Raw genomic sequence first — 112,150 nt, forward strand, 5'->3', positions numbered from 1 at the left:
CGTGCCCGGCTCCGAGGGCGAGCTGTCCGACGACGCCGCCACCAACAAGCGCATCGCGCGCGCCATCGGCTACCCGGTCATCATCAAGGCCGCCGGCGGCGGCGGTGGCCGCGGCATGCGCGTGGTGCACACCGAAGCGGCACTGGTCAACGCGATCCAGATGACCAAGGCGGAAGCCGGCGCTGCGTTCAACAATCCGGCCGTGTACATGGAGAAGTTTCTCCAGAACCCGCGCCACGTTGAAATCCAGATCCTGGCCGACAAGCACAAGAACGCGGTCTATCTGGGCGAGCGCGACTGCTCCATGCAGCGGCGCCACCAGAAGGTGATCGAGGAGTCGCCGGCCCCGGGCATTCCCCGCAAGCTGATCGAGAAGATCGGCGAGCGCTGCGCCGCGGCCTGCAAGAAAATCGGCTACCGCGGCGCGGGCACCTTCGAGTTTCTCTACGAAAACGGCGAGTTCTATTTCATCGAGATGAACACGCGCGTGCAGGTGGAGCACCCGGTGACCGAGTTCACCACCGGCATCGACATCGTGAAAACGCAGATCATGGTGGCGGCGGGCGAGAAGCTGCCGTTCACGCAGCGACAGATCGAAATGCGCGGCCATGCCATCGAGTGCCGCATCAACGCCGAAGACGCCTGGAAGTTCACGCCGTCGCCGGGGCGCATCACCATGTGGCACCCGCCGGGCGGCCCTGGCGTTCGCGTCGATTCGCATGCGTACACCAACTACTTCGTGCCGCCCAACTACGACTCGATGATCGGCAAGATCATTGTGTATGGCGACACGCGCGAGCAGGCCATGGCGCGCATGCGCACGGCGCTGAACGAAACCGTGATCGAAGGCATCCAGACCAACATTCCGCTTCACCGCGAGCTGATGGTCGACGCCAAGTTCATGAGCGGCGGCACCAACATCCACTACCTGGAAGAGTGGCTGGCGGCACACAAGCGCTGAGCAGAGAACACCCGACGCCACCATGTTTGAACTTCGCCTGATGGCGCCGGAAGACCGGGTCGAAATGGTCAGCGATGCGCTGGACGCACTCGATGCGCTGAGCGTGTCGGTGGAAGACGCCGACGCGCAGACCGATGCCGAGCAGGCGCTGTTCGGCGAGCCTGGCATGCCGCCGCCCAAGGAGGGCTGGCAACGGTCGCGCATCATTGCGCTGTTCGCCGACGAAGCCCTTGCCAAAGAGGCTGCGTCGGTGCTCGCGCTGCAGGACTTCTTCGAAGGCTGCGCGGTGCTCGGCGTGGCGCCGGTGCCCGATCAAGACTGGGTGCGGCTCACGCAGTCGCAATTCGCGCCGGTCGAAATCACGCCCGAGTTCTGGATCGTGCCCACCTGGCATGAGCCGCCCGAGCAAGCCAGGCAGTTGATCAGGCTCGACCCGGGGCTCGCTTTCGGCACCGGCACGCACCCCACCACGCGCATGTGCCTGCGCTGGATCGCGAAGCAGGGCGAAGGCGCATTCGGCGACCAGCGCGTGCTCGACTACGGCTGCGGCTCGGGCATTCTTGCCATTGGCGCGGCGAAGTTCGGCGCACGCGATATCGACGCCGTCGACATCGACGAGGCCGCCGTCTCGTCGACCCGCCTCAATGCCGAAGCCAATGGCGTGCGCCTGAATGCCGGCCTGCCGGAAGCGGCCAAGGGCAGCTACAACACGGTGCTGGCCAACATCCTTGCAACGCCGCTCAAGGTGCTTGCGCCCTTGCTGCGCAGCCACGTGGCGCCGGGTGGATCGCTGGTGCTCGCCGGCATTCTCGAGCGCCAGGCCGACGAACTGAAGCAGGCCTACGCGCCCTATGCCGCGCTCGAGGTCAGCGACAGCGAGGACGGCTGGATTCTCATGACGGCTCGCTGCTGAGCAGCGCGGCCGGGATTTCGCACCGCCGCGCACCGCTCGCGAGGCGGGGGCTCAACCCTACAATCGCCCGGTCATGAGCCTTGTCACGCGTTGCCCCGCCTGTGCCACCACCTTCAAGGTGGTGCGCGACCAGCTTCGCATCTCGGATGGCTGGGTGCGTTGCGGCCGCTGCAGCCATGTGTTCGACGCCACGCTCGATCTGCACGAGGCGCCGGACGGCGTGCCGGGTCCGGCGGCGCCACCTCCGCCTCCGCCTCCGACGGCGCCTTCCGCAAAGGCCGAGGCGGAGTCCGGGCCGTCCGAGCAGCAGCATCCTTCGCAGGCCGGGCCGGAGTCTTCGAGTGCGACGGAAGACGCGGACTTCTTCGACGACGAACCGGAGCATGGTGAAACGTCGGACGCTGTCGCTTCGTCGCCGCTGGAAGAAACGGACGAGCTTCTGCCGCCGGCGCCGCTTCCGGAGACCAGGCCTGCACCTACGCCTGCGCCAAGTTCCGCACCTGCGACGCCGTCCGCGACGGCCTTCGTCCTGCCTGCGCACGGAATCATCGCCGACGAGTTGTGGTCCGACTTCGAGGCCAACGAGCCCGAATGGCGGCCACCTGCGAGCTCACTGCCGCCGTTCCCGAACATCGACCTGAATCTTGCGGCGCCACCTTCGCCGCCACCACCACCGCCGCCTCCCTTGCCGGCCTTGCGCATCAAGGCTCGCGAAATGGCGGCATCGGCCAGCGTCGAAGACGAAAGCACGAGGCCGCGCAAGACCGCGACCAGGTGCAGATGCAGAAGGCGCTGCGCCGGGCGCGCATCAAGTCGGCCAAGATCGCGAGCGCCAAGGCGCGCGACGAGCGCACCGCCGCAAAGGCGTCGGCGTCGATGGTGAGGCAGGCGAGCGAACTGGACGGATTGGACGGCGATTCGGGTGCTCTGCCGCTCCCGGCGCCGCTTCACGAAGCGGAGGACTCGGACAGGGTTCCTTTCTCCGGTGACGAGAAGGCGGACCGTGGCACCGAAGGGTTCTGGCAGCGCGGCGTCGTACGATTTGCGCTCTGGTTCTTCGCCGTGCTGGCCGTTCTGCTGTTCGTCGCGCAGGTCTTGCATCACGAGCGCAATGGCATCGTGGCCCGCCAGCCGAACCTGCGCCCCGCATTCGCCGCCATGTGCCGATTGACCGGCTGTGAGCTCACGGCGTTGCGCCAGATCGGCGACATCGTGATCGAAGGCGCCGCCTTCGCGCGCGAGAAGACCGGCAACAACGACTACCGGCTCAGCTTTACCTTGCGCAACGGTGCCACGGTTCCGCTGGCCATGCCGGCCATCGAGCTTTCGCTGCTCGACACGCAGGAGCGGGCAGTGGTGCGCCGCGTGCTGGCGGCTTCGGATTACGGTGCGCCGACGGTGCTTGCGGCGCGCTCCGACCAGGCCGCATCGCTGCCGCTCACGTTGTCCGCAACGGAGGCGGCAACGCTGCCGTCTATTGCCGGCTACCGCGTGGAAGCGTTCTATCCTTAGCCCGGGTTCGCGCCCGTGCCTCGTTCATTCATTCATTCATCCTTCAACCAACGGCTCACCATGGCAGCAGTGATTTGCGGTTCCCTCGCGTTCGACACCATCATGACTTTCGAGGGCCGGTTTGCCGACCAGATCCTTCCGGACCAGCTGCACATTCTCAATGTGTCGTTCCTGGTGCCGGGCCTGCGGCGTGACTTTGGCGGCTGTGCCGGCAACATCGCCTACAGCCTCAACGCGCTGGGCGGCACGGCATTGCCAATGGCCACGCTCGGAAGCGACGGAGCCGACTACCTGGAGCGCCTGCGTACGCTGGGCATCAGCACCGAGTTCGTGCGCCAGCTCGACGATACTTTCACCGCGCAGGCGATGATCATGAACGACGTCGACAACAACCAGATCACCGCGTTCCACCCCGGTGCAATGCAGCAGGCGCACCTTACGAAAATCGCCGCCCGCGAAGACATCCGCGTCGGCATCATCGCGCCCGATGGCCGCGACGCGATGCTGCAGCATGCGGAGCAATTCGCCGCCGCCGGCATTCCGTTCGTGTTCGATCCAGGCCAGGGCCTGCCGATGTTCGATGGCGAGGCGCTCAAGCACTTCATCGATCTGGCAAGCTGGGTGGTCGTCAACGACTACGAGGGAAAGATGCTTTCGCAGCGCACCGGCTGGAGCCTGGCCGAAATCTCCAAGCGCGTGCGCGGCCTGGTGGTCACGCTGGCGGCCGAGGGCTGCGAAGTGTGGACCGATGGCGAGCGCGAGCACGTGCCGGGCGTAACGCCGACTGCGGTGGTCGAACCCACTGGCTGCGGCGATGCATGGCGCGGCGCGCTGCTGTTCGGCTTGGAGAAGGAGTGGCCGCTCGCGCAATGCGCGGCGCTTGGCAACCGCATCGGTGCGCTCAAGATCGCACAGCGCGGGCCTCAGAACTACCAGGTCGACAAGAAGGCGCTGGGCCTCTGAGCCGCCGGTTGCTCGCTCGCCTTCGCGGGCGGCGCGCATAAAAAAAGCCCGACACCGTGAGGTGCCGGGCTTTTTGCCGTCAAGGCCGCTGAGAAGCTCAGGGCTTGCTGGCCGTCGGAAACGGCCAGGCTGCCTGCGGGTTCAGCGTCGTTTGCGCAGCAGGAGCAGGCGCTGCGGCAGGTGCCTTGGCGGCCTTCTTCGCAGCAGGCTTCTTGGCAGCAGCGGCAGGCTTGGCAGCGGGCTTTTTCGCGGCTTTCTTGGCCGCAGCCTTTTTGGCAGGAGCCTTCTTGGCGGCAGCCTTCTTCGCAGGGGCCTTCTTGGCAGCGGCCTTCTTCGCCGGAGCCTTCTTCGCCGCCGCCTTCTTGGCAGGAGCCTTCTTCGCTGCGGCCTTCTTCGCCGGAGCCTTCTTGGCAGCGGCCTTCTTTGCCGGAGCTGCCTTCTTGGCGGCTACCTTCTTCGCAGGCGCCTTCTTGGCGGCTACCTTCTTGGCTGCGACCTTCTTGGCCGGAGCCTTCTTCGCAGCTACCTTCTTGGCGGGAGCCTTCTTAGCGGCCGCGACCTTCTTTGCCGGAGCCTTCTTTGCAGCGGCTTTCTTAGCCGGCGCTTTCTTTGCAGTTGCCATTTCTATTTCTCCTTGATCAAGTTGAAAAAATCAACCTATTGAAGCACTCCGCGCACGTTGGTAGCGCAAAGCGATTCATGGCGTTGGAATCTGTGCTCCAGCACCATGAACACCTGAGCCCTCGTCCATGCCGCGCTCTTCGGCGCGATCGGTGGCAAGGGCAATTCTTGAATTCATTAATTCTTATCGGAAAGATTCAATCCCAGGAGAGCGCGCCACCCGACTGGTACTCGATCACGCGGGTCTCGAAAAAATTGCGCTCTTTCTTCAGGTCAATCATTTCGCTCATCCAGGGGAACGGGTTTTCCTCGTTCGGGAAGAGCGTTTCGAGGCCGATCTGCTGTGCACGCCGGTTGGCAATGTAGCGCAGGTAGCCCTTGAACATGGAGGCGTTCATGCCGAGCACACCGCGCGGCATGGTGTCTTCGGCGTATTTGTACTCGAGCTCGACGGCCTTCATGAAGAGGGCCTTGATCTCGGCCTTGAACTCGTTGGTCCAGAGGCCGGGATTCTCGAGCTTGAGCTGGTTGATCAGGTCGATGCCGAAATTGCAGTGCATCGACTCGTCGCGAAGGATGTACTGGTACTGCTCGGCGGCGCCGGTCATCTTGTTCTGGCGGCCCAGCGCAAGAATTTGCGTGAAGCCGACGTAGAAGAAGAGGCCTTCCATCAGGCAGGCGAACACGATGAGCGACTTGAGCAGCGTCTGGTCGGTTTCGTGCGTGCCGGTCTTGAAGTGGGGGTCGCTGATGGCGTCGATGAACGGGATCAGGAACTGGTCCTTCTCGCGGATCGACGGCACTTCGTTGTAGGCGTTGAAGATCTCGCTCTCGTCCAGGCCGAGCGACTCGACGATGTACTGGTACGCGTGCGTGTGGATCGCTTCCTCGAAAGCCTGGCGCAGCAGGAACTGGCGGCATTCGGGCGCCGTGATGTGGCGGTAGGTGCCCAGCACGATGTTGTTGGCGGCCAGCGAGTCGGCGGTCACGAAGAAGCCGAGGTTGCGCTTGACGATGCGGCGCTCGTCTTCGGTCAGGCCGTTCGGGTCTTTCCACAACGCGATGTCGCGCGTCATGTTCACTTCTTGCGGCATCCAGTGGTTGGCGCAAGTGGCGAGGTATTTTTCCCAAGCCCACTTGTACTTGAACGGCACCAACTGGTTGACGTCGGTCTGGCCGTTGATGATGCGCTTGTCGGAAGCCTTGACGCGCTGCGCTGCGACGGGGGCCGTGGGTTGTGCAATCGACGAAGTCGGAGCGTCCACCGGTCGGCCTGCGGGCAAGCCGCTGGTCGATGCGTGGTGTTGCTGCAATCCTTGTTGCATATCCTTTGGTAAGGAGGGCTTGACTTCTTCGTCCCAGGTCAACATAGAAAAATCCAATGCTCAATTATCGGAGCAACGATGTGAGTTGCAAAGTGCTCGTTCACGTCGCGCTCCATTTATGTGGTTGTTATGTTGCTCTCATGCATCGCGCGATGTCAGTCAATGCCGTGATCGACTGAGAGTTCGCGCGTTGTGCATGGACCTCGCTCTCTTCACTGAGGCGTCATTGGCATGCTTCGCAAGTCGGATCGTCCACGCCGCAGAACGCGATGTCGGTTGCGGGAATCGCGTTCATCTGCGCCTTTGCTGCGGCAGCCGCTGCGTCGAGTGCGCTCATGCCCGAAGGTGCATCGCTGCCCGACGACACCGCATTGAGGCGGCCCGACTGCACCGTGGATTTTTCGGCGTGCGTCGCGCTCTGCGTGCGCAGGTAGTAGGTGGTCTTCAGGCCGCGCAGCCATGCGAGCTTGTAGGTGTCGTCGAGCTTCTTGCCCGATGCGCCGGCCATGTAGATGTTGAGCGACTGCGCCTGGTCGATCCACTTCTGGCGACGCGAGGCAGCTTCGACGAGCCATGTGGTTTCCACTTCGAACGCGGTGGCGTAGAGCGCCTTCACGTCTTGCGGCACGCGGTCGATCGGGCGCAGCGAACCGTCGAAGTGCTTCAGGTCCATCACCATCACGTCGTCCCACAGGCCCAGGCGCTTCAGGTCGCGCACCAGGTAGTGGTTGATCACGGTGAACTCACCCGACAGGTTCGACTTGACCGAGAGGTTGCCGAAGCACGGCTCGATGGAGGCGTCGACGCCGATGATGTTCGAGATGGTCGCGGTCGGTGCGATGGCCACGCAATTGGAGTTGCGCATGCCGTCGGCCTTGATCTTCTGGCGCAGCGCGTCCCAGTCGAGGGTGGCCGAGCGGTCGACCTCGACATAGCCGCCGCGTGCTTTTTCAAGCAGGTCGAGCGTGTCGATCGGCAGGATGCCCTTGTCCCACAGCGAGCCCTTGTAGCTCGAGTACTTGCCGCGTTCCTTGGCCAGCTCGGTCGAGGCCCAGTAGGCGTGGTAGCAGATGGCTTCCATCGACTCGTCGGCAAACTGCACGGCTTCTTGCGAGGCGTAGGGAATGCGCAGTTCGTACAGTGCGTCCTGGAAGCCCATCAGGCCCAGGCCGACCGGACGGTGGCGCAGGTTCGAGTCGCGCGCCTTCTTCACGGCGTAGTAGTTGATGTCGATCACGTTGTCGAGCATGCGCATCGCGGTCGAGATCGTGCGCTTGAGCTTTTCCTGGTCGACCTTGCCGTCCTTCAGGTGCTGCAGCAGGTTCACGGAACCCAGGTTGCAGACGGCGGTTTCGGTGTCGCTGGTGTTCAGCGTGATCTCGGTGCACAGGTTCGACGAGTGAACCACGCCGGCGTGCTGCTGCGGCGAGCGCACGTTGCAGGCGTCCTTGAATGTGATCCAGGGATGGCCGGTCTCGAACAGCATCGTGAGCATCTTGCGCCACAGGTCCGATGCCTGGATGGTGCGGGCGGGCTTGATCTCGCCGCGCGCCGCCTTTTCTTCGTAGGCGACATACGCCTTCTCGAAGTCGGCGCCGAACAGGTCGTGCAGGTCGGGCACGTTGGACGGCGAGAACAGCGTCCAGGTGCCCTTTTCCATCACGCGGCGCATGAAGAGGTCGGGAATCCAGTTGGCCGTGTTCATGTCGTGCGTGCGGCGGCGGTCGTCGCCGGTGTTCTTGCGCAGTTCCAGGAACTCCTCGATGTCGAGGTGCCAGGTTTCAAGGTACGTGCAGACCGCGCCCTTGCGCTTGCCGCCCTGGTTCACCGCCACGGCGGTGTCGTTCACCACCTTGAGGAACGGCACCACGCCCTGCGATTCGCCGTTGGTGCCCTTGATGTGGCTGCCCAGTGCGCGCACGCGGGTCCAGTCGTTGCCCAGGCCGCCCGCAAACTTCGAGAGCAGGGCGTTTTCCTTGATCGACTCGTAGATGCCGTCCAGGTCGTCGGGCACGGTGGTCAGGTAGCAGCTGGACAGCTGCGAGCGCAGCGTGCCGGCGTTGAAGAGCGTGGGCGTGCTCGACATGAAGTCGAACGAAGACAGCACTTCGTAGAACTCGATGGCGCGGGCTTCGCGGTCGATTTCGTTCAGCGAGAGGCCCATGGCCACGCGCATGAAGAAGGCTTGCGGCAGTTCGATGCGCGACTTGCGCACGTGCAGGAAGTAGCGGTCGTACAGCGTCTGCAGGCCGAGGTAGTCGAACTGGTTGTCGCGCTCGGCCTTGAGCGCCGCGCCCAGGCGGGGCAGGTCGTACTGCAGCAGCTTCTCGTCGAGCAGTTCGTTCTCGACGCCCTTCTTGATGAACTGCGGGAAGTAGTCGGCGTAGGTCTGCGCGCGCTCGGCGGGCATGACTTCGCGGCCGATGATTTCCTTGAAGATCGTGTGCAGCAGCAGGCGGGCGGTCGCGAAGGTGTAGTCGGGGTCCTTCTCGATGAGCGTGCGGGCGGCCAGGATCGAGGCCTTGTACACCTCGTCGAGCGGCACGCCGTCGTACAGGTTGCGCATCGTCTCGGCGACGATCGGTGCGGCGCTGATGCCGTCGCCCAAGCCTTCGCAAGCCGATTCGATCAGGCCCTTGAGTTCGTTCAGGTCGAGCGCCACGCGCTCGCCGCGGTCCAGCACGTGGAGCAGCGGCGCAGCCGGCGTTTCCTGCGTGCCTTGCTTGGAGCGCTCTTGCGTGCGGCGTTCGCGGTACAGCACGTAGGCGCGCGCAATTTCGTGGTGGCCGCCGCGCATGAGGCCGAGCTCGACCTGGTCTTGCACGTCTTCGATGTGGAAGGTGCCGCCGCCCGGACGCGAGCGGACCATGGCGCGGATCACGCCTTGCGTGAGGGCGTCGACCGTTTCACGCACGCTGGCCGAAGCCGCGCCCTGGGTGCCGTGCACCGCCAGGAAGGCTTTCATCATCGCGATGGCGATCTTGTTGGGTTCGAAGGGAACCACGGCGCCGTTGCGGCGGATGATCTGGTAGTGCGCGAGGTTCTGACCGGTGGGCGAGCCAGCAGTGTCTCGTTGCTGCTGCTGCGGCGTCGAGGGAACGGCACGCGGGGTCGATGGGGTGTTCAGGGCTGTTTGCATTCGCTTCCTCTCGGTGTGGCAATTCTTGTTGGGTGGCAATGCCTTGGCGGGGCATTGCGCCGGTGCGTGATGACCGGACGGAAGACACTATATCTAGGGTGCGAAGCGTCTACAACCACTAGATGTAGTGTTTTTTGAGATATTCAACACAGTGGCGTATTTGTTTGGGCGCGGCACTCGGCCAGCGATGCCCATGAATACTGGCCTATGGTCGCGCAACCCGCGCGGGCTGTGGCTTGCAAGCGGATTTGGGCCTGCAAGGCGCATGGTTGCTGGAGGCGCGCTCCAAATTTTAGAGATTGCTGCGGCGCAAGAACGCCGCATCGCATACCGCCGACCGATTAAAAAAATTAGAGCGGCAGCACCTGTTCGGGGAACATCCGCGGACTCCAGCCGAGCTGCCCGCGCAGCAATTGCCAATCGAAGCCCGCGCCCGGATCCTGTTTGCGGCCCGGCGCAATGTGCTCGTGGCCCGCGATGAACGCGATGGCGTAGTGCTGCGCAATCGCCGCGCAAAGGCTGGCCAGCGTTTCGTATTGGGCCTCGTCGAAAGGCTGGCCTTCCAGGCCTTCGAGCTCGATGCCGATCGAATCGTCGTTGCAGTTTTCGCGGCCGCGCCAGGACGAGACGCCGGCATGCCAGGCGCGATCGTCGCAGCTCACGAACTGCCAGAGTTCACCGTTGCGCCGCACATAGAAGTGCGAGGAAACCTGCAGGCCGCGAATGGATTGGAAGTAAGGGTGCGCGTCCCAGTCGAGCTGGTTTGCGAAGAGCTGCTGCACCGCATCGCCGCCATATTCGCCGGGCGGCAGGCTGATGGAATGCAGCACGATCAGGTCGGTCTGCGCGCCTGCCGGTCGCGGGCCGAAATTCGGCGATTGCAGCGCCTTTGCAAAGCGGTACCAGCCGGCGCGCCAGAGGCCGTCGTCGCCGCTTGCGTTCGACGTTGCTGCTTCAATCGTCGGCATTGCTCGCGGTACCTTCGTCGCCGTTGGGCGTGGTGATGCCCAGGCGCGCGATGCGATAGCGGATCTGGCGCAGGCTCATGCCGAGCCGTGCGGCTGCGGCGGTGCGGTTGAAGCCGCTTTCATGCAGCGCACGCACCAGAATTTCGCGCTCCTGCTGGTCGAGATAGGCCTGCAGGTCGGACGGCAAGGGCGGCGGTGCGGTCTTGGGTTCAACGAAGGCGGCCGCGGGTGCTGCAGCGGCGGGCGGTTCGCCGTCGTCCGGCGGCGGAGAAGGCGAGGGCGCCGAAGCCGCAAGCCCCGCGACGGCTGGCTGTCCACCGCCCATCAGGTCCAGGTGCAGTTCGTCGCCGTCGTTGAGCGCCACGGCGCGGTGCAGCAGGTTTTCGAGTTCGCGCACATTGCCGTGCAGCGGATGCTGCGCGAGACGGTGCAGCAGGTCGCCGGAAAGATGCGGCACCGGCAGTCCGCCGTCGTGCGCAATGCGCGCGAGCAAAGCGGCGCACAGGGCCGGGAGGTCCTCGCGCCGGTCGCGCAGCGCGGGCACCGCAATCTCGATCACGTTGAGCCGGTAGAACAAGTCCTGGCGAAAGCGGCCCGCATTGACCTCGGCGTGCAGGTCCTTGTGCGTGGCGCTCACGATGCGCACGTCGACCGCGTCTTCCTGCGTGGAGCCGATGGAGCGCACGCTGCGCTCCTGGATCGCGCGCAGCAGCTTGGACTGCATGGCCAGCGGCAGGTCGCCGATTTCGTCGAGGAACAACGTACCGCCTCGCGCGGCTTGGAAGTAGCCATCGCGGTCTTGCGACGAGCCGGTGTACGAGCCCTTGCGTGCGCCGAAGAATTCGGCCTCGAGCAGGTTCTCCGGAATGGCGCCGCAGTTGACCGCAACGAACGGGCCGTCGCTGCGCTGGCTGCAGGCGTGCACGGCGCGCGCCACCAACTCCTTGCCGGTGCCCGATTCGCCGCGCACCAGCACGGGCGCCATGCCGCGCGCCACCTTGGCAATGCGCGACTTGACCAGGCGCATCGGCTCCGAGTTGCCCACCAGCCGCTCGAGCGCCGCAATGCCGCTGCCTGTCACGCCGGGCGTGTCGCCGGCACGTTCGCCCTGTGCCGCCGGTGCCGCTTTCGTGGTCTTGGCGGGCGCGGCCTGCTGCGCCTGCACGGCGGAGGCAACCACGGCGCGGAACTGCTTCAGGTCGACGGGCTTGGTCAGGTAATCGAACGCGCCGGCTTTCAGCGCCTCGACCGCGTTCTCGGCGGAGCCGTACGCCGTCATCACCACGCAGCGCTCGGTGCGCTGGTCTTTCTGGATGCGATGGATGATTTCCATGCCCTGGCCGTCGGGCAGCCGCATGTCGGTGATCACCGCATCGAATTGCCCGGCCTCCAGGTGCTCCCATGCTTCCGAAACGCTGCCCGCGGCTTCCACGCGGTAGCCCTCGCGCAGCAGCGTGAGTTCGTACAGCGTGCGCAGGTCGGGCTCGTCGTCGATGACCAGGATGTTGGCCGGGCGCTGCAGGGAAGGGGGATTGGGAGTGCTCACGGCGCTATTGTGTCAGCCGGATTTCGCTGGGAGCGAAGCTGACGAAGAATTCGTTGCCTTCGGGTCCGCCCGCCACAAGCGCCCGGCGCTCGTAGCCGATGGTGGCGCCATGGCGCCGGCACAGCTCGCGGCACAAGAACAGGCCGAGTCCGCTGGAGCGGCTTTCGGAAGAGAAAAACGGCTCGAACAAATGGCGCTGCACCGCGGGCTCCAGCGGCGCGCCGTCGCTCCACACCTGCAGGCTCGGCCGGCCTGAGCTTCCGCGCTGCGTGGTGGTGACGACCTGGATCGAGCCCTCGCGCTTGCCGGCGTAGCGCGCCGCGTTGTCCAGCAGGTTCACGAGCAGCCGGCGCAGGTGCTCGACGTCGAAGCGCACCTCGCTGTCGGCGGCATCGAGCGTGATGAGAACGCCCGGGCGCTGCGTCTGGCGCACCCATTCTTCGGCGAGGGCGCGCACGGCGGGGTCGAGCGCGACCTGCTCGCCGAGCGAAAGAACGCGCTGCTGGCGTGCACGTGAAACGTCGAGCACGTCGTCCACGATGCGTGCGAGACGCTGGGCGTTGTGCTGCACCATGCTGGTCAGCTTTCGGTGCGCGGGATCGGTGAGGTCTTCGTTGAGCAGCGCGCTGGCTTGCGTGATGGCGGCCAGCGGATTGCGGATTTCATGTGCCACTGCAGCCGACATGCGGCCCATTGCCGCCAGCTTCTCGGTGCGGATGCGGGCCTCGAGTTCGCGCAGGTCTTGAAGGAACATCACGCACAGGCTGTCCACGCGCTGGTCGCTGGTGGGCGTGAGCCGCGTGCGCACGCGTACCTCGCGTGCCGCGCCGCGCGCTTGCGCCACCGGAATTTCTTCGGATTGCGGCGCCCGTCGCGCAAAGGTCTGGCGCGCCAGCGCGGCCAGCGCATGCCACGCGGGCTGCGTGTGCAGCGCAAAGGGCAGGGGGAGCTTGGCCAGGCCTTGCCCGAGGATGGCATCGGCGGCCGGATTGGCCGCGTGCACCAGGCCTTCGGCGTCGATCACCAGCACGCCCTCGCTCAGCGTTTCGATCACCAGGTCGTTCACTTGCGCCTGCATTTGCGCACTGCTGCGGTTGCGCTCGGCGGTGGCTTCTTCTCGTGCGAGCCGGCGTGCGAGTTCGTGCGCCAGCAGCGCCACCACGAAGAGCCCGGTGCCCGTGAGCGCCGCCTGCACGAAGCGGGTGGACGAATCGCCGGGCTGCTGGAGCCAGTGCCAGCCCGCATCCGCCAGCAACAGCAGCGTGACAGTGGCCGTGGTGCCCAGGCCCACGGTCACCGTGCCGAGCACCGCGCTCATGAGCACCGGCAGTGCGAACAGCGGCGTGTAGTTGATGTTGCCGCCTTGCAGCACCTGGAGCGCGGTGAAGGTGCCCAGGTCGATGCCGATGGTGACGAACCAGAGCGCCGCAAAGCCCCGGATCGGCGGCGTGAAATGCGCGTAGCGCGCACCCAGCCAGGTCGCCGCCAGGTAGCCCGCCGAAAGCGCAATGGCCAACGGCTGCATTGTCTGTCCGAGTGCGAAGGAAACGCCCTGCAACAGCACGAGCACCAGCGCCACGAAGCAGCGCGCCGCCATGAAACCGCGCCACAGCCGCAGCAGCGCGGCGCTTTCGCTGCGGCCCGGCTCGAGCACGTCCCAGTCGGTGACGGCCTCGCCGCGCGACCAGAGAGACGAGCTCATGGAGGCAGCACCCGTTCAGCCGCGCTCGGCGGCCTCACGGTGCGCAGCGCTGCAGTAGACCGCGTCGCCCGGGCCGCCGAGCGCATCGCTCGCAGGCAGGTGCAAGCCGCAATGCGCGCAGCGCAGCATGGCCTTGGGTGCGGCCGGTGCGGCGGGCTGGCGCTGGGCGCGGGCTGCCTTTTCGCGCTGCGCGTCGCGCATTTCTTCGCGGCGGTTCTTGCGCCAGAGCCAGATTGCCACCCAGAGCACCGCGAGGACGAGCAGGTATTTCATGCCGTGCCGCGCGCCAGCACCACTTCGAGCACAAAACGCGAACCCACATAGGCCAGCAGCAGCAAGGCGGAGCCGGCATACAGCACGCGGCGCGCCGTGCGGCCGCGCCAGCCGAAGCGCGCGCCCCCCACCAGCAGCACGGCAAAGCTCATCCACGCCAGCACCGAGAACACTGTCTTGTGGTCCCACTTCCAGGCGCGCACCGTGGCTCCGTACAGCGTTTCGCTGAACAGCAGGCCCGCCAGCAGCGTGGCGGAAAGCAGAACGAACCCCGCCGTGACAAAGCGGAAGGTGAGCCGTTCGAGCGTGAGCAGCGGCACCCCGGCCTGCGGCTCGGTGGCGAGGCGAATCTGCTTTTCAGCCCGTGTGATCAGCCAGGCATGCACGACAGCTGCGCCGAACAAACCATAGGACGCAATTCCGAGCGCCAGGTGCAGCGGTAGCCAGGGCGATGCCGAAACGTGCAGCGGCGTGCCGGGAAACAGAACGGCCAGCACCACCGCGGCCGCGCCTAGCCAAGCCAGCGCCCGCCGAACTTTCAGTTGCGGGTACATGCGGCTTTCGACCGCGTAGACGGTAAGCACCAGCCATGCCGTGACGGAGAGCGCCGGCGCAAAGCCGAAGCGCGGCTGGCTGCCGATCAGGCCGTGGGCCAGCACCGCGGCATGCAGCAGCCATGCGAGCCCCAGGGCCCACTGGGTGGCTTTTCGACTCAGGCGGGCGCCCGCGGCGGCGGCAAATCCGTAGGCAGCCGCGGTGGCGATGCCCAGCGCCACGGCAAGTGGGGAGGGGATCGCTAAAATCATTGCAGGAGTGTAATAGGCTCGCCCCCAGTCTTCGCGCACATCGTGGCGCATCGCCAACCCGCTGCCGGGGCAACACCTGCGGTTCGGCAAAGCCGTTCTGGCGGTGTTTCGCGAATGGGCGCAGGCGGCCGACACTCACATCAGTTACCACTTCCCAATGACCCGCCGCGGCGGGCAGCAAGGCATTTCTTCCATGGCCACCGCCCTCTCAGAAAAATTCTCCCGCCTCGTCAAGACGATGAGCGGCCAGGCGCGCATTACCGAAAGCAACGTGCAGGACATGCTGCGCGAAGTGCGCATGGCGCTGCTCGAGGCCGACGTGGCGCTGCCCGTAGTGCGCGACTTCGTCGCCCGCGTGAAGGAAAAGTCACTTGGCCAGGAGGTGCTGGGCTCGCTCAAGCCGGGTCAGGCGCTGGTCGGCATCGTCAACCGCGAACTCGCGGCCACCATGGGCGAGGGCGTGTCCGACATCAACCTTGCGGCCCAGCCGCCGGCGGTGATCCTGATGGCCGGCCTGCAGGGCGCGGGCAAGACCACCACCACCGCCAAGCTGGCCAAGCACCTGATCGAAAAGCGCAAGAAGAAGGTGCTGACCGTGTCGGGCGACGTGTATCGGCCCGCCGCCATCGAGCAGCTCAAGATGGTGACCAAGCAGGCCGGCGCCGAATGGTTCCCGAGCACGCCGGACCAGAAGCCGCTCGACATTGCACGCGCCGCGCTCGACCATGCCAAGCGCCATTTCTTCGATGTGCTGCTGGTCGACACGGCCGGCCGCCTCGCCATCGACGAAGTGCTGATGACCGAAATCAAGCAGCTGCACGGCGCGCTCGACCCCGTCGAAACGCTGTTCGTGGTCGATGCGATGCAGGGCCAGGATGCGATCAACACCGCCAAGGCCTTCAAGGATGCGCTGCCGCTCACCGGCATCATCCTGACCAAGACCGACGGCGATTCACGCGGCGGCGCGGCGCTGTCGGTGCGCCAGGTCACGGGCGTGCCGATCAAGTTTGCCGGCACGAGCGAGAAGATCGACGGCCTGGAGGTGTTCGACGCCGAGCGCCATGCCGGCCGCATCCTGGGCATGGGCGACATCGTTGCGCTGGTCGAGCAGGTCACGGCCGGCGTCGACGTGGCGGCGGCGCAGAAGCTCGCGGCCAAGGTCAAGAGCGGCGCGGGCTTCGACCTGAACGACTTTCTCGGCCAGCTGCAGCAGATGAAGCAGATGGGCGGCCTCTCCAGCCTGATGGACAAGCTGCCGCAGCAGATGGCCGCCAAGGCCACCGAGGCCGATATGACCCGCGCCGAGCGCGACATCCGCCGCAAGGAAGGCATCATCCAGAGCATGACGCCGCTGGAGCGCCGCAAGCCCGAACTGCTCAAGGCCACCCGCAAGCGCCGCATCGCGGCCGGCGCCGGCGTGCAGGTTCAGGAAGTGAACCGCCTGCTCAACGAGTTCGAGCAGATGCAGGGCATGATGAAGAAGATGAAGGGCGGCGGCCTCATGAAGATGATGAAGAAGATGGGCGGCATGAAGGGCATGGGCGGAATGGGTGGCCCGGGCGGTCCGAAGTTGCCGTTCTGAGCCCACGCATATATATAGATAGACAGAAGCCCGCCCGGGACATTCCCCGGCGGGCTTCGTCGTTTTCAGGTCTGCACCTCGTAGACCGTCGCGTGCGCCTCCACGGGCGCCGGCAGCTCCCAGCGATGCAGCATCCGCTCGATGCCCGCGTTCGACAGCGTCGTGTCGCGCTCCCGGTTGCGGCGCATCAGCTCGGGGTGCGGCACCTCCAGGTACACCAGCTCGATCCGGGCGTGATACGCCCAGAGCAGATCCAGCGTCTTGGTGCGCATCTGCTGGCTCAGGTGCGTGGCATTCCAGACGAAGCGCTCCTGCTTGCGCAGCAGCGCCTTGGCCCCATCGACCGCATGGTGTGCGGCCAGCCCGTCGTTCTCGCCGTGCTTCAACCCCAGTTCGGCACGCGCATCGTCGAACGACACGACCGGCCAGCCCTTGCGGTGCTGCGCCACCCAGTGGTTCTTGCCGCTCGCGGGCAGGCCGCACATCACCGTGACCTGCGACCCCGCAGCCTGGAACAACGGGTAGTCGGGACTGGTGTCCGCGCCTCGGAAGTAAGCCAGGCGCGTGTGGGCATCGGCCATTTGGCGAGAGCCTTCCCAGCAGCCTTCTTCCCGGGCCAATTCCTCGAAAAGCGCGATGTCGGCCATGCTGTCTGCGCGCTTCTCGTAGTGGCGCCCGAGCATGTCGCAGCGCGCCACGCAGCACAGGTCGGGCAGGCTCAGTTCCCACGAGAGCTTGTGCACCAGCCACTCGGGTCGCACCCCCTTGCGCGAGGCGAAGGCGTGGAACGGTACCTGGTGCACCGCGATGATCCGGCACACGGCTTCGCGCAGCGCGAACGGCACGCGGGCCTTCCACATCAGCACGCGCACATCGACCGAGCCGCGGCGCGAATGGCCCGGCTGGCCGATACGGCCGCTGGCTTCGTCGATCACGGTGGTGTCCGGCTTGGCGATGTCGTGCAGCAGGCAGGCCATGAACAGCACGAAGCGGACGTCGGCGCCGGCACGCTGGTAGTGCGGATCCTGCATCAGCGCGTCCAGCACCATGCGCGTATGGATGCCGACGTTGCCTTCGGCGTGGTAGTGCGGGTCTTGCGGCGTCTCTTCAAGGCGCAGCAGGGCCGGCAGCAGTTCGCAGCACTCGGCCCAGTCGTAGCCCTGCGGAGGCGTCGGCACCAGTGCGCGCAAGTCGTCGTAGGTCATCGCGGCCTCCTTGTTGTTGTCAGTTCTGCGGGGTCGCGGAACGTGCGTAGCCCCAGGTCTTGCCAGCCCACTTGCGGCGTCGGCGCGTAGAGGTCGACACCTCGCGCGAGCTGGTTGGGCAGCACGGGCCGGCGGCTGTGGTGCGAGCCCGAGTCGAGGATGGTCTGCACGAAATCAGGCCGCACCCACTTGTAGCGGCCGGTCACCTCGCCCTGCGACTCGGTCTTGAGGTACAGGCCCTCAGCCAAGTCGGACAGGTCGGTCTGCTGCCGCACGAGCTCGAGCGGCTGGCCTTCCTGCATCACGGCCTGTTCGAAGGCCACTTTCCAGCCGGCGCTGCGCGCGAGCGATGGCCGCACGAGCGAGCGCAGTGCCTTCGCCTGGTGCGGCATCTCGCCTTCGTAGAGCACGGGTACCGAAAGTACCGGGCTGCCGTCGAGCAATGCGTGCCGTGCGGGTGTCGACAGGAAGCACTGCGCTTGGCGATCGTAGAGGTCGAACTCCAGAAAGAACGCGGGCAGCCGGTCGTACCAGCAGCTGTGCTTTGCAAAGCACCACTCGCCGTACATCACATAGCGGTCCTCGAGCCGTTCGAGCAGCGTCGGCTCGTGCGCGGCAGCCCAGTGCTTGAACAGGTTGAACTGGCGCTCGCTGGCGCCGCCCGCGAGATAGTGGCCGCGCGATTGCAGCAGCAGCTCGCCCCCAGAGGTGAACGACACGGCCGCATTGGCGCCATCGAGCTTTTCCTCGATGACCACATGCTGGCCCTGCAGCGCGGACAACGGCGTCTGGCCATCGTCGGTGTCGCCGGCCTGCAAGCGCGAGCCTTCCAGATGCGCAGTACGCGGGTACTTGAGCAGCGGAACGGATGAAAGAGAAGAGAGAGGGAACACGTTGTTCTCCAGATGCAAATCAGGAAGAACCGACAACGTGCGGGAGCGAAGCTGGAAGAGAGATCGACTCGGCGGCCGCAGCAAGCGGGCCGTGCCTGGTCAGTGAGGGAACGCAGCTAGGCGCCCGACATGACCAGCGAGTGGTGTTGTCGGCGTCAGAGGGTGGTGACGGCGAATCGGGGCACTTGGCGCTCCAGGGGATCGAGGGATCCGTGGGTTGAAAAAAGGAAGGCGCGATTCTAGCCACGCACCATAAAAAAAGCCGACCCTGAGGCCGGCTTTTTTTGGGGCTGTGTCTTCAGCGCATCAGGCTGTGGCCAGTGCCGCGGGACGCGCAAGGCGCACCGCATGCATCCAGGCGCGGCGCAGCACGGCCGGCGAACGCGACTCTTCGGGAATCAACAGGAAGCCGCGGTCGCGCAGCGACGTGCCCAGGGCGATCTGGCTGGTCAGCACCGTGAGCGGAATCGCCAGCAGCAGCGGCAGGCCAACGGGCATGAGCCAGATCAGCGCGCTCGGGTCGATCATTGCAACGCCCAGGGCCAGCGCACCGACCACGATGCTCATGGGAGCGAGTTGCGACACGGCAACCTTCCACGGCACGGCAGCGGCTTCACGCGGGGGCGACTTCCAGTCGAGCTTGATGCCGGTGAGGGCAACCAGCACGAACAGCGAGTGAGCCAGCATGCGAACCGGCGCTTGCACGATGGCCAGGGCGCTTTCGAGGACCGAGCTCTTCACCAGGCCCCACAGGCCGCCGTACTGGCGTTGTTCGCCGCGCATCAGCACGGCGGCAATGCCGAGCACGCGGGGCAGGAACAACAGGCACAGGGTCCAGATCCACAGGCCGGCCAGTTCCGCCGGCAGCACGCTCCAGCTGGAGATGAGGCTCGAGCCGCTCAGCCACAGCGCGGTGCCGAGCGTCAGGAAAGCCAGCCACAGCGGTGCCGAGACATAAGCCATGGTGCCGGTCACGAACATCGCGCGGTGCACCGGGTGAATGCCGGGCTCGGCCATCAGGCGGGCGTTCTGCAGGTTGCCCTGGCACCAGCGGCGGTCGCGCTGCAGCTCGGCCAGCAGGTCCGGCGGTTGCTGCTCGTAGCTGCCGACCAGATCGGCGCAGAGCCACACGTTGTAGCCGGCGCGGCGCATCAGCGCGGCTTCGACGAAGTCGTGCGACATGATGCCGCCCGACATGCCGCCGGTGCCCTTGATGGGGGCCAGCGCGCAGTGCTTCATGAAGGGCTCGACGCGGATGATCGCGTTGTGGCCCCAGTAGTGCGATTCGCCCAGTTGCCAGAACTGCATGCCCAGCGTGAACAGGCGGCCCGTCACGCGGGAAGCGAATTGCTGCGCGCGGGCATGCAGCGTCACGTGGCCGATGGCCTGCGTGGCGGTCTGGATGATGCCGGCGGTCGGGTTGGCTTCCATCAGCTTGACCATCGAGGTCAGGCAGTCGCCGCTCATCACGGAGTCGGCGTCGAGCACCACCATGTAGCGGTAGTCCTTGCCCCAGCGGCGGCAGAAGTCGGCCACGTTGCCGGCCTTGCGGTGCGTGCGGCGGGTGCGAAGGCGGTAGTACACCTCGACCTGCGGCTGGTTCGGGCTGTCGGCCAGTGCGGCGCGAAGGTCTTCCCAGGCGGCGCGCTCGGCGGCGGCGGTTTCGGGGTTGTAGCTGTCGGACAGCACGAACACGTCGAACTGCTTGGCGTGCCCGGTGGCAGCAACCGATTCGCAGGTGGCGCGCAGGCCGGCGAACACCGTGGCAACGTCTTCGTTGCAGATCGGCATGATGATGGCGGTGCGTGCCTCGGGGTTCATCGGGTGGTTGGCCACCTGCTTGACCGACAGGGCGTGCTTGTCACCGCGCACCGAGACGTAAAAGCCCATGAGCGCCGTGACAAAGCCGGTGACGACCCAGCCCGAAAGCAGGCCGTACAGGCCGATCTGGCCGTATTCGAGCCAGATGTTGTCGTAGTCGGGTTGCACGCCGGCAAACAGCGCGGACGCAATCACGGTGCTCAGCAGCGTAAGCGCCATGAAGGCGAAGCGGCGCTGCGCCGCGGCGCGCTGCCACGGCTGCTTGACCTGCTCGCTGGCTTCGGCGGTTTCGCGCTCCGGCTTGCCGCCGGCGCCGAGCTTGACCAGCAAGGCGGTGCCAATGCTGTTCCAGAAGCCGCGCCAGGGGCGGGGCGCCATGGAGCCGCGGTTGACCGGCGGAGCGGTCACGGAATTGGGGTGGCGTTCTTCGCGCACCGGGCTGCGGTGCGAAAAGTCGGCTTCGGTCAGCACGTTCAGTTGGGAGAAGTCGTTTGGCTTCATGTGTGATTTACCAACGTTGCTTGTCGAGGGAAGGGGTGTCGCCAATGGCAGGAAAGCGCTTGATCACGCAATCCGGTTCGGCGCCGCCCGCGCTTGCGAGCGCGGCCAGCGAATGACCGGCGGCACGGGGCCGCACGGGGGAAAACTGCTTTTGACGCAGGCCGTCGCGCTGCTGGCGCAGTGCGAAAGATGGGCTGTTGAGTGCTGTCATGCCTGTACAGGGGCAAACCCTGTGCCAGGTAGAAAAACCCCTTTCAGATCAACAACTTGGCGCGATCTGAATGCGGTTTTCGGGGTTGGAGCCGTTTGGGAGGCTCCGAAACCTCTGTTTTTGTCGCCGAATCCCGACAAGCCTGGCAGGCAGTCGGGAAAGAGCCTTTCAAATCAACAACTTAGCGCCGTCGCTAGTCAGCGACAGGCTCGCTACCCGGAGCGACAGGGTCGGCCTTGAAGTGGCCCGGCGTGAGTTCATGCTTTTGCAGAAGCCGGTAGAACTCGGTGCGATTGCGGTCGGCCAGGCGGGCGGCGTCGGCCACGTTGCCGTCGGTGAGCTTGAGCAGCCCGACCAGGTAATCGCGCTCGAAACGCTGCTTGGCCTCGGCATAGGTCTGGACCTCGACCGTCGGCACGCGCAGCGCCCGCTGCACCAGCGCCAGCGGAATGAGCGGCGAGCTCGACAGCGCGCAAACCTGCTCCACCACGTTGTAGAGCTGCCGCACATTGCCCGGCCAGGCGGCTGTGGCCAGCGCCTTCAGCGCCTCGGGCGCAAAGCCCGAGAGCCGCTTGCCGTACTTGGTCGACAGCTTCTGCAGGAAGTGGTTGGCCAGCAGCGGTATGTCTTCGCGGCGCGCCGACAGCGGCGGCAGCGTGAGCGTGACCACGTTCAGGCGGTAATAAAGGTCTTCGCGGAACTGGCCTGCTTCCATGGCCGCGTCCAGGTCGCGGTGGGTGGCCGAGATGATGCGCACGTCGACTTCGATCGACTGGCTGGCGCCCAGTGGCCGTACCGCGCGCTCCTGCAGCACGCGCAGCAGCTTGACCTGCAGCGCGGGCGGCATGTCACCGATTTCGTCCAGCAGCAGCGTGCCGCCGTCGGCCTGCTGGAACAGGCCCTTGTGGTTGGCATGCGCGTCGGTGAACGCGCCCTTCATGTGGCCGAACAGTTCCGACTCGAGCAGCGCCTCGGGAATGGCGCCGCAATTGACCGCCACGAAGGGCTTGTCGGCGCGAGCGCTCGCCCGGTGGATGGCGCGCGCCAGCAGCTCCTTGCCCGCGCCGCTGTCGCCGCGCAGCAGCACCGAGGCGTCCGACTTGGCGACCATGCGCGCCTCGGCCAGCAGCTCGGACATGCGGTTGCTGCGGCTCACGATTTCGGCACGCCAGCTTTCGTCACCGGCCTTGGCGGGCGTGCTGGCGGGAGCGCCGAGTGCCAGCGCCTGGGCGATCTTGTCGAGCAGCTCGCGGCCGTCGTACGGCTTGGTGAGATAAGTGAACACGCCGCGCGCCGTGGCCTCCACGGCATCGGGAATGGTGCCGTGCGCGGTGAGCAGGATCACCGGCAGGGAAGGATGGCGTTTCCTGATCTCGTCGAACAGCTGGAGTCCGTCGCGGCCGGGCAGCCGCACGTCGCTGAGCACCAGCTGCGGATGCTCGATCTCGAGCTGCGTAAGCGCGGTTTCGGCCGAGGTCACGGCCGTGACCTGGTAGCCGACCGAACTCAGCCGCATCGAAAGCAGCCGCAGCATGTCCGGGTCGTCGTCCACCACCAGCAGGCGCGCGCCGGTCGTGCTCATCGAGGGAACTCTTTCTGCAACCGCTGGATGTTCATGGGGTGGGCTTGGGGCCGTTGGGTGGGGGCAGGGTCGGTGCCGGCGCGTTCGGGCGCGCAAAGCTGCGCTCGATGGCGCGCAGCGCTTCGATGCGGTCGTTCAGCTGGTCGATGCGGCGCTGGCTTTCGCGCAGCTGCTGCACCTGCTTGTCGCGGTCGTCTTCGACGCGGCGCTGTTCCACGTAGCGCGCGGCCAGTGCGCGCGCGAGCGGCTGCAGCGGCTGCGCTTCGGGTGAGGGGTTGGCCGCCACGCGCTGCATCAGCCCAAGGGCGCGCGCCAGGTCGGCCGGCACGCGCGTCTGCGCAAGCAGCAGCGCCAGCTGCATCTGTGCGCTGGGCGAATCGCCCGGATCGCCGGCGCGGGTGATCTCGGCGCTCAGCTCGGCGCCGCCCAGCGGACGCACCTTGTCGGCATAGGCCAGCATCGCCGCCACGGGGCCTTGAGTCATCAATGTGAAGAGCGATGCCGGCTGCGTGGCCGGCGCCTTGGGCTCGGCCTCCACGGGCATCACGCGCGGCACCACGGGCGGCGGCGGCAGGGCGGTGGCCTCGGCCGGGGGCTCGGGTTGCGTCGCGCAGGCGGCCAGCAGCAGGACGAAAGGCACGGCCATCGCCCCGTAGAAGGTCGAACTGCGGACGAACGAAAAAGACATGGATCGACGAAGGAAAGACAAAAGGCAGTGTTTCAGGTGGATGCCCGGAGGCTTCACGAAGGATTCGCGGTGGGTTGTTCTGGAGGCTGGATCCGGGATCAGGCCGTGCGCGGCAGTTCGATGCGAAAACGCGCGCCAGGCCCGCTCGGCTGCAGGGTGATGCGGCCCCCATGGGCAGCAATGTACTCCTGCACGATGGAAAGGCCGATGCCGGTGCCCTTGACCGCATGCTCGGGTTGGCGTTCGCCCCGGTAGAACGGCTCGAAAATGCGGTCGCGGTCGCTTTCGGCAATACCCGGGCCGGCGTCATTGACATCGATGCAGGCCGAATCCGGCGTGCTCGACACCACGATATTGATGACTCCGCCGCGCGCCGAATAGCGGATGGCGTTGGACAGCAGGTTTGCAATGGCGGTGCCGAGCTTGGTGCGGTCCACCGTGACGGTGAGCGGTTCGCCCTCTGCGCGTACGCGCAAGCCGTGCGCTTGCCACTGCAGGCGCTGCGCCTCGATCTGTTCCTCGATCAGCGGCAGCAACTCGGTGCGTTCGCGGCGCAGCTCGCGCGCCTCGAAGGCCGCGGCATTGAAGCGCAGCAGCGCCTCGATCTGGCCCTGCAGCGACACGGTGTTCTGGTTCAGGATTTGCGCCACTTCCAGCTGGGCCGGATTCAGCGGGCCCGTCACCCCGTCTTCGAGCAGCGAAACGCCTTCCCTCAGCGCGGCCAGCGGCGTTTTCAGCTCATGCGATACATGGCGCAGGAAGCGCGCCTTGTCGGCGTCCAGTTCAGTCAGGCGCAATCGCAGCCACTCCAGCTGCTGCGACACGCGCCGAATGTCGGCCGGACCGCGAATGTCGATCGGCTCGTCGAGCCGGTTTTGCCCGAGGCCGACGATGGCGTGCTCCAGCCGCTTGAACGGGCGCGCCAGCCAGATGCCAAAAGCCAAGGCCAGAGACACGGCGAGCACGCTGGCGGCGATCACCTCGCGCATGAGGCGGCGGCGCGCGTTCTCGATGCGCTTGGCCAGCGCGTCGTTCTGCGTTTCGATGAGGAACTGCGCCTGCTGCGCCAGGTTGGTGTTCAGCGAATCGAGTTCGCGGAACTGCATGGCCATGGTGCTTTCGCGCGAGAGCGCGCTGTCGGCGCTTCCGCTCATCAGGCCTTCGATCACGCCGAGCTGGGCGCGCCACATCTGGATGCCCGCCGGCGCAAGGCCGTTGTTCTCGAGCCGTTCGAGCACCTGGTGCGCTTCACGCGCGGCATCGTCGAAGCGGCGGCGCAGCACGGCGTCGTTCAGCACCAGCGACTGGCGACCGGCGCGCTCCATGGCTGCGCTGCGCTCGGCCAGCGACTGGGCCGCGCCCGAGAGCCGCAGCGCACGGGCGGCCGCATCGCGGCTCTGGCTCATGAGCGCGTCGTACTGGAACACAGAGCGCAGCACCACGCCCACCAGCAAGGCGGTGATGAGCAGGAATGCGAAAAGAAGGAGCTGCTGGAACGAGCCCCGCGTCGATGGCCGCTTCGCCATCAGGCGGCGAGCGCGGCCGGAGCCGGCGCCGTCGACGTTTCGCGCGTGGCCACTTCGCCGCGCAGCGTGTAGGCGAGCGAGCGCGTGATGCGCAGGTCGGCCATCTGCCCGACGAGCCGTGCGTCGCCTTCGAAGTTGACCACGCGGTTGCACTCCGTGCGGCCCATCAGCTCGTTTGCGTCCTTGCGCGAAGCGCCTTCGACCAGCACGCGCTGCGTGGTGCCTACGAGCGCGTCGCCGAAGCGGCGCACGTTGCCGTCGATCACGCGCTGCAGCGTTTGCAGGCGCGCAAGCTTCACCGCATGCGGCGTGTCGTCGTGCAGCGCCGCGGCCGGCGTGCCGGGGCGCGGACTGAAGATGAAGCTGAAGCTGTTGTCGAACTGGCAGTCGTCGATCAGCTTCATCATCTTGGCAAAGTCTTCGTCGGTCTCGCCCGGGAAGCCGACGATGAAGTCGCTGGAGAGCGCAAGCTCGGGCCGGATGGCGCGCAGCTTGCGCACCGTGCTCTTGTATTCCATGGCGGTGTAGCCGCGCTTCATGGCCATCAGGATGCGGTCGCTGCCGTGCTGCACGGGCAGGTGCAGGTGGCTCACGAGCTGCGGCACCTTGGCGTAGGCCTCGATCAGCCGTGGGGTGAATTCGTTCGGGTGGCTGGTCGTGTAGCGGATGCGCTCGATGCCGGGGATTTCGGCCACGTACTCGATGAGCAGCGCGAAGTCGGCAATTTCCGCCGTATCGCCCATGCGGCCGCGGTAGGCGTTCACGTTCTGCCCCAGCAGCGTGACCTCGCGCACGCCCTGGTCGGCCAGGCCGGCAATCTCCACCAGCACGTCGTCCAGCGGGCGGTTCACTTCTTCGCCGCGGGTGTAGGGCACCACGCAGTAGCTGCAGTATTTGGAGCAGCCTTCCATGATCGACACGAACGCCGTAGCGCCCTCCACCCGTGCGGGCGGCAGGTGGTCGAACTTCTCGATCTCGGGAAAGCTGATGTCCACCTGCGGGCGGTCCAGCCGCTCGCGGTCGTTCAGCATTTCGGGCAGGCGGTGCAGCGTTTGCGGGCCGAACACGATGTCGACGTAAGGCGCGCGCGCGATGATGGCATCGCCCTCCTGGCTGGCCACGCAGCCGCCCACGCCGATCTTCACGCCCTTGGCCTTCAGGTGCTTCACGCGGCCCAGGTCGGAGAACACCTTCTCCTGGGCCTTTTCGCGCACCGAGCAGGTGTTGAACAGGATCAGGTCGGCCTCGTCCACGTTCTGGGTGGGCTCGTAGCCCTGCGCGGCGTTCAGCACATCGGCCATCTTGTCCGAGTCGTACTCGTTCATCTGGCAGCCGAAGGTTTTGATAAAGACTTTTTTGCTCATGGGGTGCTCTCTTGGCCCTCCCGAGCGGGAAGGCGGAATACCGGACGCGCGCGGCGTCCGGAAGCGCGGCGGGCGAGGGCCCGCTGGCATTTTTATTGCGTGTTGACGGTGTCGTTCGTGGTGAACGGCCAGATGTTCAGGAGCGGCTTGTCGAGCGATTCGCGCCTGGCAACGGCTTCGTCGGGCGTCAGGATCCAGACCTCGCGCAGCAGGCCTGCTGCGTCACGCGTGTAATTGACCAGGTATTTCTGACCCGTGATGGCACTCGACATGACCAGCATGTTCTGGGCGCTGCGAATGCGTCCGCCCGGCGCCATGCGGTCAGGCTTGCCGTCGAGTTCGACGTCGACCCCGTCGATCACCATGAACTTGCCGCGCAGCGTGCCGACCGGGAACGTACGGCCGCCCACGAGCGACTCGTTCTGCGTCTGCGGCCGGGGAATGTCGGCCTGGGCCGCCGCGTCAATGGAAAAAAGGCTTGCAGCTACTGTGCAAAGCGCTATGAAAGTGAGAGCATTCGTGGGTTTCTTGCAGCGGTTCATGGGGTATATCCAGAGGCTGTGGAGCGGCGATTTTAGCGGCGAGGTTGAATTCGGCCTTGCGCCTGCCACAGCGGGTTGTGCACGGGCCATTGCGTTGCCGCTTTACTTATCTTTACGGTACCCGTCGACACTGTGAACTGGCCGCTGATCCAATAGCCGCTGTCAGCCCAAAGTGCACAAAAAATCCATGAAGAAAAAACTCGTCTTCGCCCTTGCAGGTGTGTCGATCGTAGCCGCCGCAGGATGGTGGTGGAGCGGATCTGGCGATCGGCTTGCCGCAGGCAGCGCCAAGCCTGCCGCGGGCGCCAAGGGCGTGGCACCCGCCGACGGCGCGCCGCCGGCACTGGTAACGCTCGCAACCGCCGTGCGGCAGGACGTGCCGGTCACGGTCCAGGTCAACGGCAGCGTGGTGTCCCTCAACAGCGTCGATCTCCGGCCGCAGGTCACCAATACCGTGGCGGCGGTGCACGTAAAGGAAGGGCAGTTCGTCAAGGAGGGCCAGTTGCTCTTCACGCTGGACGACCGCAATGACCAGGCCAACCTGGCCCGCGCCCGCGCGCAGCAGAAGCGCGACGAGGCCACGCTGGCCGACCTGGAGCGCCAGTACAAGCGCAGCCAGGAACTGCTGGCGCAGAACTTCATTTCGAAGAGCGCCACCGACGCCACGCTGTCGCAGCTCGAGGCGCAGCGCGCCGCGGTGGCGGCCGACCGCGCCGCGGTGCAGTCGGCGCAAGTGGCGCTGGGCTATGCCACGCTGCGTGCGCCCATCGCGGGGCGCATCGGCGCCGTCAACATCTATCCGGGCACGCTGGTGCAGCCCACGCTGTCCCTCGTCACCATCACGCAGCTCGATCCCATTGCGGTGAGCTTCCCCGTGCCCGAGGCCAATCTGCAGGACCTGCTGGCCGCCGCGCGCAGCCGCGCCAAGGTCGAGGCGCTCGTGACCGGCCGGCGCGAGCCGCTGAGCGGGGTGCTCAATTTCGTCGACAACACGGTCGACCCGCAGATCGGCACCGTGCGCGCGAAGGCGGTGTTCGACAACGGCGACCAGAGCCTGTGGCCCGGCCAGTTCGTGGGCACGCGCATCACGGTGCGCACGCTGGCAGGCGCCACCGTGGTACCGGCCGCGGCGCTCATGATGCTGCCCGACGGCGCCTCGCTCTACGTGGTGGACCAGGCCGGCACCGCGGCGCGCCGCAAAGTCCAGGTGCTCTATACCTTCGGCACGAAGGTGGCGGTGAGCGGCGTCGAGCCGGGTGAGCAGGTGGTCATCGAGGGCAGCCAAAACGTGCGCCCGGGCGGCAAGGTCCGCGTCGACGCAAAGGCCGCGCCGGCGGGCACGACCGGCGTCACACCGGGCAGCGCGGCCTCGTCGGACGTCAAGACCCCGCGGGAACGCGCATGAACATCTCGGAGCTGTGCATCCGCCGTCCCGCCATGACGGTGCTGTTGTCCGCCGCGGTGGTGGTGGCGGGCATCTTTGCGTATTTCAGCATTCCGGTCGCCGCGCTGCCGAGCTACAACACACCGGTCATCAACGTGAACGCCCAGTTGCCGGGGGCAAGCCCCGACACCATGGCCTCGTCGGTGGCGCTGCCGCTCGAGAAGCAGTTCTCGACCATTCCGGGCCTGCAGACCATCAGCTCGGTCAACACCCAGGGCGTGAGTTCGATCACGCTCGAGTTCGTGAGCAGCCGCGACATCGATGCCGCCGCCGTCGACGTTCAGGCCGCGCTGCTGCGCGCCCAGCGCCAGTTGCCGCAAGAGCTCACGCAGCTGCCTTCGTACCGCAAGGTGAATCCAGCCGATGCGCCGGTGCTGTTCATCGCGCTCATTTCGCCGTCGATGAACCCCTCGGAGCTCAACGACTATGCCGAGAACCTGATCTCGCCCACGCTCTCCACCATCGACGGCGTGGCGCAGGTGGCCGTGTACGGGCGCAAGGCCTTCGCGGTGCGCATCAAGGCCAATGCCGATCTGCTGAACGCACGCAACATCACGCTCGACGAACTTGCCAGGGCGGTGAATTCGGCCAACGCCAACACGCCGGTCGGCACGCTCGACGGTCCGCGCCAGACCCTCACCATCCAGGCCAACCGGCAGCTCACGAAAGCCGAAGACTTCGCCAAGCTGATCATCGGCCAGCGCAACGGCGCCCCGGTGCGGCTCGACGAAGTGGCCACCATCGAAGACAGCTTCGAGTCGGTCAAGACCGCCAGCAGCTTCAACGGCCAGAGCTCCATCTCGCTGGCTGTGCAGCGGCAGCCGAATGCCAATACCGTGGAGGTGGTGGACGCGGTGCGCGCACTCATTCCGCGCTTCAAGGCGGAGCTTCCGCAATCGGTCGAGATCCACATGGTGAACGACCGCTCGCTGTCCATCCGCGAGGCGGTGCACGACGTGCAGCTCACGCTGCTGGGCACCATCGCGCTGGTGGTCATGGTGATCTTCCTGTTCCTGCACCGGCTGGTGGCCACGCTGATTCCGGCCGTCACGATCCCGATCTCGCTCATCGGCGCGGTGGCGCTGCTCTATGCCTTCGGCTACAGCCTGGACAACGTGTCGCTGCTCGGCATCACGCTGGCCGTGGGCCTGGTGGTGGACGACGCCATCGTGGTGCTCGAAAACATCATGCGCTATGTCGAAAAGGGCATGGAGCCCTTCGCGGCGGCGCTGCGCGGCGCGCGAGAGGTGGGCTTCACCATCATCTCGATCTCGATCTCGCTGGTGGCGGTGTTCATCCCTATCTTCTTCATGCCGGGCGTGATCGGCCTGCTGTTCCACGAGTTTGCGGTGGTGGTGGCGCTGGCGGTGCTGGTGTCGGCCGTCGTGTCGCTCACGCTGGTGCCGATGCTCGCGAGCCGGCTGCTCAAGCACACGCCGCGGCCCGAAGGCGCGCTCGACCATGAAGAAGAGCATCCGGAACCCGGAACCGCCATCGGCCGCGCCTTCGAGCGCGGCTACCGCTGGGTGCACGGCACCTACATGCGAACGCTCGACTGGACTCTTGGCCACCGCACGCTGATGCTGCTTGTGGCCGGCGCCACGTTCGTCGTCACGGCCTGGTTGTTCGTTTCGATTCCGAAGGGCTTCTTCCCCGAAGAAGACATCGGCCAGATCCAGATCACCACCGAAGCGGCCGAAGACATTTCGTTCACCGCCATGAATGCGCTGCAGGAGCGCGTGGCCGCTTCGCTCCAGGCCGACCCGAGCGTGGCCTATGTGAGCTCGTTCGTGGGCGTGGGCGGTCCCACCGCCACGCAGAATTCAGGCCGTCTTTTTGCCGTGCTCAAGCCGCGCAGCGAGCGCCCCAAGATGGCCAAGGTGCTCGAATCGTTGCGCCAGCGCTTCCGTGAGATTCCAGGCATTGCGGTCTACATGCAGCCGGTGCAGAACCTGCGCCTGGGTGGCCGCCAGAGCAAGGCGCGTTTCCAGTACACGCTGCAAAGCGTGAACGCCGGCGAAATGGTGCCGTGGTCCACGCGGCTCATGGAGCGCATGCGCGCCGACCCGGTCTTTCGCGACGTGACCAGCGACTCGCAGAACCGCGGGCTGCAGGCCACACTCGAAATCGATCGGGACAAGGCCGGCGTGCTCGGCGTTGCGGTGGGTGACCTGCGCCTCGCGCTCTACAACGCCTATGGCGACCGGCAGATCGGCAGCATCTACGGCGCGAGCAACACCTACCAGGTGATTCTCTCGGCCGCGGACAGCGACCGGCAGTTCGAGGACGATGTTTCGCGCCTCTCGGTGCGCAGCACCACGGGGCGGCTGGTGCCGCTCTCGGCTTTCTCGACCGTCAAGCGCACGGTGGGGCCGACCTCGGTCAACCACCAGGGCCAGCTGCAGGCGGTGACGGTGTCGTTCAACCTCGCGCCTGATGTGCCGCTGGGCAACGCGACCGCGAAGATCGACCAGTTCAAGGAAGAGCTGAAGATGCCGCAGTCGATCATCACCACCTATGGCGGTGATGCGGCGGTGTTCCAGAGTTCGCAATCGAGCCAGGCCGTGCTGCTGGTGCTGGCCGTGCTGGTCATCTACGTGCTGCTGGGCGTGCTGTACGAAAGCTACATCCACCCGCTGACCATCCTGGCCGGGCTGCCGTCCGCGGCGGTGGGCGCGTTGATCTCGCTGAAGATATTCGGCTTCGACCTGACGCTGATCGCGACCATCGGCATCCTGCTCCTGATCGGCATCGTGAAGAAGAACGCAATCATGATGATCGACTTCGCGCTCGACGCCCAGCGCACCGAAGGCATGAAGCCGGTCGATGCTATCCGCGAGGCCTGCAGGCTGCGCTTCCGCCCGATTCTCATGACCACGTTGGCCGCGCTGATGGGCGCGCTGCCGCTTGCACTTGGCCTCGGCGCCGGTGCCGAGCTGCGTCAGCCGCTGGGTGTGGCGGTGGTGGGTGGGCTGATCTTCTCGCAGGTGATCACGCTCTACATCACGCCCGCGATCTACCTCGCGCTCGACCGCTACAGCGGCACCGGGCCGATGGTCGATCTGCCGGGCGAGGCCAAGACCGAAGCCGATGCCGCCGGGCACACGGCGTCGCACGCCTAGCCTAGGTCGTTGTTTCGTCGAGAACGTCGTCGTCCGCCGCCAGGTGGGCGGTGTCGCTCCAGCCCACAAGGCTGAAGCCTTCGGGCGTCCACAGCATGCGGTTGATGGCCGCATTGCCGAGTTGCCAGGTGCGCGGCGCCTGCAGTTCCTGGCGGGTGGCGGCGCGGTAGAGCACGTCCATCACGCCGCCGTGCGCCACCAGCACCACCAGCCGTCCCGGGTGGCGCGCGGCCAGTTTCGATGCGATGCGCGTCACCCGCTCGCGAAAGGCCAGCAGGCTCTCGCCGCCTTCGGGCTCGAACTCGGGGTCGCGCTCGCGCCAGCGTTTCGCCTGCTCGGGCAGGGTGGCCTCGATCTCCGCGAAGCTCATGCCCTCGAAGTGGCCGAAGGCGCGCTCGCGCAGGCCGGGCTCGGGCTGCACCGTGAGGCCGTGGGGCTTTGCAATTTCCTGCGCGGTTTGCCAGGCGCGCGACAGGTCGCTCGCGTAGATCACGCCGATGTCTTCGTCCGCCAGCGCGTGCCCCACGCGCCGGGCCTGCCACAGGCCCGTGGCGTTGAGCCCGATGTCGAGCTGGCCTTGAATGCGCGTGTCGACGTTCCAGGCGGTTTCGCCATGGCGAACGGCAATCAAACGGGTAATTTCTTCCATCCGGCGGGATTCTAGAAGCGCGTCATTTCTTTGCCGTGGGCAGCTCGATGTTCACCCGGCGCTCGCCCTGCGGCGGATTCGGAAACCCTTGGAGCGCGGCATCGAACATCACCGGCAAGATGGCCGCGCTCGCGTTGTACGGCCCGTCGTTGCGGGCCCGCGTTTCATAGACCACGCGGTTCGAGCCGATGTCGCGCAGCACGATGCTCACTTCGCGCTCGTACCAGGGGTTGGCCGCCGGCGGCATGAAGGCCGGGCCGCCGTACCAGCCGCCGCCATACCAGCGGCGGGCGTAGCCGTGGTAACCATAGCCGCCATAACCTCCATAACCCCACGGGCCGTCGAAGAGCCATGGGTCCGCCCACGGCGAAAGGCCGGCCGTCACGCGCGCGCCGATTTGCGCACTGTAGGTCGGGCGGGCATCGTCGCGGCGCAGGCCCACCTTTTCGAGCGCCGCGGCGGCCATTGCTTCCAGAGATTCCTGCCGTGCGGCGTCGGCCTGCTGCGAAGGCAGGCGTTCGAAGCGGTAGGTGGCGCCCGATGGCATCGTGGGCAGCGAAGAAAAGCTCTTCACATCGCTGTCCACCACCCAGGAGGTGGCGCAGCCGCTCAGCGTTGCTGCCAAAAAGAGAGCAAAGAACGCGCGTTTCATGAGGGTCTCCGGGCCGCGTGGCCCAAAATTCCCCTGGCTTGCCGGTTCAGCCCTGAAGAATGCGCAGGGCTGCGGGTGCCTGGGAGAGCAAGTCGAAAGAGGGCGCGTCGAAGGCCTTGTCGCCGTCTTCGTCGGCCACGCCCGTCGCTTTCAGACCCTTGAAGTCGTGCCGCGTTCCGTCGAGCAGGTGCGAAGGCACCACGTTCTGCAGCGCGGTGAACATGTTTTCCACGCGGCCGGGGTACTTCTTGTCCCACTCGCGCAGCATTTCGCCGACCTGCTTGCGCTGCAGGTTTTCCTGGCTGCCGCACAGGGTGCACGGAATGATCGGGAATTCGCGGTGCTGCGCCCAGCGCACCAGGTCTTTCTCGGCCACGTAGGCGAGGGGACGGATGACGATGTGCTTGCCGTCGTCGCTCACCAGCTTGGGCGGCATGCTCTTGAGCTTGCCCGCGAAGAACATGTTGAGGAAGAAGGTCTGCAGCATGTCGTCGCGGTGGTGGCCGAGTGCCACCTTGGTGGCACCGAGTTCGTCCGCCACGCGGTACAGGATGCCGCGGCGCAGGCGGCTGCACAGGCCGCAGGTCGTCTTGCCCTCCGGAATCACGCGCTTGACGATGCTGTAGGTGTCCTGGTTCTCGATGTGAAAGGCGACGCCGAGCTCGCTCAGGTACTTGGGCAGCACTTCTTCCGGAAAGCCGGGCTGCTTCTGGTCGAGGTTCACCGCGACGATGTCGAAGTGGATCGGCGCCCGTGCCTTCAGCTTGAGCAGGATGTCCAGCATGGCGTAGCTGTCCTTCCCGCCCGAGACGCACACCATGACCTTGTCGCCCTCTTCGATCATGTTGTAGTCGACGATGGCGCGGCCGACCTCGCGGCACAGGCGCTTTTCGAGCTTGTGGGTTTCGCGCTCGATCTTCAGGGAATTGGTGGCGGCGCCGGCGACGGGCGCCTCGTCGATCCAGACGGCGTTCATTGGTGGGCTACTTCAGGCAAAATGAGGGGAAGACCCCCGATTTTGCCTCGGATCACCATTCCCCGGCTTCGATGCGGATAGCCACCTCGCAGTCGTCGAAGATTTCGAGCTTGGCAATCTTCACCCGCACGCCGCGCACGCCGGGCAGCTGCAGCAGCCGCTGCGCGAGCTTGCCGATCAGGCTTTCGAGCAGGTTCACATGCTCGGCAGTGCACTCGTCGATGATGATGCGGCGCACCTTGCGGTAGTCCAGCACATGAAAGATGTCGTCGTCCTGCGGCAGCAGCGGCTGCGGGCCGAGGTTGAGCTCGGCATCGACCAGGATCGGTTGGGGCGCCCGCTTTTCCTGCTCGAGGATGCCCAGGTTGGCGTCGAAGCGCAGCCCCTGGAGGGTGAGTGTCTGGTGGCCGTGCGGTATGGAAGACATGGTGTTGTGGTGCTCACATGAGCGAGAAATCGCGCTCGAATCTCATCAGGTGCTGGCCGCCGTCCACCAGCAGCGTAGTGCCGGTGATCGAGTTGTTTTCCAGCGCAAATTTCACGGTGGCCACCACGTCGGCCGGCGTGGAAGAGCGGCCCAGCGGCGACAGCTTGTGCAACTGGGCAAACTTTTCGTCGTCCAGCATGTGGCTCGAAAGCGTAAGGCCGGGCGCCACGCCGACCACCCGCACGCGCGGCGCCAAAGCCAGCGCCAGCATGGGCGTGGCGGCTTCCAGCGCGGCCTTGGAGAGCGTGTAGCTCAGAAAATCGGGGTTCGGGTTCCAGAGCTTCTGGTCGAGCAGGTGCACCACCGCGCCTTGCGCATCGCGCAGCGCCAGGTGGTCGTGCAGCGCCTGTGCCAGCAGAATGGCGGCGCCGGTGTTGCTGCGCGCATGGCGCTCCATGAGCGCATAGCTGAAGCTGGCCGCGTCGTCATGCTCGAAGAGCGCCGCACTGTGGACCACCGCATCGACCCCGCCGAAGTGCGCCGCCACCCGCGGCAGCAAGGCACGGGTGGCGCCTTCGTCGAGCAAGTCGGCCTCGAAGGCGGCCGATTTGCCCGAGAGCGCCGCGCATTCGGCCGACGTTTGCTCGGCCTCGATGCGAGAGCTGCGGTAGTGCACCGCCACCTGCCATGCCCCCGTGGCCAGCGCCAGCGCAATCTCGCGCCCCAGCCGGCGGCCCGCACCCGTGACGAGGACGGTGCGGGGGTCTGCGGAAAGCGGTGCTGTGCTCATGCGGACAGAGAAGGGAGAATCGGGGGGTGACGACAAAGACGACGAACAGTTTACCCATCGCCCTCGATGCCCTGATCGCCCGCGCCGTGGAACGCGCCGGCGGCTGGATCGGGTTCGACCGCTTCATGGCGCTGGCCCTGTATGCGCCGGGGCTGGGCTACTACGCCAACACCTCGGCCAAGTTCGGCCACATGCCGTCTTCGGGCAGCGACTTCGTGACCGCGCCCGAACTCACGCCCATGTTCGGCCAGGCGCTTGCCGCGCAGGTGGCCGAGGCGCTGCAGAAGACCGACACCGACACGGTCTGGGAATTCGGCGCCGGCTCCGGCGCCCTGGCGGTGCAGCTGCTGCATGCCCTCGACGAAATGGGTCGCACCGACGTGCGCTACCGCATCGTCGATCTTTCAGGCACCTTGCGCGAGCGCCAGCAGCAGGCCCTGGTGCGCTATGCGGACCGAGTCGAATGGCTCGCCGAATTGCCCGAATCGATGCAGGGCGTGGTGATCGGCAACGAGGTGCTCGACGCGATGCCGGTGCAACTGCTGGCGCGCGTGGGCGGCCGATGGTTCGAGCGCGGCATCGTGCGCGATGCGCAAGGTTCCGGCTGGACCTGGGCCGACCGCGAGACCGCACTGCGGCCGCCGCTCGAGGTGCCGGGCGAGCACGACTACCTCACCGAGATCCATCATCAGGCCGAGGCGTTCGTCGCGACCTTGGCTGACCGTCTGGTGAAGGGCGCGGCCTTTTTATCGACTACGGCTTTCCGGAGCGCGAGTACTACCACCCGCAGCGCCACATGGGAACGGTGATGTGCCACCGCGCGCACCAGGCCGACGGCGATCCGCTGTCCGACGTGGGCTACAAGGACATCACTGCGCACGTCAACTTCACGGGCATTGCGCTTGCGGGGCAAGAGGCGGGGCTCGAAGTGCTGGGCTATACCAGCCAGGCGCGGTTTCTGCTGAACTGCGGGTTGCTGGCGAGGATGGAGCAGGGCTCTGCCGCGGAGAGGGGAATGGCGGCTCGGCTCATTCATGAGCATGAGATGGGGAGCTGTTCAAGGTGGTCGGGTTTGCAGTGGGGGAGGCTTGGGAGGCGATGGGGTTTGTGGAGGGGGATCGGAGTCATACGCTCTGACTCTGCTGGCTTGGTTTTGATTCCGAGGCCGGGTCTCGCCCCGGCGGGCGACCTACTTTTCTTTGCTTCGCCAAAGAAACGTAGGCAAAAGAAAGGCGACCCCACTGTCTGCGACCCCTGCGCTTCGCTACGGGGCAACCTGCGGTGCTCGGGTTTCGCGGGGTCTCGCAGAACTCGCTTCGCTCAAACAGCTGCGAGCCCTGATCCGCGAAACCCTCCGCTCCTCGGCGCATACAGAGGGGCTTGGAAACCGAACGGGCCTTTGCTTCGCTCGGCCACAAGCCACCGCGGCGCTGCGCGCCGCGGTGGTTGGCATTGAGTTGGTCTGCCGACTGTTGGTATTGGCTGTTGGGGCCGAGCGAGAGCGAAGGCCGCCCGCTCCCACCCCTTCTGTATGCGCCGAGGAGCGCAGATGGAGGCGGGATCAGGGCCGCAGCTGTTTGAGCGAAGCGAGTTCTGCGGACCCCCGCCGGAGTCGAGCACCGCAGGTTGCCCGTAGCAAGCGCAGGGGACGCAGACAGTAGGGGTCGCCTTTCTTTGGTCACTCTCTTTGGCGAAAGAACGTGACTCGCCTGCCGGCGCTACGCCCTGTCGTGGAAATGGCATCTTTGAAATCGACAAAAGCGGGCCATTTATTGCACGCGTGATTTCCATCACGCATGTCGCCACAATTTAAAAGATTTCTGAAATTTGTAAATTTCTCGTGCCAAGTGATGACTCTTGGCACTTGATGTGCTGCCCTTTAAAAACTAAGCTCTTATGCAAGCGCGTCCAAATTGCAATACTTATCGGGAGATTTTGTGAAAAGAATGATCATGTGTGGACTCGGGTTTTCTTTTGTTCTGTTGACGGCCTGCGGTACGGTGGGAGGGAACTCGTCCATAGAAAATGCGACAACTCAATCGCTGAGCCAGTCTTTGAAAACTGGAGTGACTACGACCGATGACGTCAAGAGATTGTTCGGCAACCCCGACTATGTAAAAGACTCCAACGACGGATCTGCGTATTGGAATTACGGAGGAGGGAGAAATAGTCAGAAAAATGCTATTGCCGGTTTGGCGGGCATCCCTTATTTGTCAAAACTCGATGACATCAATACTGCATCCGGTGCCAAGAGAAAATCCCTGTCGCTTTATTTTAATTCGAATAAAAAACTGAGAAGCTATTCCTTGAGCTCAAGTTAGAAGTTTTTTGTGCATAAGGCAATCCGGGCTGGATGGCCACGGGCGGACATTCCCCGACGCATCATTAGGTAGCGGATGTGCCGCCGGATAGCGAATCCGACGGGCTAAGTCGTAAGCTGGAAATCTTTGCCGACCAGCACCTCGCTTGGGAAAGTGCGTACAAGGCCAGACCGCAAAACGCTGTTCGTTAGCGAGCATTTCACACCGTGATCGTTCGCTTGCCGCAGCACGAATAGCCTGTTGGTGGCCGAACTGTTTGCGCACAGCGCGAAGCCCGGGTTTGTATACAGTCATCAGTAGGGTCGCCGCACGACCTTGGTGGTCCGGGCCAAACCCCTCGTTGCAGCCGGCATGTACAACCACTTGCGCCGCCGCCATCGGATCACCATCGATGGGAGGCAAACAAACTCAACTCAAAAATAAGCTACCAACAAAGAGTTCGTTTGAGAAAGCATCCCCCAAACCTACATTGGCGGGATGAGCTCCAAGCCCGATCCCACCCGGCAGCACTTCGAAGTCCGCCCCTTCAACGCCCCCGTAGGCGCCGAAATCATCGGGCTCGACATCTCCAAGCCCATCAGCGCTGAAGATTTCAAGCGCATCCACCAAGCGCACCTCGACCATCACGTCCTGGTCTTCCGCAACCAACAAATCACCCCCCAAGAGCACATCGATTTCAGCCGTCGCTTCGGCCCACTCGAAATCCACGTGCTGCACCAGTTCCACCTGAAGAATCACCCCGAGATCCTGATCGTTTCCAACATCAAGGAAAACGGCGAACCTATCGGCCTGGGCGATGCGGGCGTCTACTGGCACTCGGACATCTCGTACAAGCCCCAGCCGAGCCTAGGCTCCCTGCTGCATGCGCAAGAGCTGCCGAGCGAAGGTGGCGACACGCTCTTTGCCGATCAGCATCTCGCTTGGGAAGCGCTCGACCCCGAGCTGCAGCAGCGCATCCTGCCGCTCAAGGCCGAGCACAGCTATCTCGCCAAGTACGAAGAGTTGCGCGCCAAGAACCCGTGGCGCCCCAAGCTCTCGCAGGCGCAGATCGACCAGGTCGCCCCCGCGGTGCAGCCGGTGGTGCGCACGCACCCGGAAACGGGCCGCAAGGCGCTGTTCGTCAGCGAGCATTTCACGACACGCATCGTCGGCCTCCCGCAGGAAGAAAGCGACGCACTGCTGGCCGAGCTGTTCGCGCACAGCGTGAAGCCCGAGTTCGTGTATCGCCACCAATGGGCGCCGCACGATCTGGTGTTCTGGGACAACCGCTCGCTGATGCACCTTGCGGCGGGCACGCCCGACCATCTGCGACGGCGCCTCAACCGCACCACCATCGTCGGCGACACGCCTTTCTGATCTTCTCCTGGACTCATTTCAATGAACCGATTCACACGCAAGGCCGCCGCACTCGTCACCGGCTTCGGTCTCCTCGCGGGCAGTCTTGCTGCCCATGCCGAAGGGCAGATCCGCATCGCCGAGCAATTCGGCATCGTCTACCTGCTGCTCAATGTCGCGCAGGAACAAAAGCTCATCGAGAAGCACGCCAAGGCGGCCGGTGTCGATGCCAAGGTGGAGTGGATCAAGCTTTCGGGCGGCTCGGCGGTGAATGACGCGCTGCTCTCGGGCAACATCGAGATCGCGAGTGCCGGCGTGGGCCCGCTGCTCACGCTGTGGGACCGCACCAAGGGCAAGCAGAACGTGAAGGGCGTGGCATCGCTGGGCAACTTTCCCTACTACCTGGTGAGCAACAACCCGAACGTGAAGACCATTGCAGACTTCACCGACAAGGACCGCATCGCCCTGCCGGCGGTGGGCGTCTCGGTGCAGTCGCGGGTGCTGCAGTTCGCATCGGCCAAGCTCTGGGGCGACAAGGAGTTCAACCGGCTCGACAAGATCAGCGTGGCGGTGCCGCATCCCGATGCTGCGGCGGCCATCATCAAGGGCGGCACCGAGATCACGGCGCACTTCGGCAACCCGCCATTCCAGGACCAGGAGCTCGCGGGCAATCCGAACGCGCACATCGTGCTCAACTCGTACCAGGTGCTCGGCGGCCCGGCCTCGGCGACGGTGCTCTATGCCACCGAGAAATTCCGCAGCGAGAACCCGAAGACCTACAAGGCGTTTGTCGATGCGCTCGACGAGGCGGCGAAGTTCGTCACGGCCAATCCGGAGAAAGCGGCGGACATCTACCTGAAGGTGGGCAACGCGAAGATCGACCGCGAGCTGCTGCTGAAGATCATCAAGAACCCCGAGGTGCAGTTCAAGACCACGCCGCAGAACACCTATGCGCTGGCGGAGTTCATGCACCGGGTGGGCGCGATCAAGAACAAGCCGGCTTCGGTGAAGGATTATTTCTTCGACGATGCGCAGAACGCTTCGGGGAATTGAATGAGCACGGCGAAGGCGCGATCCGGCTTTGACTCCTTCCCCCTCTGGGCGAAGGCGGGGATGGGGGCGGGCAGAACGGTGGCGACGCCAACGCCGCTTGTCCCCACCCCGGCCCTCCCCTGGGAGGGGGAGGGAAGAAGACGAGAGGCAAGCGCTCGCGCCGCTCCTCCAGGTCGACGGCGTCAGCCTCGAATACCGCACGCCCGAGCGCGTGGTGCGCGCCACCCACCGCGTGAGCTTCGACGTGCACGCCGCCGACCGTTTCGTGCTGCTCGGGCCCTCGGGTTGCGGCAAGTCCACGCTGCTGAAGGCCGTCGGCGGATTCATCCAGCCCGTCGAAGGCGAGATCCGCCTCGACGGCCGTCGCGTGGCACAGCCGGGCCCCGACCGTATCGTCGTGTTCCAGGAGTTCGACCAGCTGCCACCGTGGAAGACCGTTCAGCAGAACGTGATGTTCCCGCTGCTCGCCTCGCGCACCCTCGGCAAGAAGGAAGCGGCCGAACGCGCGCTGCATTACCTCGACAAGGTGGGCCTCGCCAAGTTCGCCGACGTGCATCCGCACCAGCTGTCGGGAGGCATGAAGCAGCGTGTGGCCATTGCGCGTGCGCTGGCGATGCAGCCGCGCGTGCTGTTGATGGACGAGCCTTTTGCCGCGCTGGATGCACTCACGCGCCGCAAGATGCAGCAGGAGCTGCTCGAGCTGTGGGACGAGGTGCGCTTCACGCTGCTTTTCGTCACGCATTCCATCGAGGAGGCGCTGGTGGTTGGCAACCGCGTGGCACTGCTGTCGCCGCACCCGGGCCGCATGCGTGCCGAATTGAACAGCCACGGCTTCTCGCTGGCCAGCCTGGGCGGCGCCGAGTTCCAGGGCACGGCGCAGCGCATTCACGACATGCTGTTCGAAGAAGAGCAGGAGCAAGGGCAAGAGCACGAAGAGGCCGCAGCATGAGCGCACTCGTTCCGCACATCCGCCCCGAGTACGAGCGCACGCTCGAGCCCTTCACCGAGGTGCCGGTCGAGCGAGCCCTGCCGCTGCCGACGCGCATCTGGGCCCAGGCCGGCGTTCGCAAGGGCCTGATCCTGATCGTCATCACGGTGCTCTGGGAGCTTGCGGCCCGATGGCAGGACAACGACCTGCTGCTGCCTACCTTCAGCGCCACGGCCCTCGCGTTGGCCGAGGGGCTGGCGAGCGGCGAACTCATCGAGAAGGTGCGCATCTCGCTGGCGGTGCTGCTGCAGGGCTACCTGGCCGGCGTGCTGCTGGCTTTTGCGCTCACCACGCTCGCGGTGTCGACGCAGATCGGGCGCGACCTGCTGGACACGCTGACTTCGATGTTCAATCCGCTGCCCGCCATTGCGCTGCTGCCGCTCGCTTTGCTGTGGTTTGGCCTCGGGCGCGGCAGCCTGGTGTTCGTGCTGATCCATTCGGTGTTGTGGCCGCTGGCGCTCAACACCTATGCGGGCTTCCAGGGCGTGCCTGAAACACTGCGGATGGCGGGGCGCAACTACGGGCTCAAGGGCTTGCGCTACGTGCTGCAGATACTGGTGCCGGCCGCCTTGCCGTCGATCCTGTCGGGGCTGAAGATCGGCTGGGCCTTTGCCTGGCGCACGCTGATCGCGGCCGAGCTGGTGTTCGGCGCCTCGTCGGGCAAGGGCGGCCTTGGCTGGTACATCTTCCAGAACCGCAACGAGCTCTACACCGACCGCGTGTTCGCGGGCCTGGCGATGGTGGTGCTGATCGGCCTGTTGGTGGAAAGCCTGGGCTTCAAGACGCTGGAGCGCCTGACGGTGCGGCGCTGGGGCCAGCAGCGCTGATCGGACGATTCAGCCGGCGCCGGGCTTCGCGCTGCCCTTGCGCAGCGTGCGCAGCTCGGCGTTCAGGAACTCCTTGGCGTCCTTCATCGAGCCATTCGGCATCTTGACCTGGTAGGCCTTGCCGGTCATTTCCGAGCGGGAAGCGCAGCGGTCGATGAAGTCTTCGGCCGTGACGATCTCGTCTTTGAAGTGGTCGAACTTGGCCCGCATGTGTTTGGCGGCATCGTCGGCGTCGTGCGCCTTGCCGTTGCGCATGAAGGTCATCGTCTTCATCTGCGAAACGCGCTGGATCAGCGTGTCGATGAGCTTCTGCTCCGACGCGGAAGGGGCGGCCTGGGCCAGTACGGCCACGGAGCCGAGCAAAAGCGCCAGCAGCGCAGTGCGCAAAAATCGAAATGAAGCCATTCAGTGGTGATCAGGGATCGAGTGGGACGGGTAGTTCGGCCCATGCTAGAGCGCCGGCCCCTGGCATGTCAAACCGGGTCCGGCTCGGGTCTAATCGCAGTTTTGGCCCGCTTCACTTCTTTCATGAGCTCCCCGACCCCCGATCTCCTGTCGATTGCCAATGCGCTGGCCGATGCGGCCGCCGCGCAATCGATGCACTATTTCCGCACGCCGCTGGACATCATCACGAAGGCGGACGAGAGCCCCGTCACGCTCGCAGACCGCGCCGCCGAAACGGCCATGCGCGAAATTCTGGCCGCCCGTGCGCAGGCGGACGGCATCTTCGGCGAAGAGCACGGCCTGGAGCGGCTCGACGCCGAACGCGTCTGGGTGCTCGACCCGATCGACGGCACGCGCAGCTTCATTACCGGCTCTCCGCTCTGGGGCACGCTGATCGGCGTGCTGCAAGGCGCCCGCGTGGTGCTCGGCATGATCGACATGCCGGTGCTGAAAGAGCGCTGGATCGGCCAGGCCGGCAAGGGCGCCACGCGCGACGGCCAGCCGGTGCATGCCAGCGGCTGCACCGACGTGGCCAAGGCCCGCATCGTCACCACCTCGCCGGACATCTTTGCGCCGGCCGACTGGCAGGCTTTCGACCGGCTGAGCCGCCAATGCGCGATGCGCCGCTTCGGCGGCGACTGCTACGGCTATGCCCAGCTTGCGGGCGGCACCATCGACCTGGTGGTGGAAACCGGGCTGCAGCCGTACGACTACCTGGGGCCGGCGGGCGTGATCGAGGCGGCGGGCGGCGTCATCACCGACTGGCAGGGCCGGCCGCTGGGGCTGGAGTCCGACGGCAGGGTTATTGCGGCCGCAACGCCCGAACTTCACCGACAAGCCATGGCCGTTCTTGCGGCCTAGACTGTTCCCATGTTCCGCTGGCTGATCGTCGTCGTCCTTGCCCTGGTGCTCATGAGCGGCCTCACGGCCTGGCTGCGCCGGTTCGGCTTCGGGCGATTGCCTGGCGACTTCGAGTTCCGCGCTTTCGGCCGCGAGTGGCAATTGCCCATCTCCAGCACCCTGGTGCTCAGCATGATCGCGGCGCTGGTGGCGCGCTTCATCTAGCGCCTTCGATGAAACAGAAACCGAAAAGAAAGAGAAGAACCACGCGATGAGAGCCTGTGTTGACATCGGCGGCACCAAGGTGGCCGTGAGCCTTTCCGCATCGAGCGATGCGCCGCTGGTCGGCCGCCGCAGCGAACCGACGGCCAAGACCGGCGACAACGACGCCGTGGCCGTGCAGATCATGCGGATGATCGAGGAGGCCTGCACCGGGCAGGGGATCGATATCGCCACGATCGACCGCGTGGGCGTCTCGTCGACCGGACCGTTCGAGCTACGGGACGGCATGGTGGAGCTGGCCACGCCCAATATCTGCGGCGGCATTGCCGGCCCGGCGCGCGGCCTGCCCAACGACTGGATGACGGCCATCATCGAAGCACCGCTGGCGCGGCGTTTCGGCAGCGTGCGGGTCGAGAACGACGCCGTGGCCGCGCTGGAGGCCGAGCGCCAGTGGGGTGCGTTGCAAGGGATGGACAACTGCGCCTACGTCACCTGGAGCACCGGTGTGGGCGTGGGCCTGTGCGTCGATGGCCGCGCGCTGCGCGGCAAGAACGGCAACGCGGGCCACGCGGGCCACAGCTTTGTGGCGGACGACGCCAGCGGCGCGCTCTGCGGCTGCGGTAATCTTGGCGACGTGGAGGCGCTGGTGGCGGGTAACTCCATTGCGCGCCGTTTCGGGCAGCCCGCGCCCGACCTGTTTGCCGCCGCTTCGGCGGGTGAGCCGCACGCCATAAGCATCGTCGATGCGCTGTGCCGCGTCACCGGACGCATGCTCTACAACCTGGTGGCGACGCTCGATCTCCAGCGCATCAGCCTGGGCGGCAGCGTGTTCTGGCACCACCGCGACTTTTTGCTGCCGCGGCTGCAGGCGCAGGTCGACGGCAAGCTGCTTCCGCTCACGCGCGGCGTGACGCTGGTGCCCGCAGGGCTCGGTGAAAAGGTCGGCGACTACGCCGCCCTGGCGCTGCTCGACTGAGAAGGTGCGAATGAACCTGCTGCGCACCCCGATCTCGCACCTGCGGTCCTCACCGTACGCGAGTACGGTTCCGGTCCTCGACGCAAGCTCGGGGCGCTCGCGACGGTTCCTTCACACCTTCTGACGCCGGCGCACTGCGGCTCATCAGCGTCTCGACGATCTGGCCCAGGCGGCGCAGGCCTGAGTCGACCGCGTCGCCATACGGCCAGCCGCAGTTGATGCGCAGGTAGTGGTCGAAGCGCGACGAGTTCGAGAACAGCGTGCCGGGCGCCACCACGATGCGCTCGGCCAACGCCGCATCGAAAACCCGTGACGAAGAAAGCCGCTCGGGCAGCTCGACCCACAGCTGCAGTCCACCGGGCGGCAGGTTGATGCGGGTGCCCGCCGGAAAGTAGCCGGCAATCGCATCGGCGGTCTGTTCGCGCTGCGTCTTCAGGCAGGCGCGCAGGTGGCGCAAATGGCGGTCGTAGGCGCCGGTGCCCATGAACAGCCCCGCCGCGCTTTGCGAAAGCCCCTCGTTGTTGCGCGTCTGCGCGAACTTGAGCATTTCCACCCGCGCCTGCCAGCGGCCCGCCGTGATCCAGCCCAGCCGAAGGCCGGGTGCCAGGATCTTGTGCAGCGAGGCGCAATGAATCACGTTGCCGCTGGTATCCCAGGACTTGAGCGCGCGCGGCGGCGTCGGGGCGTCGACGAGCTCGCTGTAGGTGTCGTCTTCGATCAGCGGAATGGCGTGCCGCTCGCACAGGTGGGCGAGCCGTGCCTTGTGGGCATCGGGCATCACGCTGCCCAGCGGGTTCTGCAGGTGCGGCACCACCACCACGGCCTTGATGTTGTCGTAGGTGCGGATCGCGAGCTCCAGCGCCTCGATCGAAATGCCGGTCTGCGGGCTGGTCGGAATTTCCAGCGCGCGCATGCCCAGGCTCTCGAGCACCTGCAGCAGGCCGTAGAAGGTGGGCGATTCCACCGCCACCGTGTCGCCCGGCTGCGCCACCGCGCGCAACGCGAGGTTGAGTGCCTCGATGCAGCCGTTGGTGACCAGGATGTCTTCCGGCGAGATCGCCATGCCTACGCGCACGCTGCGCTGCGCGAGCACTTCCCGGAACTGGCGATGGCCCTTCAGCTGCGCCGCGACCGTCAGCAGGTCCGGTTGCTGGCGCAGCATGCGCGTCATCGCATTGCGCAGTGCCTCGGCCGGATACAACTCCGGTGCGCCGCGCGCGATCGAGAGGTTGAGCTTTTCGGGAATCTGCCGGCGGCGCGCCACGAAGTCCGAAACCTTGGCGTGTATGCCCACGTACTGCGCGGGATCGGGCGGCACGCCGGCTGCGGGCTCCTCCATGGGCGCAATGGCCAGCCGCTTGGGGCGGCGCACAAAGTAGCCCGAGCGGTCGCGCGCCTCGACCCATCCGTCGCTCTCCATCGTGCGGCACAGCTGCAGCGCCGTCGAAAGACTGATGTCGTGCAGGCGCATCAGGCTGCGCAGCGAAGGCAGCTTGTCGCCCTGCTTGAGCGAGCCGGTGTGAATAGCGTCCACATAGTGCGCTGAAAGCTGGCGGTAGAGCGGTAGCGAATCCATGGCGTCGATGCTCCCCCTATCGCGCATCCGAAAACAGATGCAGTTGCTAAGGAAAACGACCATAACAGATGCGCCGTGGCAACCACTGTTCCGGTGCGAATCGCCTTGGCGTGTGCCTGTTTTCCGGGCGCCCGAATTCCTACGATGACCGCACCAACTCCAGAAGGTGCGCCCATGTCTCCCCTCACGCTCGATAGATTGCCCGATACCCTCGTGCTGCACCCTGGGCAGGCCTTGCGTGCCTCGCTCGACCCCGCCACCTGGATCGAAATGCTGGAAGGCTGCGCGCAGCTGGTGTCGCCGCCGTCATGGTTCGGCGACACGGTGTTCACCGCCAAGACCGTGCTGAACGAAGGCGACGTGCATCGCCTGGAGTGCGGCGGCTGGATCGAACTCTCGGCGCTCACGCCGGTGCGGCTGCGCGTGCATGCACCGCGGCAGGCGGCGGTTGCGCCGGCTTCCAGGCACCCAGCGGAAACGCGGCCGGTGATGCGGCTGGTGCGGCTGCTGACCGGGACCTAGCCGCGCGGCTTTCTACCGCTGGCTCGCCGCTTCGCGCAGCGCATCGAGAAAGCTGCGCCGCCACCAGTGAATGTCTTGCTCGCGGATGCGCGACAGCAGCTTCTGGTGCCGTTCGCGCCGCTCCTCGAGCGGCATCTGTAGCGCCTGCTGCACGGTTTCGGCGGTGCCGTGCGTGTCGTAGGGGTTCACCAGCAGCGCTTCCTTCAGCTGCTCGGCCGCACCGGCAAAGCGCGAGAGCACCAGCACACCGGGGTCGGCCGGGTCCTGCGCGGCAATGTATTCCTTGGCGACCAGGTTCATGCCGTCGCGCAGCGGCGTCACCAGCCCCACCGCGGCCGCACGGCACAGCCCCGGCACGCGCTTGCGGGCCACCATGCGGTGGATGTACCGCACCGGCATCCAGTCGAGCTCGCCGTAGTCGCCATTGATGGCGCCGCACAGCGACTCGAGCTCGCGCCGGATGTCGCCGTAGGCATCGACCGTTTCGCGCGTGGGCGAGGCAATCTGGATCAGCGTGGCGCTGCGGCGGTTCTCGGGGTAGTTGGCAAGCAGTTCGCGGAATGCGCGCACCCGCTGCGGAATGCCCTTGGAGTAGTCGAGCCGGTCGATGCCCAAGAGCAGCCGCCGCTGCGAGTACTCGCGCTTCATGGTCTCGAACATGTCGCGCGACTCCTTGGCATGCGTGAGCGCCGCGAACTCGTCGACGTCGATGCCGATGGGGAAGGCGCTGCAGCGCACCGTCTGGCCGTAGGCGCGGTACATGTCGTCGCCCAGGTATTCGCCATGCGCCTCGTTGCGCACATAGTGCTCGAAGTGCTGCACGTCCTGCTGCGCCTGGAAGCCGATCAGGTCGTAGGAGAAAAGCGAGCGCATGAGCCACTCGTGCTGCGGAACGGCCGCGATGATGATCTGCGGCGGCAGCGGAATGTGCAGGAAGAAGCCGATGCGCTGCGTGCAGCCCATGGCGCGCAGCTCGGCCGCGAGCGGGATCAGATGGTAGTCGTGGATCCAGATGATGTCGTCTGGCTTGAGCATCGGCATCAGCTTGCGCGCGAACAGCTGGTTCACGCGCCGGTAGCCGCCGATGAAGCCGGCTTCGAAGTGGGCCAGGTCGAGCCGGTTGTGGAACACCGGCCACAGCACGTCGTTGCTGTAGCCCAGGTAGAAGCTGTCGTGGTCTTCCCGGCTCAGGTCGATGGTGGCGAGCGTGACCTTGCCGGCCTGCTGCATGTGCAGCTCGCCTTCGCCCGTGGGGCCGTCTTCCACGATCTGCCCGCTCCAGCCGAACCACAGGCCGCCGCTTTGCTGCAGGCTTTCACCGAGCGCAACGGCCAGGCCGCCCGCCGCAGGCTTGCGTGGATCCGCCACGCGGTTGGAAACAACAACGAGCCGACTCATATGCACGAGTCCCAGGGCGCCGACAGCCGCACAGCCGCGTTGATGATGCCGACCATCGAATACGTCTGGGGAAAGTTGCCCCACATCTCGCCCGTGACCGGGTGCGTGTCTTCCGAGAGCAGGCCGAGCGGGTTGCGCGCCGCCAGCATGGTCTCGAAGATCTGGCGGGCCTCGGCCTTGCGGCCGATCTTGGCCAGCGCGTCGATTCGCCAGAAGGTGCAGATGTTGAATGCGGTCTCGGGCTTGCCGAAGTCGTCGGCCGCTTCGTAGCGGCGCATGTAGGGGCCGTCGCAAAGCGACTTTTCCATGGCGTCGACGGTGGAGATGAAGCGCGGGTCGCGCGCGTCGATCAGCCCCACCTCCACCATCAGCAGAATGCTGGCGTCCAGTTCGTGGCCGCCGAAGCTCTCGGCAAAGGCCTGGCGCTCCTCGCACCATGACTTGGCCAAAATTTCTTCCTTCATGCGCGCGGCGTGGCCGTGCCAGTAGGCGGCGCGCTCGGGCAGCTCCAGCGCACGCGCGATCTTGGCCAGCCGGTCGCACGCGGCCCAGCTCATCAGTGCCGAACTGGTGTGCACGCGGGCGCGGGTGCGCAGCTCCCACATGCCCGCGTCGGGCGTGCCATAGACGCGGATCGCCTGTTCGCCCACTGCTTCGAGGTGCGGAAACTCGGCCACGCCCGCACGCGCGAGCAGCCGGTGGTCATGAAAGGCCTGCGCCGCGCCGAGCACGATGTTGCCGTAGACGTCGTGCTGGAAGTGCTCCTGCGCTTGGTTGCCCACGCGCACGGGGCCCATGCCGCGATAGCCGGCAAGGTTCTCGACCATCGACTCGGGCAGTTCGCGCTCCAGCCCGATGCCGTAGAGCGGCTGGATGTGCTCGCCGTGCGAGCCGATCACCACGTTGCCCAGCCAGCGCAGGTAGTCTTCCATGGTGCCGACTTCGCTCAGCGAATTGAGCGCCCGCACCACGAAGAACGCATCGCGCAGCCAGCAGTAGCGGTAGTCCCAGTTGCGCTGGCTGCCCGGCGCTTCGGGAATGCTCGTGGTCATGGCCGCGACGATGGCGCCCGTGTCTTCGTACAGAGAGAGCTTGAGCGTGATGGCCGCACGAATCACCGCGTCCTGGTACTCGAACGGAATGGCCAGCCGCTTGCTCCAGGTGCGCCAGTAGGCAATGGTTTCCTGCTCGAAGCTGCGTGCCGTGTCGGCAATGCCGTCGAGCAGGGTTTCGTCGACGCCGAACATGAAGTTGTATTCGCGCGAGATCACGAAGGGCTGGCGCGAAAGAATGTGCGAAATCGATGCGTCGGTATTGAGCCGCAGCGTGAGGTCCGGCCCCACGTAGCGAATGTGGTTGCTGCCGCGGGTGACTTCCACCGGCGCCGAGGCACCCCACTGAAAGCGCGGATCGAGCGCCACGCGAATGCGCGGCGCGCCGGCAATCGGGCGCACGCGGCGCACCAGCATCAGCGGCCGGAAGTAGCGCGAGCGGCTGTAGAAGCGCGGCGCAAAGTCGGTGATCTCGATGCCTTGGCCCGCGCTGTCGAACAGCTGCGTGCGCAGCACCGCGGTATTGGGTTCGTACCACTGCTTGCTGGATGCGAAATCCTCGATCTCGATGGCCCAGGCGCCGGCGTCTTCGCCGGGGTGCAGCAGGGCATTGAACACCGGATCGCCGTCGAAGCGCGGCAGGCAGCACCACACGGCGCGCCCGCGTGCGTCGATGAGCGCGCTGTAGGCGCAGTTTCCAATCACGCCCACATTGAGCGAAGGCTCGGCCGGCGGCCCGAAGCCGCGCGGCACCGCCGAAGCCGCGGCGCGCGGATCCACCGGCGCACGGTCGTCGGGCCCGGCGGCGCCGGCAAGCGAAATGCCCGCACGGTCTTCAGGTGCCTTGGGCAGTTGCAGTTCGCTCATCCAGCACTCCTCGGGTTTTCATCTTTCTTGTGTTCCGGCGCGGCCAGTTGATCGCGCAACTGCACCAGCCATTCGTACACCGCCCGCGGCGATTCGAGCCGGTGCAGTGCCAGGCTCGGACCCGAGCCCACCTTGATGCCGATGCCGCCGCGCGGCTGCACCACCGCGAAGCCGCTCTCGTCGGTGGTGTCGTCGCCAGCAAAGACCGGCGTGCGTCCGGCGAACGGGGGCTCGTTCATGAAGGCCTCGATCGCAATGCCCTTGTTGATGCCCGTCGGCTTGACCTCGAACACGAACTTGCCATGCAGGAGCTCGAGCTGGGGCCGGCCCGCAATGGCGCGCGACATGGCGTCGCGGCACACGGCCTCCAGTTGCGGCGCGAGCCGGTAGTGCAGTGCAATGGCCGCGTGCTTGCGCTCGACCAGGAGGCCTTCATGCACGCGCGCCAGTTCATTGGCAATCTCGAGAATGGGTACGAGGTCGGGGGCGTGCTGCTCCTGCATGCGGCCCTTCGAATCGCGCCGCTGCACGCCGTGTTCGCCGGCTGCCGGCAGCCGCAGCGGCGCAAGAAAGCGGTCGATGGCGTCGATCTGGCGGCCCGACACCACGGCCAGCGCACCGCCGAGCTGATCGCGCAGGTTCTCGAGCAGTGCCACCAGCGCGGGAGGAACTTCGACAGCCTCGGGAGTGGGCGCAAGTGCGACCAGCGTGCCGTCGAAGTCGAGAAAAAGGGCTGAATCTCGCCCCAACGGAGGGGGCAGTTGTGAGGGCACTTTGGAAGACATTGGCATCGCCGAAAACCATAACACGGGCATAGCAATTCCCGTGTCGGCCAAAGTCGGACGTATACCCGCGGCGGGGCCGCTTCAGCCCGGCAACGCCGTCACGGCCGCCACGGCCTCCACGCGCGCGCGATGGATCGCCTCGCCGATCTGCGGGCCCGTGGCGCCCGACTGCTGAGCCGTGCGTGCGACCGCATCGGTCGCCACGCCGGCCGCCGCGCGCAGCACCGCCAGCAGCCGCTCGCGCTGGGGGTAGGGCTGGTCTTCGAACCCGAGCCGGCCGCGCGAGTCGCACTCGCACGCCAGCAGCACCTCGACAAAGCGCGCGGGCTTGCGGAACGCATCGCAGCGCTCCAGCAGGCGCACCAGTTCGGGTGCATCGAGTTCGCCGCTGGCGTGAACGTTGCCGTGCTCGCGCGCCACCACCTCGGCCAGTTCGCGAATGTCGACCGGCACGCGCCAGCGGTCGCACACCGCGTGCAGCAGTTCGGCGCTGCGCTTCTCATGGCCGGTATGGCGCGGCAACAGAGCGGGTTCGGTCGTGCCCTTGCCAAGGTCATGCATCAGGCAGGCAAAGCGCACCGCCAGCGGCGCCTGCAGCCTGGCGCTGGTGTCGAGGACCATCATCAGGTGCACGCCGGTGTCTACCTCGGGGTGATGCTCCGCGGACTGCGGCACGCCCCAGAGCCTGTCGACTTCCGGCAGCAGCACGGCCAGCGCGCCGCACGCCCGCAGCACATCGAACATGCGCGAGGGGCGCGTTTCCATCAGGCCGCGGGCCAGCTCTTGCCAGACGCGTTCGGCCACCAGCGCATCGGTTTCGCCGGCTCCCACCATTTCGCGCATCAAGGCCATGGTTTCGGGTGCGACCGAAAAATCGTCGAAGCGCGCGGCGAAGCGCGCCACCCGCAGGATGCGCACCGGGTCTTCGCGGAAGGCGTCGGTCACATGGCGCAGCACTCGCTGTTCCAGATCGCGCCGGCCGTGAAAGGGGTCGGCGAGCTTGTCTGGATCGGGCTCGAAGCTTCCACCGGGCTGCACCCACTCCGCGGGCATTGCAATGGCGTTGACCGTGAGGTCGCGCCGCGCCAGGTCTTGCTCCAGGGTGACGTCTGGCGACGCATGCACGGTAAAGCCGCGGTAGCCGGGCGCGCTCTTGCGCTCGGTGCGGGCCAGCGCATATTCCTCGCGGGTCTGCGGGTGCAGGAACACCGGAAAGTCGCGCCCCACGGGCAGGTAGCCGCGCGACGTCATTTCTTCGGGTGTGGCGCCCACCACCAGCCAGTCATGGTCGGACACCGGCCGCCCGAGCAGCCGGTCACGCAGCGCGCCACCGACGAGATACGTTTTCATGCGCTCCAGTGTAGGGATATCCATACGCCAAGAAATAGAACGACCGTTCGATAATTTTCTGGCAAATCAAAGGAACGTTCGCCGATTTGCCCGAAAGGTAGCCGCTGTTTCAGCAGCCGCCGCGTGCCACGAACATTAAAACCAAAGGAGCAATCACACCATGAAGAAAACAATGTTTGCGCTGGCGGCAGTGAGCGCAATGGCGTCCGGAAGCGCGTGGGCGCAGAACGCCGGGGACTGGGTCATCGGCGCAGGCTGGCTTCGAATGTCACCGCAGGATTCGAGCAAGCCGCTCACCTTCACGGCGCCGGTGCGCAGCGTGGTGCCCGGTTCGGGCGCGTCGGTGAGCGACGCCGACACGCTCGGCCTGAGCGCGGTTTATTTCGTCGACAGCCATTGGGCCGTGGAGGGGGTGCTGGGCATTCCGCCAAAGTTCAAGCTCGACGGCGAAGGCACGCTGGCCCGCATCGGCGAGCTCGGCGAAGCGCGGCAATGGAGCCCGACGATTCTGGGCAAGTACTACTTCAACGAAGGTAGCAGTGCTTTCCGTCCGTTCGTGGGCCTGGGCGCCACCTATGTCTGGTACAGCGACGTCAAGCTCACGCCGGGCCTGCAGGGCGCGCTGGGCAGCCAGGTGCGCCAGCCGCCGCTTTCCACCTCGACCACCGCCAAGCTCGACAGTTCGTTCGCGCCCGTGCTCAATGCCGGCGTGGCCTACCAGTTCGACAAGAACTGGGGCGTGTCGTTCTCGGTGTCCTACATTCCGCTGAAAACCAAGGCCAAGCTCACCACCACCTCGATCACCGGCCTGCCGGTCGCCACCAGCGAAGCCAGGCTCAAGCTCAATCCGATCGTGACGTACCTCGCGGTGACCTATCGCTTCTGAGCCTCGGCCTCGAAGAGCTCAGCGCGCCTTGCGGTACGGCTCTTCGAACTGCAGGAAGTCTTTCTCGGCCAGGGCGTCGTCGATCCACGCCTTGACGCCGGGCAGAGCCTGCACACGCTCGATGTACGCCGTGATGGCCGGCGGCACGGGCAGCCCGTAGGTCTTGATGCGCGTTCCCACGGGTGCGAAGTAGGCGTCTGCATTGCTGAATTCGCCGAACAGCATCGGGCCGCCATGGGCACTGAGCAGGTCGGTCCACATCTGCACGATGCGGTCGACCTCGCCCTGCAGGCCGGGGTTGTCCTTCAGCAGCTGCGCGCCGACGTCGGCCAGCGACGCCTCGATGTTCATGACGCAGAGGCTGCGAAGGTTTCCGAAGCCCGAGTGCATTTCGGCGCAGATGCTGCGCGCGCGGGCCCGGTCGGCCGCGGCGCGGGGCCACAGCTGCTTTTCGGGAAATGTCTCGGCCAGGTATTCGGCAATGGCGAGCGTGTCCCACACCACCAGGTCGCCGTCGACCAGCACCGGCACCTTGGCAACAGGGTTCAGCGAGCCGATGGTTTTCTTGAACTGCGAATTGGCCTCGAACGAATCGAAGCGCACCTTCACTTCCTCGAACGGAATGCCGGCCTGCTTCATGAGCACCCAGGGCCGCATGGACCAGGACGAGTAGTTCTTGTTGCCGATGTAGAGCTTGCGCATCGCGTTGTGATCCTGCGGTTCAGATGAAAAAAACCTTCAATGCTAGCGGGGCCGTGCGCGCCGATTGATGCCGAAGCGCAGGCGAATTGATGCGTGCAGCGCGCCGGGCCTTTCTCTTTCAGCGCGGCGGCGGGTCTTCAGGAGAGGCGATCACGCGGGACGCCTCGCCGTTCTTGCCTTCGCCGCGCGGCGGACCGACCAGCCGCTCGATCAGGTTCACAAGGCGCGGCACCAGCGAAAGCACGGCCAGCGCCAGCAGCGCGCTCAACACCGCGGTCACTTCGCGGCCGAGCCCGCAGGCCATGCCGATGGCGGCGGTCATCCACAGCCCGGCGGCGGTGGTGAGGCCCTGCACTTGGTGCTCGTCCTTGCCCTGCTTGAGGATGGTGCCGGCGCAAAGAAAGCCCACGCCCGCCACCAAGCCCTGGATCACGCGGCTCATGTCGGCCGGAACAATGCCGGTCTGCTGCGGAATGAGCACGAACAGCGCCGAGCCGATGGCCACCAGCATGTGCGTGCGCACGCCGGCCGCCTTGCCCTGCTGCTCGCGCTCGAAGCCGAGCATGAAGCCGATGATGGCCGCGAGCATCAGGCGAACCACGATGCGCGTGAGCTGGGCGACGTCGCCCACGTCCGAGAACTCGGCCGCAACGGTGTCGAGTACCTGGTCGCCCCAGCTCATGTCAGGGAAGGTCCTTGTTGGGTTCGGGCTCGGAGGCGTCGCGCGGGCCCACTCGGCCCAGGCGCTCTTTCAGCGATTGCGGGCGCCCGGTGATCAGCGCGGCGTAGTTGGTCGTATTGGCCAGCACCTTCTTCACGTAGTCGCGCGTTTCGTTGAAGGGCACGTTCTCGGCCCAGATCGCGGCTTCCATCACCGGGCCGTTGCGCCAGTTGCGCGGCCGGCCGGGGCCGGCGTTGTAGGCCGCGGCGGCGAGCGCCATGGAGCCGTCGAAATCGTCAAGCGCCAGCTTCAGGTAATTGGTGCCGATGGTGATGTTGGTCTCGCGGTCGTTGATCTGCCCCGGCGTGAAGTCGTTCATGCCGATCTTACGGGCGGTCCAGCGGGCCGTGGCGGGCATGACCTGCATCAGGCCCGACGCCCCCACGCCCGAGCGCGCGTCCATGATGAAGCGGCTTTCCTGGCGGATCAGCCCGTACACGTAGGCCGGGTCGAGCCCGATGTCCTGGCTCTTGCGCAGCACCGTGTCGTGGAACGGCATGGGGAAGCGCTGCTCCGCGTCGATCACGCCCTTGGTGCGCTCGCTGGTGTTGATGCAACGGTCCCACACTTCGCGCTGGCAAGCGAGGTCGGCCGCGGCCAGCAGTGCGCGGTCGTCCATGCCGCCCTTGTCGTGCAGGTTGGTGGCGTAGTTCCATTCGCGCGTGCCCTCGGGGCGCAGGCCGATGGCAATGGCGTAGAGGGCGCGGCTGAGCGAGGGGTTGCTGCGCGCGGCGTTCTTCTCTTCGGGCGTGAGGGGCGCCGGGCGAGTGGGCGTCACGGTGCGCTGGCCGAGTTCTTCGAGCGCCAGCATTTCGTAGAAGCCGCGCGTGCCGGCAATGCTCTGGTAAAGCTCGCGTGCCTGGGCGCGGCGCTCGTCGCCGCCCGCGGCGCTGAGGGCGCGCGCCTTCCAGTAGACCCAGGTGGGCTCCAGCTGGGCGGTTTCACTCATGGCGTTGATGGCGGGCGCCACCTCTTTCCACTGGCCGTTGCGCAGCGCGGCGCGCACGCGCCAGCCGAGCATGTCGTCGGACAGGTCGCTGTTCTTGGTGACGTTGGCGAAGTAGCTGCCCGCCATGGGCGAAAGCTTGCCCGCCGCCTGGCGGCCGATGGTGCCCCAGAGCCAGTTGCGCTCTTCGGCGGAAAGCATCGGGCCCCACTTGCTGTCGAGCTGCGTGGCGGCCTGTTCCGGGTCGGCCATGGCAATCTTGATGAGCGCCAGAACCACCAGCTCCTTGCGCGACTTGGCGGCCACGAAGGCGCGGCCGGCCAGGAACTTGGCTGCGCTGGCGTTGAGCTCTTCGAACAGCGGCAGCGCATCAGGGGCGGCAATGGTCACGGCGCCGCGCGCGGCTTGCGGGCGGTTGGCCTCCATGGCCAGGCGGGCCTTCTTCCAGACGTCGTTGGTCGAGATCAGTCGGGCCGCGACCATGCGGTCGGCGGCGGTAAGGCAACCGTCGTCGGCCTCCTTCTGAGCGAACCAGTTGCGGCGTACCTCGTCGGCCTGGGCCTGGGTAGCGGTGCCGGAGCGCAGGGCCTCGACCAGCACCGCATAGCAGCGCACCTGCGCGTCGTCGCCCATGCGGAAGCCGGCAATGGCGGCGGAAAAACCGTCCCAGTCGCGGCGCTGGCCCAGCAACAGCAGCCAGTCGTTGCGCAGGCGGTCTTCCTGGTAGGTGCCCGGGTAGCGGGCGAAAAAGTCTTGCACCTCGTTCGGCGCAGCTTCCTGCAGGCGTGCCTTGAGCTCCCAGTAGGCGGCCCAGGGTTCGAGCGCATGGCCGCGCGCCTGGGGCAGCAGGGCGGAAAGGCGGCCCTTGTCTCCGCGCTGGAAGGCCTGCTTCATCTGGATGAGCACGTCGTCGTTGCTGTTGGCCTGCGCGGCGGCGGGCTGCTGTGAAAGCAGTGCGGCAGCTGCTACAACAGCGGAAAAAACGAGTGCGGGTGCTGCGCGGCGCGGGCGGTGGCGCATGGATGCCAAAATGCTTGGGAACTGCATCGGGGGATTATGGACAAGTCAAAGGATGCCGACACCTCGGCGACCGTGAGTTTTCTCAAGGATCAGCTGCGAAAAGCGCTGATCGAGCAGCGCCTGGCCATGCCCGACCGCCTGGCCAGGGCCGACCTTCTGCAGCGGGTCATGCGAATCTGGCTGGTCGGCCGGCCCGACACCGTGATTGGCGCCTACTGGCCCATCAAGGGCGAATTCGATCCGCTGCCCGCATTGCACCGCTGGAAGGAAGACGGCGAGCTCATCGACGAGCCGCAGCGCCGCCGCATCGGGCTGCCGGTGATGAACAAGGTGCACAAGACGCTGACCTTCCATGCCTGGTACCCCGGCTGCCAGATGGAAGAAGACGCCTACGGCATTCCGAAGCCCAAGGACACCGAGCTCATCGTGCCCACGCTGCTGTTCGTGCCCTGCGTGGGCTACAGCGCCGGCGGCTATCGCCTGGGCTACGGCGGCGGCTTTTACGACCGCACGCTGGCCGCGCTGGAGCCGCGCCCGTTCACGGTGGGGCTGGGCTTTACCAACGGCTTTCTCGACGAATACGAGCCCGAGGCGCACGACCTGCCGCTCGATGCCATCCTCAACGACAACGGCGTCGTCTGGCCGACGTCCTGAGCCGCGCGGCGGCCGCTGGTCGCTGGCTCAGTCGATGTTGTCCACGGTGTCCGGGTCGGGCACCTCGCCGATGGTCTCGCGCGTGGTGATGGCCTGGGCCTGCAGCCAATCCCAGAAGGCCCTGATTTCCGGCCGCAGCGCATTGCGCGGCCCGGCGATGAGCCAGTAGCCCATCGGCGAATCCATTCGGTGCTGCGGCAGCACCTCCACCAGGTCGCCGTTGGCCAGGCTCTCTGCAATGAGCGAGCTGCGCGCCAGCGTGACGCCCTGGCCGGTGAGGGCGGCCTGCACCATCTGGTAGGCGTAGTTGAAATAAAGCCAGCGCTTGGGCTGCGCCCTCTCGAGGCCGTTCACCTCGAACCAGCGCCGCCAGGTCAGCCATTCGAGGTGCGTGCGGTGCGCGTCGCCGGCCTCGATGAGCGTAAAGCCGGCAATGTCGGCCGGCGTCTTGATGGGCGGGCTGCTCTTCAGCAGCCAGGGGCTTGCCACGGGCGTCAGGGTTTCGCCAAAGAGGCGCACCGCCGTGGTCGGCATGGCCTCGCGCGGGCCGTAGCGCAGGGCAATGTCCACATCGGCCACTTCCAGGTCCACTGCCACGTCGCTGGCGTCGATGCGGATGTCGATCTCGGGGTTGTCGCGCTGAAAGGCCTCCAGCCGTGGAATGAGCCACATCGATGCAAAAGATGCAAAAGTGGTGAGCGACACGCTCTTGCGCCCCGCGCTCTGGCGAATCTGCCGCACGGCCGTATCGATGCGCGGCAGCGATTGCTGCACCGCCAGCAGCAGCTGCGCGCCCGCGCTCGTGAGCTCCACCGCCCGCGTATGGCGCAGGAACAGCGCCACGCCCACCTCTTCCTCGAGCGACTGGATCTGGCGGCTGACTGCCGACTGCGTGAGCGCCATTTCTTCCGCCGCGGCCCGGAAGTTCAGGTGCCGGGCCACGGCCTCGAAAGCGCGCAGATGGCCGGCCGAAATCGGACGGGAGCGCAGGTGGGTTTGGGAATGCTGCATGGATGAGGGCGTGGACGGCATCGGTCGATTGATGCGAATTCGGAATCAGTAGGCTACTTCGTTTTCATTGGACTGCCAACAGGGCAAGAACGATCATTCATTCCCGAACTGCGCCATTGCCTCCCTCCGTGTCATCGCAGTTCGGCAAAGCCCAAGGAGTTTCATCATGTCCACCGCCGTCTGCACCAACGAATCGCTCGCTTCCCTGTCGTCTGCCCGTACCGCTTCCGCCGTTCCCCCGGCCGTGCGCCGCGGTGCCTGGCAAATTGCCCCCGGCGAGGCAATGAGCCTCAAGGCGCGGTCGGCCAGCGTGCTGCGCGTCAAGCAGGGCCGTGTGTGGATCACGCCGGACGCCACCTCGGCCACGGCCAGCGAAGACCTGGTGCTGGCCCCCGGCGAGTCGCTCAACGTGGCCGCCGGCCAGCGCATCGTCATGGAAGCGTGGGATGGCTACGGTGCCACCTACTCGTGGGATCCTGCGGCCTAGACCGGTCGACTCCCCACGGCGGAAAGGCGGCTTCGGCCGCCTTTTTCGTTTTCAGCCGTTGATGTCGAAGCTGGAGCGCAGCGCCAGGAAGTGCTTCAGGGCGGCTTCGCCTTCCAGCGCGTGCACGCCGGCCATGAGGTGGGGGCCTTCGCTTTCGGCCAGGCCCATGCCAAAGCCCGAATAACGGCGGGCGGCCAGGGCGCCCTGGTAGACCACCCGCACATCGGTGTGCCGGGAATCCTGGTCGATGCGCTGCATCAGCGTCTTCACGGCTTCGGGCGGGCCTTCGAGATGCTGGCAGAAGCGCATGCCGTCAAAAACCAGGAGACCGGTGATCTGGTGTTGCGCATTGCGTGCACGGGCCTGGGTCACTATGGCGCCGACCGTGGCGGGTGGCAGGTCTTGCGTGAGCACACTGCAATAAAAAATCTCGAAAAGCGACGTTTCTTCTGTCATGCGAACGGGTGCGGAAAACGTGCGAAGTTTATGAAGCCCGGGCACACGCCGAAATGTAAAAAGACACAGGTAAAAAGCCTATAGTGGCGCGTGAAATTCGAGGACCATTCACCCCCTGCCTTGCCGCCGCAGGGGGCCAACCCCTGCGACGACTGTGCGTTGCGCAAGCTCGAGGCCTTCTTGCCGGCATCGGCGGAAGAGCTCAAGACCATCGAGTCCTTCCGGGTCGGCGCCCGCCGTGTTCCGGCCGGCGGCGCCATCGTCGAAGAGCATCGGCCAAGCGCCCAGCTGTTCACCCTCTATTCGGGTTGGGCATTTCGCTACAAGACGCTGAGCGACGGCCGCCGCCAGATCCTGAGTTTTCTGCTGCCCGGCGATTTCATCGGCCTGCAGGATGAATTTGCCGACGGCCAGACGCACGGCGTGGAGGCCGTGACCGACGCCACGCTTTGCGCCTTTTCGCGCGACCGGCTCTGGGAACTGTTCCACGCCCAGCCCAAGCTGGGCTACGACATCACCTGGCTCGCCGCGCGCGAGGAAAAGATGGTGGACGACAACCTGGTGACCACCGGCCGCCGCAATGCGAGTGAACGGGTCGCCATGCTGCTGATGCACCTGTACCGCCGGGCCGAGCGGGTCGGCATGGTGCGCGACGGCTGGGTGGAGTTTCCGTTCAACCAGCAGCACCTGGCCGATGCGCTCGGGCTCTCGCTGGTGCACACCAACAAGACGCTGCGCAAGCTGCAGGGGTTGGGGCTTTACAAGCTCGACGCGGGCTGGCTGCGCATTCTCGAGCCGCATGCGCTCGAAACATTGGGCGACTATTTCGAACGCCCCATGCGGCCCACGCCGCTGATCTGAGCTCGCGGCGCCCTGCGGCATCTTGGGGCAGGGCCGTTCAGCGCGCAGCCACCAGTTGCCGAAGATCGTCCTGGTAGGCCTGCAGCCGTCGCACGGCCTGTTCGCGCTGGCTAGCGCTGGTGGCGTTGTGAAGGGCTGCCAGGTTGCGGCAGCCCTCCTGCAGCAGTGCCTGCTGGTGATCGCGCCAAGGTCCGGGCGGCGGATCGGCAATGCGCATCACGTAGGCATGGATGGCCGCGCGCGCTTCGGCCGGCGGCGGCTTGGTTGCGTTGAAGCCGCGCAGCAGCGCCAGCGCCTCCTGTTGCCGCTGGCGGCGCTCGGAGCCGGCCAGCCGCGGGTCGAACACCGACTGCACCACTTGCTGCCGAACCAGCTCGCGCTGCTCGGGCGTCAGCCGGCCGTAGAAATCTTCCAGGCGATCGAGAAACTTTTCGTAGCGCTTTTCCTGCACTTCGGCGGGGCTGCGGTCGAGCCATTCCTTGCGGTACTCGGCATTGTTCTTTGCATACTTGCGCTCGAGCTGCTGCAGTTGCGCCTCGGTCAGGCTCAGGGCCAGCTCGGTGCCGGCAGGTTCCGCACGCTCGGTTACCGCCAGCAGGCGTTCGCGGATCTGGTCCGCCATGCGGCAGGCCTGCGCCGCGGTCACGTCGCGCGGCGCCAGGGCCTGCGCTTCCTGCAGCACGCCGAGCACCCGGGGCAGTTCGTTCTGACGGTGCCAGCTCAGCAGTTGCGCGAGCTCGTCGCGCACCTTGGGCGTTTGCGAACCGTCGAAATCAACGTATGCGTCGAGCCACCAGTAGCTCAGCTCGGGCAGGTTGTTGTAGGCCAGCTTGATCGTGCTGCACGCGCCCAGCGCGGCGGCCACAAGCAGCACGCCGATAATTCGCGCCAACTTGGCGCAACGCATTCGGGTAGAAAGAAGCATGAATCAGATTCCGCAAGACAACCAGGGACCGGTCGACGTGGTCATCATGGCGGCCGGCAAAGGCACGCGCATGAAGAGCAGGCTGCCCAAAGTGTTGCATCGTTTGGCCGGGCGTGCACTGCTCGCGCATGTGACGGGCACCGCCGCGCGCATCGGCGCCCGCCATGTGGTGGTAGTGACCGGCCACGGCGCGGCCGAGGTCGAGGCGGCGATGTCTTCCGGCAACGGAGTCGGCACCGCGCTGCAGTTTGCGCGGCAGGAGCCGCAGCTTGGCACGGGCCACGCGGTGCAGCAGGCGGTTCCGCTCCTGCCTGAAGACGGCACGGTGCTGGTGCTGTCGGGCGACGTGCCGCTGATCGGCGAGGAAACGCTGCGCGCGCTGATTGCCGCGAGCGCCGGCCAGCGGCTCGCGCTGCTGACCATCGAGTTCGACGACCCCACGGGCTACGGGCGCATCGTCCGTGCCACGGAAGAGGGGAGCGGTGAGGTCTTGGCCATCGTCGAGCACAAGGACGCGACCGAGGCACAGCGAGGAATCCGCGAAATCTACAGCGGCATGATGGCCGTGCCCGCCAGCCTGCTCAAGGGCTGGCTGGCCCGGCTGGACAACCGCAATGCCCAGGGCGAGTACTACCTCACCGACATCGTCAAGCTGGCCGCCGCCGACGGCGTGCCTGTGGTGGCGCATGTCACGACCGACGCGCTCCAGGTGGCGGGCATCAACAGCCCCGCGCAGCTGGCGTCGCTCGAGCGTGCCTGGCAGCTGCGGCAGGCGGAGGCGCTCATGGCACAGGGCGTGCGGCTCGCCGATCCGGCGCGGTTCGACCTGCGCGGCACGCTGGCTTGCGAGGCCGACGTCGAGATCGACGTCAACTGCGTGTTCGAAGGCTCGGTGTTCCTGGGCGAGGGCGTGCGCATCGGCGCCAACTGCGTCATTGCAAATGCGCGCATCGAGGCGGGCGCGGTGATCCACCCCTTCACCCACATCGAAGGCGAGAAGGCCGGCGTCACCGTCGGCGAAAGGTCGCTCATCGGCCCCTTCGCACGGCTGCGGCCCGGTGCGCAACTGGGTGCCGAAGTGCACATCGGCAATTTCGTCGAGGTCAAGAACTCGACCCTGGCCGAGGGCGCCAAGGCCAATCACCTGGCCTATCTTGGCGACGCCACCGTGGGCCAGCGCGTCAACTACGGCGCGGGCAGCATCACGGCCAATTACGACGGCGCCAACAAGCACCGCACCGTCATCGAGGACGACGTGCACGTGGGCAGCAACTGCGTACTGGTGGCCCCGGTCACCATTGGCGCGGGCGGCACCATCGGGGGCGGGTCGACCGTGAACAAGTCGACCGAGCCCGGCGCGCTCACCGTGGCGCGGAGCAAGGCTGTGAGCTTTCCCAACTGGAAGCGCCCGCAGAAGAAGCCCAAGGCCTGAAGAGGCAGGCGGATCAACCCAGCGGCAGCCGGGGCTCGAACTTCGCGCGCTTCAGGCTGAAGAAGGCCTTGACGTTGCGCACGTTCGCGTCGGCATTGAAAAGCCGCTGCGCGAGCGCGCCGTAGCCGGGCATGTCGCGGGCGGCCACCACCAGCACGAAGTCCGGGCCCGGCGAAACGCGCCAGCATTGCTGCACGGCGTCGTCGGCGATCACGCGCGCCTCGAAGGCGTCGAGTGCTGCCGCGTCTTGCCTGTCGAGCGAGATTTCGACCACCGCCTGCAGGCCGTGGCCCAGCACCGCGGCCAGGCGGTCAGGCGAAAGCAGCGCGATTTGCCGCTCGATGAGCCCTTCCTGCCGCAGGCGCTGAACGCGGCGCAGGCAGGTCGGAGGCGAAATGCCGATGTTCTCGGCCAGCCGCTGGTTGGTCTGCGAGGCGTCGCGCTGCAGCGCGTCGAGCAGGCGAAGATCTATTGCATCGAGCGAGATCGGTTCCATATATGTATGAATTATGGAATAAAAGTTCATACGAAGAGATGGGTGAAATAAATCTTCAAAAAGATCGATATTTCGAGTGCATATTTTTTCGCCTCATCTCTACCATCTGGCTTTCTCCTCATTCAAAGGCAGCTCACCATGTGCGGCATCGTCGGCGCAGCGTCCCATCGCAACATCGTTCCGGTCCTGGTCCAGGGGCTTCAAAGGCTCGAATACCGCGGCTATGACTCCTGCGGCGTGGCGGTTCATGCGGGCGGCCTCACGCGTGCGCGCACCACATCGCGCGTGGCGGACCTCGTCACGCAAGTGCGCGAAGACCATGTCGAAGGCCTGACGGGCATCGCCCACACGCGCTGGGCCACGCACGGCGCACCGGCCGTGCACAACGCGCACCCGCACTTCAGCCATGGGCCCGGCGCCGACGCGCAAGGCGCGCGCCCCGGCCGCATCGCGCTCGTGCACAACGGCATCATCGAAAACCACGAAGCACTGCGCGCAGCGCTCGAAGCCAAGGGCTATGTCTTCGAGAGCCAGACCGACACCGAGGTGATCGCCCACCTGGTCGACAGCCTGTACGACGGCGACCTGTTCGAGGCCGTGAAGGCCGCGGTGCTGCAGCTGCACGGCGCCTATGCCATTGCCGTGATCTGCCGCGACGAACCGCAGCGCGTGGTCGGCGCGCGCGGGCTCGCCGCTCATTCTTGGCGTGGGCAAGGAAGGCGGCGAAAACTTTCTTGCAAGCGATGCCATGGCCCTGGCCGGCGTCACCGACCAGATCGTCTATCTCGAAGAAGGCGACGTGGTCGACGTGCAGCCCGGCAAATACTGGATCGTCGACCGCGGCCACAAGCCCGTGCAGCGGCAGGTGCGCACCGTGCAGGCACACAGCGGCGCGGCCGAGCTCGGCCCCTACCGCCACTACATGCAGAAGGAGATCTTCGAGCAGCCGCGCGCCATTGGCGACACGCTCGAAGGCGTGGCCGGCATCGTGCCGGAGCTGTTCGACGGCATCGGGCAGGATGGTGCCACCGGCGCCAGCGCACACCGCGTGTTCAAGGACATCGACAAGATCCTCATCCTGGCCTGCGGCACCAGCTACTACAGCGGCTGCACCGCCAAGTACTGGCTCGAGGGCATCGCCAAGATCTCGACGCAGGTCGAGATTGCGAGCGAATACCGCTACCGCGACTCGGTGCCCGACCCCAAGACGCTCGTCGTCACCATCAGCCAGTCGGGCGAAACCGCCGACACGCTCGCCGCGCTCAAGCATGCGCGCTCGCTCGGCATGGAACAGACGCTCACCATCTGCAACGTGGCCACCAGCGCCATGGTGCGCGAATGCAAGCTCGCCTACATCACGCGCGCCGGCGTCGAAATTGGCGTGGCCTCGACCAAGGCTTTCACCACGCAACTGGCCGGCCTTTTCCTCCTGACGCTCGCCATTGCGCAGACCAAGGGGCGTCTCACCGAAGCCGACGAGGCGCGCTACCTGAAGGAAATGCGCCACCTGCCGGTCGCGCTGCAATCGGTGCTCGCGCTCGAGCCGCAGATCATCGGCTGGGCCGAAGACTTCGCACGCAAGGACAACGCGCTCTTCCTCGGCCGCGGCTTGCACTACCCCATTGCGCTGGAAGGCGCGCTCAAGCTCAAGGAAGTGACCTACATCCACGCCGAGGCCTATGCCGCCGGCGAGCTCAAGCACGGCCCGCTCGCGCTGGTCACCAGCGAAATGCCTGTCGTCGCGGTCGCGCCGAACGACGCGCTGCTCGAAAAGCTCAAGAGCAATCTGCAGGAAGTGCGCGCCCGCGGCGGCGTGCTTTATGTGCTGGCCGACGGCGACACGAAGATCAAGGGCAGCGAAGGCCTGCACGTCATTCGCATGCCAGAGCACTACGGCGCGCTGTCGCCGCTGCTGCACGTGGTGCCGCTGCAGCTGCTGGCGTATCACACGGCTTGCGCGCGGGGAACCGATGTGGACAAGCCGCGCAATCTTGCGAAGAGCGTAACGGTGGAGTGAGGCGGGGCTGCGGCCCTGGTTGTAGTCTTCGAATAAATTCTTGGAGTTCATCCTGGACCTGCGCGACCTCCAGTACTTTGAAGTCATTGCCGAGCTCGAGCACATGGGGCGCGCGGCCGAACGGCTGCACCGCACGCAACCGGCGCTGACAAGCTGCGTACGGCGGCTGGAAGAAGCGTGCGGCGCGCTGCTCTTCGAGAAAACAGGACGCGGCATCCGCCTGACCAGTGCGGGGAAGGCGCTTCTCAAATGGGCCCAGCGCACACGCTTCGATGTGGAAAGCGCGCGCCGCGAAATCAACGACATCGGCAGGGGCCTGACCGGAAACATCAAGATCGGCATCGTTCCGACGGCCGCGCAGTTCCTGTTGCCTCCGGCCGCGCGCGACTTGATGCGCGAGGCACCCGAGGTCACTTTGCGGACCACCGTGGCGCTTGTTGACATCCTGAAGCCGCTGCTGCGCGCCGGCGATATCGACCTGATGGTCGGCACCGAAGGCGCTGCTGAACCCGGGTTCGCCTCGCAGAATCTGGCCGAGGACGTGATCGTGGTCGCCGCATCGAATACGCACCCAATCTTCGACAAGCCGAAGCCGAGCCTGAAGGACCTGGCGGGCTATCGATGGGTGCTCCAGCCCCCTGGGGCCCCGACGCGGGACTGGCTCGACCAGACCTTCGATCGCCATCGCATTCACCGGCCTGTGGTGCAGGTCGAGAGCACGATGCTGCTGATGCTGCCGACACTGATCGGCGAGACAGGCCTGCTGAGCTTCATCTCGCGTCTTCACCTGCAGGCGGGGCGTTCCGGCGCAGCCTTGCGCGAAGTGAAGCTGCCGGCCACGACCATGCGCCGCCGCATGGTCGTGACCTATCGCGACAGCGGCTATGTGTCCCCGGCAGCCCAACGGCTGATCCGCTTGCTGGCGAAATACGCCGACTCGCCGCCGGGCTGATACCAAAAGCCAGATCTATCGATCTTCAAAAACTATCGATTGGACTGAATAGGCCCAGCGCCGAATACTTGCCTCTACTGAACGCACCGCCCGCAATCGAGCAGGGTGGGCCAAACAGGAGACAAGTTCATGCCACATCGCGCCCTCACGGCGGCTGCTTCGCGCCGCCTCATCGGCATCGCCGCCATCACGCTACTTGCCGGTGCAACGCTCATGGCGCACTCGACGGCGTCCGCACAGGCGTATCCATCGCGCCCTATCAAGCTGATCGTTCCCTTTCCGGCTGGCGGCGGCACCGACCTTATTGCACGTGAAGTTGCCAACAAGGTGGCCGTTGCGAACGGATGGTCGATCATCATCGACAACAAGCCCGGCTCCGGCGGCAACCTGGGCGTGGATGCCGCAGCCAAGGCACCCGCCGACGGCTACACGCTGGTGCTGGGCCAGACCAGCAACCTGGCGATCAACCCCACGCTCTACGCCAAGCTGCCTTACAACCCCGAGAAGGACCTGACCCCCATCGTCGAGGTTGCAAGCGCGCCGCTCGTCCTTGTGGTGGCTGCGGACTCGCCCTACAAGACGCTCGCCGACGTGGTGGCCGCTGCCAAGGCCAAGCCCGAGTCGCTGAACTACGCCAGTTCCGGCAGCGGCACGGTGGCGCATCTCGCCACCGAGATGTTCCAGAAGACGGCAGCCGTCAAGTTTACGCACGTTCCGTACAAGGGCGCTGCGCAAGGTTCGACCGACCTGATCGGCGGGCAGATCCAGATGTACATGTCGTCGGTGCCGACGCTGATCGGCTACGTCAAGAACGGAAAGATGCGCGCCCTTGCCGTGACCTCGCCCAAGCGCACCGCGGACCTGCCGTCGGTGCCCACCGTTGCGGAATCGGGCTTCAAGGGCTTTGAAGCCGTCACCTGGTTCGGCGTTGCCGGGCCGGCGGGCTTGCCGAAGGACGTGGTCGCCAAGCTGAACGGTGCGTTCAACAAGGCGCTGCAGGACCCGGAGGTCAGGAAAAAGCTCGCCAGCCAGGGTGCCGATGCGCTCGGCGGAACGCCCGAGCAGTTCGCCAAGCTGATCCATGACGACATCGGCCGCTGGGGCAAGATCGTCAAGGAATCCGGCGCCAAGGTCGACTGACCACTTTCATCTCTTGCATCCGAAAGAACGCCATGCCTTCCGATCTTCCCGACATCATTCGCAACTTCGAACGCGTGCCCGCGCACATCGTGGCCCAGGCGGCCCACTTTCAACCGGCGATCCTGGCCGACGTGGCGGGGCGCCGCGGTGCGGTGGACGGCCGCATCAAGGCACTGCGTCCCCGCATGAAGCTCGCCGGCACGGCCATCACGGTGGAAGTGCGCCCCGGCGACAACCTCATGATCCACGCCGCCATCGCCATGGCCAAGCCCGGCGACGTGCTGGTGATCGACGGCAAGGGTGACCAGACCGCGGCGCTCATGGGCACGATCATGATGACCGCGTGCAAGAAGCTCGGCATCGCCGGCGTCGTGATGGACGGCGCATGCCGTGACAGCGGCGAGATCGACGAGATGGACTTCCCCGTCTTCTGCGTCGGCACCAATCCGAACGGCCCGACCAAGAACATCGGCGGGCGCATCGGCCATCCGGTGTCGATCGGCGGCGTCACGGTGAACCCCGGCGACTTTGTCATTGGCGACGGTGACGGCGTGGTCGTGGTGGAGCGCGAGAAGATCGAGTCCCTGCTGCCGCTTGCCAAGAAGAAGGTCGAAGACGAGGCCGCGCGCATCGCTGCCATCAAGGAGGGGAACACCACCGCCAAATGGCTCGATGCGGCGCTGCGCACCGCCGGCGTGCTGAAAGAAGGCGAGACGCTGTGAGCGCCATCATCGTGACGGGCGCCGACCTGGCGCCGCAAGCTCTCGCACTGCTCGAGGGGCATGAGGTCGTCTACGCGGGCAAGACACCGACCGAGGAAGACCTGGTTGCCCTGTGCCGCGCGCATGATCCGGTGGCCATCATCGTGCGCTACGGCAAAGTGGGCGCGTCCGTCATGGACGCCGCTCCATCGCTCAAGGTGATATCGAAGCACGGCAGCGGTACCGACACGATCGACAAGGCGGCGGCGAGCGTCCGCGGCATCGAGGTGGTCGCGGCGGTAGGCGCCAACGCCGCAGCCGTCGCCGAGCAGGCCCTGGCATTGCTGCTTGCCTGCGCCAAGTCGGTGGTGGCGCTGGACGCGCGCATGCATTCCGGCCACTGGGACAAGGCCACGCACAAGAGCCTCGAGCTCGGCGGCCGCACCATCGGCCTGGTGGGGCTGGGTGCGATCGGCATGCGCTTTGCGCGCACGGCCGATGCGCTCGGCATGCGCGTGCTGGGGTTCGACCCGTTCGCCAAAAATCTGCCGGCCCATGTCGAAGCGGTGGACCTTGCCACGCTCTGGCGCGAATCCGACGCCATCTCGCTGCACTGCCCGCTGACGGAAGACAACCGGGGCCTGCTCAACGCACAGACGCTGGCGCAATGCAAGCGCGGGGTGATCGTCGTCAACACGGCCCGCGGCGGCCTGATCGACGAGGATGCCCTGCTCGAAGCCGTGCGCTCGGGCCAGGTCGCCATGGCCGGGCTCGACAGCTTCGCGGTCGAACCGATGGCACCCGGCCACCCTTTCCAGGGCGAAAAACGCATTGTGCTGAGCCCGCACATCGGCGGCGTGACCGGCGATGCCTATGTGAACATGGGCGTGGGTGCCGCGAAGAACTTGCTGCAGGTGCTCGCGCGCCAGGCCGCGACCAACTGAATCTGCCGAGCTGCGCGAATGAATGCGCCGCCCGCTTTTTGAACATCGCAAGGAACCCATGATTCACAACACCATCCGGCGCATGCTCGGCGCCTGCCTTCTTGCCGCCGCCGCGTCTGCGCAGGCCGCCTTTCCGGAGCGGCCCATCACGCTCGTGGTGCCGTATGCGCCCGGCGGTTCCGCCGATGCGCTCGCGCGGGTGCTCGCGGTGCGCGTCGGCGCGAAGCTCGGCACCAGCGTGATCGTCGACAACAAGCCAGGCGCCAGCGGCACCATCGGTGCGAGCTTTGCCGCCAAGGCCGCACCCGACGGCTACACGGTGCTGTACGACGCAACGCCGTACTCGATCAACCCGCACCTTTTTCCGCGCATGCCGTTCGCCGCCAACGCCTTGCAGCCGCTGGCGCTGGTCGCGCTGGCACCCAACATCGTCATCGTGCGCGCGGAGTCGCCCGTCAAGACCATCAAGGATCTAGCGGACAAGGCCAGGTCGGAGCCCGGGAAGATCAACTTCGCATCTGGCGGCAGCGGCACCGTGCAGCGCCTTGCAGCTGAACTGTTGCGCCAGCGGCTCGGTCTGGACATGGTGCACGTCGGCTACAAGAGCGGCGGCCCGGCCATCGTCGACACCATGGGCGGACAGGTCGACTTCATGTTCAGCACCATCGCCGCGTCATATCCGCTGGTGTCCAGCGGCAAGCTGCGCGCGCTGGCGGTGTCGTCGCCGCAGCGCTCGCCGCGCCTGCCCGACGTGCCGACCATTGCCGAGACCGTCGCGCCCGGCTACGAGGCGTACGAATGGAATGGCCTGCTGCTGCCCGCCGGCACCCCTGCCGCTGTCGCCGAGAAGCTCCACAAGGCCGTGGTCGAGGTGCTGAAGGAGGACGAGGTCAAGCGGCGCTTCGTCGACGTGGGCGTGCAGCCGGTGGGCTCGACGCCGGCCGAGTTCGCCGAGTTCCTGAAGAAGGAAGATGCCAAGTGGGCGGACGTGATCCGCAAGGGCAGCATCAAGCTCGACTGAGCCGTCGTCGATGACCGCCAACCCGCTCTCGCAGCCGGTTCCTCATTCGGTGGGACTGAACCGGCCCGTGCTCGCATTTCCGCCGGACGCCTGCGACAGCCACATGCACATCTTCGATCCGCGATTTGCCGCATCGAAGCACTGGAAGCGCCAGCCGCCGCGAGCCGAAGTGGGCGACTATCGTTTGCTGCAGCGGCGGCTTGGCACCACGCGCACAGTGGTCGTCAATCCTTCGACCTACGGCACCGACAACGCCTGCACGCTGGACGCGCTGGCGCAGTTGGGCGAGCACGCGCGCGGCATTGCCGTCGTCGGGCAGGATGTTTCCCACGAAGAGCTCGACCGTCTTGCCGCGCGCCGCATCTGCGGCCTGCGGGTGAACTTCGTCACGCCGCAGTCCTGGGGTACGACCACCGCGCAGATGCTCATCACGCTCGCGGGAAAGGCGGCTCGGCTGGGTTGGCACGTCCAGGTCTTTATGCAGCCGGAGCAACTGGTCGAGCTCGCACCCGTGCTTGCGGCGCTTCCGGTGCCATTGGTCATCGACCACATCGGCCGCATCGATCCGGCCGAGGGGGTCCATGGCGAGGCCTACACGGCCATGCGGAGACTGCTCGACGCAGGCAACACCTGGGTCAAGCTCTCCGGCGTGTACATGCGCTCGCGCGACGGCGCACCGGCCTATCGCGATTGCGCTGCCATGGGCCGGGCGCTGGTTGAAGCGGCACCCGAGCGCCTGGTCTGGGGAGCGACTGGCCGCACACCACGGAGAATCCCAACACCGTGAACGACGCCGACCTGGCCGATGTGCTCGCGGCCTGGTGCCCGAGCGTGGCGGTGCGCAGCCGCATCCTGGTCGACAACCCCGTGAAGCTCTACGGCTTTGCGGCCGGCTGACTTGCCGGGCAGACCGCCCCTTTAAACCTGTGGGGCCGAGGCCCTCAAGGAGACAGACTTGTACCTACTGCATGCGCCCCAGGTGCTGGAGCTCCAGACCTTCACCACCATGCCCGGCATCTTCCGGCGGCAAGAGCGGAGCGCCTGGGCCGACGCCAACCGCGGAGGCCAACCCACCGATTCCTTTCTCGAAGGCCCCGTGTTCGACGACGCCGGCAATCTCTACGTCTCGGACATTCCCTTTGGCCGGATCTTTCGCATAGACGCCGCGGGCGAATGGACGCAGGTTGCGGAGTACGACGGCGAGCCGAACGGCATGAAGTTCATCGACGCGCACACGCTTCTCGTCACCGACTACAAGAACGGACTGATGCGCGTCGACGTGCGCACCGGCCATGTCACGCCGCACCGGCAGCGGCGCAACACCGAGAGCTTCAAGGGCGTCAACGATCTTGTGCTCGACGCAGAGGGCAACATCTACTTCACCGACCAGGGCCAGAGCGGATTGCACGATCCGTCGGGCCGGCTCTATCGCTTGCGCCCGAATGGGCAGCTCGACCTGCTGCTCTCCAACGTGCCGAGTCCGAACGGCGTGGCGCTGTCCCCCGATGGCAGGCTGCTGTATCTCGCGGTGACGCGCGGCAACTGCATCTGGCGCGTTCCGTTGCTGCCCGACGGCAGCGTGGCCAAGGTGAGCCAGTTCTTTACCTCCTACGGCCCCAGCGGCCCCGATGGACTTGCGGTCGACACACAGGGGCGCCTGCTGGTCGCCAATCCTGGCCTCGGCTACGTGTGGGTGCTCAACCAGCGCGCGGAACCTGTGATGGTGCTGCGCGGCCCGGCCGGTGCGTCGACGACCAACATCGCGTTCGGCGGGCCCGGCAGAGCGACGCTCTTCGTGACCGACTCCACCCACGGCAATGTGCTGAAGCTGGTGCTGGATACGCCTGGGGTCGCATTGCATCGCGGGCCGCTGCCCGGGCAGCAAGCAGAGAAATACTGATGGTTGATTTGAGCTGGCGTGCTGGAGGCGGTTGTTGCAAGAATGCTGAATTCTTGATCCGGGGGCTGCTTTGGAGCAAAGCGTACGGCTGGTGTGGGCCCACTGCAGTCATACGCCGCGCTCCGAAGCGGTCACTCAGAGGTAGGTAGCTCACTCGTGCTGGATGGGAGCAGAGACTCGAGTTGTTTGATGGCGCGTGCGTGCCAAGCTTCAAGCGGTGCCCACCCAACCGGCGGCTTGCCCCACCAACTCATGAACCCAGATTTTCCAAAGCCGCCAACCTCTACTCCGTAGGAGGTGCCATCGATTCCGATAGTTGAAGCCAAAGCAAAAGGCGAGAGTTGCATTGTCCGAAGCTCGGATAACAGGCCGCTGAAGCTCTCTTCGACCACGGGTGATTCCGCACCGAAAGTGATTGGCTGAGAATCAACAGTCGGGACTTGGTCCCATACGACTCGACGGACGAAGAAGCTTTTACCGCTTTCGAGGATGGACCATGCGGCGCATGGCCTAAACGAGGGATACATCCAAACGCGCAGTAGCGCGATCCCTTTTCTCGGCGCTAGCCCGGGGTATTTCTCGGGTGCTTCAAGCAGGGCCAATGCCCGCTCATATTGAATCGTGCTCATCTAAACCTTATTGACTGGGCTCTTCACTTGTTGGTGGTGATCGCGAGAGGCCGCTCCTGGCCGAAAGGTCTGGTTGTGGCCGAATGTAGCCGGTCGCAGCCTCGGAGCTTTGGGCCCAGAGCGGTTTTTCGCGCCAGTAGAAGCGGCCAATGGTCGTACCCCATCTGCGATGTGTTCCGCCGCGCCTTTGAAGGGACGTGCGCGAAGGCGCTGTTTCGACCACGGGCGCTGCCCGACCGAGCACGAGCAAACTGGCCGCCATTGCACGCTTCGCTCGCCAGCGAAGTGTAGGAAGCCCTTGCTTGTGATCATCGGCGCACCATGCGCATCAACACCCTCAAAACCAACCCGAACGCGTGCCGGCCCGGGCCGGCCACAGAATGGGCATTGCTCGCACTGCTTGCCACCCTCTGGGGCGCTTCGTACACCTTCATCAAGATCGGTGTGGCGACCATTCCACCACTCACACTGATCGCGTCGCGCACGCTTGTCGCCGGCCTGCTGCTACTCGCTGTACTGCGGCTGCGCGGCGTGCGGCTACCTCGCGATGCGGCGAGCTGGCGACGTTTCATGTTGCAGGCATGCTTCAACAGCGTCCTGCCCTTTACGCTGATCGCCTGGGCCGAACGGAGCGTGGGTGCAGGCCTCGCGACCATCCTCAACTCGACTTCGCCCATCTTCATCTTTCTGCTTGGTCTTGGCCTACAAGGCGCAGAGAAATCTTCGCTGCTGAGGCTGGTAGGCGTGGGCGCAGGGTTGGCGGGCATTTGCCTGATCGTGGGCTTTGAAGCCTTAGGTGGGCTCGGGCGCTCCTTGCTCGCGCAGTTGGCCCTGGTCGCAGCCGCCGTCTGCTACGCCTGTGCGGCTACGCTCGGACGCATGTTCAGAGGCCTTGACCCGATGGTGCCGGCTGCAGGCTCGCTGCTGAGCGGCGCGGCGGTTCTGCTGCCCGCCAGTCTGATCGTAGACAGGCCCTGGACATTGACCCCTGCTGCCGAGTCGGTGCTGGCGGTATTGGCGCTCGCCGTGTTCTCGACCGCATTGGCCTTCACGATCTACTTCCGGCTCATCCGCACGCTGGGCCCGATGTCGACCTCCGCGCAGGCTTACCTGAGGGTACCGATCGGAGTCGCGATCGGCGTGACGTTCTTTGGCGAACGGCTGGCCCCCACCGCGTGGCTCGGTCTGGCGTGCATCTTGGTCGGCGTCATCGCAATGACATTGCCCACCCGCAGTAGGCGCGTCGAGGTCGGCCTCGATCGATGAACTAGCTAGACGAGGGCACAGCAACTGGGCGGTGCGGTTGAATGTCTGGTTCGGGCCGAGGGCTGTCAACCCACCGATGATCGGCGAAGCAGGGACTCGGCTTCGTCATAACTCAAAGGCTGGCCCTTCGATTCGGCGAATTGCTGTACTCGCCAAGGGTCAATTACCTCCGGGTCGCTGACAACCACGTGCATATCGACGACGAGGTGGGGTGCTGGAGCTCGCCGGGTGAAGACCACGCCAGCTCCGTGTTTCTGTGCTTCCCAACGCTCGCCCTGAACTTCGAGATCCTCAGCTATCTGAACGCCGAGGAGCCATTTATTCCCCTGCACCTCGGGGCAACGCTGCAGCAGCGCCTCACTAAGTCTTCGCTGCCACTGGACCAGTTCTTCTATCAGGCCATCATTCATAGGCTGGTGAGTCAATGAGTTGAGCGTCCGGTTTTGGCCGACTCTAGCCTCACGACCAGTCGGTGCAAAGGGGTTCGTTGCGAACAGCGCCGCTGCCCCGAAGCAGTCATTTGGAAGAACTGTGCGGCACGTTCTTGACCAAGACGGTCGGAGACAGCTTTTCGGCGGCTTCGTGCTCTTTGGCGACATCACGCTTGGCCCACCCCGCCGGCCTTGTCCGCATAGGCGATGAACGCAGCAACCGCAAGTGACAGCAATGAAGTTGTCAGCATTGCGCCGAGTACTGCAACGCGTGCGTTTGACGCATTGATCACCAGTCCCGAGGAAAAGGCAATGATGCCGGCGCCGATCACAGTCAAAGCCGCCGCCAATCCCGACGCAGTCCCCGCAAGATCTGGGTGAAGTGAAAGTACTCGGGCATTTGCCGCGGGCATCGTCAATCCATTGCCCAGGCCGATGCTCACGCACGGACCGAAAAACGCAAGCGGGTGGGTCACCCCGGCAAACACCAAACCGAGGCCAATCAGAAGGCCCAAGCATGTGAGGATACGGCCTGCAAAAATAAGCTCGTTAGAGGGTCGGTGGGAACCGGCGTGTCCAACAACGTAGCTCCCAATGATGAAGCCGGCAGGGACCAGTCCCATGTAAAAGCCAAGCGCCATGCCAGACGTGTCGCCGCGTTGCGCTGCGACCAGTGGTGCCCCCGAGGAAGACATACAGCGTCCCCGAGGCGAGGGCCATGCAAAGAGCATGTGCGAAAAATTGCCTCGAGCGCAGTAGTTCGCCATACCCCCTGAACTGCAGCACGACGGATTTTGATGGGTGACGGTTCGTCTCTGGCAGATGAAACGCCACCAGGTACAGACCGGCGATACCGAGGAGTGCGAACGCGATGAAGTTTGCGCGCCAGCCGAAGCGCGAATCGAGCATTCCACCAAGGACCGGCCCGATCATCGGAGCCACGGCCCAAGCAGAAGAAACATAGCCGATCCGGCTGGCCACTGCACGCTCGTCCGAGGTGTCGCGAATGGAACCAAGGGACACCGCATATCCCGCGATCACCGCGCCCTGGAGTAAACGACACAAGAGGAACGTGCGAATGTCGACCGCTAAGCTGCAGCCGATGGAGGCCGCCACAAAAATGGCCATTGCGATCAACGCCACAGGCTTCCGTCCAAACCTGTCCGAGAGGGTGCCCGCAATCAGATGTGTGAGCGCGGTGGCCAAGGCGTACCCGGCGATGGCGACGTTGACCACAGCAAATTCCACGTCGAGGTCCTTGGCGATGCTCGGCAGTGAGGGCACGAACATGTTGATCGGCAGGACCGCGAGTGCAGAAAGAGCAATCAGGACCGAAAGAGGCGGGGCTTCCTGAGCTTGCGAGGACATTGCTGTTGAACTCCTTGACTCGTGGCTCTCGAATTCCTCGGAGAGCCCGGGATGACCTGATCACGGAACGGTGCGGTTGCACGGCTTCAATCGCTCGCGTTGGGTCAACAGGAGTTCAACGTGTCGCCAGTCCTCGTGAAGCCTGGAGACGTGATGAGCAGGTGGATCGCTGCTCAGTGAGCGGGTGAGCTCGAATGGGGGAATTGTGCCCCACTGGCGAAGGGCCGCTCTTGGCCGAATGTAGCCGGTTGCGACCGGCAGAGCTTCGGACTCAGAAGAGTCACGCCTCGCTGCTGCAGCGGTCACGAGGAGGCAGCTTCATCCACCTGCGCCTGGATGACAGCGAACGTCTCGGAGGGATTCGCTGAGCGAGAGATGGAACGTCCAATGACGATGTGGCTCGCGCCCCAACGTATTGCGTCGAAGGGTGTGGCCACTCGTGCCTGGTCATTCTTCGCATCGGTTTGAAGTTGCGTGCCAGGGGTAACGATGAGCATCTCCGCCGGGAGGAGTCCGCGGAGCAGCCGCGCCTCTTGGGCTGAAGCGACCACCCCGTGGCAGCCGGTCGTAGCGGCCAGCTTGGCGAGTCGAACGACTTGCTCTGGGACCGTGGAGTTCAAGCCCAGTTCCGTGAGGTCCTCGTCTCGCAAGCTTGTGATGACCGTCAGCGCCAGGACGTTCAGTTTTGGGTACGAGCGAGCGGCTTGCACTGCGGCCCGCAGCACAGCGGATCCCCAGATGCATGAACGGTGACCATAGATACCCCCAAAGCACCGGCCGCTGATACCGCACCGGCCACCGACGTAGGTATTTCGTGGAGCTTCAAGTCGAGAAATACTTCCTTGCCGCCTGAAATCAGCTTTCGAACCACGGTTGGGCCTGCAGCAGTTAGCAGTTGAAGGCCGACTTTGTAGAACCCAGCCAACGCTCCGAGTTGCTCCACCAGTTCCAATGCTCCGGTGGCCGAGTCGAAGTCAAGCGACACGACAATGTTGTTCTTCTGTGACATCACTGTGCGCAAAGTGAAGAGTTCGTTTGGATGACCGGTTCTGGCCGTAACGAGCCGTTGAGGTCGAGACATCGAAACGTTCAACCATACAGGTGACGCCGCCGCCGGCCAGGTGCGTCAATGACCAAGACCCCGATACCTGGGCGCAATTCCTACACCGGCAATCCCGTTTAGCCCACGCCACGGCATCGCCACGAGCATTGAATCTTGGCTTCTTGCCGAAATGATGAAAAGGAGCAGGCATGCCCAAGCGAGCACAAGATCCTGGTGACGAGGCGGGCCGCCTCGACCCCATCGGCCCTCATGGCCCCAATCCGCCGTCGCACGGCCGAGTGAGCGGCGGTGACCCCGGAGCGGAAGACGAAGTTAATTTCGACGACGATGAGATCTACTCAGGCACTGGTAACAACAGCCGGCGCGGCGGGACTTCAAAAAGCGCGGGTGCTGACAGCGGGGCACTCGGCCCGCCGTCGGAGCAGTTGTCAGACAGCAACCAGCCGCGCGAGAAGAACGCGAACGGAACCGGGATGTAGCGCCACTGGCGTGATGCAGGAACGGCCTTGGCCCTGTAATCGACCAATCGGCGAGAACCTCCACCAAGCGCTAATGGGACATCGAGCATCGTTGAGCTACTACCGGGCCATGACTGGTACTGGATACTTGGCAGGATGCTCCGGCTGCCCTTCGGGGGTCAGCCTTGCCTTCGCAAAGCAGTCAATCTCAGCAGGCAGGGCGACGCCCGATTGCGCCGAGCGGGTCCAAATGTTCGCCGCTACCTCCACCGCATTGGGGTTGTCGTAGCAGCCCCGAGAGAGTGCGCGCAGATTGGGCCAGCGCTCAAAGGTAAGGCCGACGGTCGTTCCGCAAGTTGGGCAGAACTCGACATAGACCTTCTTCCCGCTTACATCCGATGTGTGCTCGTACTTGCGTATCTCGCCATCGTTGAACTCGACTGCCTCGACGGGGAATACGGAGTTGGCGTAGAACGAGGAGCCCGTCATCCGCTGACAGAAAGTGCAGTGACAAACAAGGGTTCTAAGCGGCGCCTGTTTGACGCGGAACTTGACCGCTCCGCAGAGGCAGCCACCGTCAAGAACAAACGGCATCCTGAAGCTCCTGGTTCAATTCTTCGATGACGCGAGGCGACATCTTTGAATCCTGCCACAGGTCTGACCGTCAGCTCCTGGCCTGAACGAGTCAACCGATATCAGCCCCCCATGGGAGAGCAGAGCTCAACGAGCGTGCCGTCTGGGCAGCGCACATACGACACGACTTGTCCCCAGGGCTTGGTGCGAGGTTCGGCCAATTCTGTCGCGCCCGCCGCCAACGAGCGCATGTGCGCAGATTCAACGTCGTCGGTAACGAAACCCAGTTCCATGCCCAAAGGCTTCTTCGACTCCGAGGCGGCTACATGGCCGCCGTCAAAGTTTGTGGATGCCAGTTCGTGGTGCGCGAAGGCAAGCGTCGTACTCCCAGTCTCAACCTCGCCGTACGTTCCAGACTCATGCAGGAACCGTCGAGGGAAGCCAAATGCTTGCTCAAAGAACCGTAACGAGGCTTCGACATCTGGCACGTAGATGATGGTGTATCCGAACTTCATTTGTGGTTGAGCGTTGATTCGTGTAGCCGCCCAATGCTGAGCGTGCAATTCAATCTTGCCATGTCGGCGGCCGGAAGCATGCTTCACTGCAAGGAGAGGCGGATGGCCCGCTTTTGGCCGACTGTATCCGGTCGCAGCCTTGGTGCAGCGACGGGCCGCGCGGCAGGCGTGCGCTACAACCGACTGCTAGCCGCGCTCTCGCCGGTAATGCATTGCCACCGCACCGTTGCCGAGCGGCTTCGCCGAGACGAGCTCAAGCCGTCGCGTGCTGGGCAACCCGCTCTGGTACAGGGTCGGGCCGTGGCCGGCGATCCTGGGGTGAACGAGGAACTTGTACTCGTCGATCAGATCCAGCCGGTCCAGCTCGGCCGCGAGCTTGCCGCTACCGAGGAGCACGCCGGCCGGGGTCGCGTCCTTGAGCCTTTGCACGCCCGAGCGCAAGTCGCCGGCGATGTGGTGGCTGTTGGCCCACGAAAAGTCCGTTCGCGTCGACGACACGACGTACTTCGGCTTGGTCTCCAGCTTGATCGCCCATTCGCGCACTGCTGGCGGCGCGTCCGCATCGCCGTGGGCGACGGCCGGCCAGTAGCTCTCCATCATCTCGTAGGTGGTGCGGCCCCACAGCATCGCCCCTCCGTCGTCCATGAGGCGGGTGAAGAAGGCGTGGGTCTCGTCGTCTGCGATTCCCTCCTGGTGGTCGACACAGCCGTCCAGGGTGAGGTTGAGGCTGAAGGTTAGAAGTCCCATACGAGTCTCCTCCGAGTCAAGCGGTCGCTGGACTGCCGCTTGTCGACGAATGCCTGCGCGAATCCTGCGCGAGGCCTACTATATGTGCGACAACCCGAGTTTTCCGGCAAGTGCGAACCTTCCGTTTCCACATGAGGAGGACGAAATGATCCAGCAGTCGATTGAGATCCGCAGTGCCACGTCCGACGAGATTCCGCGCGCCGTTGCTGCGATCGTGGCGGCATTCCTCACCGATCCGCCTGCGCGGTTCGCGTGGCCTTCGGTGCACGACTATCTCTTGGCCATGCCCGTGGCCACAGGCGAGTTCGCAGGCAGCAGTTTCCAGCACGGCACGGCCTATGTGTCCGTGGACTTCTGCGGCGCCGCGCTCTGGCTGCCTCCCGGCGTGGCGCCGAACGGCCAGGCTCTCGACAAAGTGTTCCGCGACACGGCAAAGCCCGAGCACATGGACGACCTGCTGGCCACCTTCGAGAAGATGGAAAAGTCGCATCCTCGAGAAGCTCATTGGTACTTGCCCCAGATCGGCGTCGAGCCGAACGCCCAGGGCAAAGGCATTGGGGCGGCGTTGATGCGCCACGCTCTCGCCCGTTGCGATGAGGAGCGATCGCTGGCATACCTCGAGGCGTCGAAGACGCAGAACATTCCGTTCTACCAGCACCACGGCTTCGAGGTGATAGGCCAGATCCAGGTGGGTTCGGCCCCGCTCGTCACGCCCATGCTCCGCAAGCCCCGCCGGCCAGAAGCCTGACCCCGCGGAACTGGACGGCTTCCTGCGGTCCCGGACGCAAGGCAGATGCGCCACTGACGCTCGTGCTGGCCGTCACAGGCGACCTTGTCTCATACATTAGTGGTAACGAACCACAGACTCGGCCGATGCATCGCGACTCCACCCCCCGCGCAGGAACCATCAGCAGATGGCCTGGTGGGCCGTGGCGCTGTGGCTGGCCTTGCCATGTGCGAGCGCCATGCAGCCGCCAGTTGCGGATGCGGCAGCGGGGCAGCCCGATGGCGCTGTCCACATCACGCGGGCCGAGTTGCTGTCCATCACGGGTACGGGTTATTCGGCCCCGCCGCGACGCATCGAGGAAGCCAGGCTGCCGGTCGACGGATGGCTGGAAGTCAGCCTGCCGCACACGGCCGAGCGCGAACTGGTTCCCACGTCGTCAGGCGGTGTGAACACCATCACCGATTGGTACCGCATCGAGCTGGCCGGCTTGGCGCCATCGGCAGCACAGCCGCGCCTTCTCTACCTGCCGCGTTGGAAGACCCTGGGCCGCATTGCGGTGTACGGCGACGGCGTGCTGCTCTACCAATCGCAAGGCAGCGCCGTGCACAACGGCTACAACCAACCCTTGCTTGTGCCGCTGAACGCGGCGGCCAACACGCCTCCTCCGCGCTCGGTGCTGATTCGCATCGATCGCCTGCGCAGCAGCGGCAGCGGAGTTTCGACGGTCTGGGTGGGTGACCAGCACTCGCTCGGCTGGCGCTACCAGGTGCGCCAGTTGCTGCAAGTGCAGTTGCCGTTCATGGGCAGTGCCGCATTCCTGGCGGTGGGCGCGTTCGCGTTTGCGGTGTGGCTGGGCCGAAGGCGCGAATTGCTCTACCTGCTGTTCTTTGCCATCTCGGCACTGGCCTATTTGCGCACGCTCCACTATTTTGTGAGCGGCGACTACCTGCCGATTTCGGACGAATGGTTCGAATGGATCACCGTTGTCTCGCTGCTCTGGCTGATCATCCTCATCCACCTGTTCTTGCAGCGCTTGCATCAGCAGCCCTCGGCCTGGCTGACCCGCTTGTCTGTCGCCCTGGCGCTGGCCTGCAGTGTCGCGACCCTGCCGCATGCATCCGAGGCGATGCCGAGTCTCTATCTGTTCACGCCGCTGCTCAACCTGGCGGTGCTGCCCGTTGCGGTACTGATCTTTGCCGTGAACCTGCGCAAGGCATTGCGTGCGAAGCTGCCCGAGGGGCGCCTGGTGGCCGGCTGGGCGGTGGCGGCCGTCGCGTTCACCTCGTATGACGGGCTGCTGCAAAACAACCTGGTCAGCCCTGAGAGCGTGTACACCTCCCCCTACGCCATCATCAGCCTGTTCTTCATCTTCTCGTACATCATGTTCCAGCGGTACACGGGCGCGTTTGCCGAAGTGGCCCGGTTGAACAAGGGGTTGGCGCAACGCCTGCAGGCGCGCGAAACCGAGCTGGAGCAAAGCTACCAGCGGCTGCGCGTGGTCGAGAACGAGCAAATGCTCGGCGCCGAGCGCCGGCGCCTGATGCAGGACATGCATGACGGGTTGGGGTCTTCGCTGATCAGCGCCATTCGCTCGGTCGAACAAGGCGCCATGACCGACAGCGAGATCTCCGGCGTGCTCAAGGGCTGCATGGACGACCTGAAGCTGGCCATCGATTCGATGGAGAGCGTGGATGCCGATCTGTTGCTGTTGCTGGCCACCTTGCGCTTTCGCCTGGCACCACGCATAGAGAGCGCCGGCCTCGCGCTGCGCTGGGAAGTGCAGTCGGTGCCCGCGCTGTCGTGGCTGAATCCCGGCAGCGCACTGCACATCTTGCGCATCATGCAGGAGTGCGTGGCCAACGTGCTGCGCCACACCCGGGCCACCACCATCCGCTTCAGCACCGCAACGGACGGGCAGGGCGTATGCGTGGTGATCGAAGACAACGGCGAGGGCTTTGCCGTGGAGGAGGCGCTGCATCGACGAGGCCGGGGACTGCGCAACCAGCAGCGGCGCGCAACGGCCATCGGCGGCACCGTCAACTGGGAATCCGGCAGCGCCGGAACGCGCTTCACGCTCTGGTTGCCGCTTGAACAGGTCGCCGGCACCGAATTCGTTCCCCAGTGATGCACCCGCCGCCCGCATATTCGAGCAGCCCAACTGGCTACCATGCGGTTTCTCCCAGCCGACAATCGTCCCATGACCCTGCGCATCGTTCCCAAATGCTGAGTGCTCCTGGTATCGGCTGCCACTTCGGACAACGGCTCGCATCGCAGTACGGCATCGACGCGGTTCAGTCCTTCGTGAGCAGGTCGCGCCGCGGCTGCGAACTGGGCATTGCGCGCATGCGCTATGAGCTGCCGCATCTCTTCGTGCTCGCGCCGCTGCCCACCGAAGACGCGTTCTTGCTCAGCGTGGAGATCAATCCGGGCGGCAGCCGGCGCATCATCCGCGACGGCAACAGCCGGCAACTGGGCCTGCAGCAAGAGGGCGCTTTTCACATTGCCGATCTTTCGCGGCGCATCTCGGCCTACGTGAGCAGTCCGTTCCATTCGGTGTTCTTCCACCTGCCGCGCACAACCATCGATGCGTTCACCGAAGAAATGGAAATGCCGCGTGTCGACCGGCTGGGCTGCCCCGCCGGCACGCTCGATCCGGTGGTCGCCCATCTGGGGCGCGCCATGCTGCCGGTGCTGATGCATCCGCAGGATGCGAGCCGGCTGTTCGTGGAACACCTGGCGCTGGCGCTGAAGGCGCACGTGGTGCATGCCTATGGCGGCGTAGCCGGGCCGGCGCCCGTGCAAGGCCGTGGCCTCGCGCCTTGGCAGGAGCGCCGCGCCAAGGCGTTTCTCATGGAGCACCTTGCCGGGGACGTGTCGCTGGGCGACGCCGCGCGCGAATGTGCGCTGTCGCGCAGCCACTTCAGCAAGGCCTTCAAGCAGACGACGGGGCAGACGCCGCATGCATGGCTTGTAGCGCAGCGCGTGCAAGCGGCGCGCCGCCTGCTGGGGCAGCCGCATCTTCCGATCGCGGAGATTGCCACCGCCTGCGGCTTTTCCGACCAGAGCCATCTGACGCGGGTGTTCACCGCGCACATGGGCACGTCTCCCGCGCGCTGGCGGCGCCTGAACGCGGGCTGATTCGGGCGCCAATTCGCGCACTGTGCTGACGGTTCAGAGCGACCTCGGCAGCAGCGCCGGAACCAGTTGCCGGTTCAGCTGCTTAACCCACCACTGAAGCGCCTTTCCCTTGGCGCCGGTCTTCCATGCAAGCCAGAATGCCTCGGGGGCGCGCGGCTCTTCGGTTTGCAGCTCGATGAGCGTGCCGCGCTTCAGTTCGCCCTCGATGCAGGCCCTCGGCAAGAATCCGTGCCCCAGGCCCGCGGCCTGGCAGGCGATCTTCGCGGCCATGCTCGGCACCGCCACGCGGTGCTGGCCGGCAAGCAGCCCCACGGTGCGGTCGGAGAGGGTGCGCGCACTGTCGCTCACCACGATGGCGTTGTGTTCCAGCAGGTCGCCGCGATGCAGCGGCCGCTCGAGCCGGGTCAGCGGATGCGTGGGCGCCACGCAGAACGCGAACTCGAGGCTGCCCACCATCACCGCCTGGTAGCCCCCGCCGGCCGGCCCCTCGCCTGCGGCAATGACGATGTCGGCGCGCCCTTCGCGCAATGCCTCCCACGTGCCGGTGAGCGCTTCGCACCCGATGCGCAGCCGCGTGCCGCAGCGCAGCGCCTCGAACGCGCGGATGTCGTCGATCAATGCTTGCGTGGGAATCAGCGAGTCGTGCACCAGCCGCAGTTCCGATTCGAACCCGGTGGCGATCTGCCGCATGCGCGATTCGAGATCGCCCGCGGCGCCGAGCAGCCAGCGGCCTTCCTTCAACATTTCTTCGCCGGCCGCGGTGAGTGTCACGCGCGGCCCGTTGCGCACGAACAGCAGCATGCCCAGCTGCTCCTCGAGCTTGCCCACGGCGTAGGAGATGGTCGAGGGCACCTTGTTCAGGCGCGTGCCCGCGGCGGCGAACGAGCCGTGGCGCGCAATGGCGTCCACCAGTTCGATGGCTTCGAGGCTGAGCTTGAGCACGGCAGGTCCTTCAAGAATTGAATCATCGAAAAATTCGATTATTGACGGCTAAAAGTTTCGTCAACAGGCCTTGGTGAAAGAAAGATGATTCAGCCATGCCTCGGAGATTCTTCTCCGAAGCGATTGTGAATCACATCGAACCAAACAACCACCAAGGACCTCAATCATGTTGGAAATTCGCAGCGCCAATGACCGCGGACTTGCAGACTTCGGCTGGCTCAACTCCCGCCACACCTTTTCTTTCGGCCACTACCACGACCCGGAACAAGAGGGCTTCTCGGACCTGCTGGTGATCAACGACGACCGCGTGCATCCCGGCCGCGGCTTCGGCACCCACCCGCACCGCGACATGGAAATCTTCTCGTACGTGCTCGACGGCGCGCTCGAGCACAAGGACTCGATGGGCACCGGCTCCGTCATCCGCCCCGGCGACGTGCAGATGATGAGCGCCGGTACCGGCGTGCGCCACAGCGAGTTCAATTCGTCCGCCACCGATCCGCTGCACTTCCTGCAGATCTGGATCGTGCCCAACGCCAAGGGCGTTGCACCGCGCTATCAGCAAGTGCACTTCGCGCCTGAGGAAAAGCGCGGCCGGCTGCGGCTGATCGTCTCGCCCGAAGGCACCGACGGCTCGCTTGCCGTGCACCAGGACGCCCGCGTCTACGCCGGCCTGTTCGACGGCGATGAAGCCGCCTCGCTCACGCTCGGCCCCGATCGCCATGCCTATGTGCATGTGGCGCGCGGCAGCGTGGAAGTCAACGGCCAGCGGCTGGGGGAGGGCGACGGTGCGCGGGTGCGCGGCGAAGAGCGGCTCGACCTGGCGCGCGGCCAGGGCGCAGAGGTGCTGGTGTTCGACCTGCGCCCGAAAGAGTTGCCTTCTTTCTGACATTGCACATGCGCCCGTGGCCGGCGCGGACGGCAAATGTCCAAACGGCCTCACTAATCGACAAGACAGGCATCGGCGCCGAAACGACGATGCATGGCAACACAAGACCCAATTTTTTCACCAACTCACGGAGAGTCCCATGTCCATCAAAGCCACCCCTACCGCCGGTTCCAAGCTGCTCAACCCCGCCGACCACACGCTGGTCATGATCGACTTCCAGTCGCAGATGGCATTTGCCACGCACTCGATCGATGCGGTCAACCTGCGCAACAACGCCGCCCTGGTCGCCAACGCGGCCGCCGGCTTCGGCGTGCCGACCATCCTCACGACCGTGGCCGAGAAGAGTTTCTCGGGCCCGATGTTCAGCGAGATCACCGATGCCTTCCCGGGCCAGAAAATGCTCGACCGCACCTCGATGAACACCTGGGAAGACGCCGCGGTGATCGACCGCGTGAACGAGATCGGCAAGAAGCGCATCGTGCTGTCGGGCCTGTGGACCGGCGTGTGCATCGTGGGCCCGGCGCTGTCGGCCATCGACCAGGGCTTTGAGGTGTTCGTGATTGCCGACGCTTGCGGCGATGTGTCCACCGAAGCGCACAACCGCGCCATGGATCGCATGGTGCAGGCCGGAGCGCAGCCGATGACCTCGCTGCAATACCTGCTCGAGCTGCAGCGCGACTGGGCCCGCACCGACACCTACGAGATGACCACCGGCATCGCGAAGAAGTTCGGCGGCGCCTACGGCCTGGGCGTGACCTACGCCAAGACCATGTTCGGCGCCCACGAAGGCTGATGGCCAGGTGAACGGAATGAAGCCCTACGTCCTGTCGCTCGCGCTCGGCCTGCTGGTCGGTGTGATCTACGCACTGTTCCAGGTGCGCTCGCCGGCCCCGCCGGTCATTGCCCTCGTGGGGCTGCTCGGCATCTTGCTCGGCGAGCAGATCCCGCCGCTCATCAAGAGCGTGATCAAGCCTGATGCCGTGGCCACCTCGTGGCTGCGGCACCAGGTCAAGCCGCATGTGTTCGGCGAACTGCCGCAATGCGCCAAGGCCGAAGCCGGCACCGCAGCCGGAAAGAAGGACGCCTGACATGGCCGGCACCACCGCCCCCCAATTGATCCTGCACAACGGCCGCTTCACCACGCTGGACCGCGCCAACCCCGTGGCCGATGCCGTCGCCATTGCGGACGGCCGCTTTACCCGCGTAGGCCGCGCGCAAGACATCCTGCCGCTGGCGGACGGCGGCACCCGGGTCATCGACCTGCAGGGCAGGCGCGTGCTGCCGGGCCTCATCGACAACCACCTGCACATCATTCGCGGCGGGCTCAACTTCAACCTCGAGCTGCGCTGGGACGGCGTGCGCAGCCTGGCCGACGCCATGGCGATGCTGAAGCGTCAGGTCGCGATCACGCCGGCGCCGCAATGGGTGCGCGTGGTAGGCGGCTTCACCGAACACCAGTTCGTTGAAAAGCGCCTGCCGACCATCGAAGAGCTCAACGCCGTGGCACCCGACACGCCGGTGTTCCTCTTGCACCTGTACGACCGCGCGCTGCTCAACGGCGCGGCGCTGCGCGCGGTGGGCTACACCAGGGACACGCCGGCACCGCCCGGCGGAGAAATCGCGCGCGATGCAGCCGGCAACCCGACCGGGCTGTTGCTGGCCAAACCCAACGCGAGCATCCTCTACGCCACGCTGGCCAAGGGGCCGAAGCTGCCTTTCGAATACCAGCTCAATTCCACGCGCCACTTCATGCGCGAGCTCAACCGCCTTGGCGTGACCGGCGCCATCGACGCAGGCGGCGGCTTCCAGAATTTCCCAGAGGACTACCAGGTGATCCAGCAGTTGGCCGATGCCGGCCAGCTCACCATTCGCCTGGCCTACAACCTGTTCACGCAAAAGCCCAAGCAGGAGAAGCAGGACTTCCTCAACTGGACGGCCACCTCGAAATACAAGCAGGGCGACGACTACTTTCGCCACAACGGCGCGGGCGAAATGCTGGTGTTCTCGGCGGCCGACTTCGAAGACTTTCGCCAGCCGCGGCCCGACATGGCGCCCGAAATGGAGGGTGAGCTCGAAGAAGTGGTGCGCGTGCTGGTGCAGAACAAGTGGCCGTGGCGCATGCACGCCACCTACGACGAAACCATCGACCGTGCGCTCGACGTTTTCGAGAAGGTCAACCGCGACACCCCGCTCGCGGGCCTGAACTGGTTCTTCGACCATTGCGAGACCATCTCCGAAAAATCGATCGACCGCATCGCCGCGCTCGGCGGCGGCATTGCCGTGCAGCACCGCATGGCCTACCAGGGCGAATACTTCGTCGAGCGCTACGGGGCCGGTGCGGCCGAAGCCACGCCGCCGGTGAAGCGCATGCTCGAGAAGGGCGTGAAGGTGTCCGCGGGCACCGACGCCACGCGCGTTGCCTCGTACAACCCGTGGGTGTCGCTCTCGTGGCTGGTCACCGGCAAGACCGTGGGCGGCATGCAGCTCTACCCGCAGCGCAACTGCCTGGACCGCGAGGCGGCACTTCGCATGTGGACCGAGAATGTGACCTGGTTCTCGAACGAGGTCGGCAAGAAGGGCCGCATCGAAGCCGGCATGCTGGCCGACCTGATGGTGCCCGACCGCGACTTCTTCGCCTGTCCCGAGTCCGAGATTGCCGACACCACGGCGCTCCTGACCATGGTGGGCGGCAAGGTGGTGTATGCCGCGGGCCCGTTCCAGCCGCACGACGAGGGCGCGCCGCCGCCGGCCATGCCCGACTGGTCGCCTGTGCGCAGCTTCGGCGGCTATGCCGGCTGGGGCGATGCCGAGGGCGCGCCGCTGCAAAAGGCGATGCGCCGCGCGGCCATGGCCTGTGCCTGCGCCAACAACTGCAGCGTGCACGGCCACCAGCATGCAACCGCCTGGAGCAGCAAGCTGCCGATTGCCGACCTGAAGAGCTTCTGGGGTGCGTTGGGCTGCGCCTGCTGGGCGGTGTGATGGCCATGCGCTGGACCACTTCACCCGCGGTGCGCTGGGTCGCCTTGCCGCTGCTCTGCGCGGCCTACCTGCAGGGCGGCATCAACAAGGCCATGGACTTCAACGCGGCCATCGCCGAGATGAACCACTTCGGCCTGTCGCCCGCCGCACCGCTGGCAGTGGCCGTCATCGTGCTGGAGCTGGGCGCCTCGGCGCTCATTCTCACGGGCTTCCTGCGCTGGCTCGGCGCGCTGGCGCTGGGCGGTTTCACGCTGATGGCGACCTTCGTCGCGCTGCGCTTCTGGGAAATGCCGCAGCCCGAGCGCTTCATGGCCGCCAATTCATTCTTCGAACACCTGGGCCTGGTCGGCGGCTTTGTGCTCGTGGCCTGGCTCGACCTGAAGGAGCGCACCCATGACTGATTCCCCCAAGGGCGCTGGCGCTTCGCCGCCCAGCGCCTTTGCGCCGCTGCGCCAGCCGGTGTTCGCGGTGCTGTGGGCGGCCACCGTGCTCGGCAACATCGGCAGCTTCATGCGCGACGTGGCGAGTTCGTGGCTGGTGACCGATCTCTCGGCCAACCCGACCGCGGTGGCGCTGATCCAGACCGCGGCCACGCTGCCGATCTTTCTGCTGGCGATTCCGGCGGGCGTGCTCTCCGACATCCTCGACCGGCGGCGCTTCCTGATCTTCGTGCAGCTGGTGCTCGCGGCCGTGAGCGGCACGCTGCTGGTGCTCTCCCACACCGGCACGCTCACCGTCGAATACCTGATCGCGCTGACTTTCGTCGGCGGCATCGGCGCGGCGCTCATGGGGCCGACCTGGCAATCGATCGTGCCCGAGCTGGTGCCCCGCAGCGACCTGAAGAGCGCGGTCGCGTTGAACTCGCTCGGCATCAACATCGCGCGCTCCATCGGCCCGGCGGCAGGCGGGCTCATTCTCGCGAGCTTCGGCGCCGCCGTGACCTACGGCCTGGACGTGCTGAGCTATGTGTTCGTCATTGCGGCGCTCATCTGGTGGAAGCGCCCCGCAGCCGTCGACACCGGGCTGTCCGAAAACTTCTTCGGCGCTTTCCGCGCCGGCATCCGCTACACGCGAGCGAGCAAAGAGCTGCATGTGGTGCTGTTGCGCGCGGCGGTGTTCTTTGTGTTCGCAAGCTCTGTGTGGGCGCTGCTGCCGCTCGTGGCGCGCCAGATGCTCGGCGGCACGGCGGGCTTCTATGGTGTGTTGCTCGGCGCCGTGGGCGCGGGCGCCATCGGCGGGGCGCTGCTGATGCCACGGCTGCGCGCGCGGCTCGATGCCGACGGCATGCTGCTGCTGGCTTCGCTGCTCAGCGCTGCCGTAATGGGCGGGCTGGTCTTTGCACCCCCGCAATGGCTCGCGGTGGTGCTGTTGTTGCTGCTGGGGCTGGGCTGGATCATCGCGCTCACCACGCTCAACGGCGTGGCGCAGTCCATCTTGCCCAACTGGGTGCGCGGCCGTGGGCTGGCGGTGTACCTCACGGTGTTCAACGGCGCAATGGCGGCCGGCAGCCTGGGCTGGGGCCTCGTCGCGCAGCAGATCGGCGTGCCTTACACGCTGGTGGCGGGCGCCGTGGGCCTGGTGGTTGCGGGCCTCATCTTCCACCGGGTGCGCCTGCCCACCGGCGAAGCCGACCTGCAAGCCTCGAACCACTGGCCCGAGCCGCTTTTGGCCGAACCCGTGGCGCATGACCGCGGGCCGGTGATGGTGCAGGTCGAGTACCGCATTCGCAAGGAAGACCGGCCTGCGTTCATGGAAGCGATGAAGCGCCTGTCGCTCGAACGCCGCCGCGACGGCGCCTATGCATGGGGCGTGACCGAGCACACCGGCGACGCGGAGCGCGTGATGGAGTGGTTTCTCGTCGAGTCCTGGGCCGAGCACCTGCGCCAGCACCAGCGCGTGTCGCATGCCGACGCCGACCTGCAGAACGAAGCGGTGCGCTTTCACATCGGACCCGGAAAGCCCGAGGTGCACCACTTTCTTTCCCTCTGATTTTTCGATGTCGGCTTTCTTTTTCTTTTCTCCTTTCTCCTTTCTCCTTTCCCTCAACTCCACTACCACTGAAAAACCATGACCACACTGACATTGCGCGACGGCACCGAGCTCTACTACAAGGACTGGGGCACGGGCCAGCCCATCCTCTTCAGCCACGGCTGGCCGCTCAGCGCCGACATGTGGGACGCGCAGATGCTGTTCTTCGCGGAACGCGGCTACCGCGTCATCGCGTTCGACCGCCGGGGTTTCGGCCGCTCGAGCCAACCCTGGACCGGCTATGACTACGACACCTTTGCCGACGACATCGCCGAGCTGATCGAAAAGCTCGACCTCAACGACGTGATCCTGGCGGGCTTCTCGATGGGCGGCGGCGACGTCACCCGCTACATCGCGCGCAAGGGCAGTGCGCGCGTGGCAAAGCTTGCGCTCATCAGCGCCGTGACGCCGCTGTTCATGAAGACCGAAGACCACCCCGTGGGCCCCGACGCATCGCTGTTCGCGGGCATTCGCGCCGGCCTGGCCGCCGACCGCCCGCAGTTTCTCGACGACTTCAGCACGCTCTTCTACGGCACCAACCGCCCGGGTGCCAACGTGTCGCAAGGCGTTTTCAAGCAGACGCTGCAGATCGCGCTGCAAGCCTCGATCAAGGCCACGATCGACTGCGTGACCGCGTTCTCCGAGACCGACTTCCGCCCCGACATGGCCAAGATCGACGTGCCCACGCTCGTGATCCACGGCGACGACGACCAGGTCGTGCCGATCGACGCCACCGGCAGGCTGGCAGCCAAGATGATCAAGGGCAGCCAGTTCAAGGTGTACGCCGGTGCGCCGCACGCCACCTGCACCACGCACAAGGACCAGGTCAACGCCGACCTGCTCGCGTTCATCCAGGGCTGATTGCTACACGGGCCATCAAAAGCCTGGCCGCGGCGGCGCTGTGTCTGCAACCCGCATCCTGCGCCGCCAGATGCCTGGCGGCACGCCGGCATGCTGCGAGAAGACACGGGAGAAGTGGCTTTGATCGGCAAAGCCGCAGGCCGCGGCAATGTCCGCCAGCGAAGCGCCGGCGTTCATGAGGAGCGCGCGCGCGTGCTCCAGCCGCTGCGCAATCAGCCATTGATGAGGCGTGCAGCCGGTGGTCTCGCGAAAGGCATGAATGAAATAGCTGCGCGACAGCCCGCATGCGTCGGCGATCTCGGTGATTGAAATGCTGCCGTCGAATTTGCTGCGCAGCATTTCTGGCGCGCGCCTCGTGCGAGCGCGACAGGATCCGGTTGGTGCGGGGGCCGACGTTGCCGCGCCGCCGTAGGTTTCGACGAGATAGCTCGTCATGGCAACACTCAGCTGCTCGACGAACAACATGCTCGCGCCGGCGGGGTTCTCGAGCGCCGGCGCCAGGGCCTCGGCAAGGTTGAGCAGCACCTCGTCCCGGACGCCCGCCACATGGGCAAGGCTGCCGACGCGCTTGCCCGGCTTTTCCTCGATGGCCCGGTCCAGGCTGGCCTGCGATATCTCGAGCAGCACAAAATCGAAAGGGCGCCGGATGTCGGCACGATAGCGTTCCGAAAAACCGCGAATGTAGATCGATCCCCTGTCGAAGTCGTGGCACGAGGCATGCCGCCCGGCCACGATGCGCCGGCTGTGGCCGTCGCGCATCGAGATGCCGAGCAGCACGCCGCGAGCGCTGGGCTCCGTCTCCACATGGTGGAGGTGAGGCTGGGCCATGGTCTTGCGGTGGATTCCGACGCCGTTTGCGCTCAGGCCCTGGTCCCGTTGAAGATGGCTGGACATGCACCCGAGCGTGTCTTTCGGTGCCGGCGTGACTCGCAGCGGCGATGCTTGCGGAGCGGGCGGAAACGGGATTCTGCTTTGCGCCAGACGGTCGCTTTCAACATGCATGGGTGGACGGAACAGGGAAGGGGAGTCGGCAAGCCTATCAGGAGCACGGGCATTCGAAGCCGCGCGGGAGCTTCCGGTAGACTGTTTGCATGCGTCGGCGCTTCGCGATTGTTCTTCTGCTGCTCTCTGCCTTTTGGCAGGCCTTTGCCATGGCCGGGCAGACGACGGCGTTCGCGGATGCGCAGGAAATCGGGCACGCCGTTCTTCACTGGCAAGGCGAAGCCCACCATCATCACGATGACGGATCGGTCGCGCTGGACGAGTCCGACGAATCCCTGCAGCACGTTGCCTCCGATGGTTGCCTGGGCAGCTCGGCAGTCTGGGCGACCATGTCGTTCACCTTTGCGCCGGCCGTCGGCGCACCGCCGCTGGCGGTGAACGAATTGCCAAGAGCCGGGCCGCATCCCGACGGCCCTCGACGACCTCCAAGACTGACCGCCTGAAAACGCCCTTGCTCACCCAGCGCTTGCGCGGGTGGGTCGTTTTCATGCAGGCGAAACCCGCCGGACGATGCCGTGCCTTGGTGCACGCGATCCGCGGGGCTCCTCGCCTCCACGTCAGTCAGGAGTCTTGTGAAACCCGTTCCATGGTTCGTGTCCTGCGCCGTCGCAGGAAGCGTGCTTCTGGGAGCCGCGCCCGCAACTGCGCAGGCGCCCGTTCCTTCGTCCGTTTTGCCGGCCGGCGTGACGCTCGGCCGCGCCCTCGAGGCCGCCTGGCAGCGTGCCGTGCAGGCCCGGGAATCGGATGCGCAGGCCCGGCGCGCCCGGGCCGAGCAGACCGCCGCGTCCAGCCTTTGGGCAGCGCCGCCCGCCGTCGAGCTGAACCACCTCAACGACCGCGCGCACTCGAATGCGGGGCGGCGCGAAACGGAAGTCGGTCTTGTCTGGCCGCTCTGGTTGCCCGGCCAGCGCGACGCGCGCGCCGCGGCGGCCGACGCCGAGTCGAAGCTTGCCGACGCCGCAACGCAAGCCGCCCGATTGCGCGTGGCCGGCCAGGTGAGGGAGGCGGCGTGGAAGCTGTCGGCAGCCCAGGCCGAAGCCGCTTCGGTGGCCGCGCAGGCGCGCTATCTCCAAGGCATTGCCGACGACGTGCAGCGTCGCGTCCAGGCCGGCGATCTCGCACGAGCCGATGCACTGGCGGCGCGCGCCGACCTTCTGGAGGCCAGATCTGCGCAGAGCGACGCCGACCAGCGCGTGCAGGCCGCGCGCGCGCAATGGAAAACGCTGACCGGGCTGGAGGCCATGCCGCGCTTGCAGCCTCCGCCGGCGGCGAGCCTTTCCGATATGCCCACCGAAGAACACCCGGAACTGCGCCTGGCCGCGCAGGCCGTCGAGCGTGCGCGCAAGCGGCTGGATTCAGTCAACCTGTCGCGCCGCGACCCGCCCGAACTCTCCGTCAAGTTCCGCGAGGAATCCCCGGTTTCGGAGAGGCGGCGCAACGCGGCATCGGAATCGGCCTTCGAATCCCGTTCGGCACCGACAGCCGCAACGCGCCGTTGCAGGCGGCGGCGCTCGGCGAGCTCGACGTGGCCGAGGCCACCGAGCAGCGTTTGCGCGAGCGGCAAGACGCTGACCTGGCCCTGGCGCGAAGTGCGCTGCAGAGCGCCGCGCAGCAACTCGACGGCACTCGCGATCGCGCAGGGCTGCTTCGCGAGCGCGCCCAACTCGTCGACACGTCATTCAAGGCCGGCGAGACCTCGCTCCCCGAACTTCTGCGTGCCGCCAACGCGGCGGCGCAGGCCGATGCGGCACTCGCACGCCAGCAGGCCGCCCTGGGCCTTGCCCACGCCCAACTCCAACAAGCACTCGGACTTCTTCCATGATCGATTCATCGAACGCCACACAGCGCAGGTGGCATCAACGCCTGGTGCTACTCGCAGCGGCCCTGTTCCTTTTCTTCGCAGCCGGTGCCATGGCATCGCCTGGGGCCCATGGCCCGAATGGCGAGCATCTCGATGGCCCCACCCAGGCGGCGTCCGGCGCGAGCAAGGCACCACGCATGGAAGCCAGGTCGGAGGCCTTCGAACTGGTCGGCCAACTGCGCGATGACGAGTTCTCGATGCTGATCAACCGGTTCGAGACCAGCGAACCCGTGCTGGACGCAAAGGTCGAGATCGAGACCGGCGCACTGAAGGCGCCCGCAAAGTTCCACGCGGACATGGGCGACTACGCGGTGGACGATGCCGCGTTCCTCAAGGCATTGAAGGCCCCCGGCGCGCATGCGGTGGTGGTCACCATCGTGGCGGGTGCCGAGTCCGATCTGCTGGAAGGCACGCTCACGAGCGAAGGTGCCAACGCGCATTCGCATGAAGACGGGCACGGCCATGGAATGCCGACGACGGCATGGCTGGTCCTGGCGCTCGTCGCGCTGGGTCTTGTGATCTACGCGCTGAGCCGCAGGCCCGGCGGCCGCACGGCAACACGCGATGGAGACGCTCGATGAAGCAGATGACTTTTTCAGCGCCGCGGTGGATGACGCGCAATCACCGGTGCGCAGCGCTCGGCATTCTTGTCGCCCTGCACCTCGCCGCCCTCGGCACCGCATCCGCCGCGCCAGGCGCCCACGGCCCCAACGGCGAGCACCTGGATGCGCCGACCGGCGGAAGCACCTCCGGCCTGGCCCGGCTGCCCGACGGCAGCGTGCAGGTGCCGATGCTGGCGCAACGGCGCATGGCCGTACGGACGGTGCTCGCGAACGAAACCGAGGCCCACGCGACCGTGGAGCTTTCCGGCCGCATCGTGATGGACCCGAATGCCGGCGGGCGCGTGCAGCCGGCGCACGGCGGGCGGATCATGCCGGGGCCGGCGGGACTGCCGGTGGCGGGGCAGGCCGTGCAGCGCGGCGAGGTGCTCGCCTATGTGCAGCACCATGCGGAGCCCTATGCACTTGCGGCGCAGCAGTCGCAATTGGCCGAGTTGCGAAGCAACCGGGAGCTGGCGGCAAAGCGTGTGCAGCGCCTGCAGTCGCTCGAAGGCACCGTGCCGCGCAAGGAGATCGAAGCCGCCCGGGCCGAGCTCGAGAGCCTCACGGCGCGGGAGAAAAGCATTGGTGCCAGCCTGGGCTCGCGGGAGGCACTGACGGCGCCTGTCGCCGGTCTCATCGCGCGTGCCGATGCGGTCGCCGGCCAGATCGTCGAAGCGCGCGACGTGCTGTTCGAAGTGATCGACCCCAGCCGTGTGCTGGTCGAGGCCACAACCGCCGACCCGGCATTGCCGACACGCGTCGGCGACGCCTTCTTGCAGGGCATTCCAGGTGTCAGGCTGAAGTTGCTCGGTGCTGCGCGGTCCTTGCGCGACGGCGTGCTGCCGCTGACCTTTCGCGCGCAGCCCGAGAAGGCGGGCACCCCGATGCCCCTCGCGGTCGGGCAGCCGGTCACGGTCGTCGCATCGCTCAACGAGCGCATCAAAGGGTTCGTCTTGCCCGCGCAGGCCGTCGTGCGCAACAGCTCGAACGAGCCGATCGTCTGGATCAAGTCCGGCGCCGAACGCTACATACCGCAGCCGGTGCAATACCGCGCGCTCGACGCCGCCACCGTGATCGTTACCCAGGGCCTGGGCGCCGACAACCGCGTGGTGGTGCAAGGCGCACCGCTCATTGCGCAGATCCGCTGAACGGAGCCGCTCCACATGTTCAACTGGATCGTTCGAAACAGCCTGCGCAACCGCTTGTTCGTGCTCGCGATTGCGCTGCTGCTGCTGGTCTACGGTGCTATCACGGCGTGGCGCACGCCGGTCGATGTGTTTCCGGACCTCAACAAGCCGCTGGTCACGGTGCTGACCGAAGCGGGTGGCATGGCACCCGAGGAGGTAGAGCAGCTTGTCACCTTTCCGCTGGAGACGGCGCTCAACGGCATGCCGGGCGTGACCCGCGTGCGTTCGACCTCGGGCATCGGCCTTTCCATCGTGTATGCCGAATTCGACTGGGGCACCGACGTGTACCGCAACCGCCAGCTCGTGGCCGAGCGCCTCGCACAGGTGCGCGAGCAACTGCCGGCGGGCATTGCGCCCATCATGGGCCCGGTCTCCTCGATCATGGGCGAGGTGATGCTGATCGCATTGCCGCTGTCTGCGGGCGATGGCAAGACTGCCGCCGACCCGATGCGGGCGCGGGAATATGCCGACTTCGTGCTGCGGCCGCGCCTGCTGTCGATTGCGGGGGTGTCGCAGGTGATACCGATTGGCGGCGATGTGCGGCAGTTGCGGGTGGAACCCGACACGGCGCGCATGGCGCAGTTCGGCGTCTCGCTCACGCAGGTCGAGCAGGCGCTGCGCGGCTTCGCCGGCAATGCGGGCGGCGGCTTCATCGACCTCAACAGCCGCGAATACCTCATCCGCCATATCGGACGGACCAACCGCGTCGAAGACCTGCAGGGCGTTGCGGTGGCCTGGAAAGATGGCCGTGCGATTCTGCTGAGCCAGGTCGCCGAGGTGCGCTACGCAGCCGCCATGAAGCGTGGTGACGCCGGCTACAACGGCGCGCCGGCAGTGATCGTGAGCGTGCAAAAGCAGCCCGCGGCCGACACGGTGCAGCTCACCGGTGCCATCGAGGCCGCACTGGGTGAACTGAAGCAGGGCTTGCCGCCCGGACTTGCCGCGCCCAAGGTGCTGTTCCGGCAGGCCGACTTCATCGAGTCCTCCATCGGCAACGTGAGCGAGGCGCTGCGCGACGGCGCGATCATGGTGGCGATCGTGCTGTTCGCGTTTCTGCTCTCGGCGCGCACCACGGTCATCTCTCTGGTCGCCATTCCTTTGTCGCTGGCGGTCACGGCACTGGCCTTCAAGCTGCTGGGCCAATCGATCAACGTGATGACGCTCGGCGGCCTGGCCATTGCCATCGGGGAGCTGGTCGACGATGCGGTGGTCGACGTCGAGAACATCGTGCGCCGCCTCAAGCAGAACCGTGCGGCGGGCAATCCCCTGTCCACCATGGAGGTGGTGCGGCAAGCCAGCGTGGAAGTTCGCTCGGGCATCGTGTATGCCACGGTGATTGTGGTGCTGGTGTTCGTGCCGCTCTTCGCGCTGCCGGGCATCGAGGGGCGGTTGTTCTCGCCCCTGGGCATTGCCTACATCGTGTCCATCCTGGCCTCGATGCTGGTGTCGATGACCGTCACGCCGGTGCTGTGCCATTACCTGCTGCCGAAGATGAAGCGGCTGGAACATGGCGACAGCCCGCTGGTCACGCGCCTCAAGCGCTGGGATGAAAAGGTGCTGGGCTGGTCGTTCGCGCGCGCGAAGCTGCTGATCGCCATCGCCGCGCTGGCGGTTGCCGCGGCTGCGGCCAGCGTGCCGTTCTTTCCGCGCGCCTTTCTGCCGGCGTTCAACGAAGGCTCGCTGGTGCTGGGCATGGTCTTCAATCCCGGCACGGCGCTGGCCGAGGCCAACCGCATGGGCGCGCTCGCCGAGACGCTGATCGCCGATGTGCCCGAGGTAACGCAGGTGGGCCGGCGCACGGGCCGCGCCGAGCTCGACGAGCATGCCGAAGGCGTGCATTCGGCCGAGATCGATGTGGACCTGAAGCGCTCCGCGCGCAGCCGCGAGGCCGTGATGGCTGACATCCGGTCGCGGCTTGCCGTGCTTCCGGCGCAAGTCGCGGTCGGCCAGCCGATCTCTCACCGGCTGGACCACCTGCTGTCGGGCGTGCGCGCACAGATTGCGCTGAAGATCTTCGGCGACGACACCGACACGCTGCGCGGCCTGGGCGAGCAGATGCGGCAAGGCCTTTCGGGCGTGCCGGGCCTCGTCGACCTGACGGTGGAAAAGCAGGTGCTCATCCCGCAGATCACCGTGCGCCTCGACCAGCGCAAGCTCGCGCAGACCGGCCTTTCACCCGGCGAGGCGATCCGCGTCCTGCAGGCGCTCACGGATGGTGCGCATGGCGCGCAGATCGTGGACGGCCTGCGCCGCTACGACCTCGTGCTGCGCCTGCCCGATGGCCGGCGCAGTCCGCAGGACCTGGCTACGACGCTGATCGACACGCCTGCGGGGCGGCTCCCGGTTTCTGCCATTGCCACAGTGGAGGAAACCGATGGCCCGAACCAGATCGGACGCGAGAACGGGCGAAGGCGCATCGTGGTGTACGCCAACACCGACGGCTCAGACATGGGGCGCGTGATCAAGGACATCCGCGCGGTGATCGCGAAGACCAACCTGCCCCCGGGCACCTTCGTGAGCCTCGAAGGCCAGTTCCAGGCACAGGAGCAGGCCGTGAAACTCATCGTGGGCCTTTCGCTGATCTCGCTCGCGATGATCTTCCTTGTGCTGTATGCGCGCTACAGGTCCGCGGTGCTGGCCGGCATCATCATGGCCAACATTCCGCTCGCACTCATCGGCAGCGTGGTGGCGATGTGGCTCGCGGGCGTGAGCCTTTCCGTCGCATCGATGGTGGGCTTCATCACCCTGGCCGGCATTGCCACACGCAACGGCATCTTGAAGATCAGCCACTACATCAACCTGTGCAGGTTCGAAGGAGAAGCCTTCGGGCAGGCCATGATCGTGCGCGGGTCGCTGGAGCGGCTGACGCCGGTGCTGATGACCGCGCTGGTCGCTGCCTTTGCGCTCACGCCGCTGCTGCTGGCGGCCGATGCGCCGGGCAAGGAAATCCTGCATCCGGTGGCGGTGGTGATCTTTGGCGGCCTCGTGAGCTCGACGCTGCTGGACACGCTGTTGACGCCGGTTCTCTTCTGGCTTTTCGGCCAGCGCGCCACCGAGCGCCTGCTCGAAGCGGAGCCGGTCGAAGCCGGTATCCGGCCCACACCGCAGGAGGCCTACTGACGCAGATCCCGACTCCCAAAGGCACCGCGGCGCCGCCTGTCCAAGCGCGCCGAGATGGAACACAGGAACCCCACACAATGAAATCCGGAAAATTCAAGCACCTTTTCGCCGCGCTCTTGTTGTCTTCGTCGGCCGTTGCGACCCTGCCTGCCTACGCCCATGGCGCTGCGCCGGCGCGGCACGGCGGTGTTGTGCAGACTGCAAGCGACATGTCGTTCGAACTCGTGCCCGCCGCCGACGGTGCGGCGCTTTATGTCGTCGATCACGAGGCCGACTACAACGTCAAGCAGATGGGCGGCAAGCTGACCGTTCTGAACGGTGCCGAGAAGACTGAAGCCGAGCTCAAGCCGGCGGGCGGCAACAAGCTGGAAGCCAAGGGCGTCAAGCTCGGCAAAGGCGCCAAGGCAGTGGCTACGGTGACGGAAGGCCGCAAGACCACGACGGTGCGCTTCACGATCAAGTAGCCCAGAGAGCCTCGGTACGTCGACGCCAGAGCCGGCTACTCCCCATCCACCCGGTCCCGCCGCATGGCACGCCAGAGCGCGAGGTCGTAGGAAATCTTCAGCAGCCCGCAGGCGATGAGCGGCAGCGAGATCCACCCCGCTGCAAACAGCGCACCGCTGATCGTCGGGCTGATGGCCGCGGCAAGGCTGCGCGGCACGGCCGTGAAACTCGCCGCGGCACTGCGCTCCGCGGGTGTGACCACCGCCATCACGTAGGCCGTTCGCGTGGGCACGTCCATTGACGACAGTGCACTGCGAACCATCAGGAGGCCGAGTGCAATCGGCAAGCTGGGCGCCAGCGCCGCAAGTACCAGGCACACGTTGGCCGGCAAGTGCGTGAAGACCATGGTGTTGAGCAACCCGATGCGCTGGGCGACCACCGGTGCGGCAAGCTGCGATGCTGCACCGAGCAAACCGGTCCAGAAGAAGAACACGCCCGCCTGGGTCAGCGAGAGGCCGAACCGCTCCAGCAGCCACAGCGACATCAGCGCGTTGATGGCGAGTCCACCGGCAAACGAATCGACGCTGAAGAGCGCCGCCAGCCGCATCACCACGCGCCGAGACGGTCCGAGCGGTGCCGGCGGCACAGGCGCGCCGTTCGCGCTGCTGCCGGTGCCGATGTGCGCGGGCAGCTTCCGGTAAAGCCAGAACACGGCCAGCCCGATGGCCGCGTAGACCACGAACATCCCGCGCAGCGCATCGAGCCGCGTGAGTCCGCTGTGCCGAACCAGCCAGTCGGGCACGGCCGCGGCCAATGCACCCAATGCCGCGCACAACGCACCCAACAGGCTGTAGCGCGCGAACAGGGCCGTGCGGGCATGCCCCTGCGCCGCCGCAGCCAGCCGTGAATGTTCGAGCGGAAGGAACACGCTGACGTCTCCCGAACTGGGGTTGAGCGTGCCGACCAGCGCGACGATCAGCAATGGCCAGAACGACGTCAGGCCCGCAAAGCCCAGGCCCGTGGCCGCCATCAGCAAGGCGGCGCCCCGAAGCAGCCGGCCGCCCGCAAAGCGATATCCCCAGGCGCCCACTGCGAGGGTGGCAAGCGCCGAGCCCAGCATCGTCGCGGTGGCGACGATGCCGACCTCCAGCGTACCCAGCCCGATCGACAGCAGGTAGGCCGGCAGCAGCACGGCCATGTAGCCGTCGCCAAAGGCGCGCAGTCCGCGGGCGGCGAGCAAAGGCACGGCGCCCGGGTCGACTCCGGCTGGCAGCAGTCTTGCAAGACCGGTGCGCGGCCCAGGCGAAGGTGCGGCGCTCATCGGCATGGCCCGGGAGGCTTGGCCTCGACCGGCCGGCCCGCGGCCTGCCAGCCGTCGAAGCCGCCGCGCAAACACCGCGCATCGATGCCCATGGCGCGCAGCCGCATCGCGGTGCTGCGCCCGACCTCATGCCCGTAGGCGCAATAGACCACGACGCTGCGGTCCGCCGGCAGCTCGGAGGCCCATCGGTCCACGGCCGACGGGTCGAACCACGTGGCACCGGGGATCATCGCGGTCGCATGCTCGAACACGCCGGCCCGGCGAACGTCGAGCAGCGTCGATCCGGCGACCTCATCTTGCGTTGCGCCGAAGGGCTCGCTGGCGGCGTGCACGGCCTGCTGGTAGCGCTCGTACACCCGAGCCCAGTGGATGTCTTCCATGAAGGAGTCGACATGCACGCCCGCAGCGGCGCCGTGGTCCAGATGGTGCGCGTGCTCGTACATGTCCAGCGCCAGGATGGGTGTGGCGCCCGCAAGCGCGTGTGCATGGTCGGCGGCCCATTGGTTGACCAGCGTGCCTTCGCGCGGCTGGAAGCTCAGCAACACCCACCCCGAACCGCCGTCATGGGCCTTGCCCATGGCGGCAAACTCTTCGCGCCAACGCTCGGCACTGCCGAAGCTGGCCGAGAGGGCCAGCGCCATGGCAGGCTCCATCGGTTCGCTGTTGCCGCCGAGCGAGGCGAGGTACAGCTCGTGCAGCAGCATCGGGTCGAAGGGAGAAAGCGGGAGGGGAACGGGCGCAGAAAGCGCGTGAGATGCGTCAGGCGAAGTGGTGTCCACGGAGTGCTCCGTTGTGAGTCACCAGCGCTTGGACGGGACACCGTCTGACTTTGCAGAACGGGAGGCTGTTTTCCCGATGCCGGCATCGTACACCGGCTTTGAATCCGTTGTCCAAGCCGGGAGTCACGAACTTGGAGTGCGCCCCGCGAGCGTCTTGCGCGCCATGGCGCCGAGCGTGCGCAGGCCCTTCTCGATCCGGGGGCCCAGCCGTGGCCGCCGCTCAGCCGCAGGCAGTGGGCGTATTTGCCGCTGGCAGAGAACACGACGCCGGGCGCGAAGCAAATGCCTTTTTCGAGCGCCTGCGCAAACAGCAGGCGCGTGTCGGCCGGCTCGGGCAGCTCGACCCACAGCACAAAGTTTCCTTCGGGCCGCGACACCTTCGTGCCCGGCGGAAACGCCTGCTCGATCACCCGCGTCATGCGTTCGAGGGTGTCGGCAAACTCGCGCCGGATGCGGCGCAGGTGCCGGTCGTAGTCGCCGTTGGAGAGAAAGGTGGCCAGCGCCACCTGGGTCAGCACCGGCGTGGCCAGGCTCGTGGCGAACTTGGTTTCGAGCACCCGCGCCATGTGCCGGCCGGTCGCGACCCAGCCGATGCGGTAGCCGGGCGCAAGCGTCTTTGAAAACGAGCCGCAGTAGATGACGTTGTCGTGCGTGTCGAGCGCGCTGAAGGGCAGGGGGCGCTCCTCGCCGAAATGAACGTCGCCGTACACGTCATCTTCGATCAGCGGCACGCCGTGCTTCGCGAGCAGGCGCAGCACGGCGCGCTTGTTGTCTTCGGGCATGGTGCAGCCCAGCGGATTGCTGAAGCTCGATGCCAGGACGCAGGCGCGCACCTTGCCCGAGGCCACGATGTCGCCGAGTGTGTCGACGTCCACGCCAGTGACGGCATCGGTTGGCAACTCGACCACCTTGAGCCTCTTCGCGCGCAAGACCTGAAGCAGCCCGAAGTAGGTGGGCGATTCGATCGCGACCGTGTCGCCGGGCTCGGTGACCGCGTCGAGCGCCAGTGCCAGCGCCTCGGTGCAGCCGCAGGTAATGGCGATGTCGTCGGGCGACAGCGCCTGCCCGTAGCGCAGCGCGCGCCGGGCAATTTCCAGGCGCAGCGACATCTCGCCGCGCGGCGGCGAATAGGTGTTGCTCTGCCCGCCCTTCACGCGCGCCGTGCGCGCAAGCACAAGATCCAGCTTGGACGAAGACAGCAGCCGCTGGTTGGGAATGGCGCAGCCGAGCGGCACCAGGGTGTCGTCGGAGGCGTGCTCCAGCAGGTCGAGCATGAGGCCCGAGAGCTCCACCTTCGCGGGCCGGATCGAGTGCCGCGTGGTCGTTGGAACGGGCAACGCGGGCGGCGCCTTGGCAACGTAGTAGCCCGACTGAGGCCGCACCTCGAGGATGCCGCGGTCTTCGAGCAGGCGATAGGCCTGAACGGCCGTGCTGAGGCTGGTGCGTTGCTGGGTGCTGATCTCGCGCAGCGACGGTGCGCGCATGCCGGGCCGCAGCGCGCCCCGGCCGGCGAGGCCGGCCACGAAATCGGCGACTTCTTCATAGCGGAACCGGGGAGATTGCGACACGGTTGAATCCTGCTTTCATGAACGGCACGGCATGCAACTGTACTGCACCTAATTTCAATAAATTGTGGCTGTTATCGCGAGTCACAAAACGGCAATATCAATGCACAGCCACAACAATCGATCAAGCAGCAGTACATGGCACGGTTTCCGGACAACGAAATCATCTCCCTGGTCAGCAAGGCGCCCCGGTTCGATCTTGCGGAAAGCGTGGGGCCGAGCGTGCGGCTCGCGGAACTGATCGACATGGCCTTCGGCGATGACGCCGATTTTTCGCTGGACTACGGAACGGCGGCGGGCAACCCGGAGCTGCGGCGGGAGATCGCAAACGAAAACGGCGTGCACGCCGACGACATCGTGGTCACGGTCGGCGGCATGCACGCGCTCTTTCTCATTGCCTTCACGCTGTGCGAGGCGGGCGACGAAGCCATCGTGGCCGAGCCGGTGTTTCCGCTTGCGCGCAACGCGCTGACCGCAGTGCGCGCCGTGACGCGTCCACTGCCGCTCGGCTTCGACACGGGCTACCGGATTGACCTGGAGGCGCTGCGACAGCTGCTGTCCCCCAAGACGAAGCTGGTGAGCCTGGCCTCGCCGCAGAACCCCTCGGGCGTTGCGATCCCCGAGCACACCCTGCGCGACATCGTGGCCATGCTGGCCGAGCACGCGCCCGATGCCTGGCTGCTGATCGACGAGACTTACCGGGAAGCCGCCTATGGAGAAGATGCCGCCGCGCCGAGCGCCGCATGCCTCGGGCCGAAGGTCATTTCGGTTTCTTCGCTGTCCAAGTGCCATGGGTCGGCGGGTTTGCGCATCGGCTGGGCGATCACGCGCGACACGGCGCTTCGACAGGCGCTGGTGACGGCAAAGTTCAGCACGGTGATCTCCTGTTCGCCGGTCGACGAGGCGCTTGCGCTGGCCGTGTTCAGGCAGCGCGAACGGATCATCGGCGAGAGGCGCAAGCTCCTCGCGCAAAACCTGCAGCTGGTCGAGAACTGGGTGCTGCGCCATCCCGGCCACATCGACTGGGTGCGCCCGGATGCGGGGGCGTTGTGCTGCATGCGGCTCAAGCCCGAAGTCTTCGACGCCGCGGCGATCGAGCGCTTCTATGCGACGCTGGCCAGGTACAGCACGCGTGTCGCGCCCGGCGCGTGGTTCGGAGACGATCCGCTGGTGTTCCGGCTGGGCTTCGGCTTACCCACGCTCACGGCGCTGGCCATTGCGCTGGAGTGTGTATCGGTGGCGTTGACCGAGGCCACGCGGGCGCCGGAGGGCGCGGCTACCTTCTAGCCCGTGCTTTGCCCGCGCTGGGTCCAGCGCAGCGACACCCAGGTGCCTTCGCCGCGGCGGCTCTCGATGCGCAGCCGCGCACCGATTGCATCGGCCTGCTCGCGCAGCCCCACGATGCCGTAGTGCCCCGCGGCGCCCGCGCTCGGCTCGAAGCCGATGCCGTCGTCGCCGATCTCCAGCTCGACTTCATCGCTTACAACGCTGTGCAGGCGGATCAGCAGGCGCCGTGCGCCCGCATGGCGTTCGACGTTGCGCAGCACTTCCTCGCACATGTGGAACACGGTTTCCGCCGGCTCGGCCGCCAGGTCGGACAACGCGGGGTCCATCTGGCAGTCGAGCTCGATGCCGGTGCGCTCGCCCAGGTTCTTGGCCAGCTCGGCCAGCGCCGCGCCCAGCCCGATGTCGCGCACCGGGTTGCTGCGCAGCTGGTCGATGGCGCGGCGTGCCTCGTCCAGCCCGTCGCGCGCCGCGCGCTCGGCCCGGACCAGTTCGTCCGGCAGCGCATCGGGCCGGCTCGATGCGAGGTGCTTGAGCACGCGGATCTCGGTGAGCATTGCCATCATCGAATGCGCCAGCGTGTCGTGCAGCCCGCGCGCCAGGCGCAGGCGCTCGCGCACCACCGCGGCATCGCGTGACTCCTGCGCGAGCCGGCTGATCTCCTCGGTGCGCTGCCGCACGCGCTCGTCCAGTTCGGCGTTGAGCCGGCGCAGCTCGTCGCGCTCGCGCTGCAGCGTATTCAGCAATCGGTCGAGCGCGCTGCCCAGCCGCGCGGCTTCGTCGGCACCTTGCGGCACCTCGATGCGCGTTGCGCTTCCGGCCAGCACCGCGTCCGCCGAGTGGGCGATCACGCTCACCCGCCGCGTCAGGCGGTGCGCCACGATGATGCCGGCGGCAGCGGCCGCCAGGCCCAGAAGGCTGAGCACGATCGAGATGCGCCATTCGATGGCCGTGGCAAAGGCCGCGACCGATTCGACCGGCTGGATCACCACCGCCTGCCAGCCGAGCCGGCGCAGCGTGCCGTCGCGGGCATTGGGCGGAGAGGCGATCAGGTAGGGCCGGTTGTCCAGGAGCCGCCGGGTGCGAATGCGCGTGGGCAGATCGGATCCGTCGTTGCCCAGACCGGCGACGACGGGGTCGAATGGCGTGATGGGATCGCCCACCTCTTGCCAGCGCTTGCCCAGCAGCACGGCCGGCCCGTGGCGCACGATTCCGTCGCGGTCGATCAGCAGCCATTCGCCGGGCGAGGCGCGGATTTCGGCCACCATCTTCTCCACCCAACTCCAGCTCAGGTTGGCCGCCACCACGCCGATGATCGCCCCGTCGGCATTGCGCACCGGCGCGGTGAGCTTCAGGAAGCGCTCACGCGGCGAGCGGCCTTCCTCGATCCATGCGGCGTTCAGGCCTTGCGAAATCCACGCGTGCTGATTGACGTTCTGGCCCACCACCTGTTCGTCGGTCGCGGCGACGATGAAGCCGTCGGCATCGGTCACCGCCAGCCAGATCAGGTCGGGCACGCCGCGGCGCACCGCCTCGAGCGAGCGCTTGAGGCGCGCGCCTTCGCTGTGCTGCACGTCTTCCGACAGCATGGCCGCCACCACGCTGACCGCCTGCAGGCGCAGCAGCAGTGCGGTGTCGAGCTCGGCGTTGACGTGCTCGGCCGCGGCTTCCAGCCGCTGGCCGTGCTGCTCGAGAAGCGTTGCACGCACGAAGCTGCGCAGCCACAGGTTGGACACCAGTGCCAGGCACAAGGTGAGCGCAATCAGCAGCCAGCCGATCGCGGCGGCCATGGAGCGCCGTGGGTCGATGCGACGTGCGAGGTTCATTGGCTGCGGATTCTCGCAAACGGCAGCCGTGACTTTCGGCATGGGTAGTTCCCCTGAGTCCTCGGGGTTTGTCTCGACTCGCTGCGTGACTTCCGGCAGGCGCGCCGGCGGCGGTTTGCGGCAACAGTTGCACCCATCGCGATCCGTGCCCCCAGCGCGACTGAATTCCCAACCCTGCAACGTGCCGCGACGCGATCGGCGCGACAACGAATGGAGACGAAGCGAATGAACCCCACTTCCCCGACATACATCTCATCCGGCGCGCCGCCGCGATTGATCGACAACCGCTGGCTGCAGCTGGTGGTCGGCATCGTCTGCATGATTGCCACGGCCAACATCCAGTACGCGTGGACGCTGTTCGTGCCGGAAATCCAGGGCAAGTTCGGCTGGGAGCGTGCGTCGATCCAGGTCGCCTTCACCATCTTCGTGCTGGTGCAGACCTGGCTCGCGCCCATCGAGGGCTACTTCATCGACAAGTTCGGACCGCGCCTGATCGTGGCCTTTGGCGCGCTGTTCATCGGCGCGGCCTGGGTCATCAACTCGCAGGCCACCACGCTGATGGGCTTCTACATCGGTGCGGCCGTCGGCGGCATTGGCGTGGGCTCCATCTATGCCACCTGCATCAACAACGCGCTCAAGTGGTTCCCCGATCGTCGCGGCCTGGCGGTGGGCCTGACGGCCGGCGGCTACGGCGCCGGTTCGGCCGCCACCATCCTGCCGATTGCGGCAATGATCGAATCGTCGGGCTTCCAGCAAGCCTTCATGTTCTTCGGCCTGCTGCAGGGCTCGCTGGCCTTTGCCGCGGCCTGGTTCCTGCGCGCGCCCAAGGGCAACGAAGTGCGCGGCTCGACCAAGCTTGCGCAGAGCCGCCGCGACTACACGCTGGGCGAGGCGCTTCGCACGCCGCTGTTCTGGCTGATGATCTTGATGTTCTCGTGCGTGGTTACCGGCGGCATGATGGCCGTGGCCCAACTGGGCGTGATTGCACAGGACCTGGGCGTGAAGAACTTCAAGGTCGACCTGTACTTCGTCACCATGGCCGCACTGCCGCTCGCGCTGATGCTCGACCGCGTCATGAACGGCATCTCGCGTCCGCTGTTCGGCTGGATCTCCGACCACATCGGCCGCGAGAAGACCATGGTGATCGCCTTCACGCTGGAAGGCATCGGCATCATCGCGCTGGGCTACTTCGGCCACAACCCGTGGGCCTTCCTGATCCTGTCGGGCGTGGTCTTCCTGGCCTGGGGCGAGGTGTATTCGCTGTTCTCCGCACTCGCGGGCGATGCGTTCGGCACCAAGCACATCGGCAAGATCTACGGCGTGCTGTACTGCGCGAAGGGCATCGGCGCGCTGTTCGTGCCACTCGGCAACCTGATGATGGAAGCGACCGGCACCTGGTCGACCGTGCTCTACACGGTGGCGGCTCTCGACCTGTTCGCCGCCTTCCTGGCCATCGTCGCGCTGCGGCCGATGCTGGCAAGGCACACGGCCAGCAATATCGGCGTCGTATGCGTCTTCGCCGGCGCCTGACCTTGCGATGCCGGGCGGCCTGTCGCCCGCGGGCCGCACGGCCTGATGGCCTGAGACCACTGCCATTCCCGCGCACCCTGGAGCCGGCTTTGCCGGGCTCCAGGGTGCGTTTTCCATTCAGGGCGCCGAAGCGCTTCGGAGGGTTATTTCTTCAACACCAGCACAGCCAGTTCGGTGCGTGTGTTCGCGTGAAGCTTTTGCATGATCCGGCTGACGTGGTTCTTCGCCGTTCCCTCGGCCAGGTTGAGCGCCGTGGCAATCTGGCGATTGCCGTAGCCCTTGGCAATCAGCTCGAGCACGGCGGCCTCGCGGTCGGTCAGCGGCTTGGTTGCCGCATCGGGCCCCAACAACTCGCCGGGAACGGTGGCCTGCGGTTCGGCGCGCAGGTCCGGCGCAGGCGCGGGCGGCGGCTCCTGCGCAACGCGGTCGGCCAGGAGCCGGAACTGGTCCATCACCTTGCGAGCGATTTGCGGCGTGAGCCGTGACTCGCCGCGGTGCACCGCCCGCACGGTGTCCAGCACCTCTTCCTCCGAGGCGTCCTTGAGAAGATAGGCCTGCGCGCCGGCGCGCACCGCGTCGAAGACGAGGTCGTCGCGGTCGAAGGTGGTCAGCACCATCACGCGCGTGTGCGGCAGCGCAGCCGAGATCTCGCGCGTGGCGAGCACGCCGCCCTTGCGCGGCATGTGCAGGTCCATCAGCACCACGTCGGGCAGCAGGCGGCGGGCCAGCTCCACGGCTTCGATGCCGTCGGCCGCCTGGCCGACCACTTCGATGTCCAACGCGGCATCGAGCAGCATGGCCATGCCGCGGCGGATGAGTGCCTGGTCGTCGGCAATCAGCACGCGAATCCGCGGCGCGGCATGCGGCGCGGGCGCCGACGGCTCGGCAATGGTGCTCATGGCAGGCTCAAACGCCTTCGATGATCCGCAGGTCCCGCTCGGCGCCGTCGGCCAGCGCGGCGAGCGCGGCCTGGTAGTCGGGGCTGTCATGCACGGCGCGGGCCCGTTCGACGCTGTCGAATTCGATCAGCACGGTGCGCTCGGCCAGGCCGTATTCATAAACCTGGGCGGGCATGCCCCGCGCCAGGAAACGCCCGCCGCCCGCAGCGATTGCGGGGCCGGCGAGTTTTGCATAGGCCGCGAGTTTGTCGGCATCCTTGACGGCACGGTACGCGCTGACCCAATAGGCTTTTGCCATGGTGATTTCTCTCAGTTGCAGAGCGAGCAATATAGCGTGCTCGCCGCTTCAGCGCTTGGGTTCGCAACTCAGGATGTGCAGGCGTAGTTGGCCGCCAACCGGGACGCTGCAGCATCGTTGGCCGGCCCCGTGTACCGCGGGTATTGCGGGTACTGGCACAACGGCCGGCTGAGCACAACCGCACCATCGGCGTCGCGCTTTTCCGCGACCAGCGTGGCCGGTGCCGCGCTCTTGGTCACCCATTGGTCGAGTGCCGTCAGCAGGTCTGCCGAATCGGCACCCGGTCCTCCGGCGCAGTGGTTCACCCCCGGCGCCACGTAGAAGCGCGTGGACGCGTCGGCGGCCGGGGCGCCCACCGCGTTTCGCATGTTCGCGTGGTACTCGACGGTCGACCGGGCGCTGAGCGCGGCATCGTTTCCGCCGTGCCACAAGATGAGCTTGCCGCCGCTGTTGATGAACGGCCGGATGTCCGCATTGGTCGCGTCGTTGAGTGCGGCCATGGCATAGAGGGCGTTCTGGTTCTGGTCCCAGGGCGTGTAGGCCAGCGAATCGACTGTGCGGTCGCGGGCGAGGTAGTTCTTGACGGTCGTGTCCTGAAACAGGAACTGCAGCGCCATGGTGACGTTGCCGTCGCCTGTGAGCCAGGTGCGCCAGGCGCCCGGGTCGTCCTCGTTGCCTGTCAGGTTCCAACCCGCATTGCGGAAGGTGGGGCTGCCGGTGAACGCGGCTTCGGTCGTCCACGAAGCCACCACGTCGAGCTGCGCATCCGAGAGGCAGCTGTCGCCGGTATCGCCCCCGCCGGCACAGCGCAGCGCGGCAACGTTGACAACCGCCGGCGTGCACGCGGCCTGGTTCGACACAACACCATCGGTGATGCCGTCGAGCGCGTCGCAGGCGTTTCGCACCTGCGTGCTCAGAAGGGCCGTCTTGGCGGCGCTGAATGCACCGCCGGGTGCGGCAAGCGCCCTGGAGTTCCGGTTGAAGGCACCCATGAACCCGACCCAGTTGTAGGCGGGTGCGCGCGCAATCACGCCGTCGAAGAGGTTCGGCGAGCGCTGCACCGCCATCAACGCTTCCCGTCCGCCGTTCGAGCAGCCCTCGAAGTACGACTTGGCCGGCAACGCTCCGTAGGCGGTCGCCAGCGTCTCCGTGGCGGTCGACATCACCGTGGGTACCGAGAGGCTGCCGAACAGCTGGGCGGCAAAGGTGTCGGTCAGCGCGAAGTCCGCGCTCAATCCACTGCCCTGATGGCCGGAGTCGCTGGCGACCACGGCGTAGCCCTGGCTCAGTGCCGGTGCCCCGGGGGCGAAATGGCGCCGTTGTAGCCGCCCCCGCCCTGGTAGTAGAGCTTGCCGTTCCACGCCGCCGGCAGGGAGATCTGGAAGTTCAGCGCCGGCGCGATCGTGCCGGTGACCTTGCAGTACACGGGCGTGCCTGCCGATGCCGCTTCCATCACGGCCGTCAGCGCGGCGCCTGCAACGGTTTTTCCGTTCAGGTCACTGCATGCCTTTTGAGCCGTGACAACCGGCGGTGCGGGTGGCGGGTTTCCGGGTTGTGCCGCCGGAGGGGCAGGAAGCGGAAAGAAGGGCGTGCCGTTGTCGGAGCCGCCGCCGCAGGCCGCCAGCATTGCCACGCTGACAGCAGCAGCATGGAGCTTCACGCGAGGCGATGATGCCTTTGAGAGTAAGAAGTGCATGTCTCTATTCCTTTGTCAGTTTTCTGCCGGCGCACCGCATCGAGATTGAGCGATGCCGATCAGATTCTGAAAGGCGAGAACATTGGCAACTGTTTCGCAACGGACATTCGGCCCGTTAATTTCTAAGGAAAAACCCTTCGGTTTCCAGGCGTGCCGGCCCTGCTACGGATACCTGGCAAGTGCTTGCCTGTCCATCACCGTGATGTAGCCGTAGCCCCGCTGGATGAGGCCCGCGGTTTCGAGTTCGGTCAACGCGATGTTGACGCGTTGGCGCGAGATGCCGACCAGCAGCCCGATCTCCTCCTGATTGATCCGCAGCGTGGAATCGGTGTTCGGGTAAAGCACCGGATGGAAGAGGCTGGAGATGCCGCGCGCCACGCGCGCCGTCGGTTCGAGCAGCCGGTCGAACTTCACCATGGCAATGAACTGCCCCAGCCGCTCGTTCAAATGAGAAAGCATGAAATGGTTGAACGGAATACTTCGGTCGAGCAACCACGAGAACGTGGCCCTCGGCAGGTGGACCGTGATGGTCGGCCGCGTTGCCATGACCTCGTACCTGCGGTGCTCGGGCTTCAGCAGCGATCCTTCGCCGATCCATCCGCTGGCCGCGACGCCCGTGAACATGATCAGGCGGCCGTCCACCGTGGTGTCCTGCACACGAAGAAAACCTTCCAGCACGCCAATCCAGCTGTCGGCTATTTCGTCGCGCTGGCACACATACGAGTGCGCTTCATGGTGACGGACGTACAGGGCCTCGAACGCCTTCGTTCGCTCTGCCTGCGTCAGTGCGCGCGGCCAGATGCAGCGCTCGAAGAAGGCATTCAGTTCCTTGGCCGGCAGCATGCGTTACCACCACGCCAGGCGAGAGATATCGGCGCGGGCGAAGAACGAACCAGATCGAACTCTCATTGCGAATTTCCTTCAGCTGGCGAATCCTATGGGCGCTGGCTTGCCGAGTTTGTAGCGTGGACGACATTTACGCCCTTGCACCGCTGGGACAAACCCTGAGCCACAGCAACGGTGAGGTGCTTCGGCGCGCCAAAGAAAAAAGGGCACCCCTTGCGGAGCGCCCCTTTGTTGGTTCAGTTGAGCCTCGAGCCCTTCGGCAGTCGGCTTGCGAGCCACTCGTGCACGTCGGCTCGCACGTTACGGCCTTCCAGGAGAAAGTCTTCCCAGCGGCTTGTTCTGGGGTCTTGAAATCGTTACATGCATCAGTAGAATTCGTCCCGTTTTTTTAGATGAGTAGCAGGTGAGGGAGCCGGGGGAGGATGGCACGTGTGGATAACTTTTCCTTGACTCGATGGCGCGAACTAAACGCCGTCGAGGCACTGCGTGCGCTCGCGGATTACGTCAAGGAGGACCCCACGTTCAAGCCTCGCAACCGGAATGGCACGACCCGTTGGCACGTTTCTGTCGCCGGTTGCGAATTCGAACTCTTGTGCAGCGATACGAAGTTTTTCGACGCACGCGCCCGCAGGGGAGGCGGGGGAGCCGTTGATTTGGCGATGCACTTGTTTGAGCTCGACTTCAAGTCTGCGATCAAACTTCTGCGAGAGCGAGGACTGTGAGCAATGATGCTGGTCAAAGCGACTAATGAGTTCACGATTCAAGGGTGCCCTTACCCGCGCTTTCCGATCCTGCTGTACGACTCCATGGCGTCATGCATCCCCGCAAACGAATTCCTTCGGTACTATTTGTTCCGAGGTGCGATCGGATCACGCCTGTCTTGGGATAGCACTGCGAGAGCACTGTACGACTTCTTTGGTTTTCTGCAGGCGCACGATCTTGACTGGAGGACGGCGAAGCGAAGGCAGGGAGAGAGCTTGATCGCCTTGTATCGTGACTATAGTTTGGACACGATCGGCCTCGCGCCCAACACGGTACGGCAGCGACTACTCTACATCTGCGAGTTTTACGCTTATGCCCTCCGGCAGGATTGGATCGAAAAACTGCCCTTTGACTTCGAAGAACGTAGCGTGCGCAAACCGCGCGCAGGGTTCTTCGCCCACGTCGATGCAAGCGGGGAAAGCAACTAGTCAGAGACGTAAGCCCCAAAGTGCACCGTGAGCTTCCAAAGTTTCTTTCGAAAGAGCAAATCCGGAGTCTGCTTTCGGCCGCCACCAACCCACACCATAAGATGATCGTCCGGCTTGGGTTTCAGACTGGCCTTCGTCGAGAGGAAATCGCCACGTTTCCTGTCGCCTACGTTATCAATCCGCAGAATGTCGGCGGGAGCAGCCGCAGAATTCGAGTCCGCCTCGACCCTCATGACAGACACGGCATGCGGTGCAAGGGCGGCAAATCCCGTGACATCTTCGTCAGCCGTGCGTTGATGTCCGACCTTTATCACTACGTTGTACACGTGCGTGGCGAAAGGGCGAGTCTAAGTTCCAGAGAGAACCCACAGCTTTTCCTCAATCATCGGGGGGAGCCATTCTCATCAGGCGGCAAGGGACTGGAGCGCATCGTACGCAGCTTGGGACTGAAGGTGGGACTGCGAGTGCATCCGCATATGTTGCGGCACACCTATGCGACCCATACCCTTAGCGATATGCAGCACGCAGAAGCTGGCGTCGATCCACTGGTTTACGTCCAGCGACAGCTGGGGCATGAATCCATTCAGACAACGATGGTCTACCTGCACTTGGTTAGCGAGCGGGCGGAACGCGCAGTGCTCGCGTACGACGACGAGATTAGTGGTTGGAGCAACGGATGACGAATCGCAAGCATTTCCCGAAAGTAGACTTCGGTCAGAAAAAGGCAAATGGGGAGGATTCAGGCGCCGGCACGACGAACCCTCAAACACAGGTAGTCCTGTTTCCTCGAGAAAACAATGCGACGGCTGCTCGTAGCTTCGACTTCGGGCCATGGTACGGGCGGGGAATCGACGCAATCGTGAGCGCATGCCAGGTGCAGGTACAGCGCTTCCTGACGACACACGAAGGCAATCTCGCCGTCGCAAGTGTCGTCGTGTGCTGCCAGACGGGGTTGAGCCCGTTTCTCACCTACTTGACATTGGTTCGCGCCAACCTAAGAAGGGATCTCAAACCCAGTGATATCGACCGGGACATCATCGACGGATTCCTTGCCTTCTTAGATGATGGCACCCGGGTCACATCGAGTCAGAGGTCTTGCTTCAAGGCAGCAAAAACGGTCCTGCTGGCGCTGTGCAAGCGCGGCGTAATTCCGTGGAAGCAGAGCGGCGATGACGCTACATTTCCGACGAATCCGTTTCCGCGACATGCGAAACATTCCAAAGGGGCCAGGCCCTTTCACGTGAACAGCGGCGCGCATTCACTGCGGCCGTGAAGACCGCTGTCATGCCGCTTCTTACGCAGACCTTGGAGCCGACGAGCGAGTTGCTCGCGTACGCCCTGCTAGTAATCGCACTGCACACGGGCAGAAATACAACGCCCCTCCTTGAACTGAACACGGAGTGCCTTCGACCTCATCCAAAGGAGCACCTTCAGCTCCTCATCGCCTATAAACGGCGAGCTCACAGGTACTCTGCGACGCCGGTACGCGCGCCGCGGCAACTTGTCGAATCCACAGCTCCGGTGTTTCCAACAGTCGGACGGCTCATCCAGCGCGTC

104 protein-coding genes and 6 pseudogenes (2 of these 110 only partly in view) are annotated in these 112,150 nt (G+C 65.8%); 56 read left to right on the forward strand and 54 right to left on the reverse strand.

The genetic code is table 11. The features are described 5' to 3' along the window. From accC to M0765_RS13170, 5 genes and pseudogenes are all read left to right on the forward strand, one after another. A protein-coding gene (gene accC / locus M0765_RS13150; RefSeq protein ID WP_126747952.1) for an acetyl-CoA carboxylase biotin carboxylase subunit crosses the window boundary here: on the forward strand, window positions 1-961 show its 3' portion. 389 nt of this gene lie to the left of the window's left edge; only the last 961 of its 1,350 coding nucleotides appear in the window; its start codon lies off the left edge, out of view; it ends in the stop codon at window positions 959-961. A 22-nt stretch (window positions 962-983) separates the two neighbouring features. Then, complete coding sequence (gene prmA / locus M0765_RS13155; protein WP_258504064.1) at window positions 984-1,874, forward strand: 50S ribosomal protein L11 methyltransferase; 891 nt, start codon at window positions 984-986, stop codon at window positions 1,872-1,874. A 73-nt stretch (window positions 1,875-1,947) separates the two neighbouring features. Next, window positions 1,948-2,013: pseudogene (locus M0765_RS13160) on the forward strand (zinc-ribbon domain-containing protein); the annotation flags it as partial. A 452-nt stretch (window positions 2,014-2,465) separates the two neighbouring features. Further along, on the forward strand, window positions 2,466-3,386 hold the full coding sequence (locus M0765_RS13165) for a DUF3426 domain-containing protein (protein WP_258504065.1): 921 nt from the start codon (window positions 2,466-2,468) through the stop codon (window positions 3,384-3,386). Between the two features lie 60 nt (window positions 3,387-3,446). Next, on the forward strand, window positions 3,447-4,349 hold the full coding sequence (locus tag M0765_RS13170; protein ID WP_258504066.1) for a carbohydrate kinase family protein: 903 nt from the start codon (window positions 3,447-3,449) through the stop codon (window positions 4,347-4,349). A 97-nt stretch (window positions 4,350-4,446) separates the two neighbouring features. Here the strand turns inward: M0765_RS13170 and M0765_RS13175 are convergent, their stop codons facing one another. From M0765_RS13175 to M0765_RS13210, 8 genes are all read right to left on the reverse strand, one after another. Then, complete coding sequence (locus M0765_RS13175; RefSeq protein ID WP_258504067.1) at window positions 4,447-4,971, reverse strand: histone H1-like DNA-binding protein; 525 nt, start codon at window positions 4,969-4,971, stop codon at window positions 4,447-4,449. Window positions 4,972-5,167: 196 nt separating this feature from the next. Beyond that, the gene (locus tag M0765_RS13180) at window positions 5,168-6,340 is read right to left on the reverse strand and encodes a ribonucleotide-diphosphate reductase subunit beta (protein ID WP_126747956.1); all 1,173 of its coding nucleotides are present in this window, start codon (window positions 6,338-6,340) and stop codon (window positions 5,168-5,170) included. A 178-nt stretch (window positions 6,341-6,518) separates the two neighbouring features. Further along, on the reverse strand, window positions 6,519-9,434 hold the full coding sequence (locus M0765_RS13185) for a ribonucleoside-diphosphate reductase subunit alpha (RefSeq protein WP_258504068.1): 2,916 nt from the start codon (window positions 9,432-9,434) through the stop codon (window positions 6,519-6,521). 350 nt (window positions 9,435-9,784) lie between these two features. Continuing rightward, window positions 9,785-10,402: a 1,6-anhydro-N-acetylmuramyl-L-alanine amidase AmpD gene (ampD, locus tag M0765_RS13190; RefSeq protein WP_258504069.1), complete on the reverse strand. Its 618-nt coding sequence runs from the start codon at window positions 10,400-10,402 to the stop codon at window positions 9,785-9,787. After that, window positions 10,389-11,948 carry a sigma-54-dependent transcriptional regulator gene (locus M0765_RS13195; protein ID WP_446751550.1) on the reverse strand — a complete coding sequence of 520 codons (1,560 nt, stop codon included), beginning with the start codon at window positions 11,946-11,948 and terminating at the stop codon, window positions 10,389-10,391. The genes ampD and M0765_RS13195 overlap by 14 nt, the downstream gene beginning before the upstream one ends. A gap of 4 nt (window positions 11,949-11,952) precedes the next feature. Then, window positions 11,953-13,650: a two-component system sensor histidine kinase NtrB gene (locus M0765_RS13200; RefSeq protein ID WP_258504070.1), complete on the reverse strand. Its 1,698-nt coding sequence runs from the start codon at window positions 13,648-13,650 to the stop codon at window positions 11,953-11,955. 15 nt (window positions 13,651-13,665) lie between these two features. Further along, window positions 13,666-13,923, reverse strand: a complete 258-nt coding sequence (locus M0765_RS13205) for a PP0621 family protein (RefSeq protein ID WP_157612073.1) — start codon at window positions 13,921-13,923, stop codon at window positions 13,666-13,668. Beyond that, a complete protein-coding gene (locus M0765_RS13210; protein WP_258504071.1) occupies window positions 13,920-14,729 on the reverse strand; it encodes a cytochrome C assembly family protein in 810 nt (269 codons plus the stop codon). Before M0765_RS13210 ends, M0765_RS13205 begins: the two co-directional genes overlap by 4 nt. Window positions 14,730-14,922: 193 nt before the next feature. Here M0765_RS13210 and ffh point away from each other — a divergent pair, with 193 nt between their 5' ends. Continuing rightward, window positions 14,923-16,311, forward strand: a complete 1,389-nt coding sequence (gene ffh, locus M0765_RS13215; protein ID WP_258504072.1) for a signal recognition particle protein — start codon at window positions 14,923-14,925, stop codon at window positions 16,309-16,311. A gap of 65 nt (window positions 16,312-16,376) precedes the next feature. On the opposite strand, the gene M0765_RS13220 is transcribed toward ffh, so the two are convergent. The 9 genes from M0765_RS13220 to M0765_RS13260 form a co-directional block, all read right to left on the reverse strand. Beyond that, window positions 16,377-17,516: an AAA family ATPase gene (locus M0765_RS13220; protein ID WP_258504073.1), complete on the reverse strand. Its 1,140-nt coding sequence runs from the start codon at window positions 17,514-17,516 to the stop codon at window positions 16,377-16,379. Next, window positions 17,513-18,409 (reverse strand): RNA ligase family protein, encoded by an 897-nt coding sequence (locus M0765_RS13225; RefSeq protein WP_258504074.1) that lies wholly within the window; start codon window positions 18,407-18,409, stop codon window positions 17,513-17,515. Before M0765_RS13225 ends, M0765_RS13220 begins: the two co-directional genes overlap by 4 nt. A gap of 306 nt (window positions 18,410-18,715) precedes the next feature. Continuing rightward, entirely contained in the window at window positions 18,716-20,731 is a 2,016-nt protein-coding gene (gene mdoH / locus M0765_RS13230) for a glucans biosynthesis glucosyltransferase MdoH (RefSeq protein WP_258504075.1), read from the reverse strand. 7 nt (window positions 20,732-20,738) lie between these two features. After that, the gene (locus tag M0765_RS13235; RefSeq protein WP_126747965.1) at window positions 20,739-20,942 is read right to left on the reverse strand and encodes a hypothetical protein; all 204 of its coding nucleotides are present in this window, start codon (window positions 20,940-20,942) and stop codon (window positions 20,739-20,741) included. 193 nt (window positions 20,943-21,135) lie between these two features. Next, window positions 21,136-22,524, reverse strand: a complete 1,389-nt coding sequence (locus M0765_RS13240) for a sigma 54-interacting transcriptional regulator (RefSeq protein ID WP_258504076.1) — start codon at window positions 22,522-22,524, stop codon at window positions 21,136-21,138. 31 nt (window positions 22,525-22,555) lie between these two features. Next, window positions 22,556-23,212 carry a hypothetical protein gene (locus tag M0765_RS13245; RefSeq protein WP_258504077.1) on the reverse strand — a complete coding sequence of 219 codons (657 nt, stop codon included), beginning with the start codon at window positions 23,210-23,212 and terminating at the stop codon, window positions 22,556-22,558. 98 nt (window positions 23,213-23,310) lie between these two features. Beyond that, window positions 23,311-24,738 carry a sensor histidine kinase gene (locus tag M0765_RS13250; protein ID WP_157612079.1) on the reverse strand — a complete coding sequence of 476 codons (1,428 nt, stop codon included), beginning with the start codon at window positions 24,736-24,738 and terminating at the stop codon, window positions 23,311-23,313. Beyond that, window positions 24,738-26,102, reverse strand: a complete 1,365-nt coding sequence (gene miaB / locus M0765_RS13255) for a tRNA (N6-isopentenyl adenosine(37)-C2)-methylthiotransferase MiaB (RefSeq protein ID WP_258504078.1) — start codon at window positions 26,100-26,102, stop codon at window positions 24,738-24,740. Before miaB ends, M0765_RS13250 begins: the two co-directional genes overlap by 1 nt. A gap of 92 nt (window positions 26,103-26,194) precedes the next feature. Continuing rightward, window positions 26,195-26,644, reverse strand: a complete 450-nt coding sequence (locus M0765_RS13260; RefSeq protein WP_258504079.1) for a hypothetical protein — start codon at window positions 26,642-26,644, stop codon at window positions 26,195-26,197. A gap of 187 nt (window positions 26,645-26,831) precedes the next feature. On the opposite strand from M0765_RS13260, the gene M0765_RS13265 reads away from it, so the two are divergent. Beyond that, window positions 26,832-28,049, forward strand: coding sequence for an efflux RND transporter periplasmic adaptor subunit (locus M0765_RS13265; protein ID WP_258504080.1), 1,218 nt, complete (start codon window positions 26,832-26,834; stop codon window positions 28,047-28,049). Next, window positions 28,046-31,210 (forward strand): efflux RND transporter permease subunit, encoded by a 3,165-nt coding sequence (locus M0765_RS13270; protein ID WP_258504081.1) that lies wholly within the window; start codon window positions 28,046-28,048, stop codon window positions 31,208-31,210. Before M0765_RS13265 ends, M0765_RS13270 begins: the two co-directional genes overlap by 4 nt. 1 nt (window position 31,211) lies before the next feature. Here M0765_RS13270 and M0765_RS13275 read toward each other — a convergent pair whose 3' ends face one another. The 5 genes from M0765_RS13275 to M0765_RS13295 are packed head-to-tail and all read right to left on the reverse strand — an operon-like array spanning window position 31,212 to window position 34,704. Next, the gene (locus M0765_RS13275) at window positions 31,212-31,859 is read right to left on the reverse strand and encodes a histidine phosphatase family protein (RefSeq protein WP_258504082.1); all 648 of its coding nucleotides are present in this window, start codon (window positions 31,857-31,859) and stop codon (window positions 31,212-31,214) included. 22 nt (window positions 31,860-31,881) lie between these two features. Further along, on the reverse strand, window positions 31,882-32,511 hold the full coding sequence (locus tag M0765_RS13280; protein WP_258504083.1) for a membrane lipoprotein lipid attachment site-containing protein: 630 nt from the start codon (window positions 32,509-32,511) through the stop codon (window positions 31,882-31,884). 46 nt (window positions 32,512-32,557) lie between these two features. After that, the gene (gene ttcA / locus M0765_RS13285; protein WP_258504084.1) at window positions 32,558-33,487 is read right to left on the reverse strand and encodes a tRNA 2-thiocytidine(32) synthetase TtcA; all 930 of its coding nucleotides are present in this window, start codon (window positions 33,485-33,487) and stop codon (window positions 32,558-32,560) included. Between the two features lie 52 nt (window positions 33,488-33,539). After that, on the reverse strand, window positions 33,540-33,914 hold the full coding sequence (locus tag M0765_RS13290; protein WP_126747977.1) for a dihydroneopterin aldolase: 375 nt from the start codon (window positions 33,912-33,914) through the stop codon (window positions 33,540-33,542). A gap of 13 nt (window positions 33,915-33,927) precedes the next feature. Further along, window positions 33,928-34,704, reverse strand: a complete 777-nt coding sequence (locus tag M0765_RS13295; RefSeq protein WP_258504085.1) for an SDR family oxidoreductase — start codon at window positions 34,702-34,704, stop codon at window positions 33,928-33,930. A 26-nt stretch (window positions 34,705-34,730) separates the two neighbouring features. Between M0765_RS13295 and M0765_RS13300 the strand changes: the two are divergent. From M0765_RS13300 to M0765_RS13325, 6 genes and pseudogenes are all read left to right on the forward strand, one after another. Then, a pseudogene (locus M0765_RS13300) lies at window positions 34,731-35,841 on the forward strand (class I SAM-dependent methyltransferase). A gap of 800 nt (window positions 35,842-36,641) precedes the next feature. Continuing rightward, entirely contained in the window at window positions 36,642-37,025 is a 384-nt protein-coding gene (locus M0765_RS13305; RefSeq protein ID WP_258504086.1) for an outer membrane protein assembly factor BamE, read from the forward strand. Between the two features lie 477 nt (window positions 37,026-37,502). Next, window positions 37,503-38,381 carry a TauD/TfdA dioxygenase family protein gene (locus M0765_RS13310; protein WP_258504087.1) on the forward strand — a complete coding sequence of 293 codons (879 nt, stop codon included), beginning with the start codon at window positions 37,503-37,505 and terminating at the stop codon, window positions 38,379-38,381. Window positions 38,382-38,402: 21 nt separating this feature from the next. Continuing rightward, a complete protein-coding gene (locus M0765_RS13315; RefSeq protein WP_258504088.1) occupies window positions 38,403-39,413 on the forward strand; it encodes an ABC transporter substrate-binding protein in 1,011 nt (336 codons plus the stop codon). A 97-nt stretch (window positions 39,414-39,510) separates the two neighbouring features. Beyond that, window positions 39,511-40,362, forward strand: a complete 852-nt coding sequence (locus tag M0765_RS13320; RefSeq protein WP_258504089.1) for an ABC transporter ATP-binding protein — start codon at window positions 39,511-39,513, stop codon at window positions 40,360-40,362. Further along, window positions 40,359-41,228, forward strand: a complete 870-nt coding sequence (locus tag M0765_RS13325; protein ID WP_258504090.1) for an ABC transporter permease — start codon at window positions 40,359-40,361, stop codon at window positions 41,226-41,228. The genes M0765_RS13320 and M0765_RS13325 overlap by 4 nt, the downstream gene beginning before the upstream one ends. A 9-nt stretch (window positions 41,229-41,237) precedes the next feature. On the opposite strand, the gene M0765_RS13330 is transcribed toward M0765_RS13325, so the two are convergent. Next, window positions 41,238-41,633: a DUF5329 domain-containing protein gene (locus M0765_RS13330; protein WP_258504091.1), complete on the reverse strand. Its 396-nt coding sequence runs from the start codon at window positions 41,631-41,633 to the stop codon at window positions 41,238-41,240. Window positions 41,634-41,756: 123 nt separating this feature from the next. Between M0765_RS13330 and hisN the strand changes: the two genes are divergently transcribed. Genes hisN through M0765_RS13345 form a run of 3 tightly spaced genes read left to right on the forward strand, consistent with a single transcriptional unit; the run spans window position 41,757 to window position 43,710 of the window. Then, complete coding sequence (hisN, locus tag M0765_RS13335; protein WP_258504092.1) at window positions 41,757-42,533, forward strand: histidinol-phosphatase; 777 nt, start codon at window positions 41,757-41,759, stop codon at window positions 42,531-42,533. Window positions 42,534-42,542: 9 nt separating this feature from the next. Then, on the forward strand, window positions 42,543-42,737 hold the full coding sequence (locus M0765_RS13340) for a DUF2905 domain-containing protein (RefSeq protein ID WP_126747984.1): 195 nt from the start codon (window positions 42,543-42,545) through the stop codon (window positions 42,735-42,737). Window positions 42,738-42,783: 46 nt separating this feature from the next. After that, complete coding sequence (locus tag M0765_RS13345; RefSeq protein ID WP_258504093.1) at window positions 42,784-43,710, forward strand: ROK family protein; 927 nt, start codon at window positions 42,784-42,786, stop codon at window positions 43,708-43,710. 49 nt (window positions 43,711-43,759) lie between these two features. On the opposite strand, the gene M0765_RS13350 is transcribed toward M0765_RS13345, so the two are convergent. Next, window positions 43,760-45,286: an aminotransferase-like domain-containing protein gene (locus tag M0765_RS13350; protein WP_258504094.1), complete on the reverse strand. Its 1,527-nt coding sequence runs from the start codon at window positions 45,284-45,286 to the stop codon at window positions 43,760-43,762. A 174-nt stretch (window positions 45,287-45,460) separates the two neighbouring features. Between M0765_RS13350 and M0765_RS13355 the strand changes: the two genes are divergently transcribed. Further along, window positions 45,461-45,808 (forward strand): hypothetical protein, encoded by a 348-nt coding sequence (locus M0765_RS13355; RefSeq protein WP_258504095.1) that lies wholly within the window; start codon window positions 45,461-45,463, stop codon window positions 45,806-45,808. A 12-nt stretch (window positions 45,809-45,820) separates the two neighbouring features. Here M0765_RS13355 and otsA read toward each other — a convergent pair whose 3' ends face one another. The 4 genes from otsA to M0765_RS13375 form a co-directional block, all read right to left on the reverse strand. Continuing rightward, window positions 45,821-47,206, reverse strand: coding sequence for an alpha,alpha-trehalose-phosphate synthase (UDP-forming) (otsA, locus tag M0765_RS13360; protein WP_258504096.1), 1,386 nt, complete (start codon window positions 47,204-47,206; stop codon window positions 45,821-45,823). Continuing rightward, complete coding sequence (locus M0765_RS13365; RefSeq protein ID WP_258504097.1) at window positions 47,203-49,125, reverse strand: glycoside hydrolase family 15 protein; 1,923 nt, start codon at window positions 49,123-49,125, stop codon at window positions 47,203-47,205. The genes otsA and M0765_RS13365 overlap by 4 nt, the downstream gene beginning before the upstream one ends. Beyond that, window positions 49,122-49,916, reverse strand: a complete 795-nt coding sequence (gene otsB / locus M0765_RS13370) for a trehalose-phosphatase (protein ID WP_443098617.1) — start codon at window positions 49,914-49,916, stop codon at window positions 49,122-49,124. Before otsB ends, M0765_RS13365 begins: the two co-directional genes overlap by 4 nt. Before the next feature lie 75 nt (window positions 49,917-49,991). Then, window positions 49,992-51,260, reverse strand: coding sequence for a multifunctional CCA addition/repair protein (locus tag M0765_RS13375; RefSeq protein WP_258504099.1), 1,269 nt, complete (start codon window positions 51,258-51,260; stop codon window positions 49,992-49,994). 160 nt (window positions 51,261-51,420) lie between these two features. Between M0765_RS13375 and M0765_RS13380 the strand changes: the two genes are divergently transcribed. Further along, the gene (locus M0765_RS13380) at window positions 51,421-52,146 is read left to right on the forward strand and encodes an OmpW/AlkL family protein (protein ID WP_258504100.1); all 726 of its coding nucleotides are present in this window, start codon (window positions 51,421-51,423) and stop codon (window positions 52,144-52,146) included. Window positions 52,147-52,164: 18 nt separating this feature from the next. Here the strand turns inward: M0765_RS13380 and M0765_RS13385 are convergent, their stop codons facing one another. From M0765_RS13385 to M0765_RS13395, 3 genes are all read right to left on the reverse strand, one after another. Beyond that, a complete protein-coding gene (locus M0765_RS13385; protein WP_258504101.1) occupies window positions 52,165-52,848 on the reverse strand; it encodes a glutathione S-transferase family protein in 684 nt (227 codons plus the stop codon). A gap of 118 nt (window positions 52,849-52,966) precedes the next feature. Next, complete coding sequence (locus M0765_RS13390) at window positions 52,967-53,530, reverse strand: MgtC/SapB family protein (protein ID WP_258504102.1); 564 nt, start codon at window positions 53,528-53,530, stop codon at window positions 52,967-52,969. Between the two features lies 1 nt (window position 53,531). Beyond that, window positions 53,532-55,535: a lytic transglycosylase domain-containing protein gene (locus M0765_RS13395; RefSeq protein ID WP_258504103.1), complete on the reverse strand. Its 2,004-nt coding sequence runs from the start codon at window positions 55,533-55,535 to the stop codon at window positions 53,532-53,534. 36 nt (window positions 55,536-55,571) lie between these two features. Here M0765_RS13395 and M0765_RS13400 point away from each other — a divergent pair, with 36 nt between their 5' ends. Then, window positions 55,572-56,189: a 5-formyltetrahydrofolate cyclo-ligase gene (locus M0765_RS13400; RefSeq protein WP_258504104.1), complete on the forward strand. Its 618-nt coding sequence runs from the start codon at window positions 55,572-55,574 to the stop codon at window positions 56,187-56,189. Window positions 56,190-56,216: 27 nt separating this feature from the next. Here the strand turns inward: M0765_RS13400 and M0765_RS13405 are convergent, their stop codons facing one another. Further along, window positions 56,217-57,200 (reverse strand): LysR substrate-binding domain-containing protein, encoded by a 984-nt coding sequence (locus M0765_RS13405; RefSeq protein WP_258504105.1) that lies wholly within the window; start codon window positions 57,198-57,200, stop codon window positions 56,217-56,219. A 166-nt stretch (window positions 57,201-57,366) separates the two neighbouring features. Between M0765_RS13405 and M0765_RS13410 the strand changes: the two genes are divergently transcribed. Further along, the gene (locus tag M0765_RS13410) at window positions 57,367-57,687 is read left to right on the forward strand and encodes a DUF2917 domain-containing protein (protein ID WP_126747996.1); all 321 of its coding nucleotides are present in this window, start codon (window positions 57,367-57,369) and stop codon (window positions 57,685-57,687) included. A 51-nt stretch (window positions 57,688-57,738) separates the two neighbouring features. Here the strand turns inward: M0765_RS13410 and M0765_RS13415 are convergent, their stop codons facing one another. Further along, window positions 57,739-58,143 carry a BLUF domain-containing protein gene (locus M0765_RS13415; RefSeq protein ID WP_258504106.1) on the reverse strand — a complete coding sequence of 135 codons (405 nt, stop codon included), beginning with the start codon at window positions 58,141-58,143 and terminating at the stop codon, window positions 57,739-57,741. Between the two features lie 90 nt (window positions 58,144-58,233). Between M0765_RS13415 and M0765_RS13420 the strand changes: the two genes are divergently transcribed. Beyond that, window positions 58,234-59,004 carry a Crp/Fnr family transcriptional regulator gene (locus M0765_RS13420; RefSeq protein ID WP_258504107.1) on the forward strand — a complete coding sequence of 257 codons (771 nt, stop codon included), beginning with the start codon at window positions 58,234-58,236 and terminating at the stop codon, window positions 59,002-59,004. A gap of 37 nt (window positions 59,005-59,041) precedes the next feature. Here the strand turns inward: M0765_RS13420 and M0765_RS13425 are convergent, their stop codons facing one another. Further along, on the reverse strand, window positions 59,042-59,896 hold the full coding sequence (locus M0765_RS13425; protein WP_258504108.1) for a DUF6279 family lipoprotein: 855 nt from the start codon (window positions 59,894-59,896) through the stop codon (window positions 59,042-59,044). Between the two features lie 31 nt (window positions 59,897-59,927). Here M0765_RS13425 and glmU point away from each other — a divergent pair, with 31 nt between their 5' ends. Beyond that, on the forward strand, window positions 59,928-61,361 hold the full coding sequence (glmU, locus tag M0765_RS13430) for a bifunctional UDP-N-acetylglucosamine diphosphorylase/glucosamine-1-phosphate N-acetyltransferase GlmU (protein ID WP_258504109.1): 1,434 nt from the start codon (window positions 59,928-59,930) through the stop codon (window positions 61,359-61,361). A gap of 13 nt (window positions 61,362-61,374) precedes the next feature. Here glmU and M0765_RS13435 read toward each other — a convergent pair whose 3' ends face one another. Further along, the gene (locus M0765_RS13435) at window positions 61,375-61,857 is read right to left on the reverse strand and encodes an Lrp/AsnC family transcriptional regulator (protein ID WP_258504110.1); all 483 of its coding nucleotides are present in this window, start codon (window positions 61,855-61,857) and stop codon (window positions 61,375-61,377) included. Between the two features lie 138 nt (window positions 61,858-61,995). Between M0765_RS13435 and glmS the strand changes: the two are divergent. The 8 genes and pseudogenes from glmS (at window position 61,996) to M0765_RS13475 (ending at window position 70,532) form a co-directional block, all read left to right on the forward strand. Continuing rightward, window positions 61,996-63,874, forward strand: a pseudogene (gene glmS / locus M0765_RS13440) (glutamine--fructose-6-phosphate transaminase (isomerizing)). A 40-nt stretch (window positions 63,875-63,914) separates the two neighbouring features. Continuing rightward, a complete protein-coding gene (locus M0765_RS13445; protein ID WP_258504111.1) occupies window positions 63,915-64,826 on the forward strand; it encodes a LysR family transcriptional regulator in 912 nt (303 codons plus the stop codon). A 129-nt stretch (window positions 64,827-64,955) separates the two neighbouring features. Further along, window positions 64,956-65,966, forward strand: a complete 1,011-nt coding sequence (locus tag M0765_RS13450) for a Bug family tripartite tricarboxylate transporter substrate binding protein (protein WP_258504112.1) — start codon at window positions 64,956-64,958, stop codon at window positions 65,964-65,966. 32 nt (window positions 65,967-65,998) lie between these two features. After that, a complete protein-coding gene (locus tag M0765_RS13455; RefSeq protein WP_258504113.1) occupies window positions 65,999-66,688 on the forward strand; it encodes an RraA family protein in 690 nt (229 codons plus the stop codon). Next, window positions 66,685-67,611 carry an NAD(P)-dependent oxidoreductase gene (locus tag M0765_RS13460; RefSeq protein WP_258504114.1) on the forward strand — a complete coding sequence of 309 codons (927 nt, stop codon included), beginning with the start codon at window positions 66,685-66,687 and terminating at the stop codon, window positions 67,609-67,611. The genes M0765_RS13455 and M0765_RS13460 overlap by 4 nt, the downstream gene beginning before the upstream one ends. Window positions 67,612-67,669: 58 nt before the next feature. After that, the gene (locus M0765_RS13465; RefSeq protein WP_258504115.1) at window positions 67,670-68,632 is read left to right on the forward strand and encodes a tripartite tricarboxylate transporter substrate binding protein; all 963 of its coding nucleotides are present in this window, start codon (window positions 67,670-67,672) and stop codon (window positions 68,630-68,632) included. 10 nt (window positions 68,633-68,642) lie between these two features. Beyond that, a pseudogene (locus M0765_RS13470) lies at window positions 68,643-69,529 on the forward strand (amidohydrolase family protein). Window positions 69,530-69,587: 58 nt separating this feature from the next. Then, the gene (locus M0765_RS13475; RefSeq protein WP_258504116.1) at window positions 69,588-70,532 is read left to right on the forward strand and encodes an SMP-30/gluconolactonase/LRE family protein; all 945 of its coding nucleotides are present in this window, start codon (window positions 69,588-69,590) and stop codon (window positions 70,530-70,532) included. A 131-nt stretch (window positions 70,533-70,663) separates the two neighbouring features. Here M0765_RS13475 and M0765_RS13480 read toward each other — a convergent pair whose 3' ends face one another. Next, complete coding sequence (locus M0765_RS13480) at window positions 70,664-71,161, reverse strand: hypothetical protein (protein ID WP_258504117.1); 498 nt, start codon at window positions 71,159-71,161, stop codon at window positions 70,664-70,666. A 321-nt stretch (window positions 71,162-71,482) separates the two neighbouring features. Here M0765_RS13480 and M0765_RS13485 point away from each other — a divergent pair, with 321 nt between their 5' ends. Beyond that, window positions 71,483-72,427, forward strand: a complete 945-nt coding sequence (locus tag M0765_RS13485) for a DMT family transporter (protein ID WP_258504118.1) — start codon at window positions 71,483-71,485, stop codon at window positions 72,425-72,427. A gap of 65 nt (window positions 72,428-72,492) precedes the next feature. Here M0765_RS13485 and M0765_RS13490 read toward each other — a convergent pair whose 3' ends face one another. The 4 genes and pseudogenes from M0765_RS13490 to pyrF all read right to left on the reverse strand — a co-directional run bounded on the left by M0765_RS13490 (window position 72,493) and on the right by pyrF (window position 75,307). Then, window positions 72,493-72,837, reverse strand: coding sequence for a DUF6896 domain-containing protein (locus M0765_RS13490; RefSeq protein WP_258504119.1), 345 nt, complete (start codon window positions 72,835-72,837; stop codon window positions 72,493-72,495). A 188-nt stretch (window positions 72,838-73,025) separates the two neighbouring features. Next, the gene (locus M0765_RS13495) at window positions 73,026-73,373 is read right to left on the reverse strand and encodes a hypothetical protein (protein WP_258504120.1); all 348 of its coding nucleotides are present in this window, start codon (window positions 73,371-73,373) and stop codon (window positions 73,026-73,028) included. Between the two features lie 34 nt (window positions 73,374-73,407). Further along, window positions 73,408-74,226 (reverse strand): MFS transporter, encoded by an 819-nt coding sequence (locus M0765_RS13500; protein ID WP_258504121.1) that lies wholly within the window; start codon window positions 74,224-74,226, stop codon window positions 73,408-73,410. A 302-nt stretch (window positions 74,227-74,528) separates the two neighbouring features. Further along, window positions 74,529-75,307 (reverse strand): annotated as a pseudogene (gene pyrF, locus M0765_RS29430) (orotidine-5'-phosphate decarboxylase). Between the two features lie 170 nt (window positions 75,308-75,477). Between pyrF and M0765_RS13515 the strand changes: the two are divergent. After that, on the forward strand, window positions 75,478-75,768 hold the full coding sequence (locus tag M0765_RS13515; RefSeq protein ID WP_258504123.1) for a hypothetical protein: 291 nt from the start codon (window positions 75,478-75,480) through the stop codon (window positions 75,766-75,768). A gap of 99 nt (window positions 75,769-75,867) precedes the next feature. Here the strand turns inward: M0765_RS13515 and M0765_RS13520 are convergent, their stop codons facing one another. The 3 genes from M0765_RS13520 to M0765_RS13530 form a co-directional block, all read right to left on the reverse strand. After that, complete coding sequence (locus M0765_RS13520) at window positions 75,868-76,341, reverse strand: GFA family protein (protein ID WP_258504124.1); 474 nt, start codon at window positions 76,339-76,341, stop codon at window positions 75,868-75,870. 101 nt (window positions 76,342-76,442) lie between these two features. Then, window positions 76,443-76,835, reverse strand: coding sequence for a VOC family protein (locus tag M0765_RS13525; RefSeq protein WP_258508253.1), 393 nt, complete (start codon window positions 76,833-76,835; stop codon window positions 76,443-76,445). A gap of 186 nt (window positions 76,836-77,021) precedes the next feature. Beyond that, window positions 77,022-77,582 carry a dihydrofolate reductase family protein gene (locus M0765_RS13530; protein ID WP_258504125.1) on the reverse strand — a complete coding sequence of 187 codons (561 nt, stop codon included), beginning with the start codon at window positions 77,580-77,582 and terminating at the stop codon, window positions 77,022-77,024. Between the two features lie 145 nt (window positions 77,583-77,727). On the opposite strand from M0765_RS13530, the gene M0765_RS13535 reads away from it, so the two are divergent. The 3 genes from M0765_RS13535 to M0765_RS13545 all read left to right on the forward strand — a co-directional run bounded on the left by M0765_RS13535 (window position 77,728) and on the right by M0765_RS13545 (window position 81,447). After that, entirely contained in the window at window positions 77,728-78,330 is a 603-nt protein-coding gene (locus M0765_RS13535; RefSeq protein ID WP_258504126.1) for a GNAT family N-acetyltransferase, read from the forward strand. A gap of 166 nt (window positions 78,331-78,496) precedes the next feature. Then, window positions 78,497-80,434 carry a sensor histidine kinase gene (locus tag M0765_RS13540; RefSeq protein WP_258504127.1) on the forward strand — a complete coding sequence of 646 codons (1,938 nt, stop codon included), beginning with the start codon at window positions 78,497-78,499 and terminating at the stop codon, window positions 80,432-80,434. Window positions 80,435-80,529: 95 nt separating this feature from the next. Then, on the forward strand, window positions 80,530-81,447 hold the full coding sequence (locus M0765_RS13545) for an AraC family transcriptional regulator (protein ID WP_258504128.1): 918 nt from the start codon (window positions 80,530-80,532) through the stop codon (window positions 81,445-81,447). Between the two features lie 33 nt (window positions 81,448-81,480). On the opposite strand, the gene M0765_RS13550 is transcribed toward M0765_RS13545, so the two are convergent. After that, window positions 81,481-82,389: a LysR family transcriptional regulator gene (locus tag M0765_RS13550; RefSeq protein WP_258504129.1), complete on the reverse strand. Its 909-nt coding sequence runs from the start codon at window positions 82,387-82,389 to the stop codon at window positions 81,481-81,483. Between the two features lie 166 nt (window positions 82,390-82,555). Here M0765_RS13550 and M0765_RS13555 point away from each other — a divergent pair, with 166 nt between their 5' ends. From M0765_RS13555 to M0765_RS13585, 7 genes are all read left to right on the forward strand, one after another. After that, a complete protein-coding gene (locus M0765_RS13555; protein WP_258504130.1) occupies window positions 82,556-83,275 on the forward strand; it encodes a pirin family protein in 720 nt (239 codons plus the stop codon). Window positions 83,276-83,414: 139 nt separating this feature from the next. Beyond that, window positions 83,415-84,068: a hydrolase gene (locus M0765_RS13560; RefSeq protein ID WP_258504131.1), complete on the forward strand. Its 654-nt coding sequence runs from the start codon at window positions 83,415-83,417 to the stop codon at window positions 84,066-84,068. Window positions 84,069-84,084: 16 nt separating this feature from the next. Further along, a complete protein-coding gene (locus M0765_RS13565; protein ID WP_258504132.1) occupies window positions 84,085-84,363 on the forward strand; it encodes a XapX domain-containing protein in 279 nt (92 codons plus the stop codon). Window position 84,364: 1 nt separating this feature from the next. Then, window positions 84,365-86,254, forward strand: coding sequence for an amidohydrolase (locus M0765_RS13570; RefSeq protein ID WP_258504133.1), 1,890 nt, complete (start codon window positions 84,365-84,367; stop codon window positions 86,252-86,254). A 5-nt stretch (window positions 86,255-86,259) separates the two neighbouring features. Beyond that, on the forward strand, window positions 86,260-86,655 hold the full coding sequence (locus tag M0765_RS13575) for a DoxX family protein (protein ID WP_258504134.1): 396 nt from the start codon (window positions 86,260-86,262) through the stop codon (window positions 86,653-86,655). Then, window positions 86,648-88,243, forward strand: coding sequence for an MFS transporter (locus tag M0765_RS13580; protein ID WP_258504135.1), 1,596 nt, complete (start codon window positions 86,648-86,650; stop codon window positions 88,241-88,243). Before M0765_RS13575 ends, M0765_RS13580 begins: the two co-directional genes overlap by 8 nt. A 78-nt stretch (window positions 88,244-88,321) precedes the next feature. Then, a complete protein-coding gene (locus M0765_RS13585) occupies window positions 88,322-89,143 on the forward strand; it encodes an alpha/beta fold hydrolase (protein WP_258504136.1) in 822 nt (273 codons plus the stop codon). A 15-nt stretch (window positions 89,144-89,158) separates the two neighbouring features. Here the strand turns inward: M0765_RS13585 and M0765_RS13590 are convergent, their stop codons facing one another. Next, window positions 89,159-89,971, reverse strand: coding sequence for a helix-turn-helix transcriptional regulator (locus M0765_RS13590; protein ID WP_258504137.1), 813 nt, complete (start codon window positions 89,969-89,971; stop codon window positions 89,159-89,161). 263 nt (window positions 89,972-90,234) lie between these two features. On the opposite strand from M0765_RS13590, the gene M0765_RS13595 reads away from it, so the two are divergent. The 7 genes and pseudogenes from M0765_RS13595 to M0765_RS13620 all read left to right on the forward strand — a co-directional run bounded on the left by M0765_RS13595 (window position 90,235) and on the right by M0765_RS13620 (window position 97,379). After that, window positions 90,235-90,588: a hypothetical protein gene (locus M0765_RS13595; RefSeq protein ID WP_258504138.1), complete on the forward strand. Its 354-nt coding sequence runs from the start codon at window positions 90,235-90,237 to the stop codon at window positions 90,586-90,588. Window positions 90,589-90,870: 282 nt separating this feature from the next. Then, window positions 90,871-90,948 (forward strand): annotated as a pseudogene (locus M0765_RS29230) (hypothetical protein); the annotation flags it as partial. Window positions 90,949-91,640: 692 nt separating this feature from the next. Next, complete coding sequence (locus M0765_RS29235) at window positions 91,641-91,967, forward strand: transporter (RefSeq protein WP_342456008.1); 327 nt, start codon at window positions 91,641-91,643, stop codon at window positions 91,965-91,967. Then, window positions 91,964-92,587, forward strand: coding sequence for a hypothetical protein (locus M0765_RS13605; protein ID WP_258504139.1), 624 nt, complete (start codon window positions 91,964-91,966; stop codon window positions 92,585-92,587). The genes M0765_RS29235 and M0765_RS13605 overlap by 4 nt, the downstream gene beginning before the upstream one ends. A gap of 5 nt (window positions 92,588-92,592) precedes the next feature. After that, the gene (locus M0765_RS13610; protein ID WP_446751596.1) at window positions 92,593-93,756 is read left to right on the forward strand and encodes an efflux RND transporter periplasmic adaptor subunit; all 1,164 of its coding nucleotides are present in this window, start codon (window positions 92,593-92,595) and stop codon (window positions 93,754-93,756) included. 15 nt (window positions 93,757-93,771) lie between these two features. Beyond that, complete coding sequence (locus M0765_RS13615; RefSeq protein ID WP_258504140.1) at window positions 93,772-96,915, forward strand: efflux RND transporter permease subunit; 3,144 nt, start codon at window positions 93,772-93,774, stop codon at window positions 96,913-96,915. A gap of 77 nt (window positions 96,916-96,992) precedes the next feature. After that, window positions 96,993-97,379, forward strand: coding sequence for a hypothetical protein (locus tag M0765_RS13620; RefSeq protein WP_258504141.1), 387 nt, complete (start codon window positions 96,993-96,995; stop codon window positions 97,377-97,379). Between the two features lie 35 nt (window positions 97,380-97,414). Here the strand turns inward: M0765_RS13620 and M0765_RS13625 are convergent, their stop codons facing one another. The 3 genes from M0765_RS13625 to M0765_RS13635 are packed head-to-tail and all read right to left on the reverse strand — an operon-like array spanning window position 97,415 to window position 101,027. Then, window positions 97,415-98,680, reverse strand: a complete 1,266-nt coding sequence (locus tag M0765_RS13625; protein ID WP_258508257.1) for an MFS transporter — start codon at window positions 98,678-98,680, stop codon at window positions 97,415-97,417. Further along, window positions 98,677-99,321, reverse strand: a complete 645-nt coding sequence (locus M0765_RS13630) for a Fe-Mn family superoxide dismutase (RefSeq protein ID WP_258504142.1) — start codon at window positions 99,319-99,321, stop codon at window positions 98,677-98,679. The genes M0765_RS13625 and M0765_RS13630 overlap by 4 nt, the downstream gene beginning before the upstream one ends. Next, window positions 99,216-101,027, reverse strand: a complete 1,812-nt coding sequence (locus M0765_RS13635) for an aminotransferase-like domain-containing protein (RefSeq protein ID WP_258504143.1) — start codon at window positions 101,025-101,027, stop codon at window positions 99,216-99,218. Before M0765_RS13635 ends, M0765_RS13630 begins: the two co-directional genes overlap by 106 nt. A 135-nt stretch (window positions 101,028-101,162) precedes the next feature. Between M0765_RS13635 and M0765_RS13640 the strand changes: the two genes are divergently transcribed. After that, entirely contained in the window at window positions 101,163-102,311 is a 1,149-nt protein-coding gene (locus tag M0765_RS13640) for a pyridoxal phosphate-dependent aminotransferase (RefSeq protein ID WP_258504144.1), read from the forward strand. Here the strand turns inward: M0765_RS13640 and M0765_RS13645 are convergent. Beyond that, entirely contained in the window at window positions 102,308-104,134 is a 1,827-nt protein-coding gene (locus M0765_RS13645; RefSeq protein ID WP_258504145.1) for a histidine kinase, read from the reverse strand. The genes M0765_RS13640 and M0765_RS13645 overlap by 4 nt on opposite strands. A gap of 225 nt (window positions 104,135-104,359) precedes the next feature. Between M0765_RS13645 and oxlT the strand changes: the two genes are divergently transcribed. After that, complete coding sequence (gene oxlT / locus M0765_RS13650) at window positions 104,360-105,664, forward strand: oxalate/formate MFS antiporter (protein WP_258504146.1); 1,305 nt, start codon at window positions 104,360-104,362, stop codon at window positions 105,662-105,664. Between the two features lie 143 nt (window positions 105,665-105,807). On the opposite strand, the gene M0765_RS13655 is transcribed toward oxlT, so the two are convergent. From M0765_RS13655 to M0765_RS13675, 5 genes are all read right to left on the reverse strand, one after another. Then, complete coding sequence (locus tag M0765_RS13655; protein WP_258504147.1) at window positions 105,808-106,563, reverse strand: response regulator transcription factor; 756 nt, start codon at window positions 106,561-106,563, stop codon at window positions 105,808-105,810. A gap of 7 nt (window positions 106,564-106,570) precedes the next feature. Next, window positions 106,571-106,861 (reverse strand): DUF1330 domain-containing protein, encoded by a 291-nt coding sequence (locus M0765_RS13660; RefSeq protein WP_258504148.1) that lies wholly within the window; start codon window positions 106,859-106,861, stop codon window positions 106,571-106,573. 68 nt (window positions 106,862-106,929) lie between these two features. Further along, the gene (locus M0765_RS13665; RefSeq protein ID WP_258504149.1) at window positions 106,930-108,132 is read right to left on the reverse strand and encodes a tannase/feruloyl esterase family alpha/beta hydrolase; all 1,203 of its coding nucleotides are present in this window, start codon (window positions 108,130-108,132) and stop codon (window positions 106,930-106,932) included. 14 nt (window positions 108,133-108,146) lie between these two features. After that, window positions 108,147-108,521 carry a tannase/feruloyl esterase family alpha/beta hydrolase gene (locus M0765_RS13670; RefSeq protein ID WP_258504150.1) on the reverse strand — a complete coding sequence of 125 codons (375 nt, stop codon included), beginning with the start codon at window positions 108,519-108,521 and terminating at the stop codon, window positions 108,147-108,149. Between the two features lie 198 nt (window positions 108,522-108,719). Beyond that, window positions 108,720-109,400: a Crp/Fnr family transcriptional regulator gene (locus M0765_RS13675; RefSeq protein WP_258504151.1), complete on the reverse strand. Its 681-nt coding sequence runs from the start codon at window positions 109,398-109,400 to the stop codon at window positions 108,720-108,722. Window positions 109,401-110,128: 728 nt separating this feature from the next. On the opposite strand from M0765_RS13675, the gene M0765_RS13680 reads away from it, so the two are divergent. The 4 genes from M0765_RS13680 to M0765_RS13695 all read left to right on the forward strand — a co-directional run. Beyond that, window positions 110,129-110,593, forward strand: a complete 465-nt coding sequence (locus M0765_RS13680) for a hypothetical protein (RefSeq protein ID WP_258504152.1) — start codon at window positions 110,129-110,131, stop codon at window positions 110,591-110,593. Window positions 110,594-110,613: 20 nt separating this feature from the next. Further along, window positions 110,614-111,273, forward strand: a complete 660-nt coding sequence (locus M0765_RS13685) for a tyrosine-type recombinase/integrase (RefSeq protein ID WP_258504153.1) — start codon at window positions 110,614-110,616, stop codon at window positions 111,271-111,273. After that, entirely contained in the window at window positions 111,270-111,866 is a 597-nt protein-coding gene (locus M0765_RS13690; protein ID WP_258504154.1) for a hypothetical protein, read from the forward strand. Before M0765_RS13685 ends, M0765_RS13690 begins: the two co-directional genes overlap by 4 nt. A gap of 248 nt (window positions 111,867-112,114) precedes the next feature. Then, window positions 112,115-112,150, forward strand: the 5' end (the start) of a protein-coding gene (locus M0765_RS13695) for a hypothetical protein (RefSeq protein WP_258504155.1). It continues 765 nt past the right edge of the window; the window shows 36 of its 801 coding nt (coding positions 1-36); the start codon lies at window positions 112,115-112,117; the stop codon falls past the right edge of the window.

Origin of the sequence: Variovorax sp. S12S4 (assembly GCF_023195515.1) — a bacterium.
GTDB lineage: Bacteria > Pseudomonadota > Gammaproteobacteria > Burkholderiales > Burkholderiaceae_C > Variovorax.

Excerpts from the sequence above, each read along its gene's own strand:
- ffh (WP_258504072.1), top strand. The coding sequence starts at position 14,923 with ATGGCCACCGCCCTCTCAGAAAAATTCTCCCGCCTCGTCAAGACGATG.
- M0765_RS13240 (WP_258504076.1), bottom strand. The coding sequence starts at position 22,524 with ATGAGCACGACCGGCGCGCGCCTGCTGGTGGTGGACGACGACCCGGAC.
- M0765_RS13530 (WP_258504125.1), bottom strand. The coding sequence starts at position 77,582 with ATGGGACTTCTAACCTTCAGCCTCAACCTCACCCTGGACGGCTGTGTC.
- miaB (WP_258504078.1), bottom strand. The coding sequence starts at position 26,102 with ATGAGCAAAAAAGTCTTTATCAAAACCTTCGGCTGCCAGATGAACGAG.
- M0765_RS13480 (WP_258504117.1), bottom strand. The coding sequence starts at position 71,161 with ATGAGCACGATTCAATATGAGCGGGCATTGGCCCTGCTTGAAGCACCC.
- M0765_RS13435 (WP_258504110.1), bottom strand. The coding sequence starts at position 61,857 with ATGGAACCGATCTCGCTCGATGCAATAGATCTTCGCCTGCTCGACGCG.
- M0765_RS13640 (WP_258504144.1), top strand. The coding sequence starts at position 101,163 with ATGGCACGGTTTCCGGACAACGAAATCATCTCCCTGGTCAGCAAGGCG.
- M0765_RS13170 (WP_258504066.1), top strand. The coding sequence starts at position 3,447 with ATGGCAGCAGTGATTTGCGGTTCCCTCGCGTTCGACACCATCATGACT.
- M0765_RS13280 (WP_258504083.1), bottom strand. The coding sequence starts at position 32,511 with ATGAAACGCGCGTTCTTTGCTCTCTTTTTGGCAGCAACGCTGAGCGGC.
- oxlT (WP_258504146.1), top strand. The coding sequence starts at position 104,360 with ATGAACCCCACTTCCCCGACATACATCTCATCCGGCGCGCCGCCGCGA.
- M0765_RS13455 (WP_258504113.1), top strand. The coding sequence starts at position 65,999 with ATGCCTTCCGATCTTCCCGACATCATTCGCAACTTCGAACGCGTGCCC.
- M0765_RS13180 (WP_126747956.1), bottom strand. The coding sequence starts at position 6,340 with ATGTTGACCTGGGACGAAGAAGTCAAGCCCTCCTTACCAAAGGATATG.
- M0765_RS13675 (WP_258504151.1), bottom strand. The coding sequence starts at position 109,400 with ATGCTGCCGGCCAAGGAACTGAATGCCTTCTTCGAGCGCTGCATCTGG.
- M0765_RS13395 (WP_258504103.1), bottom strand. The coding sequence starts at position 55,535 with ATGCGCCACCGCCCGCGCCGCGCAGCACCCGCACTCGTTTTTTCCGCT.
- mdoH (WP_258504075.1), bottom strand. The coding sequence starts at position 20,731 with ATGAAGCCAAACGACTTCTCCCAACTGAACGTGCTGACCGAAGCCGAC.
- M0765_RS13315 (WP_258504088.1), top strand. The coding sequence starts at position 38,403 with ATGAACCGATTCACACGCAAGGCCGCCGCACTCGTCACCGGCTTCGGT.
- ttcA (WP_258504084.1), bottom strand. The coding sequence starts at position 33,487 with ATGAACGCCGTCTGGATCGACGAGGCGCCCGTCGCCGGCGCCGCCACC.
- otsB (WP_443098617.1), bottom strand. The coding sequence starts at position 49,916 with ATGCCAATGTCTTCCAAAGTGCCCTCACAACTGCCCCCTCCGTTGGGG.
- M0765_RS13325 (WP_258504090.1), top strand. The coding sequence starts at position 40,359 with ATGAGCGCACTCGTTCCGCACATCCGCCCCGAGTACGAGCGCACGCTC.
- M0765_RS13350 (WP_258504094.1), bottom strand. The coding sequence starts at position 45,286 with ATGGATTCGCTACCGCTCTACCGCCAGCTTTCAGCGCACTATGTGGAC.
- M0765_RS13205 (WP_157612073.1), bottom strand. The coding sequence starts at position 13,923 with ATGAAATACCTGCTCGTCCTCGCGGTGCTCTGGGTGGCAATCTGGCTC.
- M0765_RS13575 (WP_258504134.1), top strand. The coding sequence starts at position 86,260 with ATGCGCTGGACCACTTCACCCGCGGTGCGCTGGGTCGCCTTGCCGCTG.
- M0765_RS13620 (WP_258504141.1), top strand. The coding sequence starts at position 96,993 with ATGAAATCCGGAAAATTCAAGCACCTTTTCGCCGCGCTCTTGTTGTCT.
- M0765_RS13595 (WP_258504138.1), top strand. The coding sequence starts at position 90,235 with ATGCGTCGGCGCTTCGCGATTGTTCTTCTGCTGCTCTCTGCCTTTTGG.
- M0765_RS13375 (WP_258504099.1), bottom strand. The coding sequence starts at position 51,260 with ATGAAAACGTATCTCGTCGGTGGCGCGCTGCGTGACCGGCTGCTCGGG.
- M0765_RS13540 (WP_258504127.1), top strand. The coding sequence starts at position 78,497 with ATGGCCTGGTGGGCCGTGGCGCTGTGGCTGGCCTTGCCATGTGCGAGC.
- M0765_RS13345 (WP_258504093.1), top strand. The coding sequence starts at position 42,784 with ATGAGAGCCTGTGTTGACATCGGCGGCACCAAGGTGGCCGTGAGCCTT.
- M0765_RS13235 (WP_126747965.1), bottom strand. The coding sequence starts at position 20,942 with ATGACAGCACTCAACAGCCCATCTTTCGCACTGCGCCAGCAGCGCGAC.
- prmA (WP_258504064.1), top strand. The coding sequence starts at position 984 with ATGTTTGAACTTCGCCTGATGGCGCCGGAAGACCGGGTCGAAATGGTC.
- M0765_RS13535 (WP_258504126.1), top strand. The coding sequence starts at position 77,728 with ATGATCCAGCAGTCGATTGAGATCCGCAGTGCCACGTCCGACGAGATT.
- M0765_RS13275 (WP_258504082.1), bottom strand. The coding sequence starts at position 31,859 with ATGGAAGAAATTACCCGTTTGATTGCCGTTCGCCATGGCGAAACCGCC.
- M0765_RS13390 (WP_258504102.1), bottom strand. The coding sequence starts at position 53,530 with ATGAGCTGGGGCGACCAGGTACTCGACACCGTTGCGGCCGAGTTCTCG.
- M0765_RS13355 (WP_258504095.1), top strand. The coding sequence starts at position 45,461 with ATGTCTCCCCTCACGCTCGATAGATTGCCCGATACCCTCGTGCTGCAC.
- M0765_RS13330 (WP_258504091.1), bottom strand. The coding sequence starts at position 41,633 with ATGGCTTCATTTCGATTTTTGCGCACTGCGCTGCTGGCGCTTTTGCTC.
- M0765_RS13565 (WP_258504132.1), top strand. The coding sequence starts at position 84,085 with ATGAAGCCCTACGTCCTGTCGCTCGCGCTCGGCCTGCTGGTCGGTGTG.
- M0765_RS13365 (WP_258504097.1), bottom strand. The coding sequence starts at position 49,125 with ATGAGCGAACTGCAACTGCCCAAGGCACCTGAAGACCGTGCGGGCATT.
- M0765_RS13485 (WP_258504118.1), top strand. The coding sequence starts at position 71,483 with ATGCGCATCAACACCCTCAAAACCAACCCGAACGCGTGCCGGCCCGGG.
- M0765_RS13185 (WP_258504068.1), bottom strand. The coding sequence starts at position 9,434 with ATGCAAACAGCCCTGAACACCCCATCGACCCCGCGTGCCGTTCCCTCG.
- M0765_RS13605 (WP_258504139.1), top strand. The coding sequence starts at position 91,964 with ATGATCGATTCATCGAACGCCACACAGCGCAGGTGGCATCAACGCCTG.
- M0765_RS13660 (WP_258504148.1), bottom strand. The coding sequence starts at position 106,861 with ATGGCAAAAGCCTATTGGGTCAGCGCGTACCGTGCCGTCAAGGATGCC.
- M0765_RS13380 (WP_258504100.1), top strand. The coding sequence starts at position 51,421 with ATGAAGAAAACAATGTTTGCGCTGGCGGCAGTGAGCGCAATGGCGTCC.
- M0765_RS13555 (WP_258504130.1), top strand. The coding sequence starts at position 82,556 with ATGTTGGAAATTCGCAGCGCCAATGACCGCGGACTTGCAGACTTCGGC.
- M0765_RS13680 (WP_258504152.1), top strand. The coding sequence starts at position 110,129 with ATGATGCTGGTCAAAGCGACTAATGAGTTCACGATTCAAGGGTGCCCT.
- M0765_RS13270 (WP_258504081.1), top strand. The coding sequence starts at position 28,046 with ATGAACATCTCGGAGCTGTGCATCCGCCGTCCCGCCATGACGGTGCTG.
- M0765_RS13490 (WP_258504119.1), bottom strand. The coding sequence starts at position 72,837 with ATGAATGATGGCCTGATAGAAGAACTGGTCCAGTGGCAGCGAAGACTT.
- M0765_RS13520 (WP_258504124.1), bottom strand. The coding sequence starts at position 76,341 with ATGCCGTTTGTTCTTGACGGTGGCTGCCTCTGCGGAGCGGTCAAGTTC.
- M0765_RS13645 (WP_258504145.1), bottom strand. The coding sequence starts at position 104,134 with ATGAACCTCGCACGTCGCATCGACCCACGGCGCTCCATGGCCGCCGCG.
- M0765_RS13340 (WP_126747984.1), top strand. The coding sequence starts at position 42,543 with ATGTTCCGCTGGCTGATCGTCGTCGTCCTTGCCCTGGTGCTCATGAGC.
- ampD (WP_258504069.1), bottom strand. The coding sequence starts at position 10,402 with ATGCCGACGATTGAAGCAGCAACGTCGAACGCAAGCGGCGACGACGGC.
- M0765_RS13405 (WP_258504105.1), bottom strand. The coding sequence starts at position 57,200 with ATGCAGCATTCCCAAACCCACCTGCGCTCCCGTCCGATTTCGGCCGGC.
- M0765_RS13415 (WP_258504106.1), bottom strand. The coding sequence starts at position 58,143 with ATGACAGAAGAAACGTCGCTTTTCGAGATTTTTTATTGCAGTGTGCTC.
- hisN (WP_258504092.1), top strand. The coding sequence starts at position 41,757 with ATGAGCTCCCCGACCCCCGATCTCCTGTCGATTGCCAATGCGCTGGCC.
- M0765_RS13625 (WP_258508257.1), bottom strand. The coding sequence starts at position 98,680 with ATGAGCGCCGCACCTTCGCCTGGGCCGCGCACCGGTCTTGCAAGACTG.
- glmU (WP_258504109.1), top strand. The coding sequence starts at position 59,928 with ATGAATCAGATTCCGCAAGACAACCAGGGACCGGTCGACGTGGTCATC.
- M0765_RS13295 (WP_258504085.1), bottom strand. The coding sequence starts at position 34,704 with ATGAGCACAGCACCGCTTTCCGCAGACCCCCGCACCGTCCTCGTCACG.
- M0765_RS13310 (WP_258504087.1), top strand. The coding sequence starts at position 37,503 with ATGAGCTCCAAGCCCGATCCCACCCGGCAGCACTTCGAAGTCCGCCCC.
- M0765_RS13200 (WP_258504070.1), bottom strand. The coding sequence starts at position 13,650 with ATGAGCTCGTCTCTCTGGTCGCGCGGCGAGGCCGTCACCGACTGGGAC.
- M0765_RS13655 (WP_258504147.1), bottom strand. The coding sequence starts at position 106,563 with ATGAGCACCATTGCCGAGCCGTCGGCGCCCGCGCCGCATGCCGCGCCG.
- M0765_RS13400 (WP_258504104.1), top strand. The coding sequence starts at position 55,572 with ATGGACAAGTCAAAGGATGCCGACACCTCGGCGACCGTGAGTTTTCTC.
- M0765_RS13250 (WP_157612079.1), bottom strand. The coding sequence starts at position 24,738 with ATGGCGAAGCGGCCATCGACGCGGGGCTCGTTCCAGCAGCTCCTTCTT.
- M0765_RS13610 (WP_446751596.1), top strand. The coding sequence starts at position 92,593 with ATGACTTTTTCAGCGCCGCGGTGGATGACGCGCAATCACCGGTGCGCA.
- M0765_RS13545 (WP_258504128.1), top strand. The coding sequence starts at position 80,530 with ATGCTGAGTGCTCCTGGTATCGGCTGCCACTTCGGACAACGGCTCGCA.
- M0765_RS13515 (WP_258504123.1), top strand. The coding sequence starts at position 75,478 with ATGCCCAAGCGAGCACAAGATCCTGGTGACGAGGCGGGCCGCCTCGAC.
- M0765_RS13220 (WP_258504073.1), bottom strand. The coding sequence starts at position 17,516 with ATGACCTACGACGACTTGCGCGCACTGGTGCCGACGCCTCCGCAGGGC.
- M0765_RS13265 (WP_258504080.1), top strand. The coding sequence starts at position 26,832 with ATGAAGAAAAAACTCGTCTTCGCCCTTGCAGGTGTGTCGATCGTAGCC.
- M0765_RS13385 (WP_258504101.1), bottom strand. The coding sequence starts at position 52,848 with ATGCGCAAGCTCTACATCGGCAACAAGAACTACTCGTCCTGGTCCATG.
- M0765_RS13210 (WP_258504071.1), bottom strand. The coding sequence starts at position 14,729 with ATGATTTTAGCGATCCCCTCCCCACTTGCCGTGGCGCTGGGCATCGCC.
- otsA (WP_258504096.1), bottom strand. The coding sequence starts at position 47,206 with ATGAGTCGGCTCGTTGTTGTTTCCAACCGCGTGGCGGATCCACGCAAG.
- M0765_RS13570 (WP_258504133.1), top strand. The coding sequence starts at position 84,365 with ATGGCCGGCACCACCGCCCCCCAATTGATCCTGCACAACGGCCGCTTC.
- M0765_RS13450 (WP_258504112.1), top strand. The coding sequence starts at position 64,956 with ATGCCACATCGCGCCCTCACGGCGGCTGCTTCGCGCCGCCTCATCGGC.
- M0765_RS13260 (WP_258504079.1), bottom strand. The coding sequence starts at position 26,644 with ATGAACCGCTGCAAGAAACCCACGAATGCTCTCACTTTCATAGCGCTT.
- M0765_RS13615 (WP_258504140.1), top strand. The coding sequence starts at position 93,772 with ATGTTCAACTGGATCGTTCGAAACAGCCTGCGCAACCGCTTGTTCGTG.
- M0765_RS13580 (WP_258504135.1), top strand. The coding sequence starts at position 86,648 with ATGACTGATTCCCCCAAGGGCGCTGGCGCTTCGCCGCCCAGCGCCTTT.
- M0765_RS13525 (WP_258508253.1), bottom strand. The coding sequence starts at position 76,835 with ATGAAGTTCGGATACACCATCATCTACGTGCCAGATGTCGAAGCCTCG.
- M0765_RS13500 (WP_258504121.1), bottom strand. The coding sequence starts at position 74,226 with ATGTCCTCGCAAGCTCAGGAAGCCCCGCCTCTTTCGGTCCTGATTGCT.
- M0765_RS13630 (WP_258504142.1), bottom strand. The coding sequence starts at position 99,321 with ATGGCGCTGGCCCTCTCGGCCAGCTTCGGCAGTGCCGAGCGTTGGCGC.
- M0765_RS13560 (WP_258504131.1), top strand. The coding sequence starts at position 83,415 with ATGTCCATCAAAGCCACCCCTACCGCCGGTTCCAAGCTGCTCAACCCC.
- M0765_RS13290 (WP_126747977.1), bottom strand. The coding sequence starts at position 33,914 with ATGTCTTCCATACCGCACGGCCACCAGACACTCACCCTCCAGGGGCTG.
- M0765_RS13165 (WP_258504065.1), top strand. The coding sequence starts at position 2,466 with ATGGCGGCCACCTGCGAGCTCACTGCCGCCGTTCCCGAACATCGACCT.
- M0765_RS13465 (WP_258504115.1), top strand. The coding sequence starts at position 67,670 with ATGATTCACAACACCATCCGGCGCATGCTCGGCGCCTGCCTTCTTGCC.
- M0765_RS13690 (WP_258504154.1), top strand. The coding sequence starts at position 111,270 with ATGACGAATCGCAAGCATTTCCCGAAAGTAGACTTCGGTCAGAAAAAG.
- M0765_RS13245 (WP_258504077.1), bottom strand. The coding sequence starts at position 23,212 with ATGTCTTTTTCGTTCGTCCGCAGTTCGACCTTCTACGGGGCGATGGCC.
- M0765_RS13410 (WP_126747996.1), top strand. The coding sequence starts at position 57,367 with ATGTCCACCGCCGTCTGCACCAACGAATCGCTCGCTTCCCTGTCGTCT.
- M0765_RS13585 (WP_258504136.1), top strand. The coding sequence starts at position 88,322 with ATGACCACACTGACATTGCGCGACGGCACCGAGCTCTACTACAAGGAC.
- M0765_RS13590 (WP_258504137.1), bottom strand. The coding sequence starts at position 89,971 with ATGGCCCAGCCTCACCTCCACCATGTGGAGACGGAGCCCAGCGCTCGC.
- M0765_RS13175 (WP_258504067.1), bottom strand. The coding sequence starts at position 4,971 with ATGGCAACTGCAAAGAAAGCGCCGGCTAAGAAAGCCGCTGCAAAGAAG.